This window comes from Pseudomonas reactans, assembly GCF_013387025.1.
In the GTDB taxonomy this organism is placed as follows: domain Bacteria; phylum Pseudomonadota; class Gammaproteobacteria; order Pseudomonadales; family Pseudomonadaceae; genus Aquipseudomonas; species Aquipseudomonas reactans.
This window is the reverse complement of record NZ_JACAQP010000010.1, coordinates 178,630-293,610: the sequence shown is the minus strand read 5'-3', so window position 1 is coordinate 293,610 and position 114,981 is coordinate 178,630. Positions and strand designations below refer to the sequence as shown.

Annotated in this window: 106 protein-coding genes and 1 tRNA gene; 53 read left to right on the top strand and 54 right to left on the bottom strand. The window is 60.6% G+C overall.

The features are described from left to right. Positions 1 to 141 precede the first annotated feature (141 nt). Positions 142 to 1,758 (top strand): L-aspartate oxidase, encoded by a 1,617-nt coding sequence (gene nadB / locus HX793_RS13760; RefSeq protein WP_016975167.1) that lies wholly within the window; start codon positions 142 to 144, stop codon positions 1,756 to 1,758. On the opposite strand, the gene HX793_RS13755 is transcribed toward nadB, so the two are convergent. Both HX793_RS13755 and HX793_RS13750 read right to left on the bottom strand, forming a co-directional pair. After that, a complete protein-coding gene (locus HX793_RS13755; RefSeq protein ID WP_177059567.1) occupies positions 1,727 to 2,173 on the bottom strand; it encodes a protein YgfX in 447 nt (148 codons plus the stop codon). The two genes, nadB and HX793_RS13755, sit on opposite strands and share 32 nt — an antisense overlap. Further along, positions 2,157 to 2,411, bottom strand: coding sequence for an FAD assembly factor SdhE (locus HX793_RS13750; protein WP_014717362.1), 255 nt, complete (start codon positions 2,409 to 2,411; stop codon positions 2,157 to 2,159). Before HX793_RS13750 ends, HX793_RS13755 begins: the two co-directional genes overlap by 17 nt. A gap of 140 nt (positions 2,412 to 2,551) precedes the next feature. Here HX793_RS13750 and ygfZ point away from each other — a divergent pair, with 140 nt between their 5' ends. Beyond that, a complete protein-coding gene (ygfZ, locus tag HX793_RS13745) occupies positions 2,552 to 3,493 on the top strand; it encodes a CAF17-like 4Fe-4S cluster assembly/insertion protein YgfZ (RefSeq protein WP_177096464.1) in 942 nt (313 codons plus the stop codon). 36 nt (positions 3,494 to 3,529) lie between these two features. Further along, positions 3,530 to 4,351, top strand: a complete 822-nt coding sequence (locus HX793_RS13740) for an HDOD domain-containing protein (RefSeq protein ID WP_177050982.1) — start codon at positions 3,530 to 3,532, stop codon at positions 4,349 to 4,351. Positions 4,352 to 4,400: 49 nt separating this feature from the next. Here HX793_RS13740 and HX793_RS13735 read toward each other — a convergent pair whose 3' ends face one another. Beyond that, positions 4,401 to 5,789 carry a sensor histidine kinase gene (locus tag HX793_RS13735; protein ID WP_177096462.1) on the bottom strand — a complete coding sequence of 463 codons (1,389 nt, stop codon included), beginning with the start codon at positions 5,787 to 5,789 and terminating at the stop codon, positions 4,401 to 4,403. Continuing rightward, complete coding sequence (locus HX793_RS13730; RefSeq protein ID WP_010212220.1) at positions 5,782 to 6,453, bottom strand: response regulator; 672 nt, start codon at positions 6,451 to 6,453, stop codon at positions 5,782 to 5,784. The genes HX793_RS13735 and HX793_RS13730 overlap by 8 nt, the downstream gene beginning before the upstream one ends. A gap of 234 nt (positions 6,454 to 6,687) precedes the next feature. On the opposite strand from HX793_RS13730, the gene HX793_RS13725 reads away from it, so the two are divergent. From HX793_RS13725 to HX793_RS13700, 6 genes are all read left to right on the top strand, one after another. Further along, positions 6,688 to 7,980, top strand: coding sequence for an OprD family porin (locus tag HX793_RS13725; protein WP_177003405.1), 1,293 nt, complete (start codon positions 6,688 to 6,690; stop codon positions 7,978 to 7,980). 33 nt (positions 7,981 to 8,013) lie between these two features. Next, positions 8,014 to 8,997, top strand: coding sequence for a Bug family tripartite tricarboxylate transporter substrate binding protein (locus tag HX793_RS13720; RefSeq protein ID WP_033902662.1), 984 nt, complete (start codon positions 8,014 to 8,016; stop codon positions 8,995 to 8,997). A gap of 59 nt (positions 8,998 to 9,056) precedes the next feature. After that, on the top strand, positions 9,057 to 9,515 hold the full coding sequence (locus HX793_RS13715) for a tripartite tricarboxylate transporter TctB family protein (RefSeq protein WP_016975160.1): 459 nt from the start codon (positions 9,057 to 9,059) through the stop codon (positions 9,513 to 9,515). A gap of 1 nt (position 9,516) precedes the next feature. After that, entirely contained in the window at positions 9,517 to 11,031 is a 1,515-nt protein-coding gene (locus tag HX793_RS13710; protein WP_038848176.1) for a tripartite tricarboxylate transporter permease, read from the top strand. Then, positions 11,024 to 12,052, top strand: coding sequence for an AbrB family transcriptional regulator (locus HX793_RS13705; RefSeq protein ID WP_177096460.1), 1,029 nt, complete (start codon positions 11,024 to 11,026; stop codon positions 12,050 to 12,052). Before HX793_RS13710 ends, HX793_RS13705 begins: the two co-directional genes overlap by 8 nt. 161 nt (positions 12,053 to 12,213) lie before the next feature. Further along, complete coding sequence (locus HX793_RS13700; protein ID WP_177050977.1) at positions 12,214 to 15,828, top strand: YncE family protein; 3,615 nt, start codon at positions 12,214 to 12,216, stop codon at positions 15,826 to 15,828. A gap of 122 nt (positions 15,829 to 15,950) precedes the next feature. Here HX793_RS13700 and HX793_RS13695 read toward each other — a convergent pair whose 3' ends face one another. The 4 genes from HX793_RS13695 to ung form a co-directional block, all read right to left on the bottom strand. Beyond that, complete coding sequence (locus tag HX793_RS13695; RefSeq protein WP_177059575.1) at positions 15,951 to 18,167, bottom strand: autotransporter outer membrane beta-barrel domain-containing protein; 2,217 nt, start codon at positions 18,165 to 18,167, stop codon at positions 15,951 to 15,953. Positions 18,168 to 18,433: 266 nt separating this feature from the next. Next, entirely contained in the window at positions 18,434 to 20,374 is a 1,941-nt protein-coding gene (locus tag HX793_RS13690; RefSeq protein ID WP_177096458.1) for a hypothetical protein, read from the bottom strand. Positions 20,375 to 20,732: 358 nt separating this feature from the next. Beyond that, complete coding sequence (locus HX793_RS13685; protein ID WP_177050974.1) at positions 20,733 to 22,757, bottom strand: hypothetical protein; 2,025 nt, start codon at positions 22,755 to 22,757, stop codon at positions 20,733 to 20,735. 226 nt (positions 22,758 to 22,983) lie between these two features. Then, positions 22,984 to 23,676, bottom strand: a complete 693-nt coding sequence (ung, locus tag HX793_RS13680; protein WP_177050973.1) for a uracil-DNA glycosylase — start codon at positions 23,674 to 23,676, stop codon at positions 22,984 to 22,986. A gap of 136 nt (positions 23,677 to 23,812) precedes the next feature. Here ung and dspII point away from each other — a divergent pair, with 136 nt between their 5' ends. Further along, complete coding sequence (gene dspII / locus HX793_RS13675; protein WP_177050972.1) at positions 23,813 to 24,925, top strand: enoyl-CoA hydratase/isomerase DspII; 1,113 nt, start codon at positions 23,813 to 23,815, stop codon at positions 24,923 to 24,925. A 48-nt stretch (positions 24,926 to 24,973) separates the two neighbouring features. Here dspII and HX793_RS13670 read toward each other — a convergent pair whose 3' ends face one another. Next, the gene (locus HX793_RS13670; RefSeq protein WP_016975150.1) at positions 24,974 to 25,336 is read right to left on the bottom strand and encodes a hypothetical protein; all 363 of its coding nucleotides are present in this window, start codon (positions 25,334 to 25,336) and stop codon (positions 24,974 to 24,976) included. Positions 25,337 to 25,521: 185 nt separating this feature from the next. Here HX793_RS13670 and HX793_RS13665 point away from each other — a divergent pair, with 185 nt between their 5' ends. From HX793_RS13665 to HX793_RS13650, 4 genes are all read left to right on the top strand, one after another. Continuing rightward, positions 25,522 to 25,734, top strand: coding sequence for a cysteine-rich CWC family protein (locus HX793_RS13665; RefSeq protein ID WP_177096479.1), 213 nt, complete (start codon positions 25,522 to 25,524; stop codon positions 25,732 to 25,734). Then, positions 25,734 to 26,426: a 16S rRNA pseudouridine(516) synthase gene (locus tag HX793_RS13660; RefSeq protein WP_177050971.1), complete on the top strand. Its 693-nt coding sequence runs from the start codon at positions 25,734 to 25,736 to the stop codon at positions 26,424 to 26,426. Before HX793_RS13665 ends, HX793_RS13660 begins: the two co-directional genes overlap by 1 nt. A gap of 305 nt (positions 26,427 to 26,731) precedes the next feature. After that, positions 26,732 to 27,616 (top strand): alpha/beta fold hydrolase, encoded by an 885-nt coding sequence (locus tag HX793_RS13655; protein WP_122686419.1) that lies wholly within the window; start codon positions 26,732 to 26,734, stop codon positions 27,614 to 27,616. A 213-nt stretch (positions 27,617 to 27,829) separates the two neighbouring features. Then, positions 27,830 to 27,903, top strand: a tRNA-Gly gene (locus HX793_RS13650). A 227-nt stretch (positions 27,904 to 28,130) separates the two neighbouring features. On the opposite strand, the gene HX793_RS13645 is transcribed toward HX793_RS13650, so the two are convergent. From HX793_RS13645 to HX793_RS13635, 3 genes are read right to left on the bottom strand one after another with little or no spacing between them, the layout of a single operon-like run. Then, positions 28,131 to 28,334, bottom strand: a complete 204-nt coding sequence (locus tag HX793_RS13645; protein WP_177050787.1) for a DUF6124 family protein — start codon at positions 28,332 to 28,334, stop codon at positions 28,131 to 28,133. Further along, the gene (locus HX793_RS13640) at positions 28,331 to 29,497 is read right to left on the bottom strand and encodes an MFS transporter (RefSeq protein WP_177096456.1); all 1,167 of its coding nucleotides are present in this window, start codon (positions 29,495 to 29,497) and stop codon (positions 28,331 to 28,333) included. Before HX793_RS13640 ends, HX793_RS13645 begins: the two co-directional genes overlap by 4 nt. After that, entirely contained in the window at positions 29,494 to 30,657 is a 1,164-nt protein-coding gene (locus HX793_RS13635; protein ID WP_177050968.1) for an MFS transporter, read from the bottom strand. Before HX793_RS13635 ends, HX793_RS13640 begins: the two co-directional genes overlap by 4 nt. Before the next feature lie 95 nt (positions 30,658 to 30,752). Here HX793_RS13635 and HX793_RS13630 point away from each other — a divergent pair, with 95 nt between their 5' ends. From HX793_RS13630 to HX793_RS13615, 4 genes are all read left to right on the top strand, one after another. Beyond that, the gene (locus HX793_RS13630) at positions 30,753 to 31,646 is read left to right on the top strand and encodes a LysR family transcriptional regulator (protein WP_177050966.1); all 894 of its coding nucleotides are present in this window, start codon (positions 30,753 to 30,755) and stop codon (positions 31,644 to 31,646) included. A gap of 169 nt (positions 31,647 to 31,815) precedes the next feature. Continuing rightward, positions 31,816 to 31,998, top strand: coding sequence for a type II toxin-antitoxin system HicA family toxin (locus HX793_RS13625; protein ID WP_012722731.1), 183 nt, complete (start codon positions 31,816 to 31,818; stop codon positions 31,996 to 31,998). Positions 31,999 to 32,020: 22 nt separating this feature from the next. After that, positions 32,021 to 32,431: a type II toxin-antitoxin system HicB family antitoxin gene (locus HX793_RS13620; protein ID WP_028619318.1), complete on the top strand. Its 411-nt coding sequence runs from the start codon at positions 32,021 to 32,023 to the stop codon at positions 32,429 to 32,431. Positions 32,432 to 32,535: 104 nt separating this feature from the next. Then, entirely contained in the window at positions 32,536 to 33,036 is a 501-nt protein-coding gene (locus HX793_RS13615) for a methylated-DNA--[protein]-cysteine S-methyltransferase (RefSeq protein ID WP_177050962.1), read from the top strand. Between the two features lie 65 nt (positions 33,037 to 33,101). On the opposite strand, the gene HX793_RS13610 is transcribed toward HX793_RS13615, so the two are convergent. The 3 genes from HX793_RS13610 to fos form a co-directional block, all read right to left on the bottom strand. Beyond that, entirely contained in the window at positions 33,102 to 33,629 is a 528-nt protein-coding gene (locus HX793_RS13610; protein WP_177096454.1) for a DUF4142 domain-containing protein, read from the bottom strand. 119 nt (positions 33,630 to 33,748) lie between these two features. Continuing rightward, positions 33,749 to 34,390, bottom strand: a complete 642-nt coding sequence (locus tag HX793_RS13605; protein ID WP_016975134.1) for a LysE family translocator — start codon at positions 34,388 to 34,390, stop codon at positions 33,749 to 33,751. 54 nt (positions 34,391 to 34,444) lie between these two features. Then, a complete protein-coding gene (fos, locus tag HX793_RS13600) occupies positions 34,445 to 34,855 on the bottom strand; it encodes a fosfomycin resistance glutathione transferase (RefSeq protein WP_177050961.1) in 411 nt (136 codons plus the stop codon). Between the two features lie 104 nt (positions 34,856 to 34,959). Between fos and HX793_RS13595 the strand changes: the two genes are divergently transcribed. After that, entirely contained in the window at positions 34,960 to 35,199 is a 240-nt protein-coding gene (locus HX793_RS13595; protein ID WP_177050959.1) for a CopG family ribbon-helix-helix protein, read from the top strand. Continuing rightward, complete coding sequence (locus HX793_RS13590; protein ID WP_016975131.1) at positions 35,189 to 35,473, top strand: type II toxin-antitoxin system RelE/ParE family toxin; 285 nt, start codon at positions 35,189 to 35,191, stop codon at positions 35,471 to 35,473. Before HX793_RS13595 ends, HX793_RS13590 begins: the two co-directional genes overlap by 11 nt. A 7-nt stretch (positions 35,474 to 35,480) precedes the next feature. Here the strand turns inward: HX793_RS13590 and HX793_RS13585 are convergent, their stop codons facing one another. Continuing rightward, positions 35,481 to 36,389: a LysR family transcriptional regulator gene (locus tag HX793_RS13585; RefSeq protein ID WP_438810847.1), complete on the bottom strand. Its 909-nt coding sequence runs from the start codon at positions 36,387 to 36,389 to the stop codon at positions 35,481 to 35,483. Positions 36,390 to 36,466: 77 nt separating this feature from the next. Here HX793_RS13585 and HX793_RS13580 point away from each other — a divergent pair, with 77 nt between their 5' ends. Then, the gene (locus tag HX793_RS13580) at positions 36,467 to 36,955 is read left to right on the top strand and encodes a DMT family transporter (protein WP_177050955.1); all 489 of its coding nucleotides are present in this window, start codon (positions 36,467 to 36,469) and stop codon (positions 36,953 to 36,955) included. Here HX793_RS13580 and HX793_RS13575 read toward each other — a convergent pair whose 3' ends face one another. The 6 genes from HX793_RS13575 to yiaY all read right to left on the bottom strand — a co-directional run bounded on the left by HX793_RS13575 (position 36,956) and on the right by yiaY (position 43,390). Next, positions 36,956 to 38,287, bottom strand: coding sequence for an MFS transporter (locus HX793_RS13575; protein WP_061435646.1), 1,332 nt, complete (start codon positions 38,285 to 38,287; stop codon positions 36,956 to 36,958). Positions 38,288 to 38,346: 59 nt separating this feature from the next. After that, positions 38,347 to 39,288: a hydroxymethylglutaryl-CoA lyase gene (locus HX793_RS13570; protein WP_177096452.1), complete on the bottom strand. Its 942-nt coding sequence runs from the start codon at positions 39,286 to 39,288 to the stop codon at positions 38,347 to 38,349. Next, on the bottom strand, positions 39,285 to 40,478 hold the full coding sequence (locus HX793_RS13565; protein WP_177050951.1) for a CaiB/BaiF CoA transferase family protein: 1,194 nt from the start codon (positions 40,476 to 40,478) through the stop codon (positions 39,285 to 39,287). The genes HX793_RS13570 and HX793_RS13565 overlap by 4 nt, the downstream gene beginning before the upstream one ends. An 89-nt stretch (positions 40,479 to 40,567) precedes the next feature. Next, the gene (locus HX793_RS13560) at positions 40,568 to 41,476 is read right to left on the bottom strand and encodes a LysR family transcriptional regulator (protein ID WP_177050949.1); all 909 of its coding nucleotides are present in this window, start codon (positions 41,474 to 41,476) and stop codon (positions 40,568 to 40,570) included. After that, the gene (locus HX793_RS13555; protein ID WP_016975124.1) at positions 41,476 to 42,150 is read right to left on the bottom strand and encodes an NAD(P)H-binding protein; all 675 of its coding nucleotides are present in this window, start codon (positions 42,148 to 42,150) and stop codon (positions 41,476 to 41,478) included. The genes HX793_RS13560 and HX793_RS13555 overlap by 1 nt, the downstream gene beginning before the upstream one ends. A 91-nt stretch (positions 42,151 to 42,241) precedes the next feature. Beyond that, a complete protein-coding gene (yiaY, locus tag HX793_RS13550; RefSeq protein ID WP_177050947.1) occupies positions 42,242 to 43,390 on the bottom strand; it encodes an L-threonine dehydrogenase in 1,149 nt (382 codons plus the stop codon). Between the two features lie 123 nt (positions 43,391 to 43,513). Here yiaY and HX793_RS13545 point away from each other — a divergent pair, with 123 nt between their 5' ends. Next, entirely contained in the window at positions 43,514 to 44,530 is a 1,017-nt protein-coding gene (locus HX793_RS13545) for a DUF4917 family protein (protein ID WP_177050945.1), read from the top strand. Here the strand turns inward: HX793_RS13545 and HX793_RS13540 are convergent, their stop codons facing one another. Continuing rightward, positions 44,531 to 45,058, bottom strand: a complete 528-nt coding sequence (locus tag HX793_RS13540) for a helix-turn-helix domain-containing protein (protein WP_177096450.1) — start codon at positions 45,056 to 45,058, stop codon at positions 44,531 to 44,533. It abuts the gene before it with no gap. Positions 45,059 to 45,163: 105 nt separating this feature from the next. Here HX793_RS13540 and HX793_RS13535 point away from each other — a divergent pair, with 105 nt between their 5' ends. From HX793_RS13535 to HX793_RS13510, 6 genes are all read left to right on the top strand, one after another. Continuing rightward, positions 45,164 to 45,946 (top strand): aldolase, encoded by a 783-nt coding sequence (locus tag HX793_RS13535; protein WP_016975121.1) that lies wholly within the window; start codon positions 45,164 to 45,166, stop codon positions 45,944 to 45,946. Positions 45,947 to 45,973: 27 nt separating this feature from the next. Further along, complete coding sequence (locus HX793_RS13530; protein WP_177050941.1) at positions 45,974 to 46,846, top strand: dihydrodipicolinate synthase family protein; 873 nt, start codon at positions 45,974 to 45,976, stop codon at positions 46,844 to 46,846. A 201-nt stretch (positions 46,847 to 47,047) separates the two neighbouring features. Further along, on the top strand, positions 47,048 to 47,587 hold the full coding sequence (locus HX793_RS13525) for an RNA polymerase sigma factor (RefSeq protein WP_016975119.1): 540 nt from the start codon (positions 47,048 to 47,050) through the stop codon (positions 47,585 to 47,587). Beyond that, positions 47,584 to 48,555 carry a FecR family protein gene (locus HX793_RS13520; RefSeq protein WP_177050937.1) on the top strand — a complete coding sequence of 324 codons (972 nt, stop codon included), beginning with the start codon at positions 47,584 to 47,586 and terminating at the stop codon, positions 48,553 to 48,555. The genes HX793_RS13525 and HX793_RS13520 overlap by 4 nt, the downstream gene beginning before the upstream one ends. 128 nt (positions 48,556 to 48,683) lie before the next feature. Beyond that, positions 48,684 to 51,254, top strand: a complete 2,571-nt coding sequence (locus tag HX793_RS13515; RefSeq protein ID WP_177050935.1) for a TonB-dependent receptor — start codon at positions 48,684 to 48,686, stop codon at positions 51,252 to 51,254. Between the two features lie 103 nt (positions 51,255 to 51,357). Further along, positions 51,358 to 52,272, top strand: coding sequence for a DMT family transporter (locus HX793_RS13510; protein WP_095015044.1), 915 nt, complete (start codon positions 51,358 to 51,360; stop codon positions 52,270 to 52,272). Between the two features lie 78 nt (positions 52,273 to 52,350). On the opposite strand, the gene HX793_RS13505 is transcribed toward HX793_RS13510, so the two are convergent. From HX793_RS13505 to HX793_RS13490, 4 genes are all read right to left on the bottom strand, one after another. Continuing rightward, positions 52,351 to 53,568, bottom strand: coding sequence for a class I SAM-dependent methyltransferase (locus HX793_RS13505; protein ID WP_177096448.1), 1,218 nt, complete (start codon positions 53,566 to 53,568; stop codon positions 52,351 to 52,353). A gap of 87 nt (positions 53,569 to 53,655) precedes the next feature. Next, positions 53,656 to 54,273, bottom strand: coding sequence for a TPM domain-containing protein (locus HX793_RS13500; protein ID WP_122724794.1), 618 nt, complete (start codon positions 54,271 to 54,273; stop codon positions 53,656 to 53,658). A gap of 28 nt (positions 54,274 to 54,301) precedes the next feature. After that, positions 54,302 to 55,030: a TPM domain-containing protein gene (locus HX793_RS31565; protein WP_095015042.1), complete on the bottom strand. Its 729-nt coding sequence runs from the start codon at positions 55,028 to 55,030 to the stop codon at positions 54,302 to 54,304. 18 nt (positions 55,031 to 55,048) lie between these two features. Next, positions 55,049 to 55,660, bottom strand: a complete 612-nt coding sequence (locus tag HX793_RS13490) for a LemA family protein (protein WP_010212287.1) — start codon at positions 55,658 to 55,660, stop codon at positions 55,049 to 55,051. A 238-nt stretch (positions 55,661 to 55,898) separates the two neighbouring features. Between HX793_RS13490 and bglX the strand changes: the two genes are divergently transcribed. Next, positions 55,899 to 58,190 carry a beta-glucosidase BglX gene (gene bglX, locus HX793_RS13485; RefSeq protein ID WP_016975112.1) on the top strand — a complete coding sequence of 764 codons (2,292 nt, stop codon included), beginning with the start codon at positions 55,899 to 55,901 and terminating at the stop codon, positions 58,188 to 58,190. A 123-nt stretch (positions 58,191 to 58,313) separates the two neighbouring features. Here bglX and HX793_RS13480 read toward each other — a convergent pair whose 3' ends face one another. From HX793_RS13480 to HX793_RS13445, 8 genes are all read right to left on the bottom strand, one after another. Then, positions 58,314 to 59,471, bottom strand: a complete 1,158-nt coding sequence (locus HX793_RS13480; RefSeq protein ID WP_177096446.1) for a phospholipase D-like domain-containing protein — start codon at positions 59,469 to 59,471, stop codon at positions 58,314 to 58,316. A 1-nt stretch (position 59,472) separates the two neighbouring features. Beyond that, positions 59,473 to 60,063, bottom strand: coding sequence for a YceI family protein (locus tag HX793_RS13475; RefSeq protein ID WP_016975110.1), 591 nt, complete (start codon positions 60,061 to 60,063; stop codon positions 59,473 to 59,475). 52 nt (positions 60,064 to 60,115) lie between these two features. Further along, a complete protein-coding gene (locus tag HX793_RS13470; RefSeq protein ID WP_016975109.1) occupies positions 60,116 to 60,874 on the bottom strand; it encodes an IclR family transcriptional regulator in 759 nt (252 codons plus the stop codon). Positions 60,875 to 60,938: 64 nt separating this feature from the next. Next, the gene (locus HX793_RS13465) at positions 60,939 to 62,381 is read right to left on the bottom strand and encodes an amidase (protein WP_177096444.1); all 1,443 of its coding nucleotides are present in this window, start codon (positions 62,379 to 62,381) and stop codon (positions 60,939 to 60,941) included. Continuing rightward, positions 62,378 to 63,688 (bottom strand): citrate-proton symporter, encoded by a 1,311-nt coding sequence (locus tag HX793_RS13460; protein WP_177096442.1) that lies wholly within the window; start codon positions 63,686 to 63,688, stop codon positions 62,378 to 62,380. Before HX793_RS13460 ends, HX793_RS13465 begins: the two co-directional genes overlap by 4 nt. Positions 63,689 to 63,747: 59 nt before the next feature. Continuing rightward, positions 63,748 to 64,923, bottom strand: a complete 1,176-nt coding sequence (locus HX793_RS13455; RefSeq protein WP_095015035.1) for a M20 aminoacylase family protein — start codon at positions 64,921 to 64,923, stop codon at positions 63,748 to 63,750. A gap of 108 nt (positions 64,924 to 65,031) precedes the next feature. Beyond that, a complete protein-coding gene (locus HX793_RS13450; RefSeq protein WP_177096440.1) occupies positions 65,032 to 65,346 on the bottom strand; it encodes an amidase in 315 nt (104 codons plus the stop codon). Then, positions 65,343 to 66,416: a serine hydrolase domain-containing protein gene (locus HX793_RS13445; protein ID WP_177096438.1), complete on the bottom strand. Its 1,074-nt coding sequence runs from the start codon at positions 66,414 to 66,416 to the stop codon at positions 65,343 to 65,345. Before HX793_RS13445 ends, HX793_RS13450 begins: the two co-directional genes overlap by 4 nt. A gap of 187 nt (positions 66,417 to 66,603) precedes the next feature. Between HX793_RS13445 and olsB the strand changes: the two genes are divergently transcribed. Together olsB and HX793_RS13435 are read left to right on the top strand one after the other, a co-directional pair. Then, positions 66,604 to 67,359, top strand: coding sequence for an L-ornithine N(alpha)-acyltransferase (gene olsB / locus HX793_RS13440; protein WP_003172415.1), 756 nt, complete (start codon positions 66,604 to 66,606; stop codon positions 67,357 to 67,359). Continuing rightward, a complete protein-coding gene (locus HX793_RS13435; protein ID WP_016975103.1) occupies positions 67,359 to 68,147 on the top strand; it encodes a lysophospholipid acyltransferase family protein in 789 nt (262 codons plus the stop codon). The genes olsB and HX793_RS13435 overlap by 1 nt, the downstream gene beginning before the upstream one ends. A gap of 73 nt (positions 68,148 to 68,220) precedes the next feature. Here the strand turns inward: HX793_RS13435 and HX793_RS13430 are convergent, their stop codons facing one another. Next, positions 68,221 to 68,814 carry an acyl carrier protein phosphodiesterase gene (locus tag HX793_RS13430; protein WP_016975102.1) on the bottom strand — a complete coding sequence of 198 codons (594 nt, stop codon included), beginning with the start codon at positions 68,812 to 68,814 and terminating at the stop codon, positions 68,221 to 68,223. Between the two features lie 154 nt (positions 68,815 to 68,968). Between HX793_RS13430 and HX793_RS13425 the strand changes: the two genes are divergently transcribed. The 3 genes from HX793_RS13425 to HX793_RS13415 are packed head-to-tail and all read left to right on the top strand — an operon-like array spanning position 68,969 to position 71,579. Continuing rightward, positions 68,969 to 69,295 (top strand): ArsR/SmtB family transcription factor, encoded by a 327-nt coding sequence (locus HX793_RS13425; RefSeq protein WP_016975101.1) that lies wholly within the window; start codon positions 68,969 to 68,971, stop codon positions 69,293 to 69,295. Between the two features lie 13 nt (positions 69,296 to 69,308). After that, complete coding sequence (locus HX793_RS13420) at positions 69,309 to 70,475, top strand: MFS transporter (protein ID WP_016975100.1); 1,167 nt, start codon at positions 69,309 to 69,311, stop codon at positions 70,473 to 70,475. Positions 70,476 to 70,523: 48 nt separating this feature from the next. After that, positions 70,524 to 71,579, top strand: coding sequence for an alkene reductase (locus HX793_RS13415; protein WP_177060299.1), 1,056 nt, complete (start codon positions 70,524 to 70,526; stop codon positions 71,577 to 71,579). 234 nt (positions 71,580 to 71,813) lie between these two features. Here HX793_RS13415 and HX793_RS13410 read toward each other — a convergent pair whose 3' ends face one another. Continuing rightward, entirely contained in the window at positions 71,814 to 72,446 is a 633-nt protein-coding gene (locus HX793_RS13410; RefSeq protein ID WP_016975098.1) for a TetR family transcriptional regulator, read from the bottom strand. Between the two features lie 286 nt (positions 72,447 to 72,732). Here HX793_RS13410 and HX793_RS13405 point away from each other — a divergent pair, with 286 nt between their 5' ends. The 5 genes from HX793_RS13405 to HX793_RS13385 all read left to right on the top strand — a co-directional run bounded on the left by HX793_RS13405 (position 72,733) and on the right by HX793_RS13385 (position 80,907). Further along, a complete protein-coding gene (locus HX793_RS13405; protein WP_016975097.1) occupies positions 72,733 to 73,881 on the top strand; it encodes an efflux RND transporter periplasmic adaptor subunit in 1,149 nt (382 codons plus the stop codon). 3 nt (positions 73,882 to 73,884) lie between these two features. Beyond that, a complete protein-coding gene (locus tag HX793_RS13400) occupies positions 73,885 to 77,046 on the top strand; it encodes an efflux RND transporter permease subunit (protein WP_016975096.1) in 3,162 nt (1,053 codons plus the stop codon). Further along, positions 77,043 to 78,500, top strand: a complete 1,458-nt coding sequence (gene adeC, locus HX793_RS13395) for an AdeC/AdeK/OprM family multidrug efflux complex outer membrane factor (RefSeq protein ID WP_016975095.1) — start codon at positions 77,043 to 77,045, stop codon at positions 78,498 to 78,500. The genes HX793_RS13400 and adeC overlap by 4 nt, the downstream gene beginning before the upstream one ends. A 172-nt stretch (positions 78,501 to 78,672) precedes the next feature. Beyond that, positions 78,673 to 79,923, top strand: coding sequence for an OprD family porin (locus HX793_RS13390; RefSeq protein WP_177050915.1), 1,251 nt, complete (start codon positions 78,673 to 78,675; stop codon positions 79,921 to 79,923). 84 nt (positions 79,924 to 80,007) lie between these two features. Next, positions 80,008 to 80,907, top strand: a complete 900-nt coding sequence (locus HX793_RS13385; protein ID WP_177061402.1) for a polysaccharide deacetylase family protein — start codon at positions 80,008 to 80,010, stop codon at positions 80,905 to 80,907. A gap of 133 nt (positions 80,908 to 81,040) precedes the next feature. Here HX793_RS13385 and pcaC read toward each other — a convergent pair whose 3' ends face one another. The 11 genes from pcaC to pcaR form a co-directional block, all read right to left on the bottom strand. Next, a complete protein-coding gene (pcaC, locus tag HX793_RS13380; protein ID WP_177050911.1) occupies positions 81,041 to 81,439 on the bottom strand; it encodes a 4-carboxymuconolactone decarboxylase in 399 nt (132 codons plus the stop codon). Positions 81,440 to 81,449: 10 nt separating this feature from the next. Next, complete coding sequence (gene pcaD, locus HX793_RS13375) at positions 81,450 to 82,241, bottom strand: 3-oxoadipate enol-lactonase (protein ID WP_177050909.1); 792 nt, start codon at positions 82,239 to 82,241, stop codon at positions 81,450 to 81,452. Positions 82,242 to 82,251: 10 nt separating this feature from the next. Beyond that, complete coding sequence (locus HX793_RS13370) at positions 82,252 to 83,607, bottom strand: 3-carboxy-cis,cis-muconate cycloisomerase (RefSeq protein ID WP_177096436.1); 1,356 nt, start codon at positions 83,605 to 83,607, stop codon at positions 82,252 to 82,254. 10 nt (positions 83,608 to 83,617) lie between these two features. Then, entirely contained in the window at positions 83,618 to 84,913 is a 1,296-nt protein-coding gene (locus tag HX793_RS13365) for an MFS family transporter (protein ID WP_016975088.1), read from the bottom strand. 208 nt (positions 84,914 to 85,121) lie between these two features. Continuing rightward, on the bottom strand, positions 85,122 to 85,688 hold the full coding sequence (pcaG, locus tag HX793_RS13360) for a protocatechuate 3,4-dioxygenase subunit alpha (RefSeq protein ID WP_177096434.1): 567 nt from the start codon (positions 85,686 to 85,688) through the stop codon (positions 85,122 to 85,124). Between the two features lies 1 nt (position 85,689). Beyond that, entirely contained in the window at positions 85,690 to 86,394 is a 705-nt protein-coding gene (gene pcaH, locus HX793_RS13355) for a protocatechuate 3,4-dioxygenase subunit beta (RefSeq protein ID WP_016975086.1), read from the bottom strand. 17 nt (positions 86,395 to 86,411) lie between these two features. Then, positions 86,412 to 87,614: a 3-oxoadipyl-CoA thiolase gene (pcaF, locus tag HX793_RS13350; RefSeq protein WP_177096477.1), complete on the bottom strand. Its 1,203-nt coding sequence runs from the start codon at positions 87,612 to 87,614 to the stop codon at positions 86,412 to 86,414. Further along, positions 87,611 to 88,390 (bottom strand): CoA-transferase subunit beta, encoded by a 780-nt coding sequence (locus HX793_RS13345; RefSeq protein WP_177096432.1) that lies wholly within the window; start codon positions 88,388 to 88,390, stop codon positions 87,611 to 87,613. The genes pcaF and HX793_RS13345 overlap by 4 nt, the downstream gene beginning before the upstream one ends. Then, entirely contained in the window at positions 88,390 to 89,247 is an 858-nt protein-coding gene (locus HX793_RS13340) for a CoA transferase subunit A (protein WP_010212331.1), read from the bottom strand. Before HX793_RS13340 ends, HX793_RS13345 begins: the two co-directional genes overlap by 1 nt. Positions 89,248 to 89,442: 195 nt before the next feature. Further along, on the bottom strand, positions 89,443 to 90,783 hold the full coding sequence (pcaK, locus tag HX793_RS13335; protein ID WP_177050903.1) for a 4-hydroxybenzoate transporter PcaK: 1,341 nt from the start codon (positions 90,781 to 90,783) through the stop codon (positions 89,443 to 89,445). Between the two features lie 146 nt (positions 90,784 to 90,929). Next, complete coding sequence (gene pcaR / locus HX793_RS13330; RefSeq protein ID WP_028619267.1) at positions 90,930 to 91,772, bottom strand: pca regulon transcriptional regulator PcaR; 843 nt, start codon at positions 91,770 to 91,772, stop codon at positions 90,930 to 90,932. 560 nt (positions 91,773 to 92,332) lie between these two features. Between pcaR and HX793_RS13325 the strand changes: the two genes are divergently transcribed. Together HX793_RS13325 and HX793_RS13320 are read left to right on the top strand one after the other, a co-directional pair. After that, positions 92,333 to 92,533, top strand: a complete 201-nt coding sequence (locus tag HX793_RS13325) for a hypothetical protein (RefSeq protein ID WP_003189295.1) — start codon at positions 92,333 to 92,335, stop codon at positions 92,531 to 92,533. 311 nt (positions 92,534 to 92,844) lie between these two features. After that, on the top strand, positions 92,845 to 94,320 hold the full coding sequence (locus tag HX793_RS13320) for an inorganic phosphate transporter (protein WP_016975081.1): 1,476 nt from the start codon (positions 92,845 to 92,847) through the stop codon (positions 94,318 to 94,320). 151 nt (positions 94,321 to 94,471) lie between these two features. Here the strand turns inward: HX793_RS13320 and ccoM are convergent, their stop codons facing one another. Beyond that, on the bottom strand, positions 94,472 to 94,588 hold the full coding sequence (gene ccoM, locus HX793_RS31560) for a cytochrome c oxidase subunit CcoM (protein WP_003172387.1): 117 nt from the start codon (positions 94,586 to 94,588) through the stop codon (positions 94,472 to 94,474). Positions 94,589 to 94,731: 143 nt separating this feature from the next. Next, positions 94,732 to 94,893 carry a hypothetical protein gene (locus HX793_RS13315; protein ID WP_177050899.1) on the bottom strand — a complete coding sequence of 54 codons (162 nt, stop codon included), beginning with the start codon at positions 94,891 to 94,893 and terminating at the stop codon, positions 94,732 to 94,734. Between the two features lie 132 nt (positions 94,894 to 95,025). Here HX793_RS13315 and HX793_RS13310 point away from each other — a divergent pair, with 132 nt between their 5' ends. The 3 genes from HX793_RS13310 (at position 95,026) to HX793_RS13300 (ending at position 97,631) form a co-directional block, all read left to right on the top strand. Then, positions 95,026 to 95,892 (top strand): LysR substrate-binding domain-containing protein, encoded by an 867-nt coding sequence (locus HX793_RS13310; RefSeq protein ID WP_177050897.1) that lies wholly within the window; start codon positions 95,026 to 95,028, stop codon positions 95,890 to 95,892. A 90-nt stretch (positions 95,893 to 95,982) separates the two neighbouring features. Continuing rightward, positions 95,983 to 96,453: a RidA family protein gene (locus HX793_RS13305; protein ID WP_177050896.1), complete on the top strand. Its 471-nt coding sequence runs from the start codon at positions 95,983 to 95,985 to the stop codon at positions 96,451 to 96,453. After that, positions 96,450 to 97,631, top strand: a complete 1,182-nt coding sequence (locus HX793_RS13300; RefSeq protein WP_177050894.1) for an aminotransferase class V-fold PLP-dependent enzyme — start codon at positions 96,450 to 96,452, stop codon at positions 97,629 to 97,631. The genes HX793_RS13305 and HX793_RS13300 overlap by 4 nt, the downstream gene beginning before the upstream one ends. Here HX793_RS13300 and HX793_RS13295 read toward each other — a convergent pair. Then, the gene (locus HX793_RS13295) at positions 97,628 to 97,969 is read right to left on the bottom strand and encodes a hypothetical protein (protein ID WP_016975077.1); all 342 of its coding nucleotides are present in this window, start codon (positions 97,967 to 97,969) and stop codon (positions 97,628 to 97,630) included. The two genes, HX793_RS13300 and HX793_RS13295, sit on opposite strands and share 4 nt — an antisense overlap. Positions 97,970 to 98,188: 219 nt before the next feature. On the opposite strand from HX793_RS13295, the gene rapA reads away from it, so the two are divergent. Beyond that, on the top strand, positions 98,189 to 101,035 hold the full coding sequence (rapA, locus tag HX793_RS13290; RefSeq protein WP_177050892.1) for an RNA polymerase-associated protein RapA: 2,847 nt from the start codon (positions 98,189 to 98,191) through the stop codon (positions 101,033 to 101,035). A 149-nt stretch (positions 101,036 to 101,184) separates the two neighbouring features. Here the strand turns inward: rapA and HX793_RS13285 are convergent, their stop codons facing one another. Further along, positions 101,185 to 102,531 carry a spinster family MFS transporter gene (locus HX793_RS13285; RefSeq protein WP_177050891.1) on the bottom strand — a complete coding sequence of 449 codons (1,347 nt, stop codon included), beginning with the start codon at positions 102,529 to 102,531 and terminating at the stop codon, positions 101,185 to 101,187. Positions 102,532 to 102,782: 251 nt separating this feature from the next. Here HX793_RS13285 and HX793_RS13280 point away from each other — a divergent pair, with 251 nt between their 5' ends. From HX793_RS13280 to HX793_RS13270, 3 genes are all read left to right on the top strand, one after another. Then, the gene (locus tag HX793_RS13280; protein ID WP_016975074.1) at positions 102,783 to 103,148 is read left to right on the top strand and encodes a YkgJ family cysteine cluster protein; all 366 of its coding nucleotides are present in this window, start codon (positions 102,783 to 102,785) and stop codon (positions 103,146 to 103,148) included. A 139-nt stretch (positions 103,149 to 103,287) separates the two neighbouring features. Next, complete coding sequence (locus HX793_RS13275; protein WP_025999639.1) at positions 103,288 to 105,552, top strand: putative bifunctional diguanylate cyclase/phosphodiesterase; 2,265 nt, start codon at positions 103,288 to 103,290, stop codon at positions 105,550 to 105,552. Between the two features lie 205 nt (positions 105,553 to 105,757). After that, entirely contained in the window at positions 105,758 to 107,935 is a 2,178-nt protein-coding gene (locus tag HX793_RS13270; RefSeq protein WP_016975072.1) for a hypothetical protein, read from the top strand. 36 nt (positions 107,936 to 107,971) lie between these two features. Here the strand turns inward: HX793_RS13270 and HX793_RS13265 are convergent, their stop codons facing one another. After that, entirely contained in the window at positions 107,972 to 109,063 is a 1,092-nt protein-coding gene (locus HX793_RS13265) for a hypothetical protein (protein ID WP_016975071.1), read from the bottom strand. Positions 109,064 to 109,315: 252 nt separating this feature from the next. Next, on the bottom strand, positions 109,316 to 109,627 hold the full coding sequence (locus tag HX793_RS13260) for a DUF2288 domain-containing protein (RefSeq protein WP_177050889.1): 312 nt from the start codon (positions 109,625 to 109,627) through the stop codon (positions 109,316 to 109,318). Between the two features lie 340 nt (positions 109,628 to 109,967). On the opposite strand from HX793_RS13260, the gene HX793_RS13255 reads away from it, so the two are divergent. The 5 genes from HX793_RS13255 (at position 109,968) to HX793_RS13235 (ending at position 114,962) form a co-directional block, all read left to right on the top strand. Beyond that, positions 109,968 to 111,095 (top strand): branched-chain amino acid ABC transporter substrate-binding protein, encoded by a 1,128-nt coding sequence (locus tag HX793_RS13255; RefSeq protein WP_016975069.1) that lies wholly within the window; start codon positions 109,968 to 109,970, stop codon positions 111,093 to 111,095. Positions 111,096 to 111,321: 226 nt separating this feature from the next. After that, entirely contained in the window at positions 111,322 to 112,245 is a 924-nt protein-coding gene (gene livH / locus HX793_RS13250; RefSeq protein ID WP_003172375.1) for a high-affinity branched-chain amino acid ABC transporter permease LivH, read from the top strand. Then, a complete protein-coding gene (locus tag HX793_RS13245; RefSeq protein ID WP_016975068.1) occupies positions 112,242 to 113,495 on the top strand; it encodes a high-affinity branched-chain amino acid ABC transporter permease LivM in 1,254 nt (417 codons plus the stop codon). The genes livH and HX793_RS13245 overlap by 4 nt, the downstream gene beginning before the upstream one ends. Continuing rightward, positions 113,492 to 114,259 carry a high-affinity branched-chain amino acid ABC transporter ATP-binding protein LivG gene (gene livG / locus HX793_RS13240; RefSeq protein WP_012722652.1) on the top strand — a complete coding sequence of 256 codons (768 nt, stop codon included), beginning with the start codon at positions 113,492 to 113,494 and terminating at the stop codon, positions 114,257 to 114,259. The genes HX793_RS13245 and livG overlap by 4 nt, the downstream gene beginning before the upstream one ends. Before the next feature lies 1 nt (position 114,260). Beyond that, entirely contained in the window at positions 114,261 to 114,962 is a 702-nt protein-coding gene (locus HX793_RS13235; protein WP_177050887.1) for an ABC transporter ATP-binding protein, read from the top strand. Positions 114,963 to 114,981: the final 19 nt, after the last annotated feature.

Below are 114,981 nucleotides of genomic sequence, written 5' to 3'. Positions count from 1 at the left end.
AATCTCACATTGCCACGAATGCCCGGCTATTGTGCCGCTCCACCCCTCTATATACTAGTAGCCCGTGTGACCCTTTGATTCGCCGATCCAGGCGTCCTGTTTGCGCCACCTCTTCGGATCGCTTTTTGCGGAATCCTTCCAATGAGCCAACAGTTTCAACACGATGTCTTGGTGATCGGCAGCGGCGCAGCCGGTTTGAGCCTGGCGCTGACCCTCCCCAGCCACCTGCGCATTGCGGTACTGAGCAAAGGCGATCTGGCCAACGGCTCGACATTCTGGGCCCAGGGCGGTGTCGCCGCCGTGCTGGACGACACCGACACGGTGCAATCCCACGTCGAGGACACCCTCAATGCCGGCGGTGGCCTGTGCAATGAAGAGGCGGTGCGCTTCACCGTCGAGCACAGCCGTGAAGCCATCCAATGGCTGATCGACCAGGGCGTGCCGTTTACTCGTGACGAACATGCCGGGAGCGACGATGGCGGTTTTGAGTTCCACCTGACCCGCGAGGGCGGCCACAGTCACCGCCGGATCATCCATGCGGCAGACGCCACTGGCGCCGCTATTTTCAAGACACTGCTCGACCAGGCCCGCCAGCGCCCCAATATAGAATTGCTGGAACAACGCGTCGCGGTCGACCTGATCACCGAAAAACGCCTGGGCCTGGATGGCGAACGCTGCCTCGGCGCCTACGTACTCAACCGCGCCAGCGGCGAAGTCGACACCTACGGCGCGCGCTTCACCATTCTCGCGTCCGGCGGCGCGGCCAAGGTCTACCTCTATACCAGCAACCCCGACGGCGCCTGTGGCGATGGCATTGCCATGGCCTGGCGTTCGGGCTGCCGGGTGGCGAACCTGGAATTCAACCAGTTCCACCCCACTTGCCTGTATCACCCGCAAGCCAAGAGTTTCCTGATTACCGAAGCCCTGCGCGGCGAAGGCGCCCACCTGAAGCTGCCCAACGGCGAGCGCTTCATGCAGCGCTTCGACCCACGCGCCGAACTGGCCCCGCGCGATATCGTCGCCCGCGCCATCGACCATGAAATGAAGCGCCTGGGCATCGACTGCGTCTACCTGGACATCAGCCACAAGCCCGAAGCTTTCATCAAGACCCACTTCCCCACCGTGTACGAGCGTTGCCTGGCGTTCAACATCGACATCACCCAAGGCCCGATCCCCGTGGTGCCGGCTGCGCACTACACCTGCGGTGGCGTAATGGTCGACCAACATGGTCGCACCGACGTACCCGGCCTGTACGCAATTGGCGAAACCAGCTTCACCGGCCTGCACGGCGCCAACCGCATGGCCAGCAATTCGTTGCTCGAATGCTTCGTCTATGCGCGCTCGGCGGCGGCAGACATCCTTGAACAACTGCCGCGCATTCCGGTGCCGGCCGCCCTGCCCCGCTGGGACGCCAGCCAGGTCACCGACTCGGACGAAGACGTGATCATCGCGCACAACTGGGACGAGCTGCGCCGTTTCATGTGGGACTACGTGGGGATCGTACGCACCAACAAACGCCTGCAACGCGCGCAGCATCGGGTGCGGTTGCTGCTGGACGAAATCGACGAGTTCTACAGTAACTACAAGGTCAGCCGCGACTTGATCGAGTTGCGCAACCTGGCCCAGGTTGCCGAACTGATGATTCGTTCTGCCATGGAGCGCAAGGAAAGCCGCGGCCTGCATTACACACTCGACTACCCACAGATGCTGCCCGAAGCCCGCGACACTATCCTGGTGCCAGCCACCTACGGCGGCTGAACTTCAGACGAACCCGCAGGCGTCGATGCACATCGGCGACCTGCGAATCCCTGGGCACACACACCGAACGTATCCGCCATTCGCCCGGCACCCGGTAGCGCAGCACGACGATCAACGGCAAGGCGAGGCTGTCCGGTCGCAACTGCACGCTGTGCCAGCCCCGCTGCGCACTGAGCAACTGCCAACCATCGGCGTCGCGACGCAGGCCACGAATCGACGAACGGTGAGTCAGCAGGATAAAGCGCGGCAAAACCCAGGCTGCGTGCGCCAGACACGCCAACAGACCAAGGCTTGAATAAGACAGATCGAGAAACAAAAGCGCACCCAGTGCAAACAGCTGGGCAAGGAGATACGCCGCCAGCAACAGCCGTGAGGCCTGCCAGCGGCATTCGAATGTATTACTTGGGCTGGACACGGTCCAGGATCATCCGAACCATGCGCTGCAGCTCTGGGTCTTCGGATTCGGCGCGCTCCATGAACCAGCCGAACATGTCCTGGTCTTCACAAGTCAGCAGCCTGACGTAGAGGTCGCGATCCACCTGATTGAGCGTTGCATAGACCTCTTTGGTGAAAGGCACCAGCAACACATCCAACTCCAGCATGCCACGACGGCTGTGCCAGTAGAGACGATTGATTTCTACATCTTCGACCATGGAGCGCTCCTCAAATAGGCGGCAAGTATACAGGCCCGACGGCACCGGAACAGTCGGCTTTGGTCGCCCCATACGGAAACTATCCATTTGCCGGGCGCCCCTCTATGATGCACCCATGACTTTTTGACCTGCGATGACCCATGGCTGACTCTGCTTTCTTCTGCCCCCTGTCCCACGAAGGCGTTCTCGCCGTCCGCGGCTCTGATGCCGCCAAATTCCTTCAGGGCCAACTGACCTGCAACCTCAATTACCTGAGCGATACCCAGGCCAGCCTCGGCGCACGCTGCACGCAAAAAGGGCGCATGCAGTCGAGTTTCCGCATCCTGCTGCAAGGTGACGGCGTGTTGCTGGCCATGGCCACCGAGCTGCTGGAACCGCAACTGGCCGACCTGAAGAAGTACGCCGTGTTCTCCAAATCCAAGCTCACCGACGAAAGCGCCGCCTGGGTGCGCTTCGGCCTGGTGAATGCAGACACGGCCCTGGCCAGCCTCGGCCTTGAACTGCCCGTCGAGACCGACAGTGTCGTGCGCAACGATGCGTTGATCGCCCTCCGCGTCTCCCCAGGTCGTGCTGAACTCTGGGTGCCAGCCGAGCAAGGCGACGCCGTACGCAATCAATTGGCTGCAACCCTTGAACAAGCCGATCTGAATGAGTGGCTGCTGGGGCAAATCCGCGCCGGCATCGGCCAGGTCATGCCGCAAACCCGCGAGCTTTTTATCCCGCAGATGCTCAACCTGCAGGCCGTCGGTGGCGTCAGCTTCAAGAAAGGCTGCTACACCGGCCAGGAAATCGTTGCGCGCATGCAGTACCTGGGCAAACTCAAGCGTCGCCTGTACCGTTTGAGCCTCGATGCGCCTGAACTGCCCGAGCCAGGCACCCCGCTGTTTTCCCCCAGCCACAACAGTGCAATCGGCGAAGTGGTCATCGCGGCAAAAGCCGGCGAGAGCATTGAACTTCTGGCCGTGTTGCAAGCCGAAGCTGCCGATAGTGGCGATGTGCACGTAGGCACATTGGAAGGTCCCGGCTTGCAACTGCTCGACCTGCCTTACACGCTCGACCGTGATCGAGAGATCCAACGCTAGTCGCCGTACCTTTTTGCAACACCCTAGAGAGCATGAATGAACAAGCTGGCGGAAAAAGTCCAACAGGCTTTAGTGACGGCCATCGACAACGATGACCTGGTTCTGCCGACATTGCCGGAAGTGGCCCTGAACATTCGTCAGGCCGCTGAAGACCCGGAGATCAGCATCAGCCACTTGAGCAAAGTGATCGGTCGCGATACCGCGCTGTCGGCGCGCCTGATCAAAGTGGTCAACAGCCCGTTGTTGCGCGCCACCCAGGAAGTCACCGACCTGCACACCGCCATCACCCGGCTGGGCACCAACTACAGCAGCAACCTGGCGATCGGCCTGGTGATGGAGCAAATCTTCCACGCCCGCTCCGATGTGGTCGAACAAAAGATGCGGGATGTATGGCGCCGCAGCCTGGAAGTGGCGGGTGTCAGTTACGCGCTGTGCCGCAGCCACAGCCAGCTCAAGCCGGACCAGGCCGCTCTCGGCGGCCTGGTGCACCAGATCGGCGTGCTGCCGATCCTGACGTACGCCGAAGACCACTACGAGCTGCTCGCGGACCCGGTCAGTCTCAACCACGTTATCGAGAGCATCCACCCGCAACTGGGCGACAAACTGCTGAGCGGTTGGGACTTCCCGGAAATGCTCGCCAAACTGCCCGGCCAATACCTCAACCTGGAACGCGACTCGGCCAGCCTCGACTACATCGATCTGGTGCAGATCGCCGTGTTGTACTGCCATCGCGGCACGGATCATCCCTTGGCTAGCGTGCCGGTCTCCAATCTGCCGGCGATCAAGAAACTGCGGGTCGATCCTTACAGCGATGCGTTGCGCGCCGAGTTGGATGAGGCGCGTTCGATGTTTTATTGATTCAACGTTAGCCCGTCATCGTTCACGATTTTCGCGAGCAAGCTCGCTCCTACACTGCCGCGATAAAACTCACCCGCACCTTCAAGCCGGCCTGCTCGCCATCGTGCAGGCTGATCTGTGCCAAGTGTGCCCGGCAGATCTCACCGACAATCGCCAACCCCAGGCCTGAGCCCATGCCCTGCTGGCTGCGACGGTAGAAACGCTCGAACACGCGGTCTCGCTCATCCAGCGGGATGCCTGGGCCATCGTCTTCCACTTCCAGCACCGCCGGTGCCGTCACGCGCAGGATCACATTGCCACCCGGTGGCGTGTGAGCCAGCGCGTTGTCCACCAGGTTGCTCAACAACTCATTCAGCAAGGTTGGCTCACCGCGCAGCCACACCGGCTCGTCAGCCTCCAACGCCAGTGCCACGCCGCGCGCGTGGGCCAACGGCGCCATGGCCATGCCCAACTCGCGAGACAACTGGCTGAGGTCGAGCAACTGGGCACCGCCTTCGGCAATCGCGCGGGCGCCATTTTCAATGCGCGCCAGGGACAACAATTGATTAGCCAGATGCGTCAGACGGTCGGTGCCCTGGGCTGCGGTTTCCAGGGTACTGCGCCAGGTGGCCGGATCCTCGGCACGCAAGCCTAGTTCCAACCGAGCCTTGAGCGCCGCGAGCGGTGTGCGCAGTTCATGGGCCGCATCGGCAATAAACTGTGCCTGCCGCTCGAATTGGCCGCGCAGGCGTTCGGTGAAGTGGTTGAGGGAGCGCACCAGTGGCCCAAACTCATGCTGCACTTCCACCAAGGGCAAGGGACGCAAGTCGTCGGGCTGACGTTCTTCCACCGCCGTGCGCAGGCGCTCCAGCGGGCGCAACGCCGCGCTGACCGCAAACCACACCAACAACAACGCACCGATGGCGAGCATCCCCAGGCGCAGCAAGGTGTCTGCCATCAAGCTGCGCGCCATGCTCACGCGCGCCTCATCAGTTTCAGCGACACGGATTTCTGCCATGCCGTTCATGTTCGGTTCGGAGACCGCCTTGAGCAGGCTCACCACGCGCACCTGCTGGCCCTGATACATGGCGTCATAGAAGCGTGCCAATGCGGGATAGTCATCGGTACGCGGTGTGCCTGGCGGTGGGCCGGGCAGGTTTTCATAGCCAGAGATGAGTTTCTGGTCGATGTCGTTGACCTGGTAATAAATGCGTCCGGCGCTGTCATAGGCGAACGTATCCAGGGCGACATAGGGCACATTGGCACTCAAGGTGCCATCCACCTGGGTCAAGCCAGCGGCGATGGTGCGCGCAGAGGCCAACAGCGTGCGGTCATAGGCAGTGTCAGCGGCTTCACGACCATTCCAGTACGCGCTCATGCCACTGGCGAGCATCAACAGCACCAACAACAGCGCCAGGTTCCACAGCAGGCGCCAACGCAGGCTGCTGGGCTTATGCATCGCGGGCTTCCAGCAGGTAACCGAGGCCGCGGAAGGTCACAATGGCAATGGGCTGGCCGTCGAGTTTCTTGCGCAGGCGATGCACGTAGATTTCGATGGCGTCGGGGCTGGCTTCTTCGTCCAGGCCGAACACCTGGGAAGCCAGTTGCTCCTTGCTCATCACCCGGCCTGGCCGCGCAATCAGCGCCTCAAGCACCGCTTGTTCACGGGATGTGAGCGTCATCAGCTCGCCGCCCACGGTGAAACGTCGGGTGTCGAGGTCATAGACCAACACGCCGCAGGCCTGTTGGCGCTCGCCACCCAGCACACTGCGCCGCAACAACGCCTTGACCCGCGCTTCCAACTCTGTGAGTTCAAAAGGTTTGGCAAGGTAGTCGTCGGCCCCAAGATTGAGGCCGTGCACACGGTCTTTCACATCACTGCGCGCCGTCAGCATCAGCACTGGCAGATTTTTCCCACGGGCACGCAGACGTGCGAGCACCTCGAAACCGTCCATGCGCGGCAGTCCCACATCGAGGATCGCCGCCGCGTATTCCTCGCTGCTCAGGGCCAGGTCCGCCGCCACGCCATCGTGCAGCACGTCAACGGTCAAACCCGTGCTCTTGAGCGCTTGCGCGACACTTTCGGCAAGTTGCAGATGGTCTTCAACCAGCAGGACACGCATGGATTTCTACCTCGTTCAGGGGTGGTCGGCGCCACGCTTTGGCGGGCAGTTTACAGGCGCCGCCTGGCCTGTGAAGCCCGAAAACATTGAAAGGCCGCTGAAAGGTTAGTGAAAGCTTCGCCCTTTAGCATCCAGCGACGGTGGTCTATGCCCGCCGAGCGGCTTCAGCGCCGCGCCCGAAAAACGCCTCGAAGCGTTTTCGCCAAAATAAGAACAATAACGGAGTACACAACGATGCTGTCGACACAGCCCCAGGCCCCCTCGCCTGTTCGTTTTTCTCGCCTGACCCAGACCGCCCTCGCCAGTGCAGCTACCCTTGCCGGCTTTTCGCCGCTTAGCCAGGCTGCCTTCTTCGAAGACAGTAGCGCGACCCTGGAAACCCGCAACATGTACTTCAACCGCGACTTTCGCGATGGCACCAGCGCCCAGCAATCCAAGCGCGACGAATGGGCCCAGGGCTTCATGCTCAACCTGCAATCGGGCTACACCGACGGCACCGTCGGCTTTGGCGTGGATGCGCTGGGCATGCTCGGGGTCAAGCTCGACTCCAGCCCCGATCGCACCGGCACCGGCCTGCTGCCCACGCATGACGATGGCCGCGCCGCCGACGAGTACTCCAAGCTGGGCCTGACCGGCAAAGTGAAGATCTCGGCCACCGAGCTTAAAATCGGCTCGCTGATCCCCGAACTGCCGATCCTCAAGCCCAATGACGGCCGCATCCTGCCGCAGACCTTCAACGGCGGCCTGATCACCTCCAAGGAATTCAAGAACCTGGTGTTCACCGGTGGCCGCCTGGACAAAGCCAAGGACCGCGACGACAGCAACTACGAAGACATCGCCCTCAACAACAAGAACAGCCGCTTCGTCAGCGGCGCCACCGGCAAGCACTTCAATTTCGGCGGCGCCGACTACAAGTTCGCCGACAAGATCACCGGCAGCTACCACTTCGCCCAACTTGATGACGTGTACCGCCAGCACTTCCTCGGCCTGGTAGCCGCACGCCCGATGGGTCCCGGCACCTTCGGCACCGACTTGCGCCTGGCGATCAGCGATGACACCGGCAGCGCGCGTGGCGGCAAGATCGACAACAAATCCCTCAACGGCCTGTTCAGCTATGCCCTCAATGGCCATAAGCTCAGCGCCGGCTACCAGCACATGTCCGGCGACAGCGCCTTCCCGTATGTGGATGGCAGCGATCCGTACCTGGTCAACTTCGTGCAGATCAACGACTTTGCCGGCGCCGAAGAACGCTCCTGGCAGGCGCGCTACGACTACGACTTCGCCAAACTGGGCATCCCCGGTTTGAGCTTCATGAGCCGTTACCTCTCGGGTGACAACATCAAGCTCAAGAACGGCGAGACCGGCAAGGAATGGGAACGCAACAGCGAGATCAAGTACGTAGTGCAGACCGGCACGTTCAAGGATGTGGCCGTGCGCCTGCGTAATGCCACGTACCGTTCCAACTACTCAGCCCGTGATGCGGATGAAATGCGCTTGCTGGTCAGCTATAGCGTCGCACTTTGGTAGTACCCCCTCATAACAACAAAGATGGAGATAACCATGACCCCTTCACTGCGTAAATTGGCCCTTGCCGCCGGCTGCATGCTGTTCGCCGGCCAACTGCTGGCTGCCGACGAACCCAAGCGCCCGGAATGCATCGCCCCAGCCTCCCCTGGCGGCGGCTTTGACCTGACCTGCAAACTGGCGCAAAGCGCGCTGGTCAACGAGAAGCTGCTGAGCAAGCCGATGCGCGTGACCTACATGCCAGGCGGCGTAGGCGCAGTGGCCTACAACGCCGTGGTCGCCCAGCGTCCAGCCGATGCCGGCACCTTGGTGGCCTGGTCCAGCGGTTCGCTGTTGAACCTGGCCCAGGGCAAGTTTGGTCGCTTCGATGAAAGCGCCGTGCGTTGGTTGGCAGCGGTCGGCACCAGCTACGGGGCCATCGCAGTGAAAGCCGACTCGCCCTACAAGACCTTGGACGATTTGGTCAAAGCCCTGAAAAAAGATCCGGGCAGCGTAGTGATCGGTTCCGGCGGCACCGTCGGCAGCCAGGACTGGATGCAAACCGCGTTGATCGCCAAGGCCGCCGGGATCAACCCGCGCGAGCTGCGTTACGTGGCCCTCGAAGGCGGCGGCGAAATCGCCACTGCTCTGCTGGGTGGCCATATCCAGGTGGGCAGTACCGACATCTCCGACTCCATGCCGCACATCCTCAGCGGTGACATGCGCCTGCTGGCCGTGTTCTCCGAGCAGCGCCTGGACGAGCCGGAAATGAAGAATATTCCGACCGCCAAAGAGCAAGGCTACGACATCGTCTGGCCGGTGGTGCGTGGTTTCTACCTCGGGCCAAAAGTCAGCGATGCCGACTACGCCTGGTGGAAAGACGCCTTCGACAAACTGCTGGCCTCGGAAGAGTTCGCCAAGCTGCGTGACCAGCGCGAGCTGTTCCCGTTCGCCATGACCGGCCCGGAGCTGGACACCTACGTGAAGAAACAGGTGGCTGACTACAAAGTGCTGGCCAAAGAGTTCGGCCTGATCCAGTAATCGCCCCTCTTTTGCCCGGTCACGCCCGTTGAACACGCGGCGTGGCCCAGGAGTTCAACATGCTCTTACAACGCATTTTCGCCTCTGTGCTATTGCTGGCCTGTGCCGCCCTGGCACTGATGGCCTGGCCGTATCAGGCGTCGTTTTCCTACGAGCCGGTAGGACCTCGCGCCTACCCGCTGCTGATGCTCGGGCTAATGAGCCTGGCACTGATCTATATGCTGTTCCGCCCACAGCCGACCAAACACACCGAAGAAGAACCCGCGCTGGACCGCGAAACCCTGATCAAGATCGGCATCTGCGTCGGCCTGTTGATCGTGTTCGCCGGCACCTTCGAATCCCTGGGTTTCATCCTCAGCAGCATGCTGATCGGCATTCCGATGGCGCGCCTGTATGGCGGCCGCTGGCTACCGAGCGTGGTGATCGTCAGCCTGATGGCGATTGGTCTTTACCTGCTGTTCGATAAAGCCATGGATGTGCCGCTGCCCCTCGGCCTGCTCGACGTTCTGGAGAACTGATATGGATACTTTCGGCTACTTGGGCCAGGGCTTCGGCGTTGCACTGTCCCCTTACAACCTGGTGACCGCACTGTGCGGCACCCTGATCGGCACCGTGGTCGGCCTGTTGCCGGGCCTGGGCCCGATCAACGGCGTGGCGTTGTTGATCCCCATCGCGTTCGCCCTGGGCCTGCCGCCGGAATCAGCCTTGATTCTGCTGGCAGCCGTGTACCTGGGCTGCGAATACGGCGGGCGTATCAGCTCGATCCTGCTGAACATCCCGGGCGAAGCCTCTACCGTGATGACCACCCTCGACGGCTACCCGATGGCCCGCAAAGGCCTGGCCGGCGTGGCGCTGTCGCTGTCGGCGTGGAGTTCGTTCATCGGCGCGTTTATCGCCACCTGCGGCATGGTGCTGTTTGCGCCGTTGCTGGCCAAATGGGCGATTGCCTTCGGGCCGGCGGAATATTTCGTACTGATGGTGTTCGCGATTGTCTGTCTCGGCGGCATGGCCGGTGACAAACCGTTGAAGACCTTTGTTGCAGCGCTGATCGGCCTGTTCCTGTCGGCGGTGGGCATCGACGCCAACAGCGGCGTGTACCGCTTTACCGGCGACAACATCCACCTCACCGACGGCATCCAGTTTGTGGTGTTGGTGCTGGGCCTGTTCTCCATCAGCGAGATTCTGTTGCTGCTGGAAAAAACCCACCGTGGCCAGGAAGCCGTGAAGGCCACGGGCCGCATGATGTTCAACCTCAAGGAAGCGGGCGCGGTCTTTGTCGTCAACATCCGCTGCGGTTTGCTGGGTTTCATCATGGGCGTCTTGCCAGGTGCCGGTGCGACCTTGGCCTCGGCGGTTGCCTACATGACCGAAAAACGCCTGGCCGGTGCCAGCGGTAAATTCGGCCAAGGCGACATGCGCGGCCTCGCGGCGCCGGAAACCGCCATCGGCGCTTCCGCCTGCGGCGCCCTGGTGCCCATGCTGACCCTCGGCGTACCCGGTTCGGGCACCACGGCGGTGATGATCGGCGCGCTGTCGCTGTACAACATCACCCCGGGGCCGCTGCTGTTCCAACAGCAACCCGACATCGTCTGGGGCCTGATCGCCTCGTTGTTTATCGCCAACATCATGCTGGTGATCCTCAACATCCCGATGATCCGCATCTTCACCCGCATTCTGGCCGTGCCGAACTGGGCGCTGGTGCCGGTGATTGCCATCATCACGGCGATTGGTGTTTACGCCGTGCACGCCACCACCTTCGACCTGTTCCTGATGGTCGGTATCGGCATCTTCGGCTACATCCTGCGCAAGCTCGACTTCCCGCTATCGCCGGTGCTGCTGGGCTTTATCCTCGGCGGCTTGATGGAGCAGAACCTGCGCCGGGCGCTGTCGATCTCCAACGGTGACCTGCAGATCCTCTGGTCGAGCCCGATCACCTTTGGTGTATGGGTACTGACAGCGTTGATGCTGGCTTTCCCGCTGGTGCGTATCTACCGCAAACGTGCCCTGCAGCGTCGCGCCGTGGCCGATGTCTGAGGTCACCTTTAAACAGTGGTGGGGAACACCGCTGGTCGGCCTGGCCGGCGGTTACCTGGCCAGCCTCGTCGGCTGGCCTTTGCCGTACATGGTCGGCTCGTTGCTGGCGATCATCCTGGTGCGTTGCCTCACGCCGTGGCAGTTGGCCGAGATACCCGGCGGGCGCAAATGCGGCCAATGGGTAGTGGGGATCGGGATTGGCCTGCACTTCACCCCGGTGGTGATTGAGCAGGTGATGAGCCACTTCGGGCTGATCTTCTTCGGTGCGCTGGTTACCAGCCTGTCGAGCGTGGTCGGCGTGTGGTTGATGCGGCGCAGCGGTGAAGATCGCGCCACCGCGTTTTTCTCCAGCATGCCGGGCGGCTCCGGTGAGATGGTCAACCTCGGCGCACGCAATGGCGCGGTGCTCAGCCGTGTCGCGGCGGGGCAGAGTCTAAGAGTGCTGGTAGTGGTGCTGTGTGTGCCGGCGATCTTCAAGTATCTGCTGGAAGGCGGCACGCCGCAGTTTCATCCGGCGCCGGTGAGTTGGCCTTGGCTGTTGGCGCTGTTTCCGATAGGCGCGCTGGTGGCCTGGGGTTGGCAGCGGTTGCGTCAGCCAAACCCGTGGTTGTTCGGGCCGCTACTGGTGAGTGCAACGGCCAGCGTCGTGTGGGATTTGCATATCGGCCTGCCAGACGGCGGCAGTCAGATTGGCCAATGGTTGATCGGCAGCGGCCTGGGCTGCCATTTCAACCGCCAGTTCTTTCGGCGTGCACCGTCGTTCATGGGCCGCACTTTGGTCGGTACGGCGTTGACCATGGCGCTGGCGACATTGGCGGCGGTGGGGTTGAGCGCGCTGACTCATCTCGACCTGCGCTCGCTGACCCTGGGCATGATGCCCGGCGGGATTGCCGAGATGAGCCTCACGGCCGAGACCCTGCAACTGTCGGTGCCATTGGTGACGGCGATGCAGGTGATGCGCTTGTTGTTCGTGTTGTTTTTGGCGGAGCCGTTGTTCAGGCATTGGAACCGTCAGCCCTGACCCCTCTGTTTCAAGTGGCCCGTCCTGGGCCACTACCGTTCATCGGCACTGTCATTTCTCACAGCTATCCCAATCGGTACGTGCGGCGCTAAATCAGGACTGCGACCGACGCTGTGGAGCGGCCAGGTCGCCCCCTCTCTGGCATGGCAAAGGATTCTTTCATGAGCCTGGAAACCGATCTCACCGACGCTGAACAACCCTCCCAGCCCACTGCACTCATGTGCTCGCCGGCGCACAATAGTGAAGATGAGGATATTGATCTGTCCGCGCCAACGCATTTGAACCGCTCATATTTCGCGCCCCCCCAACCAGGCCTGGGTGCACTGACGCCACGGGACTTCATCAATACGCCCCTCGCCGACCTGCCCATCTATATTCCCGGCTTGACGCAAAATGTTCAAAGTCACGACGGTGGCATCAACAAAGCAGCACTGGATGTTCACCAGGAAAATGGCTTGCTGTGTAACCTGTTACCTTACTTTGGCATGGCTGCCGGCGATTTCTGCCAGCTATTCTGGGGCGACCTGCTCATCCCTGTCGCCATCTATAACGTGACCCAAGATGACGTCGACAACGAACGGCTGATCGCCCTCTACGCGCCTCGCGCACGCATCATCGACGGGTCGGTCAACCCGGTGTTTATCCGGGTCGACCCCATCACTGGGAACGCCCAGGAAACCGCCCGCTTCAACTTGAAGGTCGATACGGTACTACCCGGTGGGCGTAATCCGGTAGCCAGTACCCTGCAGAATGAAAACCTGCCTAAACCGATGTTCGAGCAGCGCATCATCGATTTTGGTGTTACCGAAACCGACGCGCAAAACGGCGTGCCTGTTAACTTAGGATTCTATCCGGTCGATACGACCCAGGACGCCAGGACCTTCCGCGCTGCGCGCGATCGTATTCGCTTGAGTGTCGGCGGAGTGTTTGCCGATATCCCGCCGATCACCGAAGGCCAGGCCGCCGGACGCGACCCCATCGTGGTGGTGCTGTATTACGGGTTCTGGCAGCAGGTCGGCAGCGGCTCACATCTGTGTGAATACGAAGTCCGCGACGAGGTCGGCAACCACTCCGACGGCTGGTCACCGGCACAGCTATTGAATGTGGAGCTTAACGATGGAGTGGAACAGCCGCTGCCCGAGGCGTTCTTTGATGAGGCCCCGGAGGACATTCTCGATCACGATGAGCTGGAGGGGCAGGACGCTACCATTGTCATCGCCATCAACCGTCAGGGTTACAACGTGGGAGACGTGATTCGAGTGACGGTCAATGGCCGTTCGGTAGAAGGCACGTCCATCGTCACCACCTACGACTCGCCCCCTCTCACCTCGACTACCATTCGCCAAATCACACTGCCCTGCCCGAACGCAGACCTGCGCAAGTTAATCGGCGGCCGCCTGCAGCTGTCCTACGTGCGCATCCGGCCCGGGGTGCCGGACCGTAAGTCCTACAGCATCATTGTCGACGTGATCGGCACCCCCATCGAAATCGGCCTGCCCCCCCCCATCATCATCGAAGCCATCGGCAATGTGCTTAACCCGCAACTGCTGACGGTGAATGTGGAGGTGCCGGTCTATGACGGTCGAGGTCCATTTGACCTGGTGACCCTAATCCTCGACGGCACCTATGCCAACGGCAATCGCTACTACAAAGAAATCGACAGGACTGCCGGAACCGGCAGCATTCGGTTCCGGCTCGCCAATGGTCCCGACGGCGATATCGCCAAGCTGGAAGGTGGCACACTCAGGTTCCTCTATCGGGTGACCAATGCCGATGGTATTCGTCTATCGCGAGATGAGACGGTGCAGGTGGGCAGTCCCTCTGCCACGCTGCCAGAACCGCAAGTGCTGGAAGCGCCCGCGCCCGCGTATCAGTTCGACCCTGAAGTGTCCCTCGACGACGCCACTATTATTGTGCCGAGCAACGCAGGGTTCAGGCCCGGTGATACTGTCATTCTGCACTGTGAAGGGACCGCCCCCGGTGGTACCCAACCGGCGATCCCCTTTCCGATTCAAGACTTCTGGGTTGGGCGGGATCTGCCCTTCACGCTGGAGCGTCGCTACATCACGCCGAACCTGAACCAGCGTATGCGTATCTACTATGAGCACAGGCCGGCGAGCGCACCGGCACGTTTGTCCATTGCAGTGAACATGAAGGTCGGCTCGCGGCTGGCACTGCCGGCGCCCACCGTATTGGAAGCCACGGTGATCGGTCACAACCGCGCCAGCCTCAACCCTCAGCACGTGCTGCCGCCTCTTTCCCCTGTCGTGAATATACGCGTGGTCGTTGATGGTTTCCCAGCGGGTGCGGACATCAAGCTGTTCATCACCGGTAAATCCGGCGTCGGCATGCCAGATATTCCGGCAAAACCGGCGCGGCCTGAACCCGGCACCAATTACGTCACGTTTGTGGTTTCGAACATCTTTGTCGCGGCCTACCTGGGCGAGCAATGCTCGGTATCCTACAACCTCATTGAGTTTGGTCAGAGTCGCGTGTCCGATATCTTGACGCTGGAGGTCGAGGCGCTGCCGCCGCAATTGCTGGACTGGGTCAGTATTCCTGAGGCATCGGGTGGGGTGATCGATGCTGATTCGGCCAATCGTGTGGAAATTAAAGCTTGGCCATTTTTCCGTCCAGGCCAGTTAGTCTGGATTTTTCTGGATTGCGTCGTGGACCTCCAGCTACGCGCTGCTGGACCGGTGACGCTCGCCGAGTTCAACGCCGGTCGAACGCTGGATCAGATTCCGCCAGAGTATCTGCGTCAACTCAACAATGGTGGCTCGCTGACAGTGAAAGCTAGCGTTTCGCTCGATGGTACGGGCGACGAGGCGACGATGGTGCATTTCACAGGGATAACTTATGGGGTCAGGAAGGGATCGGGACAGATCATTCGTCACATTACGGTCGGGAACGGTCCTGTACAAGTTTTGATCCGTCAAGACGGAACAGTGGCGTACGTGTCGAACCAACGCACCCCCTATTCAATCACCACCGTCAACTTGAATACGTATGCGACCAGAGAAGTAAACGCAGGCTATGCTGTTTATAGAATGGCGCTTCACCCTAACGGGACGAATCTATACGTCTCGCACTACACCCAATACACGTGGCAAAACATTAGGATTCTCAATACAGATAGTTTTGGGTGGTCCCAGCCGTTCAATGCTCAGCCTATCAATCCAATTTGCCTGAACCCCAGCGGCTCTAGACTGTTTGCCGGGCTATTTTCTCCAGGCAGCGTTATTTTTTCGGGGTTTAATACAATTAGCTATGGAATTGAACTTAACTATAGTGGCAATCAGGCCGTAACCGATTTAGTCACAGACGCAAGAGGTACTGCAGTTTTTTCAACAGGTAATACCACAGGCAGGTTCATTCTTGCTAGCGGACTTAGAACCCAAAACGTCACCAACAGCAGTGTCGCTCAAAGGCTTGCTCACAGCCCGCTAACTGCTCGAAATGAACGACTCTATGTATCCGTATCACACTCAAACAAAATTGACATCTATGACACTGGCAATGGCGGCATGACATTCATCAAAAGCCTCAGCGGGATTAGCAATCCTAGAAAAGCTGTTTTCCATCCTACTCGACCACTGGCGTATGTATCGGAATACACCTATAACAGTGTGAAAGTTATTGATACTGATACCGAAGAACTCATTGACACGATTGAGGGCTTTGATCAACCGGATGGTTTGGCAATCACCCCTAATGGCCAACTTTTGTTGGTCTGCAATTCAGGCAACAACACCGTAGCCGTGGTGAGTATTTAAACGAAATGCGATAAAGAGCGTACAACACTGTAAGTCTGAAAAAAAAATACCCCGTACCTTTCGATACGGGGTATTTTTCGTTATTTGCGCGTTAACGATATCCGAGCTATACACTCACTCGTTTAAAAATCATACCGCAACCCCACATTCACCCCATACGGCTGCTTGATATTCTTACCCACACTGTGTTCCACATCCGCATGCAGCTTCAAATTCTGCGACACCGACATCGCCATACCCGCCCCAAACTTCAGGCGAGAACCCGACATATCATTGTTGAACGAGTTGTCGTTGACGAACACCTTGTTGCTCTGATCGAACTCATGCGCTACAGCCGCCTTCAAGTACGGCTGCAATACTTCGCCGCTTTCCAGCTGGATATTACGCCCTACGGTGGTACCGATTTCACCGATCACCGAACTTGAACGATCGCCCCTGGCATCCAGGCCGTTGTCCAGCGTGTAGCTCTGAGCCTGGGTGATGGCAGCAGAGAGTTGGCCGTAAGGTTCGACGAAGAAACCATCGTCCAGCGTGATATGGCGGCCCACTTCAGCCGACGCGGTTACCGCGTTTTGTGTGTAGTTGCCCTTGGCTTTCTTGCCATCGCTCATGGCGACATCGGACTCGTTGTGCAAGCGGTTGAACTTGAGCACGCCGTCGAAGTAGAAGCCGCTCTCGGCATCCAGCCAGGTGGCGTAACCACCTACGTAGTAGCTGTTGATGGTGGCGCTGCTGCCACGGTTGAGGTCCAGGTCCGAGGTGCTGTGACCGACCATCGCACCGATCAACCACTGGCCGTCGCCGCCGTCTATCGGGGCATCGGCACCGAGGCTGAAGCCGCGTTGCGACTGGTTGTAACCCAGGCCGGTCTTGTCATTACCCACTTCATACTTGTTGCCATACGCACGCGTCCACAACCCGGCCGACTGGCCTTCGCTGAAGCGCAACTCGCCCATACGGGTACGCAGGGTGGTCATTTCACCCAGCAATACGCTTGGCGCTGCGTTGAACAACGCCAGTACCGAGTTGGTGCTTGGGCTGATCACTTTGTTGCTCGGGTCGAGCAGCCAGTCCTGGCCTTCGTTGTCATTGATCAGGCTGTAGGAGTAGGTGCCTACATCCACACGGTCGCCGACCAGGCTGAACTGGGCAACACCGTCTTCGGTGTGAACCACGTGCAGGCGGTCATCGCTCAGCGGGTCGGCGCCGCTGCTGGCGATCAGCAGCTTGTGGTCACCCGAAGACGTGCCGGTGACGTTGAGGAAATCGCCGGTCAAGGTGGAGAAATCGGCACTCATGATGAAGGTGCCGTTGCCCGACAGGTTTTCCACGTCCAGTTGGTAGAACACGCCCGGGTCACCGAACTTGACGTTACCGCCTGCCAGGGACAGGTCGCCCACGCGCTGGTCGTCGACCATCACCCAGATGGCGTCGCTGTTGATCGCCAGCTTGTCGACGTTCTCCAGGCGGCCGGTGAGTATCGAACCGTTGTTGAGGCCGACGCTGGCGGAACCGCCCGTGTTGATAATATCGCCGGTCATGGACGCGAAATCCAAGTTCAGGTCCAGGGCGCTGCCGGTACCGACCTGGATGTTGCCGGTCAGGGCGCTGTTGTTGACGCGCATGTTGGCCGAACCACCATTGGTCAGCTCCAGCATGTTGCCGTTCTGGCCGCTCAAGGTTGAGCCATTGAGCACATCGATTTCAGCTGTGATCCGGCCGTCTACGTTAATCGCAGGGCCGTTGAGGCCGATCACGCGTGAACCGTCCAACGTCAAATGCGGCGATTCGCTTGCCGTCAGGCTATCAAGGCCCATACGAACACCGCTGGTGGCACCGGTAATCTCACTGCCCGTTGCGATGGCCGAGCCACCCAGCAATCTCAAGCCCTCTCGGCTTTGCCCGATCAGCGCCGAGTTGTTCAGTTCTAGTAGGCTGTGGGAGGTAACGTTGGCGCCATAAGTCCCCCCTGTGATCTCGCTTCTGTTCACCTGGGCATAAGAACCTGTGGTGGTGCCAGACTGGCGAGCGACGTTCAAACCGCCGCTGTTTTGACTCGCAACACGAGAGTCCGAAATTGTGGCGGTCGAATTGCTCAGCGAAATCGCTGCTTGGGTACGATCAGCAGAGGTCACCGTGGCCCCAGTGACATTCAACGTCGACCCAGTGGTAGCTTGAATACCTCTGACAACCGCTCCCTGATTGACGTTGAGGGTTGCTTTATTGCGGGCAATATATTCCTGGGCAGCTGTTCCGGAATGAACGTCAAGTTGGCGGCCATCCACAATCACCGCTGCAAGCGCTTGCTGACTCAGCAGGTACAATGGCGTAACAGCCATAAGTTTGACAAAGGTCGATAAACGCGAATAACGAAAGCCATGAGAAGCCGTAAGAGTCATGTCATTTAGTCTCAGAAGTAAGTGCCAGTTTGAACCCGGAACCCGTATCGAAGAGGTTTCCGTTTTCCACGGCGCAGAGACTAATGACCCGAATACCCAATGCGTGTAGGACTTTCCTTAAGGTACCCAGCGATAGCGACGACAGGTCAGCGCATAACTAAAAAGGCCCGCTCTCCTCAATAAAGGAGAGCGGGCCAAATCATCCATCAAAGTTTGCCGCTGCGACGAGTCGCACCTGGAACACAAGTGGGAGGGGTGCTACCGGTACTGAAAAGATCCCAACCCGCCCGGACCTCGTCGGAAATTCCCCGATCTCCCGTCGAGGGCCGAAAGAGTTTCCAACGTATGCCGACAACGCCTCGACCATTAGTCCCCGTGAAGTCCTCGAACCAAGCGTTAAGGTTCATGGGCACCTCCACCCCAAAGTTGACATCGGTACTGGAGAGCGTGACCTCAGGACTCTCTATCGGTGTGCCGACAGGAGCACCCACGGGCATCCCGGCGGGGGGGAACGCATACCGAGTGGCCTCAACGATGACTCTGTCATTCGCCAGGACCACCGAAGCGTCCAGGATTCTGATAGGGACGCCCGTCCATGGAGTATGCGTACAATTGATGAGCGCGCTGTAGTTGGGACTAGTTGAGGGCCTGAATTTAACAAAGGCCGCATCGGCCAACCCTGTCAGATTGAAAATATCCACGAGGACGTCTTGACGAGGCGACTCTTTATAATTCACGGCATTGCTGATTTTGCAATGCATCTTGATGGTACCGTTACCCGCCAGGTCAATATCGGCCCAAGGCACCGTAAAAGGTACCCGGAACCCTGGCGTCTCTGCTCCCGTTACGTCGTAGGTGTCCACTATTGTGGTGTGGTAGATAAGTTCAATGTGGTCACCTAATACCAATCCGTCCGGCAACAGGAAACTGGCCGTTGCATCAAAGCCACGGTCCTTTTCAGATAGACGGTTGTCAGGGCTGGGTGGCGGCCCTCCGCCAACAAGATCCGGACTGGCCAGTGCAGGGTCTATAGGGCCTTCGCCCGGGTTTGTGATACCTGGCTCACGCAAGTCAACATCCACCATCACGGGTGTCGCTGGGTACGATAAACCGCCCGCGCGTTCAATCGTGAGTTGGACAATGGCCGTGTAGAAGTTCCCGCCGCTCGCAACTGCAGCGAAATTTGCCGGAATATCAATAGGGAGAATGGCCATGCCAATCGGTTGACGATAGATCTCGATTGCCCCCCAACGGGCCACCAAAAAGTCACTTGGCAGATGACCGGTCAACGTTTCCAATCGAATCGTCACGCCGTTGCGCGCTTCTTCCTTATTGATCAGCGGCCCTTGCAGCACCGAAATGGTACCAAATACCGGTGCTTCGTTGAGGCTGACCCGTACATAGTTGGGCAAGGAAATGACGGTAGGATTACCGGCCCGATCACTCACGCTAAAGTCAATTTTAATGACACCAGCCTTCGCCAGAATATCAGCTGTTGGGATAACGATATTGAAGGGGCCCGTCAGCGGAACCATGCCTTCGATTGGATCGATAGAATCCCCCACCCAGACACGATAGGTGTCACCACCGCGACGGTCAGCAAGGCCAGAAATAGTGCATGTCAAGCCAGGTTTTCCGACCAGAAAGGCTGGGGTCAGCTCGGGACCGTGGGGTTCAATTTCAATTGGGCCGGGCTGTACGTTTTGGTTCGGGTCTTGAACGTCTACGTAAATACGCCGAGTGTTGTAGTTTTCATTGTTACCAGAGGAATTGATCACATGAACATCAATGTCTTTGACCCCATGGGTCTGTAGCGCAGACTTGGGCCCGAGATCGATAACGACAGGATTGGGCAAGGGGCCCGAGTTCGGATAAAAATCTATAAACACACGTTTGTTATCGACAAACACACTGAGTATTTCATCATCTGCCTCAGTGCCTCGGTTCCACGGTTCAATTTCCATTACAAGCCCCGCCAGTTGCACTGCCCGAGGTACGACATCCCGATGAGTATCGCCCGGGACGGGACCAAGCAAACCACGAATAACCGGGGCAGGATGAAGCCTAGTATCTTCTTCGGGGTCTTCCCATTCCTCATTGGGCGTAATGGGTAGATTCTTAACAATCGGAACGGTTTTGTTTGACATGATTCAAGCTCCTGACAAGGGAAGTTATCTACCCAGGTATAAAACTTTCACATGATGCTTACTGGGTATGATTTTCAGAACCAGATTAACGACCATCTACATCTGAACTTTTGAAACAGTTAACACCCGACTTACTAAACAAAATTATGCATTACCGCACAACTGTCAAACTTGACAGTATCGAAACCGCCTCAAGTATGCTGCTTGCGGGCAAGACACTTAGCTTATTCGCCACGCGACAACTGCGTGCTCACCGCGCGCCGTTCTTAGCGCCAAAACGATATAACGCTATTCAACGGCTGTTGTTAGTTAATAACTCGCAACAAAACGCAAGAGCATAACGCCCTCCCGAACCGGTTTAGTCGTCCGACAGACAGGGAGGGATATCACCTGGCTGAATCAACGTGATGAACACACGTTTACGCGGCGAGGCCCCCATTCCGCCGCCGCCGGGCTTGATAATCTGGTAATAGGCCACGGCACAGCCATATTGAGCCACGGGCGGCTTCACCAAACCTGGCAGCAGGATGTACGGGTCGAACGGCACCCGGAATTCATACCCATTGCGGGCTTCATCCGCCGTCAGCATATGACCGAAATGCTGGATCGTTTCAGGGATAACACCGGCGGGATTGCCACTGGCGTTCGCATAGCTTTCCCAGTGCAAGATCACCTCATCCCCACTGTCCCACCGATTGTCTCCAGGGATGTGGACGCCTACACCGTTCACCCAAGGTCGTAACGGGCAGCTGATAAACCCTGCTCCGGGCCCTGGGCCATAGTGAACGCCCACGTAGTCAAAATCCTTCAAGTCAACGATGGATACAATGTTGACGACCACAGGAGTGTCTTGCGCACGCTGGCGGTTAACACCGTTGAACGTCCAGTAGAAGAAGGGCACCAAGCCGCCAATCAACAAGGGCTCGATCACACTCCAGTCGACCAGCCACTCGACTTCCCTTCCTCCAACATCACTTGCCTGCAACCGGTACGTTGCGACGGGGTCAGGATGGGTGCCTACCATTAACTCCAGCAGGTGACCGGCAACAGGTGCGTCATAAAGGCGGGTCACCACACGCACCGGCAACCCCACGTCACTGATGGTCAACCGGTTGTCACCCTCTCTGCCCTTGACCGTCACCAATTCCAGCAGTTGATTGATTGGGTCTGGATTGGTCGGGCTCACGGGACCGGCAACCCTAAGATCTACCGGCACAAACCGGATGGGCGATGGCCTGGCGGGCGCCGTGCCACGCCGCCAGCTGTATTCCGCCCTGACCGTGCTGCGGAAGAACTCAGCGCCCCCCGTGGACAACACCGAATACGAGATGGGTATTCTGATTGGCCAGACCTGAACAACAGCGATCTGGATGGGGTCCAGCGCAATAAGATCCCACGAAGGCAAGAGGAGGTCACCCGGTACGGCACCGACCACTTCAGGGATGCTCATAAACACGCCGCCGGGTTCACGAGCATCATCGAGGTTGATCAACCCATCATCCAATTGTGGAACATCGACGATCGGCAGGGCGACGGGCGTGGGCGTCAGATTGATCAACAGCACGGCGGTACGGGATGGGCCAGACTCCCGGCCCGAGCGGTCTCGCAGGAAATAATGAGCGTTGAACTCTCGATTGGCCAACCCACGCAGATAGTCGCCAGGAAAGTGAATTTCAATGGGCAGGGTGCCGTCCTTGTGCGCCTGGACGATAGTCGTGGTGGCGACTACGTCCAGTTGCCGTGGACGTTTGCGCATAGGCCTGCGAAAAGGCAGTGGCGTGAGGTAAGCCTCGACAACATCGCCCAGGCGTATGTCCAGCCAGGCCGGGGAAATAGTGGCAACCACCCTGTTGTTGTTGGCGGGGTTGTCAAGGTAAGCATCGGTGACACCGTCGCTCTCAATATCAGCATCAAATTGAAAACGCGTCCCCCGCTGCCCCTGGTTGGGTCCGACTTTATCGCAGTCCAATAACGTTACGAACGACGGAACGGGATCATTCCCGCTGCTTTCTCTTACTACCACCTGGTATTGCAAGCTATGCAAGCCAGCAGCATCCATCAGGGATGGAAGGACTAAGCCATCGGCATCGGGCAGGTCGGTTGCATCATAAGGCGCCGTCAATCTGATGGCATCACCAAACGGCACGCCATCCCAGAGCCACTCAATGACAGTGACATCCCCCGGATCCAATAAGTCAGCACCGGCCCATAGCGTGGGCACCTCAACTCGCAACCCCGTGCTTTGAAAGGTGACCGGTATCTTATGGCCGGTATCATCAGCCTCAAGGGGTAACGCATCAGGTGCGTCGGGCGCATCCAGCACCAAGATACCGGGGTCTCTCCTGGGACTCGGTTTCGGGGTCAGCGAAGTCGGCTCTCTCATCTCTATTCTCCTTGGCGATCGTCAAAAAACGGCCATTGACCAACGGCTGAGGTGTTACCCGGCCCAGAGGTCAGAGCGCGTATTTAATACGCTTGAAGCCAAGGTGAATACTGTCAGAACTAACAGGTATCGCCTCTTGCTGAGAAAAGAGGAGCGTCATTGAAAACAAAATACTTTTTTATATCAAAGGCCTATAAAAGGGTGATTTCTCGCCGCCTTCCTGATATCAGACTGACGGCAAGACCCAATCAATCGGCGTCTCGCCGTTCTGCTCGAGAAACTTGTTGGTACGGCTGAAATGCCCGCACCCCAAAAACCCGCGATACGCCGACAGCGGCGACGGATGCACCGAGGTCAGTACCAGGTGCTTGGTCGCGTCGATCAGCTTCTGCTTACCCTGGGCATGCGCGCCCCACAGCAAGAACACCAGATGTGGCTGATGCTCGCTGACCACTTCGATAATCCGATCGGTAAAGAACTGCCAGCCCTTGCCCGCATGGGCGTTGGCGTTGGCGCGTTCCACCGTCATGGTGGTGTTGAGCATCAGCACGCCCTGGTCGGCCCAGCTTTGCAGGTAACCGTGGTTGGGGATGTCGATGTTCAGATCACGCTTGAGCTCTTTGTAGATATTGACCAGCGACGGTGGCGCCGGCACGCCCGGTTGCACCGAGAAGCACAGGCCGTGGGCCTGGCCGGGGCCGTGGTACGGGTCCTGGCCGAGGATCACGACTTTGACCTTGTCCAACGGGGTGGAATTGAGCGCGTTGAAAATCAGTGGGCCGGGCGGGTAGATCTCTTTGCCGGCGGCATGTTCCTGACGCAGGAACTCGCGCAACTGGGCCATGTACGGCTGCTCGAACTGATCCCGCAAGGCGTGTTTCCAGCTGGGTTCGAGTTTGATACGGTCGTCTTCGGTCATGGTTGAATAGTCTTGTAAAAAAGAATGAGGCGAACCCTAGGAAAGCCGACCCCGCTTGTCAATTGATCTGACACACCAACGGCGGTTTCCTACGAAGCGATCATACTCATCCTTCACCTTCTCGATTGAGGTCACGATGAACCTGCACTTCGAAGAGCTGACCGGCAGCGACGGTGCCTGCATTGGCATCGCCAGCCTCGACGCTGAAAAATCCCTCAATGCCCTGTCCCTGCCGATGATCCTGGCCCTGGGCGAACGCCTGGACGCCTGGGCCAAGGATCCGAACATCCACTGCGTACTGCTGCGCGGCAACGGCCCCAAGGCGTTTTGCGCCGGAGGGGAAGTACGCAGCCTGGCGCAGGCCTGTCGGGAACAACCTAGCGTGGTGCCGGCCCTGGCGGCGCAATTTTTTGCGGCGGAATACCGTTTGGATTACCGCCTGCACACTTACCCAAAACCGGTGATTTGCTGGGGCCACGGCTATGTGCTGGGGGGCGGCATGGGCCTGTTGCAAAGCGCCGCAGTGCGCATCGTCACGCCGAGCAGCCGGTTGGCCATGCCGGAGATCAGCATCGGCCTGTACCCGGACGTTGGCGCCAGTTGGTTCCTGTCGCGCCTGCCGGGCAAGCTGGGGTTGTTCCTGGGCCTTACCGGCGCCCATATCAACGGCCGCGACGCTCTGGACCTGGGCCTGGCCGACCGCTTCCTGCGCGATGATCAGCAAGACGAGTTACTCGATGGCTTGCTGCAACTGAACTGGCAGGAACAGACCGCGATGCAGCTCAACAGCTTGCTCAAGGCGCTGGCCCAGGAAGCCGTTGATCAGCAACCCGAGGCGCAGTGGCTACCGCGACGGGCCCAAATCGACGAATGGCTGGATGTGGGTGATGTGCGGTGTGCCTGGCGTAATTTGAGCCCACTGCGTGAGCATGCCGATCCCCTGTTCAGCCGCGCCGGTAAGACGCTGAGCGAAGGCTGCCCGTTGACCGCTCATCTGGTGTGGGAGCAGATCCAGCGTGCCCGGCACCTGTCCCTGGCGCAGGTGTTCCAGATGGAATACACGATGAGCCTCAATTGCTGCCGTCATCCAGAATTCAGTGAAGGGGTGCGCGCGCGGTTGATCGATAAGGACCAGGCGCCCCATTGGCATTGGCCGGATATCAATACGATTCCGGAGGCGGTGGTGCAGGCGCATTTCAACAAAGCGTGGGAAGGTCGCCACCCGCTGGCCGATCTGTCGGATTACTAGCACCCACAAAAAAGCGGCGCTTCATGCGCCGCTTGCATCACTGGCCTGTCAACGGTGACCGCCGCGGCCGCCTCCATGGTCGGAACCGCGTCCATGCCCCCCATTTCCCCAATGATCACCGCCCCAGCCCTGGTTCGGATACGGCCGGTAACCGGCACGCGGCCCGTAATAACGCGGGGCCGGCTGGTAATAACGCGGGGCCGAGTAGTAGCGCGGTTGTGGCGCGTAATAGCGCGGCGCGGGGTAGTAGTCACGGCGATACGGGTACGCCGAGCCCCCACCGTAGTAGTAAACCGGTGCCGGTGAGGTGTAGACCTCCGAACGGTAATAGCTCTGGCCGCCATCGTAATAGGGCACGCAAGCGGAAAGGGTCAGACCGAGTAAAGCGCTGAGCAGCAGTCGTCGATACATGGCGGCCTCCTGGACCGCGGAAGAGCACCTCCAGCGACGCTGGAGGGCGGCATTCGGCTTTCACCGAATGACGAAATATCTGACATCAAAAACTGAATCTGGTGCGTTTTGGACATAGGTTGAAACATCTGTTTCCGACGATCTGGTATCGTGCGAGGACTTCCGCGATGTTGCCTGAACCCATCATGACCACGCCCACTCACTGCCCCGCCTGCGGCGCGCGCAACGACTGCACCCTGGCCGACCCGCGAACAACCGATCAAGCCTGTTGGTGCTTCAGCGTCACCATCGATCCAGCGGTGCTCGAAGCCCTGCCGATGGAGCTACGCAACCAGGCCTGTCTGTGTCCAAGCTGCGCCCAGGTGGATGAGCAATTGCGCGGGACTGAGCCAACGTAATGCGGGTTGATCGTTTCCTCAGTAACTTGCCGCGTTTCAATCGCCAGCAAGTTCGCCTGCTGCTGGTTGAACGGCGTGTGTCGGTTGATGGCGTTGCCGTCAGTGACCCTCATCATGAGGTTCGCGAGTTCAGCCGTGTGTGCGTTGACGATGAAGTGTTGCAGGCCGGCAAACCGGCGCGCTACTTCATGCTGCACAAGCCCCAGGGTTGCGTGAGTGCCACCGCAGACCCGCAGCACCCAACCGTGCTGGATTTACTTGATGAGCCGGACAAAGGTGAGCTGCACATTGCCGGTCGTCTGGATTTCAACACCACCGGTCTGATGCTGATCACCAATGACGGCCAATGGTCGCGGCGACTGACGCAACCACAGACCAAGCTGCCCAAGGTCTACCTCGTAGAGACCGAGCAGGCTATCGGCCCTGAATATGCGAGTACCTTTACCGAGGGTTTGTACTTCGCATTCGAAGACCTCACCACCCAACCCGCCGAGTTGGAATTGCTGGGGCCGACTACCGCACGGCTGAGCATCGTTGAAGGCCGCTACCATCAAGTAAAACGCATGTTCGGGCACTTTGATAACAAGGTGATCGGCCTGCATCGCGAGCGCATGGGCCCCTTGGTGTTGGATGCCGCCCTTGCTCCGGGCGAGTATCGAGCGCTGACTGACGACGAAATCCGACAGGTCTGACGACCGTTCAGCCGGTGATGGCAAAAAACCGTCCTGTCGCCTTGCGGGGTTGCGCCTCTGCTGCTTGAATCAGGATCACCAGTTTAAATATGACTGGCGAGTCGCCTATAACCTCCAAGAAACACCTTGCCCCGCCCGCGCTTGATCTACTGGCCTCTCAGGCAAACAGCCCGCCATAACAACAGCCGTCGGCCAGCCGTCACCGGATCGACATGGGCCCTCCTTTTCCAGGCGTATGCCTACCTGTCACAAAGCTCGTGCAGAGTGATCTGCGCGCCCTACCCGCTTGCCAGGAGTCTTACGACATGAGGCCAGAAATCGCTGTGCTGGATATACAGGGTCAGTATCGGGTTTACACGGAGTTCTATCGCGCGGACGCTGCTGCAAAGACCATCATCCTGGTCAACGGCTCCATGGCCACCACGGCATCCTTCGCCCAAACCGTGAAAAGCCTGTACCCGCAATTCAATGTGGTTTTGTACGACCAGCCCTACGCTGGCCGCTCCAAAATCCATAACCGTCATGAGCAAATGCTGACGAAAGAAGTCGAAGGCCAGCTCCTGCTGGAACTCATCGATCACTTCGCCGCCGAACACGTACTGTCCTTTTCCTGGGGCGGCGCCGCCACCCTGGTTGCCCTCGCCCATCGCCCGCGCCGCGTGGAGAAGGCCGTGATCAGTTCGTTCTCCCCGGTGATCAACGCCCCAATGCGCGACTACCTCGAACGCGGCGTCGACTACCTCGGCAACCTCGACCGCGACCGCGTCGGCCACCTTGTCAACAGCACCATCGGCAAACACCTGCCGTCACTGTTCAAGCGCTTCAACTACAAGCACGTGAGCAGCCTGGCCGAGCATGAGTATGGGCAGATGCATTTTCACATCAGCCACGTGCTGAACAGCGATCGCTTGTGCTACCTCAAGGCGGCCAAGCAGATCGACATTCCGGTGTTGTTTCTCAACGGTGAATGGGACGAATACACCAGCGCCCAGGATGCCAAGCTGTTTGGCCAGCATGTGGCCAACAGCAGCTTCAGTACGATTCAGGCGACGGGGCATTTCCTGGACATGGAGCACAAGGCGGCGTGCCGGGACAGCCGGGATGCAGTGGTGGGCTTCTTGAAACCACAGCGGCAGGTCAGCCGGTTGCGCTATCACCAGGGTCAGGCACAGCATGCCTTTGCCATTTGAAATACAACGCCATGTAGGAGCGGGCTTGCCCGCGAAGAACCTCAACGATAACGTCAGCTTCCTGGAAGAACGCGGCGCTCTTGAGTCTTTCGCGAGCAAGCTCGCTCCTACAATGGGTGTGTTCGTCTAGGTGTGTGGCATTCGTAACCCACACTTTTTTGAAGAAAAACTTCAAATCCCCACGAACATCTGGTACAAAGTCAGCCGCTCTGAGCGGGTATAGTTTAATGGTAGAACAGTAGCTTCCCAAGCTTCCGACGAGGGTTCGATTCCCTCTACCCGCTCCACTCAAATTCTGCTCCCGCGTCAGGTTAATGTTTGACGGGGATGCACAAAAAAACCGGTCCTGGATGGCCGGTTTTTTTACGCCTGGCATTTGATGAGTCGATCGGGGTGCATAACCCGTACGCTCCAAAAGTTATGTGGGGCTCGCCGCAAGAGCAGTATTCATGGCTCCCCTCCCCCTTGGTATGGGCGGCCTGGGAAGGCAAGCCTATTCAGTGCGCCAAACGACCTAGGCGACTTGATCCACGCGGTCCTGCGCCGCTTCCACCAGCATCAGCCCCAACTCGATCATTTGCTGAATCGCAAGGGCCAGGTAGCGCTGTTGGGAAGGCAGGGTTTCGGCGAACTCATGGGTCATGGCTCCCGCGCCGGCGATGGTTTCGTAGGCAATGCCGCAAGGTTCAGGAGCACACCCCGATACTGCATTTATCACTCATCGATCATTCCCCGCCGCACCACCCACGCCAACGGCAACGTCACCAGCAACACCCCCGCCACTATCATCACCGCCACCGACACGCCCAACACATCCCCCACCCCGCCGAACCCCACCGGCGCCAGCGCACCACCACCAATGGTGCCGGTGTAGAACACCGCAAACGCCTGCTCTCGCTTCCCAGCGCCCGCCAGGTCCGGCACGGCGCCATACAGCACCGAAGACGTACCGTTGAGCACCAGGCCCAATAACGGCAGCATCGCCATCAACCCGGCCAGCGGCACATACACCGCGGCAACGATCAGCAACGCGGTGCTGGTTTCCGTCAGCCACACGGTTTTCATCATGCCGATGCGCGCCCCCAGGTAACCGCAGAGCAATTTGCCGAATGCGCCCCCGATAAACAGCAGCGACAAGGCCAAGCCAATACCGGCAGTGCCCGCGCCTTTCGCTTGCAGCAGAAACGGCAGGAAGGTGAGAAAGCCCATGCGTACGGCGCTGTCGAGGGTGCCGGTGAGAATCAAGGCGCGCAGGCCGGTGACAGAGCCACTTCCGCTGAAGGATTTGGTGTGTTTTGTTGAGATGGATTCGGATACTTGTGTAGGAACCAACCACCATAGCAACCCCGCCGCCGCCAAGCCGAGTAACCCCAGCAACGTCGCGCTGGCACGCCAGCTGATGACGGTGAGCAACAACCCGATCAAGCCCGGAATCAGCGTTTTGCCGATATCGCCGGAAAAGTTGTACTGGGAAAGTGCCTGTTTGATTCCGCCACCGTCCTCGTAGGCATCGCTGATCATCGAAGAGGCCAGCGGGTGTTGGGTGCTGGCGCCCAAGCCACCTAACAGAAGTGCCAGCAGCAACATCACCCATCCAGTGGCTTGGCCCAACATTAGATAAGCCGCACCGGCAAGTGCTGTGCCGCCCACCAGCATCGATACACGGCCCCAGCGTTTCGCGGCGCGACTGGCCATGAGTTGGAACACTGCCATCATCCCGGAATAGGCACCGCGTAACAGTCCGATCTGGGCGTAGGACAGCGCAAACTGCGCCTGCCAGATTGGCAGTAGCACGTAGATGACATCGGTAAGACCATCATGCACGGCATGGGCGCTGCAGCCGGCGATCAAGGTTCGGCGGCGGTTTGAGGTGTCGCTCATGGCATCGCGATCAGTTGAGGTTTAACGGGCTTCCAGCCAGTGAGCGCGATCAACAAGGTCAACACCTGGAAGGTAATAATCAGCACCACACACCCGGCCCAGCCCCAACGCTCCCAGATCAACGCCGGCACAATCGCGCCGCAACTGCCGCCCAGGTAGTAACAGGTGAGGTACACGCCCACAGCGCCTGCTTTGTTGTCACCTGCGGTCGCGGTGGTGAATGCGTTGGCCGTCGCCTGGGCCAGGAACACGCCAGTCGAGCTGAGCGCGAGGCCTGCCACGATGCACCACAAAGAGGGCAAAAGCGTCAGCGCGGAACCGGTAATACCCAGCACCGCAGCCACGCTCAGCAGTTCAGCATGAGGTCGGGCCTTGCTGAGTCGACCGGCGATAGGGATCACGATCAGCGCCAGCAGGAACACCATGTACAGCGTGCCCAGCGCCGCAGGCCCCAGGCTGAACGGCGGTAATCCGAGATACAAACCTGCGTAGGTAAACGCCGCCACCTGGGAAAACAGCACGCAAAAACCTACCGCGTAGGCGGCCAATAACGGCCTGCGAAATACCGCCGAAAACGAAGTTTCAACTCTTACGGAGCGCGCACGGCTAACCGGCAACAGGAACTGGATAAACCCACCCACCATCAGGCTGAGTACCGCCATCAATTCAAAAGCTTCGCGCCAGCCCACGTACTCCGTCATCACACCCGTGACGAAGCGCCCGGCAAACCCACCCAACACCGTACCGGCCACGTAAAGGCTGGTGACCTCCGTGACCGTGCCGCCACGCCAACGGTCGCCGATGTACGCCACGCTGGTAGCGAACACCACCGGAATCAGCATGCCCTCCACAAACCGCCACACCAGCACCTCGGCAAAAGTGTCGGCATAGGCTGTCATCAACGTAGGCACCGCCAGCAACAACGCTGCGGCGCTGATCACCGTGCGTTGCTCAAAGCGCCCGGTCAGCCGGCTGACGAAAGGCGCAGTGATCGCCACCGCCAAGGTCGTCACGGTGATACTCCACCCCGCCGCCTTGGCGCTGATGTGAAACTGCGCGGTGAACGTCTGGAGAATGCTCTGGGTGGCATACAGGTTGAGAAACGCCGCGCAGCCACACAGGAACAGGGCAAGACGGGCACAATGCAGGCGCGGTTTCATGAAACCTCTCGTTTTATTTTGTGAGGTCTTTATAGAATGGCCGGCAGGTCTAAAACCAATACCGATTTCGGACCGATCGATACCCAAGGACCAGGATGCTCGACCTACGCAAGCTGCGTTACTTTCTGACGGTCGCCGAAGAATTGCACTTCGGCCGCGCGGCCATTCGCCTGCACCTGGCGCAGCCGCCGCTGACCCGGCAGATCTCGGCGCTGGAGACCGAATTGGGCTTCAAGTTGTTTGATCGCACCAGCCGCACAGTCACCCTCACCGCGCAAGGCCGCTCGTTCCTGCCCTACGCCCGTGGCGTGCTGGAGCAGGTTGAGTTGGCGCAAGTGATCGCCGGCAAACTGGCGGCGGGCACTGCGGGGCAACTGACGCTGGGGTATGTGAGTTCGATCGCGCTGTCGGACCTGTTCAGCCAGGCGATCCAGGCATTTGCCCTGCGCTTCCCCGAGGTGCAGTTGACCCTCGTGGAATGCGCCTCCGGCAGCCTCGGCGCGCAAGTGGCGGATGGGCGGCTGGATATCGGCTTGAGTCGCCTGTTGCCGCTAGGCGAAGCGGTGCAAGCGCTGTCCCTGGGCGAAGAAAGGCTGGTGGCCGCCGTGTCCAGTGAGAGCCCGTTGGCCCGCCAGGCAAGCGTCAACCTGGCGCAGCTCAGTGCCTACCCGTTGATCCTGTTTCCGGCGGATTATGGATCGGGGCTCAACCAGTCCATCGAGCAGCTTTATCGGCATCACGGCCAGCCTTTGCGCGCGGGCCCGACCGGGCGGCAGATCACGTCGATCATTGCGCTGGTAGCAGCCGGGCAAGGTGTGGCGTTGGTGCCTGCATGTACTCAGAGTTTGATGAATAAAGGTGTGACGTACCGGCCGCTGGCGGAAGTGGATGCGTGTGCTCAGTTGTTGGTATTAACCCGTACTGAAACAAAAAGTATGCTGGTTGATGCGTTTCTCGCCGTCATTGCGCAGCCTCTACACACGCGGTAACTCGATCGCAAAACCTCGCAATACCTCTCCCCGACGCCATTCCTACGCACTCATACACTCCATTTGCCGACTACCCAAAAGACCGGTCATCGACCGCTGGTAGGTAGAGTGTTGATAATTTAATTTCAGTGGTTATAGTCACCACCAACACACACCACAAGGAGGTGCTGTGGATAGCCGATATTTGATAGGTCACATCGTTGCGGACGGTTGGTATCTGGCGCGTATCAGAGGCAGTCATCATCACTTCAAGCACCCGACTAAACCGGGGCTGGTGACGATTCCACATCCAAAGAAGGACCTGTTGGACAAGACCGCCAAGAGCATATTGAAACAAGCTCTGTTGAGTTAAGCGTCCGTGGAGGACAACAGACATGCTTTACCCTATTGCAATTTCAAGCGGTGACGAGGATCACGCCTGGGGCGTGGAAGTGCCGGATATTCCCGGTTGCTACTCCGCCGGTGACGACCTGGACGACGCCATGGCCATGGCTCGCGAAGCCATCGAAGGGCACTTCGAGATCCTGGCGGAAGACGGTGCACCGATTCCCAGTGCGCAGAAGGTCACCCTGCATGCCGCCAACCCTCAGTACGCAGGCTGCACCTGGGCCGTGGTGGACATTGATGTCACCAAGTATCTGGGCAAGGCGCAGAAGCTCAACATCACGCTGCCGGGTTACCTACTGAACCGCATCGATGAATATGTACTGCATCATCCGGAAGAAAAAAGCCGCTCGGGGTTTCTGGCGTCGGCGGCGCTTAAAGTGCTGCAACAGGAAGGGTAACGAATGGCTCTACTGGCGGCGCTGAATTTGACCGCAAGAAACGTAGTTTGCCCATAGGCTCGCCGCTCTAGACTCCCACTACACCCACCTTCAGGAGCCCGCTCATGACCTACGAATACAAACTCATGCCCTCCCCTGTCGGCCAACTCACCCTGGTGGCACGCGACGGCAAACTCAGCGCCATCCTGTGGGAGACGGAGCGCGCCAACCGTGTACGCCTGGGTGAATTGTACGAAGCGCCTGAAAGCCCGGTGCTGGTGGAAACCCAACGCCAGTTGCAGGAGTACTTCGCCGGCACCCGCAACCACTTCGAGCTGGAACTGGACTTCGCTGGCACCGACTTCCAGAAACAAGTCTGGCAGGCGCTGCTAACGATTCCCTTCGGTGAAACCCGCAGCTACAGTCAGATCGCCCAGCAGATCGGCAACCCGAAAGCGGTACGCGCAGTGGGTGCCGCCAATGGCCGTAACCCCATCTCGATCATTACGCCGTGCCATCGTGTCATTGGCGCGTCAGGCGGGTTAACCGGCTTTGCGGGAGGGTTGGAAGCCAAGCAGTATTTGCTGGCGCTGGAAGGTACAGGCCAAGCTGAATTGGCGTTCTAGCGCAGCGCATAAAAAACGGCGGTTGGAGATGATCCAACCGCCGTTTTTAGTTTCAAGTAACAGCCTCAACCGTCGCCTTGATGACTTTTACCGTAGGTCGACGCCAAGGCGCGAGCCTTCTGCAAACGCTCTTCCAGCTTGGGCAACGTCTCGTCTACTAAGGCCTTTATTTCCGGCACCTCCGACGCCGCGCCTTCCTGTTTGAACAGCGCTATGGCGTCTTCGTTTTCCTTCACTTGTTGCGCGGTGTAGGCCGCATCAAATGAGTCGCCGTCCTTGAGTTCGGGCATCAGGGTTTCGGCTTTGTCGACGATCTTCTCGCGCGGCGCCACCGGCAGGTCGAGCTTCTTGGCGATGGCCGCCAGGTGCTGGTTGGCCAGGGTACGCTCGTTGATCACCTCGATGGTGTAGTCCTTGATCTCTTGGGACGAGGTCTTGGCGTGGGCCATGCGACTGGTTTCGATATCGGCCATCCCTTTGGCCGAAGCCTGCTCGATGAATTCAGCAGGCGACTGGGCGAAAGCATTGCTGGCGCCGAGGCCCAGCAGCATCGCGAAACTGGCGGTGCGTAACCGGATAGCCATGCGGCTCATGATGGGTTCCTCCAGGCTGAAAATAAGGGCGGGGGAACACACCCCGCCCTCAATTCGAATTTTCAGGGCGGCAAAGGTTTAGAAAAAACTCGCCAGTGCGACGAACGGTCATCGTCGATTCAAGCAGGCTTGCTGCCAAACAGGCCCGGTAGCGCGTGCGCGAGAGCATTGATGGCGAAGCCGATAAACATCACACCACAGAGTTTGGTGATCAGGATTTCATGGCGCTGGTACACCGTGCGTACCCGTTGGGCACCGACCACGCCGATCAGGATCGCGTAGGCCAGCAGGCCGCCGACGAAGCTGAGAAAGATCAACGACGGCAGCATCGACCAGGTCAGCAACTCGGCACGGCTCGACAACAACGCCGTAAACGTCGCCACGGCTACCGGATACGCCTTGGGGTTGGTCAGGCCGAACAGAATGCCGTGCCAGAACGGATGCCGCGCCGCCCCCTGGGGCGCATCACTGCTGCGACGCTGAGTGCGGATCGCGCGCCAGCCGAGCCAGAACAGATACAGGCCGCTGAGTACGCCGAGCACATCAAACGCACCGCTGCCGACTTCCCGCGCGCCCACGATGGCGATCAGCGCCGTAGAGCACCACACCACATCTCCCAGCAGATGCCCGCACAAGAAACCCGCCCCAGCCCTGCGACCACGGGCAGCGCCGATGCCAAACACGGCCAACACCCCCGGCCCCGGGGTAATACCGTAGATGAAACCTGAGGCAAGCACGGCGAGTAGCAAGGAAGGGGTCATGGGCGCGACTCAAACGGAGGGTTAAGAGGTGGAGGGATTCTGCACGTTCCCGCGCTACGGGTAAAACTTCATTCCGGCATAAGGCTTGGCGCGACAGGCTCGCAGCCTTGAGGCCAGGTCACCGACGTGGGCTTCGAGCTTGTGGCCATCGGGGTCGAGAAAATAGAACGAAGCCCCTTCACTGCGGTTGTCGCGCCATTCCTCTACCTGCGCCGCTCGCAGGCGCTCTACGAACCGGGTGAAATCAGCCGCAGCCACGGTAAACGCGTAATGGGTGTAATCGGCCGCCGGCTTCGACTCGCGCAATGGATCGAGCGATAAACATAGCCAGAGCCCCGGCAGAGAGAGATAGGCGCCGGCGTCCCAGGTGGCGTCGAGGTGAAGTTGCAGCAGCTCATGGTAGAAACGGATGCTGCGCGGCAAGTCGGTGACGGCCAGGGTCAGGTGGTTGAAGCCGGAGAGCATGGATACTCCTTTCACAATCGGAGCGCCCCCTGACGAACGGGGGAAACCAGGGACGCGGTGACAATGTAGTATGTTGCACTACATGTCACTACAACGAGGTCGTCATGTCTGTCATGTCCCTACGTATACCGGAAGATATCGCCGATACGCTTGCCAGTCTCGCCAAGGCCACCGGGCGCAGCAAATCCTTTCTGGCGGTTGACGCATTGCGCGAATACCTCACGCGCGAAGCCTGGCAAATTGAGGAAATTCAAAAAGCCCAGAAAGAAGCGGATGCGGGTGATTTCGCTACCGCTGCCGAGGTAAAAGCTGTCGCTGACAAATGGCGCACCAATGCAGGTTGAGTGGCTGAGGGCAGCCCTCAGGAACCTTGACGATGAAGCCGCTTATATTGCTGAAGAAAATCCAAAAGCTGCCCACGAATTTGTCCAGGCAATCTTGACTGGGCTCCAACAGATTGCTGAATTTCCAGCGATGGGAAAAGAGGGACGCGTGCCAGGGACTCGCGAATGGATCGTGCCTAGATGGCCCTACATTGTCCCGTATCGCATCCGAGAGGGCCGATTGCAAGTCATGCGGATCTTCCATACCCGGCGCCAGCCACCCGCATCCTGGTGATGAAGGCTCAGATTTGTAACACCCCCTGCACCCGCCCAACCAACCACTGCAAACCCGAATCCCCACCCCGCCGTGCATGCCACGCCAGCTCGAACGCAAACGACGGAATATGAAAGGGCGGCGGCACCGCAAGCAAATGCTCTTGATCCACAGCTAGCACGCCTCGGGAAGACACGGTCAGGATCAAGTCCGTGCCCCGGATCAACTGCGGCGCCACGCCCCAGTGCGGCAGGCTGATCGCCACATGCCGACGCTCGCGAATCGCCGTCAGCGCCCGCTCGATTTCCGGCGCGCCGCTGCCACGCATTTCCAACAATACATGGGGACGCGACAGGTAGGTGGGCAGATCCAATAAGCCGCTTGCCGGCAGGCTGTTGCGGTCCACCAGGCAGATATAGTGCTCTTCGAACAACGGCGTAGTCCGCAGTTCGGCCGGTATGTCAGGGAACACTCCTGCCGCCAGGTCGAGGTCGCCATTGAGCACGCCATCCACCATGCCCTCACGGCTGGCCTGGATGATTTGCAGATCGATACCTGGCGCTTCACTGCGCAGCGTTCGCACCAGGTCGGGTAAGAAAATCGCCGCGCTGTAGTCAGACATCGCCACGCGAAACCTGCGCTTGGCCGACGCCGGGTCAAAGCGATTCGGCGCCAGCAAGGCCTGCACCTGGGCCAGGGCTTCGGCCAGTGGCGCGGCCAACTCCAGCGCGCGTGTAGTCGGCACCAGATTGCCACCTTGGCGCACCAGCAGCGCATCACCGAGCAGCTCACGCAGACGCGCCAACGCATGACTGACCGCCGGTTGGCTCAGGTGTAGACGCTCAGCCGCTCGGGTGACGTGTTGCTCGCTGAGCAAGGCGTCGAGGATCACCAGCAGGTTGAGGTCGACACGGCGCAGATCATTCATCAGCTGCATGCTCGGCATAAGAACTCGGAATTTAAATTTGCGTGACGAATAGCCTAGAGTCCAGCAAAACCTCTGGGAGATTCGACATGACAACGCTGCATTGGGTGGGTTTATTGGCGCTGGCGGTCATCGCCGGGGCGGTAGTGCCGTTTCAAAGTGCGATCAACGCCAACCTCGGACGCGGCCTTGGGCACCCGCTGTGGGCCACGCTGGCGTCGTTACTGGTGAGCATCATCGTGTTGCTGCCGGTGATTCTGGCACTGCGCCTGCCGCTGCCGAGCCTGGCGTTTATCAGCAAGGCGCCGCTATGGATGTGGGCCGGTGGCGCGTTTGGCGTGTGCTTTATTTCCCTGGCGTTGATGCTGTTGCCCAAGCTCGGCGCCTCGGGGTTTATCGCGCTGGCCATGGCCGGGCAGATTCTGGCGTCGCTGGTGCTGGATCACTTCGGCCTGTTCGGCCTGGTGGAGCGCCAACTGACAACGCCCCGTGTGCTGGGGGCGTTGTTGTTGATCGGCGGCGTGGTGTTGATTCAGTTCAGCGCCACGCCCGCTCGCGCCTTGGCAACCACTGGCTGATCAGCCCTTGTCGAGGGTGCGCAGTTTTTGCGGCAACCCCCACAGCAGCAACGCCGCCGCCAGCAACGCACACACGCCGATCACGTAAAGCGCTGGCGTGGTGCTGCCGGTGAGGTCCTTGATCCGCCCCACCATCACCGGGCTGACAATGCCACCGAACTGACCAAGGGTATTGATCACGGCAATACCACCCGCCGCGCCGGCGCCAGCACCGGCTAGCAGCTTGGGTGGCAGGGTCCAGAAGGTCGGGATCGAAGCGATGATGCCCGCGCCCAACATACCCAGGGCAATGATCAGGAAGGTGGTGTGGTCGGCAAAAATGCCGGCACTGAAAAAGCCCACCGCACCCAGCACCACCAGGCCACAGACGAACTTACGACGCTCACCCGTGGCATCCGAAAGCCGCCCGATCACCACCATGCTGATGGCGCCACACACATAGGGAATCGCCGTGAGCAGGCCGATCATCACCGGGCTCTGGGTGCCGGCGCTGCGGATCAACTGCGGTGCCCAGAAGTTGAGGCCGTAGGACGCCACCTGGATCAGGAAGTAGATGAAGCCAAGCATCAGGAACCCTGGAATACGGATCGCCGAAAGCAGCGAGCCACCATGCTGATTCGGCTCATGCTTGGCGATGCGACTCGACAGCAAGGTCTTCTCCGCCGCCGTCAGCCAGTGAGCGTCTTCGATGCGATCCTTGAGCAAGGTCAGCACCAGGAAACCCAGGCCAATGCACGGCAAGCCACCGAGCAGGAACAACCAGTGCCAGCCGCGCATCTGGAAGACACCGTCGAGGTGTTCCAGCACCAGGCCGGAGAACGGTGCGCCTACCAGGCCCGCAAAGGCCGAGGCCAGGAACAGCATCGAGGTGATGCGCCCACGGAAATGCTGCGGGAACCACAGGGTCAGGTAATACAGCACACCAGGCGCGAAACCCGCCTCCATGGCGCCGATCAGAAAGCGCAGCGCATAGAATTGCCACTCGGCGGTGACAAACACCATGGCCGCCGTCGCCAGCCCCCACGACATCATGATCCGCGCAATCCAGCGCCGGGCGCCGACCTTGTACAGCATCATGTTGCTTGGCACTTCGAAAATCACATAACCCACCACGAACAGCCCGGCACCGAGGCCGTAGGCGGTGTCGCTCAGGCTCAGGTCCGCTTGCAGTTGGAACTTGGCGAAGCTGATGTTGATCCGGTCAAAAAACGCGAACAGGTAGCACACCATGATCAGCGGCATCAGGCGCCAGGCGACCTTGCTGACCAGGGCTTTTTCGGCATCGATTTCAGCGGCCGGACGCGCGCCGGCCTCCAACGTATTAGTGCTCATGGTTTCTCTCCAGCGGGCTGCTCACAGGCGCCCGATTGTTTTTGTTGTCTGGTGCAGTGCTACAGCGTGGCGATGTAGGCAGGCGGTGGATGCAGATCGCAGTTGCGTCCGGCCTTGGCGACCTGGCCAGGCAGTTCGTGTCCCAACAAGGCCGGCAAGCGGCGAGACATATGCAGTAAGTGCGGCAGGTCGATACCGGTATGAATCCCGACTTCATCACACAGGTTCACCAGGTCTTCGGTGCAGATATTGCCCGACGCCCCCGGCGCAAACGGGCAACCGCCCAAGCCCCCCAGCGCCGCGTCAAAACGCCGGGCGCCAACCTCATAGGCGGCCAGCACGTTGCACAAGCCCAGGCCTCGCGTGTTGTGGAAATGCAAGGTCAGATCGCTGGCGGACACACGTTCCAGCACGCGTTTGACCAGGCGTGCCACCTGACGCGGATTGGCCATGCCAGTGGTGTCCGCCAGGCTGATACCCTGGATGCCCAGCGCTTGATACGCCTCGACAATCTGCAACACGCGGTCTTCATCAATCTTGCCTTCGAACGGGCAACCGAAGGTGGTGGCGATGCTGCCGTTGAGCCTTACCGGGTAATCGCGGGCAAAACTGACAATGTCATCAAACGCCGCCAATGACGCTTCGCAACGCATACGCATATTGGCCAGGTTGTGGGTCTGACTGGCAGACATCACCAGGTTCAGCTCATCGGCGCGGGACGCGATGGCACGCTGCGCGCCCTTGAGGTTGGGGATCAGCGCCACGTAGATCACACCCGGCTTGCGCTCGATGCCCTGGAACACTTGCTCGCCATCACGCAACGCCGGAATGGCCTTGGGCGAGACGAACGAACCGGCTTCGATCCGCGAAAAACCCGCGAGAGAAAGCTGGTCGACCAGGGCGATCTTGTCGGCCGTCTCGACCCAGGTCGGCTCGATCTGCAGGCCGTCGCGCGGCGACACTTCCTGCACGATCAGTGCGTCTGAATAATCAGCAATCATTGCACCACCCCCGAGGTTTTCAGGCGTTGGATATCGGCGCCGGTGAGGCCCAGGCTGCCGAGGATGTCGTCGGTGTGCTGGCCCAATGTCGGGCCCTGCCAATTCACGCCGCCAGGGGTTTCCGAGAGCTTGGGCACAATGCCGGGCATCTTCACCGACACACCGCCCGGCAGTTGCGCAGTGAGCAACATGTCACGCGCCTGGTAGTGCGGGTCGCTGACGATATCGGCCACGGAGTAGATACGCCCGGCCGGTACTTCGGCGGCTTCCAGGGCGCTGAGTACCTGCTCGATGGGCAGGCTGCTGGTCCAGTGGGTGATCGCAGCGTCGAGCAATCCACTCTTGGCGGCGCGGCCATCGTTGTGGGCGAATTCAGGTGCGTCGGCCAGGTCGGCGCGGCCGATGGTAGTCATTAGGCGCTTGTAGATCGGATCGCTGTTGCCGGCGATCACCACGTAGGCGCCGTCGGCCGTCAGGTAAGTGTTGGAGGGTGCAATGCCCGGCAAGGCGCCGCCGCTGCGTTCGCGCACATGGCCAAGCATGTCGTATTCCGGCACCAGGCTTTCCATCAGGTTGAACACACTTTCGGCCAGCGACACATCGACAATCTGCCCATCGCCCTGCCCCGTCTTGACCCGCAGCAGCGACATCAGCGCGCCGATCACGCCGTGCAACGAGGCCAGGGAATCGCCCAGGCTTACACCCACCCGTGCCGGCGGTGAATCCGGATTGCCGGTGGTGTAACGGATACCGCCCATGGCCTCGCCGATGGCTCCGAAACCCGGACGGTCGCGGTAAGGGCCGGTCTGGCCATAGCCGGAGATGCGTACCAGGGTCAGCTTGGGGTTGAGGGCGTGCAGCACGTCCCAGCCCAGCCCGAGTTTTTCCAGGCCACCGGGGCGCAGGTTTTCGATCAGCACATCGGCGTCGCCGAGCAGTTGCTTGATCAGGTCCAAGCCTTCCGGCGACTTGAGGTCCAGCGCCAGGGATTTCTTGTTGCGCGATTGCAGGTACCACCACAGCGACGTGCCTTCATGCAGCTTTCGCCATTTGCGAAGCGGGTCGCCCTGGCCCATGGCTTCGATCTTGATCACCTCGGCGCCAAACTCGGCCATCAGCCGGGCGGCGAACGGCGCGGCAATCAGGGTGCCGATCTCGATCACCTTGATACCGCTCAGGGGAGCCGTCATGGGGTGTACCTCTTATTCTTGGAATGTGACGCCAAGACTAGAGGCCAGGGGCAGAAGAAATCCAACCGTCAGTTGGCAAGGAGCGTTCGCTAAACGCGAACACTCAGGTAATCAAACAGCAACCGACTGACCGGCGACAACTGCGCCTCATCGCGCACCACCAAAATCAAGCTACGATCCGACCAGTCATCCGTCAGCGGCACGGCATGCAAACCCAGTGCACGACCAAACAGTTCATAGGCTTTCTGCGGCAGGATGCCGATGCCCATGTTCGCCTGGACCATCCGGCACATCGCATCGAACCCCGGCACATGAATGCGCAGGCGCAGCATCTTGCCCGCCTCACGCGCGGCGGCGTGGGTGCGCATGTTGATCGAACTGGCCGCGTGCAGGCCGACGTAGTCGCTGTCCAGGGTGTCAACAAAGGCCAAGGTTTTGCGCGCCGCCAATGGGTGATCCGCAGGCATCAGCACCACCAGCTTATCGTGGCGATAAGTCACGCTGGGCAGGCCTTTGGTGTCGGTGTCACTGGAGCAGATGCCCAGGTCCGCCACGCCATCCAGCACGCCTTGTACCACGCCATTGCTGGGACGCTCTTCCAGGTCGGTTTTCACTTCCGGATGCCGCTCGGAAAAATCCCGCAGGTCTTCCGGAAGAAACTGAATGATTGCCGACAGATTGGCCAGCATCCGCACGTAGCCCCGTACGCCGTGGCTGTGTTCGCCCAGTTCCAGGCCCATTTTCTCGACGTTGAACAGCATCTGCCGCGCATGGTGCAACAGGGTTTCGCCAGCGGCCGTCAGGTCCATGCCCTTGGCCCGCCGCACGAACAGGCTGACGCCCAGCACCTGCTCCAATTCCATCAAGCGCTTGCTGGCGGCCGACACGGCAATGGCTTCACGGCTGGCGGCGCGCGTCAGCGTGCCTTCCTCAAATACCGCGACGAACAGCTGCAGCGTGATCAGGTCCAGCCGCCGCACCAGGCTCTTGTGCAACATCAGCGACGCTCGCTGGCCAGCCGATTGATCTCGGCCTGCTCCACCACCGGCTGCGGCGCACCTTGGCTCGCCGCCTGCAACATCGCCCGGCCCACCGTCTCGGTGCTCACCACCCAACCCGGTTTCAGCCGTCGCACAAACGTCAACAGGGGGCCAAGCACCGAGTAGAAGGATTGGTAAAGCGGCGTCTTCGAACGCACGCCATGCAAGGGTTGGATGACGCCCGGACGGAACAGGTACACCGCCTTGAAGGGCAGGCGCAGCAAAGCGTTCTCCGTCTTGCCCTTGACCCGCGCCCACATCGACTTGCCCGCTTCGGAGCTGTCGGTACCGGCGCCGGACACATAGATAAACGTCATCTGCGGATTGAGCCGCGCCAGGGTGCTGGCGGCGACCAGAGTGAGGTCATAGGTGAGGTGGGTGTACTTGACTTCATTCATCCCCGCCGACGAAACGCCGAGGCAGAAGAAACACGCATCAAAGCCTTGCAGCAGGTTTTCCAGGGGCTGGAAATCCAGCATGTCGCTGTGCAACACCTGGTGCAGCTTGCCGTGTTCCTGGGTCAGGGGCGTGCGGCCGACAGCGACGACTTCCTGCACGTCGGCGGCCAACAGGCACTCACGCAGCACGCCCTGGCCGACCATGCCGGTGGCGCCGAATAACAGAACTCTCATAGGGGGACCTCAGCGGCAAGCCGCAAGCTTCAAGCTCAAGTTGAACGCATTCAGCTTGTAGCTTAACGCTTGCGGCTAAAGGCTGCCCCTATCAAAACGCGCTGCGAAAGATCTCCTCAATCTGCCGCTGATCCGCCCGCCGTGGATTGGTAAGCCCACAGGCATCCTTCAGCGCGTTAGTCGCCAGCAAGGGAATGTCCTGCAACTTGGCGCCCAGCTCGCGCAATCCTGCCGGGATCTCGACATCATGGGCCAGGCTGCGAATCGCGGCGATGGCGGCCTGGGCGCCCTCTTCATCGGTGACGCCCTTGACGTCGGCACCCAACGCACGTCCTACGTCGCTCAGGCGTTTGGCGCTGACGCTGGCGTTGAAGCTTTGCACGTGGGGCAGCAATACCGCGTTGCACACGCCGTGGGGCAGGTCGTAAAAACCTCCCAGTTGGTGCGCCATGGCGTGCACAAAACCCAGGGATGCGTTGTTGAAGGCCATGCCGGCGAGGAATTGCGCATAGGCCATGTTTTCCCGCGCGGCCATGTCGCTGCCGTCGCGTACCGCCAGGCGCAGGTTGGCGCTGATCAGTTCGATGGCCTTGATGGCACAGGCGTCGGTGATCGGATTGGCGGCGGTGGACACATAGGCTTCGATGGCGTGGGTCAACGCGTCCATGCCGGTGGCGGCGGTCAGCCCCTTGGGCATGCCGACCATCAGCGCCGGGTCGTTGACCGACAGCAGCGGCGTGACGTTGCGGTCGACGATGGCCATTTTCACATGACGGGTTTCGTCGGTGATGATGCAGAAACGGGTCATCTCGCTGGCGGTGCCGGCGGTGGTGTTGATGGCCACCAGGGGCAGTTGCGGTTTGGCGGACTGGTCGACGCCTTCGTAGTCGCCGATATGCCCGCCGTTGGTGGCACACAGGGCGATGCCCTTGGCGCAGTCATGGGGTGAACCGCCGCCCAGGGACACCACGAAATCACAGGCGCTTTCCTGCAACAGCGCCAGGCCTTTCTCGACGTTTTCCACATTCGGGTTGGGCTTGGCGCCGTCGTAGATCACCGAGTCGATGTCCTGCATCGCCAGTTTCTCGGCGATCATGCTCGCGATGCCGGCCTTGGCCAGGCCGGCGTCGGTGACGATCAGCGCCTTGTGAAAACCATAGTTGCGAATGGCGGTCATGGCTTCGTCGAGGCAGTCGGTGCCCATGATGTTCACGGCGGGGATAAAGAAGGTGCTGCTCATGGTCAATCCTCAGAGGCTTTATGCCTACAGCATCAACCTGCGCTACCCGCCGCATCTTGATCAGGATCAACACCGACCCGTGATAAAGTCTCCGTCCAGCCGATTTCGAGTAGACCCGCCGCAATGAAGGATTTCCAGGATATTGACGCCCACCTTGAAGACTGGAGCGCCCTGCGCAGCAGTACGGACTTCAGCGGGATTCTGATCGGCAATGGCGCGAGCCGTGCCATTTGGGAAGACTTTGCCTACGACTCGCTGTTCGAAAACGCCCGCACCGTTGAGGAAAAGCCCCTGAGCCAGTCCGAGCTCAGCGTGTTCGACGCCCTGCAAACCCGCAGTTTCGAGCAAGCCCTGGGCGCGTTGAAGACCACCAGCCGAGTCAACAAGGCCCTGGCGGTCAGCTCGGCGGCGCCGCGCAACCGTTATTACGCGATCAAGGAAGCCTTGATCAATACCATCCACGCCGTGCATATCCCGTGGCGTCTGGTGCAACCGTCAACGCTGGTGACGATCAACGCTGAGCTGAAGCAGTACTCGACGGTGTTCACCAGCAACTACGACCTGCTCAACTATTGGGCGATCCTGCATACACCGGGCATCGATGACCTGTTCCGCAGCGCCGACGCCAGCTTCGATCTGCGCAATACCCGCACCGACGCCACGCGCATCCTCTACCTGCACGGCGGCCTGCACCTGGTGCGCAACCTGGATGGCACCGCGCGCAAACTGCCGACCACCGACAGCACCTTGCTCAGCAGCTTTGCGATCAACAACACGATCAAGACCCTCGATGATGTGCCGCTGTTTGTCAGCGAGGGCAAGGTTGAGGAGAAGCTCAAGACCATCCGCAGTTCGGATTACCTGTCGTTCTGCTATGAGCAGTTGCTCAGCCACGAAGGTGCACTGTGCATCTTTGGCCATGACCTGGGAGCGCAGGATAAACACCTGGTGGATGCGATTCGCCAAGCCAGGCTGACTACATTGGCGATCTCGGTGTCGGGACGCAGTGAGGGGTTTATCCGTCAGCAGAAGCGGCGGTATTCAGAGTTGTTCGATGGGACGGGCGTGGCACTGAAGTTCTTTGCGGCGCGCACGCATCCATTGGGTCATCCTGCCCTGTCCGTCCCTGTCGAACGCTGATCACGCTTCGCTACTGTGCACCACCACCAATAGCTGTGCCTGCACCGGCCCCACCGAGCGCAACCGATGGGGCTTCTGCGCATTGAAGTGCAGCGCATCGCCGCGCTCCAGGATCACCCGTTCGTTCATGAAATCCACCTCGACCTGACCTTCGTGCACAAACAGAAACTCTTCCCCCAGATGCTCCTTGAAGGTCTTGTCGGTGAACTCCGCCGGCGGGTAGATGATGAACGGCAGCAGGCTGCGTTCGCTGACCTGATGGGCCAGCACCGCATAACCCGGTGACGTGTCCGGCCGCTCATGGCTGCGCACCAGGCTGTAGTTGTCGAGGCTGACGCTATCTTCGCTGAACAGCTCTTCGACCTTCACGTTCAGCGCCTTGGCCAGTTTCAACGCGGCGGCAATCGACGGCGTGTTGAGCCCGCGCTCGACCTTGGACAGGTAACTCTTGGTCATCCCGGACTTTTCGGCCAGGACATCCAACGTCACACCAAGTTTTTTTCTCAATAATTTCAAACGGATAGACATGCGCCGCGATTAATCCATGCAGTAAGCGATGAGCTGTGCTTGCCAATGACACAAAGTGTCATATAGCATCATTAGTGTCATTTGCAGCCACCGAGGGCACCCGATATGGCCAAGACATTAGCACTCCCAAAAGACCAACTGGTCAAGCAAGCACTGGTCCAGATGCAAAACACCCTGGCGGATAATACGTGGACCGTCCGGCAAAAGCTGGCGCTCACGTGTCGCATCCTGTTCGAAAACGGCCACGACTCCGGCCTGGCCGGGCAGATCACCGCGCGCGGGCCGCAACAGGGCACCTATTACACTCAGCAATTGGGCCTGGGTTTTGATGAGATCACCGCCAGCAACCTGTTACTGGTGAACGAGGACCTTGAAGTACTGGAAGGCCATGGCATCCCCAACCCGGCCAACCGTTTTCACAGTTGGGTATACCGTGGGCGGCCGGATGTGAACTGCATCATCCACACCCACCCGACCCACATCGCCGCGCTGTCGATGCTGGAAGTGCCGCTGCAGGTGTCCCATATGGACCTCTGCCCGCTGTACGAAGACTGCGCCTTCCTGGAGGCCTGGCCGGGTGTGCCGGTGGGCAATGAAGAAGGGGAAATCATCACCACGGCACTGGGTGACAAACGCGCGATCCTGCTCTCACACCATGGCCAGTTGTCCACCGGGGCGAGCGTCGAGGAAGCCTGCGTGATCGCGCAGTTGATCGAGCGCGCGGCCAAATTGCAGTTGCTGGCGATGGCGGCCGGCACCATCAAGCCGATCCTGCCAGAACTGGGGCGCGAGGCCCATGACTGGATCTCCCGGCCCAAGCGCCACGGCGCCGCGTTCAATTACTACGCCCGGCAGAACCTGCGCCAACACGCCGATTGCCTGAACTGACTTGCCCTTTTCGACCGGAGACTTCCCATGTCCAGCCCCAATATTCACGGCATCATCGGCTACACCATCACCCCGTTCAGCGCCGACGGCCAACGCATTGACCTCGACGCCCTCGGCCGCTCCATCGACCGCCTGATCGACGGCGGCGTACACGCCATCGCGCCACTGGGCAGCACCGGTGAAGGTGCGTACTTGAGCGACGCCGAGTGGGACGAAGTCAGCGCCTACAGCCTGGCCAAAATCGCCCGGCGCGTGCCGACCATCGTCAGCGTGTCCGACCTCACCACCGCCAAAGCCGTACGCCGCGCCCGCTACGCCGAGGCCAATGGCGCCGATGTGGTGATGGTGCTGCCGACCTCCTACTGGAAACTCAGCGAAGCGGAAATCATCGCCCACTACGCCGCGATCGGCGACAGCATCGGCGTGCCGATCATGCTCTACAACAACCCGGCCACCAGCGGCACGGACATGTCGGTGGACTTGATCCTGCGCATCATCAAGCAGGTGGCCAGCGTGACCATGGTCAAGGAAAGCACCGGGGACATCCAGCGCATGCATCAGCTGCATCGCCACAGCGACGTGCCGTTCTACAACGGTTGCAACCCGCTGGCGCTGGAAGCCTTCGCGGCGGGTGCCAAGGGTTGGTGCACGGCGGCGCCGAACCTGATCCCACAGCTCAACCTGGCGTTGTATGAGGCGGTGTTGGCCAATGACCTGACCCAGGCGCGGGAGCTGTTTTACCGCCAGTTGCCGTTGCTGGACTTCATCCTCAAGGGTGGGTTGCCGGCGACGATCAAGGCCGGGTTGCGGTTGACGGGGCTGGAAGTGGGTGATCCACGTTTGCCAGTGTTCCCGCTGGGTGACGTGGGGATCGAACAACTGAAAACATTACTGCGCTAACCCACGATCCCCTGTGGGAGCGGGCTTGCTCGCGAAAGCAGTGTGCCAGTCACCGGATAAATCGACTGACACATCGCTTTCGCGAGCAAGCCCGCTCCCACATTTTTTGCTGTGTACATCCGTAAAATAGAGACAAATGACAATGGTTCTCGATACCATTCACGACTTTCTCCACGTCGTGCTTCGTCAAGAAGGATATCCATGTCTCGTCCCAAGCCCGACCCGCTGTCGGCCGATGCCTTTCGCGGGTTCTATACAGACATCCTGTATTTCCTGCGCAAACGCACCGACAACGCCAGCGACGCGGCGGACATGACCCAGGATGTCTTCACCCAGTGGCTGGACTACCGCGACCGGGCCAAGGTCGAGCAGCCACGGGCGTTTCTGTTCCAGATGGCGCGCAACCTGCTGCGTGATCACTGGCGCAAACAGAAGGTACGACACACCGTCCACTCTGATCAGGCCGAAATGGACGCCGAGCCGGTCACCGACGAGCAAAACGATCCCATGGCCGCCGTGCAGCGCTTGCAACGCCTGGAACAGTTGAAAGAAGTCCTCGCCGAACTCTCGCCCCGCAGGCGAGAAGCCCTTATGCTGCACCGCTTCGAAGGCTTGAGCCAGGCGCAGATCGCCGAGCGCATGGGCATTTCGACCAGCATGGTAGAAAAGCACATCGCTTTTGCCCTGCTGCATTGCAAGCGACGCCTTCAACACGAACCCGGCACGGAGCAGCCAGAATGAACCGCCTGAGCGACACCGACTTGCTGGACATCGAGGACAGTGACTCCATCGATGCCCAAGCCGCCAGCTGGTTTGCTCGCAACCGCAATAATGATGCGGGGCGTGCCGAGCGCAAGGCGTTTGCCGCCTGGCAAGCCGAGCCCGCCCATGCCCGTGCCTATGCCGAATTCGAGCAACTGTGGGCAGACCTCGCCCAGTTGCAACAACTGAACAAACCCGTGGCGCTGTCCAAGCGCAAACCGTCGGTGCGGCGCCCTGCCCTAGCCGTGGCGGCTGCCTTGTTGTGCGCAGTAATGGCCACCCATATCGGCGCGCCCCGAGAGCTGTATCACACTCAAGTTGCCGCTCACGCCAAGGGCATGCGCACCCTGAATCTGCCCGATGGCAGCACCTTGTACGTCAACGCCAACACCCGCGTGCGCGTAGATTTCACCGCGCACCAGCGCATCGTGCACCTGGACAAAGGCCAGCTGTACCTCGAAGTGGCCGCCGACAAGGAACGCCCGCTGTTCGTGCAAGCGGGCGAAGCCAATGTGCGCGTGGTCGGCACCGGCTTCGATGTGCGGCGCAGCCAGCAGCAACTGGTGGTCAGCGTCGCCCATGGCCAGGTCGCATTCGAGCCCGACGCCAAAAGCCCGGTCACCCTGCTGGGCGCCCAGCAACGCGCGATCTTCAGCTACGCCAAGGGCACGTTGCAGCAGCAGACTGTCACCGCCGAAGAGGTGGCCGACTGGCGCAGCGGTCACCTGGCGTTTCGCAACCGCGAGCTGGTCAGCCTGATCGATGAGCTGAGCCTGTATCGTCCTCAGGCTCCGTTGCAGGTCAGCAACGCCGTGGCGCACCTGAAGGTTTCGGGCAATCTGGATGTGAATGACCCCGATGCCCTGCTCAACGCCCTGCCCGCCCTGTTACCGGTGAAAACCGTGGCGTCGGCCGATGGCATCGTGCGCATCGAACCGAGCAAATAACCCTACAAAAATCTTACTTGAGAATATTTTTCATTCGCAGGTGTGGTTTTTCCGAGCAGCCGCGTCTTCCCCCGGTCTGCGTTTGATACGCACACCTTTTCGGCCATTTGGCCACACCGGGGGATTTCATGTTTCGCGCGCCTTGCCACGCTTCGCACCTGTTTCTTCGACCGACGCTCATCGCTAGTTGCCTGGTATTGAGCCTCAGTGCACAGGCCGAGTCGCTCACGCTGCAACTGCCAGCGCAGTCACTGGCCACGTCCCTGAGCCAGGTGGCGCAGCAGGCGAAAATCCAGCTGCTGTTCGATGAAGAGCTGCTCAAGAACGTGCAAGCCCCCGCACTCAACGGCGACTTCACGCCGGAAGTGGCGATTCGCAGCCTGCTGAAAAACGGCGAGTTCACCCTGATCAAGGTCGGCAGCACCTACGTCGTGCGCCCGGACGAGGGCAAGACCACCAACAGCGGTGCCATCCAACTGGATGCCCTGAGCGTGATCGGCACCGGCACGCAGGTCGACTCCGTCACCGTAGGCCGCTCGACTTTAAGCCAGGCGGACATCAACCGTTACCAACCGAATAATATTCCCGCGCTGCTGCAAACCCTGCCGGGTGTGTTTATGGGAGGCTCGCCCAAACCGGGTGGCCAGACCATCAACATTCGAGGCATGGGCGAGGCCGAAGACATACCGATGACCGTCGATGGCGCCACCAAAAGCGGCTTCGAGCGCTATCAGCAGGGCACCGTGTTTATCGAGCCCGAATTGATCAAGAGAATCGAAGTGGAGAAAGGCCCCTACTCGGCCTTTACCGGTAACGGCGGCTTCGGTGGCACGGTACACATGGAAACCAAGGATGCGCCAGACCTGCTTGAAGACGGCCGCAATGTCGGGGCGATGCTCAAGTATGGTTATTCGAGCAATGACCACGAACAGGTCTACAGCTCGGCCATCTACGGCCGCACCGATGATGCTCGCTTCGACGGCCTGGCCTACATCACCCAGCGCGACGGCGGCGACATGAAGCTGGCAGCCACCCCGCCGGACAAGTACAACGAGTTTCCGATCAACCCCAAGCGCCTGCCCAACAGCGCGCAGAATGTCGACGGCGCCTTGTTCAAGGTCAACGCACATTTTACCGACGAACACAGTATGGGGCTGTCGTATTCGCGCTCGCGAAGCCAGCGCTGGACGCCCTTCTCGGCCAAAAGCTACCCCACGCCACCGCTGCAATCGGCGATTGACCGTTACGGCTACGAAGGCGCGCTCAAACGCTTCCTGGCGGATCGCGAAACCATCGACACCACATATTCGGGCAAATATGAATACAAGCCCCTGGACAACCCGTTGGTGGATTTGAAACTCAGCTACTCCGTGTCCGATACCGACCAGACCGATGAGCGCAACGAAAATGCCTCGTTCTCCCTGGCCACCGGCGGGCGCAAGATGGACACTTCCTACAACGACAAGATTCTGGAAGCGCGCAACATCAGCCTGTTCACCACCGGGCCACTGGAACACGCGGTGACCACGGGCGTGCAGATCCGCAAACACATCCGCGAGACCGAAAGCTGGATGCCCGGTGCCGCCTACAACACGCCCCGCTATAACTACGGGCACTTCCAGCCCTATTTCATGCCCCACGGCAAAGTCGACACCAACTCGCTCTACCTTCAGGACGCCGTGACCATCGGCGACGTGACCATCACCCCGTCCCTGCGCTACGACCACGTGCGCAACCGTGGCGAAGCCAATGATGCGCCTTACTACAGCAATCCGAACCCGTCTTTCGGACATGACTACAGCGACCGTACCTACACCGGCTGGTCGCCACGCCTGGCGGCCTACTGGAACATCACGCCGGATGTGGCAATGTTCGCCAGCTGGAACAAAACCTGGCGCGCCCCGGTGATCGACGAACAGTACGAAGTGCAAGGCATCGGCAGCCGAACCGCCACCAGTGTCGACCTTGACCCGGAACGCATCACCGCGATCACCGCGGGCAACGTCACCAACTTCTCCGGTGTTTTCACCCGCGAAGACAACCTGCAACTACGCACCACGCTGTTCCACAACCGTATCGAGGATGAAATCTTCAAGGCCACCGGTATCGGCTGCGAGCGGCAGAACTCGGTCCCGGGCAGTATCGATACGGTCTGCGGTGGAGATATGGCCGCCAAATCCAACTACCGCAACGTCGGCGGTATGACCATCAAGGGTTTCGAGGTCGAGGGTTACTACGACTCCACTTACCTGTTCGGCTCCCTGTCCTATTCCTGGGCCACCGGCAAGCGCGACAACCCTTACACCAACCCATGGGCCACCGGTACTCACGTGTGGGCACGTGATATTCCACCGGCCAAATGGGTGGTGGTACTGGGCACCAAGATCCCGAGCTGGGACGCTCAAGTGGGCTGGCAGGGACAGTTCGTACGCAAGACCGACCGTCTTCCCAGCGACAAATACTCAAGCAGCCTCAACAGCGTGGCCGGCGACAGCTTCTACGACCAGTACGACAACGCCAGTTACGATACCCAGGGCCTGTTCGCCAGTTGGAAACCGCAGCAGGCCGGCCTCAAGGGTACCGAGGTCAACTTCACCGTCGACAACTTGTTCAACCGCAACTATCGCCCAGCCCTCAGCGGCGACCGTGCCTACAGTGAGGGGCGCAACGCCAAGATCAGCATCACCCGCTTCTTCTGAAAAACTGTACGGATAAATCCGCACCCAGCTGTAGGCCCGCAATCAGCGGGGGATGTGGCTAGATGGGCTTCCCTTGAAGCCCTCTAGATTTCGGTTCTACCTCATGAGCTCGCGCGAAAACACCGGCATGGCCCTCGGCCTGCTGGGCGTCATCATCTTCAGCCTGACCCTGCCCTTCACCCGCATCGTGGTGCAGGAAATCCACCCGTTGCTCAACGGCCTGGGCCGCGCGTTGTTCGCGGCGATCCCGGCGGCGGCGCTGTTGCTGTGGCGCCGCGAACGCTGGCCGACCTGGCGCCAGGTGCGCGGGCTGTGCCTGGTGATCGCGGGCGTGATCCTGGGTTTCCCCGTGCTGTCGGCCTGGGCCATGCAGACCTTGCCGGCGTCCCATGGCGCGCTGGTCAACGGCCTGCAACCGCTGTGCGTGGCGCTGTACGCGGCGTGGCTGTCCCATGAGCGGCCGTCGAAAGCCTTCTGGGCCTGTGCGGCGCTGGGCAGTGGCTTGGTGTTGAGCTACGCGTTGATCACCGGCGCCGGCAGTATCCAGGCCGGTGATTTGCTGATGCTCGGTGCAATCGCGGTGGGCGGCCTGGGTTATGCCGAAGGCGGCCGATTGGCCAAGGAGATGGGCGGCTGGCAGGTGATCTGCTGGGCGCTGGTGCTGTCGACGCCCGTGCTGATCGGGCCGGTGTGGTACCTGGCTGCGCAGCATCAAGGGGCGATTTCCATGCGCGCCTGGTGGGCGTTTGGCTACGTGTCGCTGTTCTCGCAATTCCTCGGGTTCTTCGCCTGGTACGCCGGGTTGGCCATGGGCGGGATTGCGCGGGTCAGCCAGATCCAGCTGTTGCAGATCTTCTTCACCATCGCATTTTCGGCGCTGTTCTTTGGCGAACACATCGAGCCAATCACCTGGCTGTTTGCCTGTGGGGTGATCGTGACGGTAATGCTGGGGCGCAAGACGGCAGTGCAGCCAGCACCGGACTCCTGTAGGAGCGAGCTCGCTCGCGAAAATCGTTAACGATGACGCGAAAAACCTGAAAGCCCACTGTGCTCTCAGGTTTTTCGCGAGCAAGCTCGCTCCTACGAGGGAGCGTGTTCAGACCAGGTAGCCATCCGCGCGCAGCAGGGTTTCCAGGCAGTGTTCGCTGATGTGGTAGAACGCCTTCAACTCCTGGATTTTCTCCAGCAACTGCGCGCTGTCCAACGGCTCGGCGCGCTTGACCGCCAGAATCATCTTGTTCTTGTTGGTGTGCTCCAACGAGATGAACTCGAACACCTTGGTCTCATACCCACAGGCTTCGAGGAACAGCGCTCGCAAGCTGTCGGTGACCATTTCGGCCTGTTGGCCCAGGTGCAGGCCGTATTGCAGCATCGGCTTGAGCAGCACCGGGCTCTGGATCTGCAGGCGGATCTGCTTGTGGCAGCACGGCGAGCACATGATGATCGACGCACCGGAACGGATGCCAGTGTGGATCGCGTAGTCGGTGGCAATGTCGCAGGCATGCAGGGCGATCATCACGTCCAGCTCGCTGGGCGCCACGCTGCGCACGTCACCGCATTTGAACACCAGCCCCGGATGCTCCAGGCGCGCGGCGGCGGTGTTGCACAAGGTCACCATGTCTTCGCGCAGCTCGACGCCGGTCACTTCGCCTTCGGCCTTGAGGGTGTTGCGCAGGTAGTCGTGGATGGCAAAGGTCAGGTAGCCCTTGCCGGAGCCGAAGTCGGCAACACGCACCGGCTGGTCCAGCTTCAAAGGCGACGAAGTGAGCGCGTGGCTGAACACTTCGATGAACTTGTTGATCTGCTTCCACTTGCGCGACATCGACGGGATCAGCGCCTGCTTGGCGTCGGTCACCCCCAGGTCGGCGAGGAACGGCCGGCTCAGCTCGAGGAAGCGATTTTTCTCGCGGTTATGCTCGGCCGAGGGCGCTTCACGCAGTTGCTGCGGCTTGCTTTTGAACAGTGAACTTTTGTTCTTCTTGCTATATTCCAACTGGGCTTCGTCAGTCAGCGACAGCAGGTGCGCGTTCTTGAACTGCGCCGGCAGCAGCGCGGCAATCGCCGCCACACCTTCGGCCTGCGGTAGGTTCTTGGTGATGTCGCGGGTCTTGTAGCGGTAGACGAAGGACAGGCACGCCTGCTCCTTGACCGTGACCGGCTTGATGATCAGCCGCTGCAACTCGGCTTCCTCACCGACATACTTGGCCAGCACCAGCTTGATAAAGGCGTTCTGCGCGAGGCTTGCGCTGAGCAGTTCGATGAACTGGGCGTTATGATCCGGCGCAGGGCGGGCAGGTTGAGCGGTGACAGACATGAACAAAAACGCCTCGGGCAGGGAATGCCGGGCATTTTAGGGGGGATAGCCCGCCAGGGCACGGAGTTATTTGACCAGCGGTACGCCTTACTCCAGCACCACCAGGCGATTGGGCAGTTCATTGCGGGTTTGGGTGACCGGCACATGCACCTTCAACAACTCGCCACAGGCCTCGATGCACGCAATGAACCCCGCCAACGTCTGCCCCTGTTTCACCTGCTGGGTAAACGCCTTGACGATCACATCCCAACTGCCGTCATCCAGGCGTTTGGAAATGCCGTCATCCACCAGGATCTCCACGTACCGCTCCGCCTCGCTGACAAAAATCAGCACGCCGGTGCTGCCCAGGGTGTGGTGCAGGTTCTGCTCCAGGAACTGCCGCCGCGCCAGGTTGGACGCGCGCCAGTGGCGCACCGAACGGGGGATTAGCCGCGTGGTCACCTTGGGCAGGCGGAACACCAGGCACAACACGATGAACGTCGCCCATTGCGCCAGCAACAAGGTGTACATGGTCAGGTAGCCCGACAGGTAATGCACCACGCCGGGTACCACCAACGCGATCAGGCTGGCCCACAACAGCGGGATGTAGGCGTAGTCATCGGCGCGGGCGGCCAGTACGGTCACCAGCTCAGCGTCGGTGGTTTTCTCGACGCGGGCGATCGCTTCCGCGACTTGGCGCTGCTCGTGTTCAGTCAGTAATGCCATGGTTGTGCTTGCTCTCTCATTATTATCATCACCAGCCGCCTGAAGCCCCGCCGCCGCCAAAGCCGCCACCGCCGCCCCGGAAACCACCGCCGCCTCCCCCGCCGCCACCGCCACGGCCGCTGCTGCTGAGAATCGCCAGCAAAATAGCGCCCACCGGCAGCCCCATGCGATTGCACAGCCACAACACGCCGATCAGCAGGATAAACAAGCCGATGGAAAACCCGGGATTATCCTTGGCAAAGTTGGCATCCGCCACATGAGCCGGCACGGCCAGTGGCTCGCCGCCCACCACCTGCACCATCGCGGCCACGCCGTCGCTGATGCCTTTGCTGAAGTTGCCGGCCTTGAACGCCGGCGCGATCACCTGGTTGATGATCACCCACGACTGCGCATCGGTGAGCACACCTTCCAGGCCATATCCGACTTCGATGCGCAATTTTCGCTCATCGCGGGCGACGATCAACAGCGCACCGTTGTCCTTGCCCTTCTGGCCGATACCCCACTCGCGGCCCAATTGATAACCGAAGTCTTCAATGGGCACGCCTTGCAGGTCCGGCACGGTGACCACCACGATCTGGTCGCCGGAGGTCTGCTCCAGCGCCTGCAACTGCTGGGTCAGTTGCTGGCGCGTGGCGGGGTCGATCATCTGGGCGTTGTCCACCACCCGCCCGGTCAGCGCCGGGAAGGTCAGCGCCGCCTGGGCCGCACCGACGCAGGCCAACAGCCACAACGCCAGGCCTATCCGTAATAAACGCATCGACACCTCAGTGCAGCCTTATTTGAACTTCACTTGCGGCGCTTTATCGGCATCGGCACTAGTGGCTTCAAACGTGGCGCGGATCGGCAAGTCGCTGTACATCACGCTGTGCCACAGGCGGCCAGGGAACGTACGGATCTCGGTGTTGTAGGCCTGCACCGCCTGGATAAAGTCGCGACGGGCCACGGCGATACGGTTTTCGGTGCCTTCAAGCTGGGATTGCAGGGCCAGGAAGTTCTGGTTGGCCTTCAGGTCCGGGTAGCGCTCTGACACCACCATCAAGCGGCTGAGTGCGCCGCTCAAGCCATCTTGGGCCTGCTGGAACTGCTTGAGTTTTTCCGGGTTGTCGAGGGTGCTCGCATCCACCTGGATCGAGGTAGCCTTGGCTCGCGCTTCAATCACGGCGGTGAGGGTGTCTTGCTCATGGGCGGCGTAGCCCTTGACCACTTCCACCAGGTTGGGGATCAGGTCGGCACGGCGTTGGTACTGGTTCTGCACCTGGCCCCAGGCGGCCTTGGCCTGTTCATCCAGTGTGGGAATGTTGTTGATGCCGCAACCGCTCAGCACCGTGCTGATCAATAGCAAAGCTGCGGCTTTCAAGCCCCAGCGGTAACCTTGTGCTGCTTGCATGGTGTTTCTCCTGCCCAATCTTGATGGAATGTTACGACTGACCCTATACACCGCGCGCTTGGGGCATAATCCGCCACCACTGGATTGCATCGAGCCAATCAGCTACAAAGATGCCCAGCGCGAAAAAGAGTTCAGAGTGTGCTGCATTTATCTGAACAACACCCGAACAACAATAGACGCTCCCCACATTTTGGCCGATCAGCGTTATCGCTGTGCAGTGAGCCGAAAAAGGATATTCATGAAGAAGCTGTGTTTGCTCGGCCTTGTTGCCACTCTGGCCAGTCACCCCGTATGGGCAGAAACAAAGCCTGCTGCGCTTAAAGACAAGGACGCCTTTGTCAGCGACCTGCTCAAGCAGATGACCCTCGATGAAAAGATCGGCCAATTGCGCCTGATCAGCATCGGCCCCGAAATGCCCCGCGAGCTGATCCGCAAGGAAATCGCCGCCGGCCGCATCGGCGGCACCTTCAACTCCATCACCCGCCCGGAAAACCGTCCGATGCAGGACGCGGCCATGCGCAGCCGCCTGAAGATCCCGATGTTCTTCGCCTACGACGTGATCCACGGCCACCGCACGATTTTCCCGATCAGCCTGGCCCTGGCCTCCAGCTGGGACATGGACGCCATCGGCCGCTCCGGGCGCATCGCCGCCCAGGAAGCCGCCGCCGACAGCCTCGACATCACCTTTGCACCAATGGTCGACATCTCCCGCGACCCGCGCTGGGGCCGCACCTCCGAAGGCTTCGGTGAAGACACCTACCTGGTCTCGCGCATTGCCGAAGTGATGGTCAAGGCGTTCCAGGGCGTGAGCGCCGCGAATGCCGACAGCATCATGGCCAGCGTCAAGCACTTCGCCCTGTATGGCGCAGTGGAAGGCGGTCGCGACTACAACGTGGTCGACATGAGCCCGGTCAAGATGTACCAGGACTACCTGCCGCCGTACCACGCGGCGATCAAGGCCGGTTCCGGCGGCGTGATGGTGGCGCTGAACTCGATCAACGGCGTGCCCGCCACCGCCAACACCTGGCTGATGAACGACCTGCTGCGCAAGGACTGGGGCTTCAAAGGCCTGGCCGTGAGCGACCATGGTGCGATCTTCGAGCTGATCAAGCACGGCGTGGCCAAGGACGGACGTGAAGCCGCCAAGCTGGCGATCAAGGCCGGCATCGACATGAGCATGAACGACTCGCTGTACGGCAAGGAATTGCCCGGCCTGCTCAAGTCCGGCGAGATCGAACAGAGCGACATCGACAACGCCGTGCGCGAAGTGCTCGGCGCCAAGTACGACATGGGCCTGTTCAAGGATCCGTACCTGCGCATCGGCAAGGCCGAGGATGACCCGGTCGACACCTACGCCGAAAGTCGCCTGCACCGCGCCGAAGCCCGCGACATCGCCCGCCGCAGCCTGGTCTTGCTGAAAAACCAGAACAACACCCTGCCGCTGAAAAAGTCCGCGACCATCGCCCTGGTCGGCCCGCTGGCCAAGGCGCCGATCGACATGATGGGCAGTTGGGCTGCCGCCGGTAAGCCGGAACAATCGGTCACCCTGCTCGACGGCTTGAACGCGGTGATCGGCGAAAAAGGCAAGATCATCTATGCCCGTGGCGCCAACATCACCAACGACAAGGCCGTGGTCGACTACCTGAACTTCCTCAACTTCGATGCACCGGAAGTGGTGGATGACACCCGCCCAGCCCAAGTGATGATCGACGAAGCCGTCAAGGCCGCCAAGGACGCCGATGTCGTAGTCGCTGCCGTGGGCGAGTCCCGTGGCATGTCCCACGAATCCTCCAGCCGCACCGACCTGAACATCCCGCAAAGCCAGCGCGACCTGATCAAGGCCCTCAAAGCCACCGGCAAGCCGCTGGTACTGGTGCTGATGAACGGCCGCCCCCTGTCGATTCTCGAAGAGAACCAACAGGCCGACGCGATCCTGGAAACCTGGTTCGCCGGCACCGAAGGCGGCAACGCGATTGCCGACGTACTGTTTGGTGACTACAACCCGTCGGGCAAGCTGCCGATCACCTTCCCACGTTCGGTGGGGCAGATTCCGACCTACTACAACCACCTGACCATCGGCCGGCCGTTCACTCCAGGCAAGCCGGGCAACTACACCTCGCAGTACTTCGATGACACCACAGGTCCGCTGTTCCCGTTTGGTTATGGCCTGAGCTACACCTCGTTCGGCCTGTCGGACATGGCGTTGTCGTCCACCACCCTGAACAAGACCGGCAAGCTCGACGCCAGTGTCACCGTGACCAACACCGGCAAGGTGGATGGCGAAACGGTTGTGCAGCTGTACATCCAGGACGTGGCCGGCTCGATGATCCGCCCGATCAAGGAGCTGAAGAACTTCCAGAAGGTCATGCTCAAGGCGGGTGAAGAGCGCACGTTGCACTTCACCATCACCGAGGAAGACTTGAAGTTCTACAACACCCAGCTCAAGTTCGCGGCGGAACCGGGTGAGTTCAATGTGCAGATCGGGTTGGATTCCCAGGATGTGCAGCAGCAGACCTTCGAATTGCTGTAACAGCCAGAACACTTGTAGGAGCGAGCTTGCTCGCGAAAAACCTGAGCGTAACGCGTTCATCCAGGATGAACGCGTCATCGTTAACGACCTTCGCGAGCAAGCTCGCTCCTACTGTGGAATGGGTTAGCCGCGTCTATCCAACAAATTCACCACCAACCGATCAATCCACCCCCACACCCGCTGCTTCACCCGCCGCCACAACGGCCGCGACTTCCACGCCTCCAGACTCACCGCCAGGCTCTGCGCGAAATCCCGCTCGAAACTTCCCGCCACCGCCTGTGTCAACTCAGGGTCCAACGCCTCCAGGTTGGCGTCCAGGTTGAAGCGCAGGTTCCAGTGGTCGAAATTGCACGAGCCCACGCTGACCCAGTCATCCACCAGCACCATTTTCAGGTGCAGGAAGCACGGCTGGTACTCAAAAATCTGCACGCCCGAACGCAGCAAGCGCGGGTAATAACGGTGCCCGGCGTAACGCACGGACGGGTGATCGGTGCGCGGGCCGGTGAGCAGCAAACGCACATCGACCCCCCTCCCTGCGGCCCGACGTAACGCGCGGCGCACGCCCCAGGTGGGAAGGAAATACGGGGTCGCCAGCCAGATCCGTTGTTTGCCGCTGTTCAACGCACGGATCAGCGATTGCAGGATGTCCCGGTGCTGACGGGCATCGGCATACGCGACGCGGCCAAGCCCCGGCCCGGTGGCGGGCACCCTGGGCAAACGCGGCAAACCAAAGTGGGTGGCAGGTTTCCACGCGCGGCGCGCGTTGTTGGCGTGCCATTGGCGGTCGAACAGTGCCTGCCAATCCTGCACCAACGGGCCGTTGATCTGCACCATGACTTCATGCCAGTCGGCGCTGTCATTGCCCGGCGTCCAGAATTCATCGGTCACGCCGGTGCCGCCGACGAAGGCGACACGCTGGTCGATCAACAACAGTTTGCGATGGTCGCGGTACAGGTTACGCATCCAGCGGCGCCAGCTCAGGCGATTGTAGAAACGCAGTTGCACACCGGCGTCGGTCAGGCGTTTGCGCAGCCCGAGGGTAAACGCCAGGCTGCCGTAATCATCGAACAGGCAGCGCACCTGCACGCCGCGTTCGGCGGCGAGCACCAGCGCCTGCACCATGGCTTCGGCGCAGGCGCCGGCTTCCACCAAGTACAACTCCAGCTCGACTTGCCGCTCGGCGCGAGCAATGTCCACCAGCATCTGCGGGAAGAAATTCGGCCCGTCGATCAGCAATTCGAAACGGTTGGCGCTGCGCCAGGGGAACACCGCGCCGCTCATATCAGCGCGCCGTGAAAATCAGCACCGCACCCACCGGCACCGACAGACTGATCGACTTGAGCCCCGCCGCTTTGCGCAACGCCGCCACACCCGGCGCCAGGTCAAAGTCCTCGGCATGCATCACCAGCGGTTCCAGAGTCACTACCTGGAAGCGTCGGTCGTCCAATCGCGTGGCCAGCAACTCGGCGCTGTAGGTCTGGGTCTTGCCGTGCAGGGTCACGGACAACGGCAGGCGCAACTCCAATTGTGCGCCTGGAGCCAAATCGTTGATCGGCTGCAGGTTGATCTGCGCGTTGATCAGCGCATCGGGAAAGGTCTTGATCTCGAACAATTGATTGCGCATGCGCTCGTCGCGCAGCGGGATACCGCTGTTGACGGACTCCAGCTCCACCTCCAGTTGCGCCGCGCCCTTGCTGTCGACCTTGCCATGCAACACCAGGAAGCGCTGCACTTCGGCGATTTCGGTGTTCTTGGTGGTGACGAACGACAGACGCGACGATTCGTTATCCAGATACCAGTCGGCATGGGCAGGCACAGCAGCGGCGGCCAACAGGGCGAAGGCCAGGGGTTTGATCACGGAAGCGTTGAACATTGAAGACTCGTGGGGCGAAAAACCTGAACGAACCTTAACCGGATCGCGAGGGTTACGCCAATGCGCGCTGCACTTCGCGCACCGTCTCTTCCAGGCTGGCCATGTGCAGGTTCAGCACCCGCTCCACCGGCGCCTGATGCATCGGCCAATGCAACGCCATGCTCCCAACCAAGCGACCATTGGCGCGCACCGGCAGGGCGACGGCGCGAATCAGAAACGGCAAACGCACCGGATACTCCCAATAACCCTCGGTGCGTTGGCCAAAGCCCTGGTGCTGGGTTTGCTCGCAGGCCTGGTATTGCTCGTCCGCCGCCACCTGATCGCGACCGGCCAGGCGCTGCACTTCTTCAGCCGGTAACTGGGTCAGGCAGGCCTTGCCCATTGCCGAATGAAACAGGCTGGCGTGCTGGCCGACGATCTGGCAATTGTTGGGGTACAGCTTGCGCAACACGCTGGGGATCGCGCTTTCCATGACTTCCAGGCGCTCGCCATCAAAGCAGGACAAATCCACCACCAGCCCGGTGCGCTCGCTAAGTTCCAGCAACCACGGCGCCGCGCTTTCCACGACTTGGCGTTTGAAGCGTTGCTGGGTGTCTCCGAACAGGCGCTGGGCGCGCAGGCGGTAACGACGATCGCTCAGGCCGCGATAGACCCAGCCCTGCTCCTGCAACGTCAGCAACATGCGCGACACCGTGGCCTTGGGCAGACGTGTGAGGTAGTGCAATTCCTCCAGCCCCAGGGCCTGGTGCGCGCCCAGCAACTCGACGATTGCCAGTGCGCGCTCGACCGAGCGTACGGTGCCTGTCTCCATGTTCGATCTCCCTGTTGCCGGTGGATGATCATTGTTCACAGCAAGATACAGGCCCGATCGCAGCTCAACCCGTCGATGCCAGGCACGTCGGCGGCCGACGCTGCACCCATTGCGTCAGCTGTTCATGAGCATAGGCCAGTTGCAGCACTGCCCGATCCGCCTGGGCCGGGCCGATGATCTGCACGCCCATGGGCAGGCCCTGGGGGTTGAACCCCACCGGCACGCTCATGCTCGGCAGCCCGGCCAGGGTCGGGCCGATCACCCCCTCCATCCAGCGGTGATAGGTGTCCATTTCACGCCCGCCAACGAGGCGCGGCCAGGGCTGTTGTGCATCGAAAGGGAACACTTGGGCAGTCGGCAACAGCAGGAAATCGTAACGCTCGAACAGCTTGGCGAGCGCGCGATACCACTCGCTGCGATCCAGCGATGCCTGGTACACCTGCTGGGCCGTCAAATCCAAGCCGCCCTCCACTTCCCATTGCGCTTCGGGCTTGAGCAGTGCGCGTTTCTGCGGGTTGGCGTAGGCCGCTCCGAGGTTGCCATGCACCAGCCAGTGCCGATGCACCAACCAGCTGCGCCACAGCCGCGCCATGGAAAAGTCCGGCTGGCAGCTTTCCACGGTGCAGCCCAACGCAGTGAAATCGCCAAGGGCCGATTCGCACAGGCTCAGCACGCCGTCGTCCATCGGCAGATAGCCGTTGTAATCCCCCAGCCAGCCCAGGCGTGCGCCCTTGAAGTCACGCTGCAAGGGCTGGCCGAACACCGCCGGATCCTCCTTGGACGACAACGGCACCCGTGGGTCGTAACCCGCCTGGATGCTCAACAGCCGCGCCACATCCGTGACGCTGCGGCCCATCGGGCCTTCGGTGCCCAGTTGCTGCACGAACAGTTCCGGGGTCGGTCCGTAAGGCACGCGGCCTTGGGACGGGCGCAAGCCAAACACGTTGTTGAACGCCGCCGGGTTGCGCAGCGAGCCCATCATGTCGCTGCCGTCGGCCACAGGCAGCATGCGCAGCGCCAGGGCCACCGCCGCCCCGCCGCTGCTGCCGCCCGCGACGAGGCTGGGGTCGTAGGCATTGCCGGTGGTGCCGAACAGTGTGTTGTAGGTCTGCGAACCGAGGCCGAACTCCGGCACGTTGCTCTTGCCGATGATGATCGCGCCACTGGCCCGCACCCGCGCTACGCTGATGGCGTCTTCGCTGGGCACGTGCTCAGCGAACAGCGGAGAGCCCAAGGTGGTGCGCAAGCCTTGGGTAGCAGCGAGGTCCTTGATCGCCTGGGGCATGCCGTGCATCCAGCCGCGCGACTGGCCTTGGTCCAACTCGCGATCACGTTCCCGCGCCTCGGCCAACACGTCATCGGCAGCACGCAGCGACACCAGCGCATTCACCGTCGGATTGAAGCGCTGGATCTGCACCAGGTACGCCTGCATCACCTCTTCGCACGACACCTGCCGTGCGTGAATCGCCCGCGACAGTTCGGTGGCATCCCAATCAACAATACTCAAGGCTTCACCTCTTTGGAAAACGGCAGCGGTTTCTGTGCCCGCGGCGCCTCATGCATGCAGTAAGTGCCCAGCAGCGTCAGCACGCAAGCGAACAATACATAGAAGGAGGGCGCGACGGGCGTGCCCAGCACTTTGGTCAGCCAAGTGACGATCAGCGGCGCAAAACCGCCGAACACCATGACCGCCACGTTATAGGCGACCGATACACCGGTCGAGCGAACTTCGATGGGAAACTGCTCGGCCAGCGCGGTCGGCGCCGGGCCGAAGAACCCACCGATGGCGGTGCACAGCATCACTTGCATCACCAGCAGACGCTCGATGGACGGCGCGGCGGCGACCCACACATACAGCGGATAGACCATCACAAAAAACGCCAGGGTGAACGCCATCAACACCGGCCGCCGTCCCAGGCGGTCCGACAGCAAACCAGACAGCGGAATCACTACGGTCATCAGCGCCACCGCAAACATCTGCACCATCAACACCTGGTCCAGCGGCAGACCAAGGCTTTTATGGGCAAAGGTCGGCATGTTCACCAGCACCACATAGAACGACACCGTCGCGCCACAGGCCAGGCCCATGGATACGAGGATGCTGCGCCGATGCTCGCGCACCACCTGCATCAGGCTCGGCGCCGGGCCGGTCGCCTGTTTGCGTGCCTCGATGAATTCTTCCGGGTCTTCCATGTGCCGACGAATCCACAGGCCCACCGGGCCAATCAGCAAGCCGAACACAAACGGCAGACGCCAGCCCCACAGGTCGAGGGTTTGCGGCGAAAAGAAGTGCGTGACAGCAGCCACCATCGCCGCGCCGCCGAACACCGCCAGGCACTGCCCCACCAATTGCCAGGAGCCATATAAGCCCTTGCGATGGGCCGGCGCGCTTTCCACCAGAAACGCTGTGGCGCTCGCGTATTCACCGCCGGTGGCAAAACCTTGAAGCATGCGCGCTACCACGATCAGCAACGGCGCGCCCATGCCGATGGCGGCGTAGTTGGGCGCAAAGGCGATCAACGCGATGGACACGGTCATCAGCCGGATAATCAGCTGCATCGCGGCCTTGCGGCCTTTGCGGTCGGAATAGATCCCCAGCAGGATGCCGCCCACCGGCCGCATGAAAAAGCCCACGCCGAAAGTGGCCAAGGCCATCAGCAGCGAGGCGTACTCGTCATCTGAAGGAAAAAACTGTCGGGCGATGATGCTCGCGAGAAAGCCGTAGACAATGAAGTCATACCATTCGAGCGCATTGCCGATCACAGCCGCCACCACTTGGCGGGTGCGGGACACACCTGGTTTTGCAGTCTGCATGAGGAACACTCCATTCAACCGATCGAGGGAAAGGGTCCAGCGGCAGAAAAAGAAGGTCGTCAGGCAGGTTTGAGCCAGCTCTCGGCCAGCGCGCCCCAATAGGCGGCGCCAGTCAGCAGGATGTCGTCGTTGAAGTCATAAGCGGGGTTATGCACCATCGGCCGCGACACGCCGTTGCCGATGAACAGGTAGCTGCCGGGGCAGCGTTGCAGCATCCAGGCGAAGTCTTCGCTGCCCATCAGCGTGCGGGTGTTACCGTCCACCGCGTCGGCGCCGAGCAAGGCGACGCCGACCTGGCGGGCGAATTCGGTTTCTTCGGCGTGATTGACCAGCACCGGATAAGCCGGGCGGTGTTCGATCTGCACCGTGCAGCCAAAGCTGGCGGCCTGGGTGTGGATGATGGCGAACACCCGCTCCAGCATCTGCTCACGCACCTTGGGATTGAGCGCGCGCAGGCTCAGACGCAACAGCGCCTGCTGGGGAATCACGTTGGCGGCCTGGCCCGCTTGCAGGGCACCGACGGTGACCACGGCAGCTTCCTGGGTGTCGATATTGCGCGCCACCACTGTCTGCAACGCCATGACCATGCTCGCCGCCGCCACCAACGGATCCACCGTCAGATGCGGCATGGACCCGTGGCCGCCAACGCCTTCGAGGGTCACCGTGAGCAAGTCTTGCGAAGCCATCATCGGCCCGACGCGCAATCCCAGATGCCCCGCCGGCAGCCCCGGCATGTTGTGCATGCCAAACAAGCCATCACAGGGAAAACGTTCCAGCAAACCATCGGCCAGCATAGCTTCGGCGCCGCCCTGGCCTTCTTCGGCGGGTTGGAAAATCAGGTTCAGGGTGCCGTCGAATTGCCGCGTGGCCGCCAGGTAACGCGCGGCGCCAAGCAGCATGGTGGTGTGGCCGTCATGCCCACAGGCGTGCATGCAACCGGCGTGTTGGCTGGTGTAGGACGCGCCGGTGTTTTCGATGATGGGTAACGCATCCATGTCGGCACGAATGCCCAGGGTGCGCGAACTGCTGCCGTTACGTAGCACGCCCACCACGCCGGTCTTGCCGATGCCGGTGTGCACCTCATAGCCCCACTCCTGCAACGATTTGGCAACGAGCGCGCTGGTGCGATTTTCTTCAAAGCCGAGTTCAGGATGGGCATGGATGTCCTGGCGCACGGCGTGCAAATCGCCGGCAACGTCGCTGAGCCAATCCAGGATGTGCTGGTGTGGGCGCATGGTGATTCTCCTCACAGGCGGGTGTTCCCGTTCTTGTTTGCTGCACAACGCCAGCTAACCGCGATGTGGGCAGGAGGACAATCAAAGGTGGTTCCACCCTGTGGAACCTCAGGGTAATAGGCGACACCCCTGTCGGTCGCCCAACCACCTCGCCGTGTGCGTACGCCCCAAACCGCTGACCGTCACCTCACTACGCTCCGGGTTATCCATGAACGCACTCGTCGGCACGTACTGCTTCACGTACCCCCGGCAATACTCCGCCGGGTTGTTCGCCACATACCGGCACGAGCAGTACTCCTTGGCGGTGTAGGCCGCGATGATGTCGGGGAAGGCTTGCAGGTTGACGCGTTCGTGCCAGAGCCAGCCCAGCAAGGCGAGCAATAACAGCAGAAACACACTGGTAAACGGCCGACGACGGATCATGGTTGCACCGCCGCTAGCACGCGTTTGAGCAGTTCGTTATGCCGGTAGCTGCCGTCACGGTCATCGCCGTAACGCACGATCACCAGGTGTTCGTCAGGCATCACGTACAGCGCCTGGCCCCAGTGACCGAGGGCGGCGAAGGTATCGGCGGGGGCGTCGGGCCAAGGTCTTGACGCGCCTTTATTGAGCCACCAATGACCACCAGGGACGGCTTCGTCCTGACCTGCTTTGTACTTGTCGAAGGGCTGTCGATTAAAAGCGACCCAGTCTTTGGGCAGCAGTTGTTGATCGCCCCAGCGACCTTCCCGCGCCATCAATAAACCGATACGCGCCAAGTCGCGAGCGGTGAGGTAGGCATAGGACGAGGCGACGAAGGTTTCATCGGCGTCAGTCTCCCAGGTGGCATTGCGAATGCCCAAGGGCTTGAACAGCGCATCCCACGGGTAACTCATATAGGCCTTGTGCCCAAGCATGCCTTTGAGGGTGGCGGACAGGATATTGGTGTCGCCGCTGGAATAACGGAACACCTGGCCCGGTGCAGCGGCGGCCTCGGTGTCGGCAGCAAAGTCGGCCATGTCGCCACGGCCACGGGTGTAGAGCATCGCCACCACCGAGGATTTCAGCGGCGCGTATTCGTAGTCTTCCTGCCAGTCGAGACCCGAGGCCCAGTGCAGCAGGTCGGCCATGGTCACGGCCGGGTGCTGTTTCATCGGCGGGTAGAAACGCGCTGCGGGGTCGGTCAATTTGAAGCGGTTTTCGCCGTAGGCCACGCCCAATACGGTCGCCATGATGCTTTTGCTGACAGACCAGGTGAGGTGCGGGGTGCTGGCGGTGGTCGGCGCGGCGTAACGCTCATAGACAACAACACCATCGCGGATTACCAACAGCGCGTCGGTGCGAATGCCTTGGCGGGTGGTGTCGTCCTGCGCCGGGAAAGCGTAGGCCTCCAGGGCATCAACAGCGGGACCAGAAAGCGGTATGCCCTTGGCCCAGTCTTTATCGGGCCAGGTTTCAGCGTGAGCGGCAACGGTGACGAACAGCAGGGCAACACACAACAGGCCTCTGACCATGGACGCAGACTCAAGGGGGGCATTCAAGCCCGCGAGCCTAGCCGAGGGTGATGACAGATTTGCGACACAGAGGGCTGTCATCCAAGCGTCACCATAACTTCATGGAGATGACACCGGGCCTCCATAGCCTGAGTTTGGACAACAAAGTCGACCGGCCGAAATCGTGGCCGGCACTCGGAGACTCGCCATGACTCAGATCGCCCGCATCAGCGACACCGGCAATGAACGCCGTCTGCAAGCCGAACGCCTGGTTGGCGCGCAAGCGTTGCAGGAAGCCCAGGCCCTGCGGTTCAACGTGTTCAGCGGCGAGTTCAACGCCAAGCTGAAAGGCGCGGAACTAGGCCTGGACATGGATGACTATGATGTTCACTGCAGCCACATCGGTGTGCGGGACTTGAACAGCGGTCGACTCGTCGCTACCACCCGTTTGCTGGACCATCAGGCCGCCAGCACCCTGGGTCGGTTCTACAGTGAAGAAGAATTCAGCCTGCATGGCTTGCTCCATCTGCAGGGCCCGATCCTGGAAATCGGCCGCACCTGCGTCGACCCGGCCTATCGCAACGGCGGCACCATCGCCGTGTTGTGGGGCGAGTTGGCCGAGGTGCTCAACCAGGGCGGCTACAGCTACCTGATGGGTTGCGCGAGCATCCCGATGCACGACGGCGGCATCCAGGCCCACGCAATCATGCAGCGCCTGCGCGAACGCTACCTGTGCAATGAACACCTGCGCGCCGAACCGAAAAAACCACTGCCGGCGTTGGACCTGCCGTCCAACGTGATCGCCGAGATGCCGCCATTGCTCAAGGCGTACATGCGCCTGGGTGCGAAGATCTGCGGCGAGCCGTGCTGGGATGAAGACTTCCAGGTGGCCGACGTGTTCATCCTGCTCAAGCGCGATGAGCTGTGCCCGCGTTACGCGCGCCACTTCAAGGCTGCAATGTGATGAGCCGCCTGCGGGTTTACGGGCGCATTGCCCGCGTGCTGGTGGTGGTGGCGCTGGGCTTGAGCATGGCCAGTGTGTTTGGGCTGTTCGAGCGTTTGGGTATCGCCAATTCAATGGTACGGCGCCAGCGTTGGTCGCGTTTCTTTATGGCGCGGCTGACCAACGCCCTGCCCTTTCGCGTGACGGTGCACGGTGAGTTGCCGACGCAACCGATGCTGTGGGTGAGCAATCACGTGTCCTGGACCGATATTCCGCTGCTGGGTGCCGTGGCGCCGATGTCATTCCTGTCCAAGGCCGAAGTGCGCACCTGGCCGGTGGCAGGCTGGTTGGCGGCCAAGGCTGGCAGCTTGTTTATCCGCCGGGGTTCGGGCGACAGCCAGTTGATCCGCAAGCAGATGACGCGCCACTTGGAGCAACAGCACCCGCTGTTGATGTTCCCGGAAGGCACCACCACCGACGGGCGCAGCCTGCGCACCTTCCACGGGCGTTTGCTGGCCAGCGCGATCGATGCGGATGTGTCGCTGCAACCGGTAGCGATCCGTTATCTGCGTGACGGCCAAGTGGACCCGCTAGCCCCTTTTATTGGCGATGATGATTTGCTATCGCACCTGATGCGCTTGTTTGCGAACGACCAGGGCGATGTGGAAATCCATGTGCTCAAGCCGATTGCCTGCGCCGGGCAGGAACGCGCGGCATTGGCGTATCAGGCGCAGCAGGCGGTGCAGAAGGCGTTGTTTGGTGAAGTGGTGCAGCCGGCCGAACCTCGCGGCGCGCTGATTGCCGCCTGAACCCGATTCACTGTAGGAGCGAGCTTGCTCGCGAAAAACGAATAGGCGCCACGGGCTGGCTGATAGCGCTGCGTTATCGTTGACGATCTTCGCGAGCAAGCTCGCTCCTACAGAAGTCTTGCAACAGCGGGTAGAAAACGCTGAAGTCTTCACTCAACGGCTCATACAACACCCGCAACTCCTGCATCGCAAAACCCAACTCCTGCGGCTGTGTCAACCTTCGGGAAATCCCCCGCAACACCTGCTCCATCACCGCAAACTCGCGGTACGAGCCCAACCAATCATCCGCCGCCATGTACGGCGCAATCTGCGCCAGCCGCCCCGGCAATTGCGGCTCGGCCGCCAGCACGCGGTAAACCTGCGACGTGAAACGCTCCAGCGGCTGGTCGGCATACAAAGTCCAGTCCCGCGCCAGGCAGTGGTCGAAAAACACATCGAGGACGATCCCGGCATAGCGCCTGCGTGTCAGGCTGAAGCGTGACAACGCCTCCCCCACCAGCGGGTGGCTGTCGGTAAAGCGGTCGATGGAACGATGCAGTTGGATCGCCGATTCGATTTGCGGGCTGAACTGGCCCTGCAGGCGGCCTTTGACGAAGTCGCCATAAAGGCTGCCCAGCAGTTGCGCAGGAAGTTGGCCGCCCAGGTGCAGATGTGCGAGATAATTCATGGTGCGCAGTCTACCACTGCCCTCAACGTATCGTTATAACCCGATATACCGAATGAGCCTAGGCTCAGACCAAAATCATATTGGTCTATCGGGATAGACCGATATAAAGTTCGCCTCATCGCGATATAACGCTGTACGACACCGAGCACCTGCCATGTCCATCGACCTCGACGAAATAATAAAAGCCCTGGCGCACCCAGTACGACGAGACATCCTCACCTGGCTGAAAGACCCGAAAGTGCAATTTCCCGAACAACTGCACAACCACGAATACGGCATCTGCGCCGGGCAGATCGACCAGCGCTGCGGCTTGTCCCAGTCGACCGTGTCGGCCCACCTGGCCACCCTGCAACGCGCCGGGTTGATCAGCAGCCAGAAAGCCGGCCAGTGGCACTTTTTCAAACGCAACGAGGACACCATCCAGGCCTTCCTCGCAGCGCTCACCACCGAACTCAGCGCGCACGACAGCGCCGCGCTGTAACAAGGAAACCCTAATGCCCCTCTCGCTACTCATACTGGCCCTCAGCGCCTTCGCCATCGGCACTACCGAGTTCGTCATCATGGGCTTGCTGCCCGATGTGGCGGCGGACCTGGGTGTGTCGATTCCTGGCGCCGGCTGGCTGGTAACCGGCTACGCCCTGGGCGTGGCGATCGGTGCGCCGTTCATGGCACTGGCCACCGCCAAGCTGCCACGCAAAGCGGCGCTGGTAGCGTTGATGGGCATCTTCATTATCGGCAACCTGCTCTGCGCCCTGGCCAGTGACTACAACGTGCTGATGTTTGCCCGTGTCGTCACCGCGCTGTGCCACGGTGCATTCTTCGGGATTGGTTCAGTGGTAGCCGCCAACCTGGTGCCGGCCAACAAACGGGCTTCGGCCGTGGCCTTGATGTTCACCGGCCTGACCCTGGCCAACGTACTGGGCGTGCCGCTGGGTACGGCACTGGGCCAGGAAGCCGGCTGGCGCTCGACCTTCTGGGCAGTGACGGTGATTGGTGTGGTGGCGTTGATCGGCCTGATCCGCTTCCTGCCAGCCAAGCGTGATGAAGAGAAACTCGACATGCGCGCCGAACTGGCCGCCCTCAAGGGCGCCGGCATCTGGCTGTCGTTGAGCATGACCGCCCTGTTTGCCGCGTCCATGTTCACCCTCTTCACCTACGTCGCACCGTTGCTGGGCGATGTCACCGGCGTGTCACCCAAAGGCGTGACCTGGACGCTGTTGCTGATCGGCCTGGGCCTCACCGTGGGCAACATCATTGGCGGCAAGCTGGCCGACAAACGCCTGGCGGCCACCCTGATCGGCGTGTTCATCAGCATGGCGGTGGTCTCCACGGCACTGACCTGGACCAGCGTCGCCGTGATCCCGACCGAAATCACCCTGTTCCTCTGGGCCACCGCGTCGTTCGCCGCCGTGCCAGCGCTGCAGATCAACGTGGTGACCTTCGGCAAGGCCGCACCGAACCTGGTGTCCACCCTGAACATCGGTGCTTTCAACATCGGCAATGCCCTCGGCGCCTGGGTGGGCGGCAGTGTGATTGCCCACGGTTTCGGCCTGACCAGCGTGCCCTTGGCCGCAGCCGCCCTGGCGATCCTCGCGCTGTTGGTGACCCTGATTACTTTCCGTCAGACCGGCGATGCCGACCTGGCCCCTGCGACTAACTGATCCACTTCAAAGACACTGATCCACTTAAAAGACAAAGGTGCTTTCCCCATGACGACTATTTTCGATCCAATCAAACTGGGCGACCTGGAACTGTCGAACCGCATCATCATGGCACCGCTGACCCGCTGCCGTGCCGACGCCGGTCGCGTGCCCAACGCGCTGATGGCCGAGTACTACGTACAACGCGCCTCCGCCGGGCTGATCCTCAGCGAAGCCACCTCGGTGACGCCACTAGGCGTGGGCTACCCGGACACGCCGGGCATCTGGTCCAACGATCAGGTACGCGGCTGGGCCAACGTCACCAAGGCGATTCATGGCGCGGGCGGCAAGATCTTCCTGCAACTGTGGCACGTGGGGCGTATTTCCCATGAGTCGTACCTGAACGGCGAAAGCCCGGTGGCCCCGAGCGCGATCCAGCCTAAAGGCCACGTCAGCCTGGTACGCCCATTGGCCGACTATCCGACGCCGCGCGCCCTGGAAACCGCTGAAATCGCCGACATCGTCGACGCCTACCGCACCGGTGCCGAGAACGCCAAGGCAGCAGGTTTCGACGGCGTGGAAATCCACGGCGCCAACGGTTACCTGCTCGACCAGTTCCTGCAGAGCAGCACCAATAAACGCACCGACCAGTACGGTGGCTCCCTGGAAAACCGTGCACGCCTGCTGCTGGAAGTAACTGACGCAGCCATCGAAGTCTGGGGCGCTGGCCGTGTGGGTGTGCACTTGGCACCGCGCGCCGACTCCCATGACATGGGCGATGACAACTTGGAGGAAACCTTCACTTACGTCGCCAGCGAACTGGGCAAGCGTGGTATCGCCTTCATCTGCTCCCGTGAGAAAGAAGCTGGCGACAGCCTCGGTCCACAACTCAAGAAGGCTTTCGGCGGCGTGTACATCGCCAACGAACGCTTCACCAAGGACAGCGCCAACGCTTGGCTGGCCGAAGGCAAAGCCGATGCCGTGGCCTGGGGTGTGCCGTTCATTGCCAACCCGGACCTGCCGGCTCGCTTGAAGGCTGACGCGCCGTTGAATGAAGCACGCCCGGATACGTTCTACAGCAAAGGCCCAGTCGGCTACATCGACTACCCGACCCTGGCGCTGTGATGTAAAAAGCTGAAACGAAAAAGCCCCGGTTCGCAGGAACCGGGGCTTTTTCATGGACGCTGGGTAACATTCCTTCACAGCCCTGCAACAAAATCGCTACAAAATACTTAGGCGGCTACCTATCAACCGCCCGCCAGCCCGTATATAAAGTCACCCCACCGATCAGGCGGAAGGACGATTGACTGTCCTTGGGCTTTACTGTTGACACAACCTGATGCAATTACGCATTTTGTCTTAATTGCGCAGGCTGGGGCTCCAGCGCAGCATGTCCAGCCCGGCATCCACCCAGCGTTCGGCTTCCTGATGCAGTTGGAAGCTGTCGGGAACCAGCAGCCACTGGCCGATCAGCCCGTTTATGTAAGCGTGGATGCACACCGCGCCACGGGTGGTATCGAGGTTTTCCGGCAGTTGCCCGCGATTGACCGCGTTACGCAAGGTCAGGCCGATGCGCAGGTTGCATTCCAGGCTGTGGGTCTGACGCTGGCGACGCATGTCGCACATTTCATCGGTGAATTCGCACTTATGGAACAAGATCTCATTGATGCGCCGGGTTTTCGGGTCCAGGGCCACTTGATGAAACAAATGAATCAACAGCTTGCGCATACAGCCCAGCGGGTCGAGTTCATCTTCGCTTTCACTCGCCCTGGCCAACTCGTCCAGCGGCTCATGCAGCGTGTCGAGCAACGCCTGCAGCAAATCGGATTTATTGCTGAAATGCCAATAGATGGCACCCCGCGTCACACCGGCCAGCGCGGCGATGTCCGCCAGCGTGGTCCGCGCGACACCGCGCTCATAGAAGGCTTGCTCGGCGGCTTGAAGAATCTGGCTGCGCGTTTCCTGAGCTTCTTCTTTGGTGCGACGAACCATGGCAGTACAACCTCAATCAGGACATCTGAGACTATCGTTAACGCAGAATTAACCGTCGGTAACGATCATCCGAATATTTGTGGGACGACACCGTCATGGGTGCCGAACGTAGTGAAATCGAGGCTTTGGGCGTTGCTTTGTCAACATTCCGCGCAGCCTGTCAAGAGTTTACAAACAACCATGAACGTAAGTATATTGCGTAGCAAGCTACTTATCCAGTCAGCGCTTGTTTTTTACCCTTCCACACTTCTTGTGCGCACTCTGCGCGCCTGACCCGAGGATCTTCATGCAACTTAAGCCAGCTGTTACCGCTCTGGTCACTGCCGTCGCCCTGGCATCGCTGCTCAGCGGATGTAAAAAGGAAGAAGCGGCTCCGCCCGCTCAAACCCCTCAGGTCGGCGTGGTCACCATTCAACCGCAAGCCTATACCCTGACGTCCGAGCTGCCAGGCCGCACCACCGCCTACCGCATCGCGGAAGTTCGCCCACAGGTCAACGGCATCATTCTCAAACGCCTGTTCAAGGAAGGCGGCGACGTGAAGGAAGGGCAACAGCTCTACCAGATCGACCCGTCGGTGTATGACGCCACCCTGAAAAGCGCACAAGCCAGCCTGACCCAGACCAAGTCCATCTCCGACCGCTATAAGCAGTTGGTCGATGAACAAGCCGTCAGCCGCCAGGAATACGACACCGCCGTCGCCAACCGCATGACTGCGGAAGCAAACGTTCAAACGGCCCAGATCAACGTGCGTTACACCAAGGTGTTCGCGCCGATCTCCGGGCGTATCGGCCGTTCTTCGGTGACTGAAGGCGCGCTGGTCAGCAATGGCCAGACCGATGCCATGGCCGTCATCCAGCAACTGGACCCGATCTATGTCGACGTCACACAGTCTTCGGCTGAGATGCTGAAACTGCGCCGCGACCTGGAAAGCGGCCAGCTGGAAAAAGCCGGCGCCAATGCCGCCAAGGTCAAGCTGACCCTGGAAGACGGCAGCAACTACGGCCAGGACGGCACGCTGGAATTCTCCGAAGTGTCGGTTGACCAGACCACCGGTTCCGTGACCCTGCGCGCCGTGTTCCCCAACCCTGACCATACCCTGCTGCCGGGCATGTTCGTACACGCCCAACTGCAAGCCGGCGTGAACAGCAAAGCCATCCTGGCACCACAACAAGGCGTGACCCGCGATATCAAAGGTATCCCGACCGCCATGGTGGTGAACAAGGACAACAAGGTAGAACAGCGTCAACTGGTGGCCAACCGCACGGCCGGCGCCTACTGGCTGGTGGAAAAAGGCTTGAACGCCGGTGACCGCGTGATCACCGAAGGCCTGCAATTCATCAAGCCGGGCATCGAAGTCAAGGTCAAGGACGCCGACAACGCCAAGCCTGCCGGTTCTGCTCCAGCTCCTGCTGCCGCTGCTGGCCAGGGGGAGTAACCCATGTCGAAATTTTTTATCGACCGTCCCATTTTCGCCTGGGTAATTGCCCTGGTGATCATGCTGGTCGGGGCACTGTCGATCCTGAAGTTGCCCATCAACCAATACCCGGCCATCGCGCCCACCGCCATCGACATCCAGGTGACCTACCCAGGCGCGTCCGCACAAACCGTGCAGGACACCGTGGTGCAGGTCATCGAGCAACAGCTCAACGGTATCGACAACCTGCGTTATGTGGCCTCGGACAGTAACTCCGACGGCAGCATGACCATCACCGCGACGTTCAACCAGGGTACCAACCCGGACATCGCCCAGGTTCAGGTGCAGAACAAGCTGAACCTGGCGACCCCATTGCTGCCGCAAGAAGTGCAGCAACAGGGTATCCGCGTGACCAAGTCGGTGAAGAACTTCCTGATGGTGATCGGTCTGGTGTCGGAAGACGGCAGCATGACCAAGGACGACCTGTCCAACTACATCGTGTCCAACATCCAGGACCCGATCTCCCGTACTGCGGGTGTAGGTGACTTCCAGGTGTTCGGTTCGCAATACGCCATGCGGATCTGGCTCGACCCGGCCAAGCTGAACAACTACCAGTTGACCCCGGTAGACGTCAGCACCGCCATCGCGGCCCAGAACGTCCAGGTGGCCACTGGCCAATTGGGTGGCCTGCCTGCCCTGCCCGGCACCCAGCTGAACGCGACCATCATCGGCAAGACCCGTCTGCAAACCGCCGAGCAGTTTGGCAAGATCCTGATGAAGGTGAACGCCGACGGCTCGCAGGTTCGCCTGCGTGACATCGCGCGTATCGAACTGGGCGGCCAGAACTACAGCATCAGTGCACAGTTCAACGGCAAGCCGGCTTCCGGTATGGCGATCAAGCTCGCGTCGGGCGCCAACGCCCTGGACACCGCCAAGGCCATCCGTGCCACCGTGGCGTCCCTGGAACCGTTCTTCCCGCCTGGCATGAAGGCGGTGGTGCCGTATGACACCACGCCTGTGGTGACCGAATCGATCTCCGGTGTAGTGCACACCCTGGTCGAAGCGATCGTGCTGGTGTTCCTGGTGATGTTCCTGTTCCTGCAGAACTTCCGCGCCACCATCATCACCACCATGACGGTACCGGTGGTGTTGCTGGGCACCTTCGGGATCCTGGCTGCGTTCGGCTTCACCATCAACACCCTGACCATGTTCGGCATGATCCTGGCCATCGGCTTGCTGGTGGACGATGCCATCGTGGTGGTGGAAAACGTCGAGCGGGTGATGGCCGAGGAACACCTGTCGCCTAAAGAAGCGACGGTGAAATCCATGGGCCAGATCCAGGGCGCCCTGGTGGGTATTGCCCTGGTACTGTCGGCGGTACTGTTGCCGATGGCGTTCTTCGGTGGCTCCACCGGTGTGATCTACAAACAGTTCTCTATCACCATCGTTTCGGCCATGGCGTTGTCGGTACTGGTTGCCCTGATCTTCACCCCGGCCTTGTGCGCCACCATGCTCAAGCCGATCGACCCGGAAAAGCACGGCCAACCCAAGCGTGGTTTCTTCGGCTGGTTCAACCGCACCTTCGACCGTGGCGTACTGAGCTACGAGCGCGGCGTGGGCAACATGATCAAGCACAAGTTTCCTGCATTCTTCGTGTACCTGATCATTTTCGCCGGCATGATCTGGCTGTTCACCCGCATCCCGAGCGCGTTCCTGCCGGAAGAAGACCAGGGCGTGATCTTTGCCCAGGTGCAGACCCCGGTCGGTTCTTCGGCTGAGCGTACGCAAAAAGTCATCGACGACATGCGTGCCTTCCTGCTCAACGACAAGGAAGGCGAGCCGGGCGAAGGCAAGGCCGTGAAATCGGTGTTTACCGTCAACGGCTTCAACTTCGCTGGCCGTGGCCAGAGTTCGGGCCTGGCGTTCGTGATGCTCAAGCCATGGGATGAGCGTGACGCATCCATGTCGGTATTCGAAGTGGCCAAGCGTGCCCAGGGTTACTTCTTCGGGGCCTTCAAGGACGCCATGGTATTTGCCATCGTGCCGCCTTCGGTTCTGGAGCTGGGTAACGCCACCGGTTTCGACGTGTTCCTGCAAGACCAGGGCGGTGTCGGCCACGAAAAACTGATGGAAGCGCGCAACCAGTTCCTGGGTGCCGCCGCACAAAGCAAGATCCTGGCGGGTGTGCGTCCTAACGGCGTGAACGATGAGCCGCAGTACGAGCTGACCGTCGACGACGAGAAGGCCAGCGCCCAGGGCATCACCCTGTCGAGCATCAACCAGACCCTGGCGATTGCCCTGGGTGGCAGCTACGTCAACGACTTCATCGACCGTGGTCGGGTGAAGAAGGTGTACGTGCAAGGCGAAGCCGCTGGCCGGATGTCCCCGGAAGACCTGGACAAGTGGTACGTGCGCAGCGACTCCGGGAAGATGGTGCCAATGTCGGCCATTTCCTCGGGCAAGTGGATCTACGGTTCGCCGAAGCTCTCGCGGTACAACGGTGTAGCGGCGATGGAAATCCTCGGTACCCCGGCACCGGGCTACAGTACCGGTGACGCCATGGCCGAAGTCGAGCGTATCGCCAAGCAATTGCCGGCGGGCGTAGGTTATGCCTGGACGGGCCTGTCGTACGAAGAACGTCTGTCCGGCTCCCAGGCACCTGCGCTGTACGCCCTGTCGCTGCTGGTGGTGTTCCTGTGCCTCGCGGCCCTGTACGAAAGCTGGTCGATCCCAATTGCGGTGGTACTCGTTGTGCCGCTGGGCGTGGTGGGTGCGTTGATCGCCACCAGCATGCGCGGGCTGTCCAACGACGTGTTCTTCCAGGTGGGCCTGTTGGTGACGGTGGGCCTGGCGGCGAAGAACGCCATCCTGATCGTGGAGTTCGCCAAAGAGCTCCACGAACAGGGCAAAGGCATCGTCGAGGCAGCCATCGAGGCATCTCGCATGCGTCTGCGCCCGATCATCATGACCTCCATGGCGTTCATCCTCGGCGTACTGCCACTGGCGATCTCCTCGGGCGCAGGCTCAGGTAGCCAGCACGCCATCGGTACCGGTGTAATCGGCGGTATGATCACGGCCACTGTGCTGGCGATCTTCTGGGTGCCCTTGTTCTTCGCAACCGTATCCGCTGCTGGCGAACGTAAAAAGACTGACACAACTGAAACCCCTAAAGAGGCTGGCCAATGAGCAAGTCGCTACTTTCCCTAGCCGTCACAGCCTTCGTGCTCAGTGGCTGCTCGCTGATACCTGACTATCAGCGTCCCGAAGCGCCGGTGGCCGCACAGTTCCCGCAGGGGCCGGCGTATTCGTCGGCCCAGGCGCCGAGCCAGGCCGCTGCCGAACAGGGCTGGAAGCAGTTTTTCCATGACCCTGCCCTGCAACAGCTGATCCAGACCGCACTGGTGAACAACCGCGACCTGCGTGTCGCGGCGCTGAACATCGACGCTTATGCCGCGCAGTACCAGATCCAGCGCGCCGACCTGTTCCCGGCCGTATCGGCCACGGGCAGCGGCAGCCGTTCGCGTACGCCGGCCCGCCTGTCGCAGACTGGCGAATCGACCATCAGCAGCCAATACTCGGCCGGTCTCGGGATCAGCTCCTATGAGCTGGACCTGTTCGGTCGCGTACGCAGCCTGAGTGAAGAAGCCCTGCAAAAGTACTTCGCCACTGAAGAAGCACGACGCAGTACCCAGATCAGCCTGGTGGCCAGCGTGGCCAATGCCTACCTGACCTGGCAGGCCGACAAGGAACTGCTCAAGCTCACCCAGGACACCCTGGATGCCTACGAGCAGAGCTTCAAGCTCACCTCGCGCAGCAACGAAGTCGGCGTGGCCTCGGCCCTCGACCTGAGCCAGTCGCGCACCTCGGTGGAAAACGCCCGGGTCGCCCTGGCGCGTTATACCCGCCAGGTGGCCCAGGACGAAAACAGCCTGACCCTGCTGCTGGGCACCGGCCTGCCGGCGAATATCGCCAGCAAGCCGCTGTCGGATGACCTGCTCAGCGAAGTGCCGGCCGGCTTGCCGTCCGACCTGCTGCAACGTCGTCCCGACATTGTCCAGGCCGAGTACAACCTCAAGGCCGCCAACGCCAACATCGGCGCGGCCCGTGCTGCGTTCTTCCCGAGCATCACCCTGACCGCCAGCGCCGGTACCGCGAGCCCGAACCTGGGCGGCTTGTTCAAGGGCGGCTCGGGCACCTGGTCGTTCGCCCCGCAGATCAACATCCCGATCTTCAACGCCGGCAGCCTGCGCGCCAGCCTGGACTACTCGAAGATCCAGAAAGAGATCAACGTGGCGAACTACGAGAAGGCCATCCAGACCGGCTTCCAGGAAGTCTCCGACGGCCTCGCCGCACGTGAGACCTACAAGCAGCAACTGGATGCCCAACGTGGCTTCGTCGCGGCCAACCAGGATTACTATCGACTGGCCGAGCGTCGCTACCGTATTGGTGTCGACAGCAACCTGACGTTCCTCGATGCCCAACGCCAACTGTTCAGTGCCCAGCAATCGCTGATCACCGATCGCCTGGCGCAGCTGACCAGCGAGGTCAACCTGTACAAGGCCCTCGGCGGCGGTTGGAACGAGCAGACCGCGAAGAATGAGCCGTTGAAAGAAGAAGCGCCGGCGCTGAAGTTGTTCTGATAGCACTTGCATCAACAAAGCCCACCTCTTGGTGGGCTTTTTGTTTTCAGGGGCTGACCAACTTGCGTTCGATCATCGCCCACAACCCGCTCTCCCCCACTTTCATCGCCCCCGCACCGCCCCGCACCATGGCCGCCACCTGCATAAACCCAATAACAACAGGTCAAACACCATGAGCACTTTCCACCCGCGCCGGCTTTTGCTGGCAACCGCTGTCGCCAGTCTCGCCCTGCCCGTCGTCGCTGAAGAACACGGCTTTCTCGAAGACGCCAGCGCCAACCTCAACCTGCGCAACTTCTTCTTCAACCGCAACTACACCAACCCCACCAAGGCCCAGGGCGGCGCGCAGGAATGGACGCAGAGTTTCATCCTCGACGCCAAGTCTGGCTTTACCCAGGGCACCGTGGGGTTTGGCGTGGATGTGCTGGGATTGTATTCGTTGAAACTGGATGGCGGACGCGGCACCGGGGGTACCCAACTGTTGCCGTTGGACCGTGATGGCCGCCCGGCGGATGAATTCGGGCGCCTCGGGGTGGCGTTCAAGGCGCGTATTTCCAAGACCGAAGTGAAGGTCGGCGAGTGGATGCCGGTGCTGCCGATCCTGCGCTCGGACGATGGCCGCTCCCTGCCGCAAACCCTGCGTGGCGGGCAAATCACCTCGAAAGAAATCGACGGCCTGACCCTCTATGGCGGCCAGTTCCGCGCCAACAGCCCGCGCGATGACAGCAGCATGACGGACATGTCGATGTTCGGTAAAACCGCCTTCACCTCGGACCGCTTCAACTTCCAGGGCGCCGAGTACGCGTTCAACGACAAGCGCACCCAAATCGGCCTGTGGAATGCGCAACTCAAGGACATTTATAGCCAGCAGTTCGTCAACCTGATCCACAGCCAGCCTATCGGCGACTGGACCCTGGGCGCCAACCTCGGTTTCTTCTACGGCAAGGACGACGGCAGCGCCCGTGCCGGCGACCTGGACAACAAGACCTGGTCCGGCCTGTTCTCCGCCAAGTACGGCGGCAACACCTTCTATGTTGGCCTGCAGAAACTCACCGGCAACAGCGCCTGGATGCGCGTCAACGGCACCAGTGGCGGCACCCTGGCCAACGACAGCTACAACAGCAGCTACGACAACGCCCAAGAGAAATCCTGGCAAGTACGTCACGACTACAACTTCGCCGCCCTCGGCGTGCCCGGCCTGACCCTGATGAACCGCTACATCAGTGGCACTAACGTGCACACCGGCACCATCACCGACGGCAAGGAATGGGGTCGCGAAACCGAAGTGGGCTATACCGTGCAAAGCGGCGTGGCCAAAAACCTCAATGTGCGCCTGCGCAACTCCAGCATGCGCCGCGACTACAGCAACAATGAGTTCGACGAAAACCGGTTGATCGTCAGTTACCCGATAAGCCTGCTGTAAACCATCATTGACCTTGCTGTATGGTGCGCGCCTGCCGCTGCTGAGCTGAATCAGCAGCGGCTTTCATTCGAGCCCGCGCACACCATGAAATCCTTCGCTTATGCGTCCGCCCTGCTAGCCCTGGCCCTGAGCCTCAGCGGCTGCATCGGCGCGCCCATTGCCCTTACGCCGCAAACCGAGCAGCGCCTGCAAACCCAGGCGCCGATCCGCTTCCTGCTGACCTTCGATGATGGCCCGAGCGCGTCGGGCTACAACAACCCGAGCCGGTCGGTGATGGCCGACCTGGCGCAGAACCCGGTGCTGCCGGGGATCAAGGCGGTGTTCTTCTTGCAGACCGAAGCCGCCCGTTCCGGCGGCAGCGCACGGGGTCGCAAGACCATGCAACGCGAGTATGCGGCCGGTCACGTCCTGGCCTTCCACACGGCCACGGGGTTTCACACCAACCACCGCTGGCTGAACGATGCCGAACTGGAAAGCACCCTCAGCCAAGGCGCCGCCGACATTGCCGCGATCACAGGCGCGCCGCCGGTGCTGGTGCGCCCGCCGTTCTGGAATTACGACCGACGCACCTTCGCCGCCTACCAGCGCCATGGCATGCACGTATTGCTGACGGACCTGAGCGCCAATGACGGCAAGATCTGGGGCTTCAACGGCAGCCCGCGCCGCCGAGCCAATTTATACCGGCAACTGTCGGTGGTGCGCGAGCGCATTGCGTTGGGTGAGTTGCCGACAGTGGACGGGGTGATACCGGTGGTGGTGACCTTCCACGACATCAACCGCTACACCGCGCGGCATATGCAGGAGTACTTGCAGATCCTGCTGGACAGCGCCCGGATCAACGGCATGAAGACTGCCGCCGAGCCCTTCTACACCGACACCGCCCAGCTACAGCGCGCGGCGTTGGCGCGTACGGTCAAGGAGGTGAGTGAAGAGGTGCATCTGCCAGGCGTGTGGAATTGGGTGTGGGACGCCGACTCCCACTGATTTTTGAAACCCTGTAAAGATTAACTGTGGGAGCGGGCTTGCTAGCGAATGCGATGTGTCAATCAGCACAGGTATTAACTGAACCACCGCTTTCGCGAGCAAGCCCGCTCCCACATTTTGACTGTATTTCAACTCAGTCAGCCTGGCGCGACTCGATACCCAACTCATCCCACACCGACTCCGCCAGGTGGAACGTCGCATTCGCCGCCGGGATCCCGCAGTAGATCGCGCTCTGCATCAGCACTTCCTTGATCTCGGCACGTGTCACGCCATTGCTGGCGGCGGCGCGCAGGTGCAGCTTGAGTTCTTCGCTGCGGTTCATGCCGATCAGCATGGCAATGGTGATCAGGCTGCGGGTGTGTCGGGGCAAGCCGGGACGGGTCCAGATGTCACCCCAGGCATGGCGGGTGATCATTTCCTGGAATTCACTGTTGAATTCGGTCTGGGCATTGAGGCTGCGGTCGACATGGGCATCACCCAGCACTTCGCGGCGCACTTGCAGGCCTTCGGCATAACGTTGTTTCTCGTCCACAAAAAGCTCCTCAGCGGGCCAACAAAAATTCAATGACACAGTCGCTGAACGCCGCACCGGCCTGCACATTGGACAGGTGCGCCGCATAGAACTCAGCGTACTCGGCACCCTGCACATGGTTTTGGATAAAGTGACCGCCGGCCGGCGGTGTGACCGCATCTTCAGTGCCGGCAATGACCAACGTCGGTACTTTGATCGAAGACAGTTGCTCACAGAAATCTGCATCACGCACCGCCGCACAGTTGGCGGCATAACCTTCGGGTGAAGTGGCCGCCAGCATGTCGGTAATCTGCTTGGCCTGGTGTGGGTTGGCCGCCGCAAAGTCTGCGGTGAACCAGCGTACAATCGACGCATCGCGCAGCGCTACCATCGCCGCTGCGCCATCGCGCAGCACCATCTCGATGCGCGGGTTCCACACCTCGGGCGTGCCGATCTTGGCGGCGGTGTTGCACACCACCAGGCGCTGCAGACGTTGGCCTGCATGGATGCCCAGCCATTGGCCGATCAAGCCGCCCATGGACAGCCCGCAGAAATGCGCGCGTTGTATATCCAACGCATCCAGTAGTGCGATCACATCCTGACCGAGTTGCTCGATGCTGTAGGGGCCTGGAGTGACCAGGGACTTGCCATGGCCACGGGTATCGAAACGCAGCACACGAAAATGTTGGGTGAAAGCCGGGACCTGGATGTCCCACATGTGCAGGTCGGTGCCCAACGAGTTGGAGAGCACCAGCACCGGCGCATCCTCGGGCCCATCCAATTGGTAATGCAGTTCGCCCTCGGCGAGTTGTACAAAGGCCACGGTGGTCTCCTCAAGCAAAGTGTTCGGCTACGGCGCGGGTGACCCAAGTGTGGGCCTGGCCCAGGTAGTGGGCGGGATCGAGCAAACGGTCCAATTCTGTTGCAGACAGCTCGGCGGTGACCTGTGGCTCATCCGCCAATACCGCACGCAGGTGACGGCCCTCTGCGACGGCACGCTTGCAGCACTGCTCCAGCAGATGGTGCGCGGTTTCGCGACCCAGGCGCTGGGCAAGCACGATGCTGACGGCTTCGGCCAATACCAGGCCTTGGGTCAGGTCGAGGTTTTGCGCCATGCGCTGCGGGTCGACTTCCAAGCCTTCGCTCACCAGCAACGCCTGTTGCAACGCACCGGACACCAAACGACAGATCTCCGGCAGGGTTTCCCATTCGGCGTGCCACAGGCCCAGGCTGCGTTCGTGCTCCTGGGGCATGGCGCTGAACATCGTCGAGACCAGGCCCGGCACGCGGGTAGCGGCGCTGATCAGCACCGCCGCGCCTACCGGGTTGCGTTTGTGCGGCATGGTGGACGAACCGCCCTTGCCCGGTGCGGATGGCTCAAACGCCTCGGCTGCTTCGGTCTGCATCAACAAGCTGATATCACGGCCCAGCTTGCCCAGGCTGCCGGCGATCAAACCGAGGACGCTGGCGAACTCCACCAGACGATCCCGCTGGGTGTGCCAGGGTTGTTCAGGCAGGGTCAGTTGCAACTCTGTCGCCAACGCCTCGGCCACCGGTATTGCCTGTTCGCCCAGCGCTGCGAGGGTTCCCGAAGCGCCACCGAATTGCAGCACCAGCAAACGCGGTTTCAGTTCAGCAAGACGCTGGCGATTGCGGGTAACCGCGCCCAGCCAACCGGCGATTTTCATCCCCAGGGTGACCGGCGTCGCATGCTGCAACCAGGTACGCCCGGCCAATGGCACGCCGGCATAGCGCTGGGCCTGGGCGGCAAGAATGTCGCCCAGACGCACCAAATCCGCCTCGATCAACCCCACCGCCCGCTGCAGTTGCAGCACCAGGCCGGTGTCCATCACATCCTGGCTGGTCGCCCCCAGATGCACATAGCGTTCGGCCCCGGCATCTTCACTGGCAATCAACTTGCCCAGCGCCTTCACCAGCGGAATCGCCGAATTTCCCGCCGTGGCAATCGCCACGCCGAGGGCGTCCACGTCGTATAGCGAGGCCAGGCAGGCCTGGGCAATCGGTGCAACGGCGGCCTGGGGAATCAAGCCGACCTGGGCCTGGGCCCGGGCCAATCCCGCTTCAAAATCCAGCATGCCCTGCAAGCGTCCCCTGTCGCAGAACACCTCGGCCATGCTGCCCGCCGTGAAGTAAGCGTCGAACAATTGATTGCTCGTGCGCAGCGTCATAACGCGTCCCTTATAGATCGTGGTGCAAGTACTCCGCCTGTTTCGGCAGGCGCAAGCTGAACAGGAAGGCCACCGCCATCATGCCGGTAACGTACCAGTAGAAAGTGTTTTCCATGCCCATGGATTTGAGGCCCAGGGCCACGTATTCCGCCGAACCACCGAAGATCGCGTTGGCCACCGCATAGGCCAGGCCGACACCCAGGGCACGCACGTGCGGCGGGAACATTTCCGCTTTCACCAGGCCGCTGATGGAGGTGTAGAAGCTGACGATGGCCAGGGCCAGGGAAATCAGCACAAAAGCCAGGAACGGGTTGGTCACGGTTTTCAGGGTCAGCAGGATCGGCACGGTGCACAAGGTGCCGAGCGCACCGAACCAAAGCATGGAGTTACGACGGCCGATCTTGTCCGAGAGCATGCCGAACAGCGGCTGCATGCACATGTACACGAACAGCGCGCCGGTCATGATGTAGCTGGCGGTCTTGGCGTGCATCCCGGCCGTGTTCACCAGGTATTTCTGCATGTAAGTGGTAAAGGTGTAGAAAATCAGCGAGCCGCCGGCGGTGTAGCCGAGCACGGTGATAAACGCCGCCTTGTGGTTGCGGAACAACGCCGCCACGCTGCCTGCGTCCTTGTCCTGGCGCATTTCCTTGCTGGTGGTTTCCTTGAGGGTGCGACGCAGCAACAGGGAGATCACCGCCGCAATGGCGCCGATCACGAACGGAATCCGCCAGCCCCAGGCGCGCAATTCTTCTTCGGTGAGGATCTGTTGCAGGATCACCACCACCAGCACCGCCAGCAGTTGCCCGCCGATCAGCGTCACATACTGGAACGAGGCGAAGAAACCGCGCTGGCCCTTGAGCGCGACTTCACTCATGTAGGTCGCGGTGGTGCCGTATTCGCCCCCCACCGACAAGCCCTGGAACAGCCGCGCCACCAACAGCAACGCCGGAGCCCAGGCGCCGATGTCTTTGTAGGTGGGCAGGAAGGCGATGACCAGGGAACCGGCGCACATCATCAGCACCGAGATCATCATCGAATTCTTGCGCCCGTGCTTGTCAGCCACCCGGCCAAACAGCCAGCCGCCGATAGGTCGCATCAGGAAGCCGGCGGCGAACACGCCGGCGGTGTTGAGCAGTTGGACCGTAGGGTCGTCCGACGGGAAGAACGCCGGGGCAAAGTAAATGGCGCAGAAGGCATAGACGTAGAAGTCGAACCATTCGACGAGGTTGCCGGAGGACGCCCCGACGATCGCAAAAATCCGTTTGCTGCGTTCTTCTCCGGTGTAGTGACTGGTTGTTGTTGTCATGATTTTTCACTCAGTGGGAACGGTTATAGCCTAGACATACTTTGCAACAACCATGTCATGCAAGCAGACTTTTGGATGGGTGTTGCCTGAAGCCTGATCCCTGTAGGAGCGAGCTTGCTCGCGAAAGTCGCCAACGATGACGCGGGCAGCCTGAATGAATGCGGCGCTCTCAAGCTTTTCGCGAGCAAGCTCGCTCCTACAGGAAGCCTCAATAATCGAAGAACACCGTTTCCTTATCTGCGCCCTGCAACACCACATTCCACTGATGCACACCCTCTGCATCCTGCTTGGCAATCAAGGTTTCGCGCCGATCCGCAGGCACACACGCCAGCAACGGGTCATCCCCATTCAGCGCTTCGCCCTCGAAATAAATCCGCGTCAGCAAGTGCTTCACCAAGCCACGGGCAAACACCAGCACCACCAGATGCGGCGCCTGGGTCGTGCCTTTCAAGCCCGGCACGGCACCCGGCTTGATGGTGGTAAAGCGAAACCGCCCTTCAGCATCCACCGGCACCCGGCCGAAACCTTCGAAGTTCGGGTCGACGGCTTTGTCCTGCTCATCTTCCGGATGGTCATACTTGCCGGCGGCATTGGCCTGCCAGACTTCGAGCATGGCGTCGTTGACAACATCGCCATTGCCGTCCACCACCTGCCCGCTGATCGCCACGCGCTCGCCGAGGGTGGCGCCCACGGTCAGGTCTTCGCGGTTCAGCCAGGTCAGGCCGATGTGGTAATACGGCCCGACGGTGTGGGACGTGGTCGCGTTGAGTGTCATCTCATTTCTCCATCGGCGTGGCGTCGCGGCCGCGCAGGACGATGTCCCAGCGGTAGCCGAGGGCATAGGAAGGAATGGTTTTTTCCAGGTCAAAGCTGGCGATCAAACGTTGCTTGGCCGAAGTGTCCGGCACGCAGTTGTAGATCGGGTCGTATTCCAGCAGCGGGTCGCCGGGGAAGTACATCTGCGTGACCAGCCGCGTCAGCACGCTCGGGCCGAACAGCGAAAAGTGGATATGCGCTGGGCGCCACGCGTTGTGGTGATTGCCCCACGGATAGGCGCCGGGCTTGATGGTCTGGAATTGGTACCAACCATCGGCGTCGGTGACGGTGCGGCCGGTACCGGTGAAGTTCGGGTCCAGCGGCGCGTCGTGCAGGTCGCGCTTGTGGTTGTAGCGACCGGCGGCGTTGGCTTGCCAGATCTCCACCAGAATCCCCGGCACCGGCAAACCGTTTTCGTCGAGCACGCGACCATGAATGATGATGCGTTCGCCTTGGGGCTCGCCTTCATGCTGGGCCGTGAGGTCGTTGTCCTTCTCGTTGACACGCTCGGCGCCGATGGTCGGGCCGGTGATTTCCGACAAGGAATGGGGCAGGAACACCAACGGCTGGGACGGCGAACGCAGGTTCGTCGACTGGTAGGCCGGGTGCAGGTAATCAGGTTGAGTGCCCGCTTGCGGGCGCCGGTATCCAGGCTTGTCACTCATGGTGCAGTCCTCTCTTATTAGATGCGTTCAATCGCCAAGGCCAAGCCTTGGCCGACGCCCACGCACATGGTCGCCAGGCCTTTGCTGCCGCCGGTTTTTTCGAGTTGATGAAGGGCCGTCAACACCAGGCGCGCGCCGCTCATGCCCAGCGGGTGGCCGAGGGCGATGGCGCCGCCGTTCGGGTTGACCTGCGGCGCGTCGTCGGCAATGCCCAGCTCACGCAGCACGGCAAGGCCTTGGCTTGCGAAGGCCTCGTTGAGTTCGATCACGTCGAAATCGGTCACGGCCAGGCCAAGACGCTCCACCAGCTTGCGCACGGCCGGCACCGGGCCGATGCCCATCACACGCGGCGCGACACCGGCGCTGGCCATGCCCAACACGCGGGCGCGGGCGGTCAGGCCATGCTTTTTGACGGCTTCGGCTGAGGCCAGGATCAACGCGGCGGCGCCGTCGTTAACACCCGAGGCGTTGCCGGCAGTGACCGTTCTGTCCGGGCCGTTCACGGGCTTGAGCTTCGTCAGGGCTTCCAGCGTGGTGTCCCGTGGATGTTCATCGTGTTCCACCAGCGTTTCGCCTTTTTTATGGGCGACGCGTACGGGTACGATTTCTTCAGCGAAGTACCCGGCGGCTTGGGCAGCAGCGGTACGTTGCTGGCTGCGCAGGGCAAAAGCGTCCTGGTCGGCGCGAGACACCTGGTAATCGTCGGCCACATTGTCGGCCGTCTGCGGCATCGCATCCACGCCGTACTGGGCCTTCATCAGCGGGTTGATAAAGCGCCAGCCGATAGTAGTGTCCTCCAGCTTCATGTTGCGCGAGAACGCCGCGTCGGCCTTGCCCATCACGAACGGCGCGCGGGACATCGACTCGACGCCACCGGCAATCGCCAGCTCCATTTCGCCGCTGGCAATCGCGCGGAAGGCGGTGCCGATCGCATCCATGCCCGAGGCGCACAAGCGGTTGAGGGTCACGCCTGGAATGCTCTCCGGCAGGCCCGCCAGCAACAGCGCCATGCGCGCCACGTTGCGGTTGTCTTCACCGGCCTGGTTGGCGCAGCCGAGGAACACTTCATCGACGGCAGTCCAATCCACCGAAGGGTTGCGCTCGATCAGCGCCTTGATCGGCAGCGCTGCCAGGTCATCGGCACGCACAGTGGACAAGCCCCCGCCGAAACGGCCGATGGGGGTACGGATGGCATCACAGATAAATACGTCGCGCATCAGGCTTCTCCAGGCGCTTGGCCATGGGCGGCCGCGGTACGTGCTTCAAGGTCACGCAGGGCGGTCAGCTCCACATCAGTCGGTTCGGCGGTGGTGTCGACCTGGTCAGCAAAACGAATTGCCCAGCCGGTGGCGGCCACTACCTGCTCACGGGTCACCCCAGGGTGCAGCGCGGTGACCACGAACTCATGGCTGCCCGCTTCCGGTTCCATGATGCACAGGTCAGTAATAATCCCTACAGGACCGGCGCCCGGCAGACCCAGGCGTTGACGCGAGTCGCCGCCTTCGCCATGACCGACCGAGGTGATGAAGTCGAGCTTGTCGACAAACGAACGCGCCGACTGCTTGAGGATGATCAGCACGCTCTTGGCCGAACCAGCAATTTCCGGCGCGCCACCGGCACCCGGCAGGCGCACTTTAGGCTGGTGATAATCACCGACCACGGTGGTGTTGATGTTGCCGAAACGGTCGACCTGGGCCGCGCCGAGGAAGCCCACGTCGATGCGACCGCCCTGCAGCCAGTAGCGAAAAATCTCACCGGTCGGCACAACGGTGTCGGCGGTTTCCGCCAGTTCGCCATCACCGATGGACAGCGGCAGTACCGACGGTTTGGCGCCAATCGGGCCGGACTCGTAGATCAGCACCACATCTGGCGACGAGGTCAGGCGCGCCAGGTTGGCCGCCTTGGACGGCAGGCCGATGCCGACGAAGCACACGGAGCCATTCTTGAGGCGGCGCGCGGCGGCGACGGTCATCATTTCATTGGTCGAGTAAGCCATTACTTGGCCTCCTGCGCGGTGGCCAGTTTGGCCTGGAATTCGGTGAAGTCGGCAGTGCCGTGGATGTATTCGTTGATCCAGGCTGTAAAGGTCCCACGGTCGCGGGCGATCGGGTCCCACGCTTGGTAGAAGCGGTTATCACGCTCGTTGTAGCCATGGGCGTAGGACGGGTGTGCTCCACCTGGCACATGACACACCGCCGTCAGTGCCCAGGTCGGCAACACGCAACTGTTCATCGGCGCATTCAGGTCATCGACGATTTCTTCGACGGTGACGATGCAACGCTTGGCCGCCAGGGCCGCCTCCTTCTGTACGCCAAGGATGCCCCACAGCAGCACGTTGCCTTTGCGGTCGGCCTTTTGCGCGTGGATCACCGTCACGTCCGGACGCACCGACGGCACCGCCGCCAAGACTTCGCCAGTGAATGGGCAGGTCACGGTCTTGATCAGCGGGTTGACCTTAGGCAAGTCGGAACCAGCGTAGGCACGCAATACTGCGAACGGCAGGCCCGAGGCACCCGCGACGTAGGCATTGGCCAGGTCGGCGTGGCTGTGTTCTTCGATTTCCAGCGGTTGCGGCCATTGCTTCTCGACCGCGTCGCGCAGGCGATGCAAGGAGCCCACACCCGGGTTGCCGCCCCAGGAGAAAATCAGCTTGCGGGCGCAACCGGCACCGATCAACTGGTCGTAGATCAGGTCAGGTGTCATACGCACCAGCGTCAGATCTTTCTTGCCCTGACGAATGATTTCATGACCCGCTGCCGTAGGGATCAGATGGGTGAAGCCTTCCAGCGCGACGGTGTCGCCGTCGTTCACAAATTGCTTCACCGCGTCACGCAGCGCGAGGATTTCAGCCATGGGGTTCGGGTTCCCGGTATGGATCGAAAAAGGCGCTGAGGTGGCGCCGAAGTGCTTGAAGATTAAGCCGGGGAAATGGGCCAAACAATCCGATAATCGACTCAGTGTTCGATTATCGAACGGATTGTTGTCTTGCTATTTATCTGGGGTACGACGCCCTGTAGGAGCCGGCTTGCCGGCTCCTACAAGGTCGGGTCAGGTAGCGTCGGCGTGGCTGACCATGCCCTTGATCACCACCGCAGCGGTGGCCAATGCAGCCGGGATCACCAGGGCGGTGAGCACTTGTTCGAAGTTCCAGCCCAGGCCCAGCAAGGTTGCGCCCATCCAGGCGCCGAGGATCGCGCCGAAACGACCGATGCCGAGCATCCACGACACGCCGGTCGCGCGGCCTTGGGTCGGGTAGAAACGTGCAGCCAGTGAAGGCATTGCCGACTGCGCACCGTTGACGCACATCCCGGCAACCAGCACCAGGGTTGCCAGCAGGGTGATATTGCCCAGGCTCTGCCCTACCGCGTAGGCAAACACCCCGGCCAGCAGGTAGAAAATACCGATGACCTTGTGGGGATTGAACCGGTCCATCGCCCAGCCTACGCCCACTGCGCTCAACACACCGCCAAACTGGAACAACGCACCGATAAACGCGGCCTGTTCCAGGCTGGCGCCGCTGTCGCGCATCAGGGTCGGCAACCAACTGGTGAGCAGGTAGACGATCACCAGGCCCATGAAGTAGGTGAGCCAGAGCAGCAACGTACCGGCGCTGTAGGTGCCGGAGAAGATCACCGCAAACACGTTGCGCGCCTTGACGGTTTTTTGTTCGGGCACGCTGAAATGAGTGGCTTGGGCGACGATGCTGGGTTCGATGGGTGAGAGGGTTTTGCGCACTTTGTCGGTGCCCCGGTTGCGCACCACCAGGTAGCGCGCCGACTCCGGCAGCCACAGTATCAGCACCACCACCAGGATCAACGGCAGGATGCCGCCGATCAGCAATAAGGCATGCCAGCCGAACGCCGGGATCAACTTGGCCGAAATAAACCCGCCACCCGCCATGCCCAGGTTGAAGCCGCAGAACATACTGGTCACCAGCAATGACTTGTGGCGTTCCGGCGTGTATTCGGACAACAGCGTCGTGGCATTGGGCATGCCGGCGCCCAGGCCCAACCCGGTGAGAAAACGCAGCACCAGCAATTGATCGACGTTGCTGCTGTAGGCGGACGCCAAGCTGAACGCGCCAAACACCAGCACCGCGCCTACCAGCACCACTTTACGCCCGAAACGGTCAGCCAACGGGCCGGAACCCAGGGCGCCAAACACCATGCCGATCAACGCAGCGCTCATCACCGGGCCGAGGCTGGCGCGGTCGATGCCCCAGTCCTGGGACAGCGCCGGTGCGATGAACCCCATGGCGGCAGTGTCGAGGCCATCGAGGAAAACGATCAGGAAGCACAGGATCACCACACGCCACTGATAACGTGACAGTGGCTGGGCGTTGATGAAGGACTGGACGTCCAACGTGGAACCGACAGAAGGCTGATTCATTGTTTTTTATTTCCACACCGATGGCGGGCTGACGACCTGGGGTCGTCGTTATTATTGGGGCGCTTCAACAGCGCTGCCGCACAGTAATAAGTCGCAGGAAAGACCGTCAATTGAGCAAACCGGGATCTGTGCGGTGACCGAACAGCTTAAGCGAACAGTTGCGCGCTCAACTCACGGCTGGCGCTGAGCATGCTCGGCAGGAAGCGCTGTTCCAACTCACTGCGGCTGACGCGTCCGGCGTGGGTGCTGACGTTCAGCGCGGCCAGCACCTGACCCGAGGCGTCATACACCGGCACCGCGATGGAACGCAGGCCTTGCTCCAACTCTTGGTCGACGATGCACCAGCCTTGCTGACGCACTTGTTGCAGGCATTCGAACAGCGCTGCGGGGGTGGTCAAGGTGCGGCTGGTCTTGGTTTGCAGGTCGGCGTGGTCGAGGTAATCCTGCAGCGAGGCGTCGTCCAGCGCTGCAAGCAGGATGCGGCCCATGGAAGTGCAATAGGCTGGCAGGCGGCCGCCCACCGACAGGTCCACGGAAATCAGGCGTTGGGTGGTGGCCGAGCGGGCGATGTAGAGGATGTCGTCGCCTTCAAGGGTGGCCATGTTGCAGGCTTCGTGGAGCTGCTCGCTCATGCGGTCCAGGTAGGGCTGGGCCGACACGGCCAACGGTGTGGACGACAAATAGGCATGACCCAGGGTCAGCACCTTGGGCAGCAACGAGTAGGTACGCCCGTCAGTAGTGGCGTAGCCGAGTTTGATCAAAGTGTGCAGACAACGACGCACGGCGGCGCGAGGGATTTCCGTGCGGTGACTGATCTGGGCGATGGTGAGGTGACGCTTGCGCTCCTGGAACGCCTGCACCACGGCCAGGCCGCGAGCCAGGGAAGTCATGAAGTCCGGATCACCGGTAAACGCCTGGATACGCTTGGCCGGAGAGGCAACGATCGGCGGCGCCACTGACGCGAAAGAGTTGCGCAATTGATCGTTCATGTCGGGGATCCTTTCTCTTATTGTCGACCGCAGGGGAGGTTCGCCTGCTATTACAAGCCGCGTCAGCCGGGATGCACAAGGCAGCGCCGAGAACATTGTGCGATTATCGGACGATCATTCGATTATCGCAATTTGCGAGCGACCTGGGCCGAGTCGACCTGAAGCGCTGAGTAAAATATGTGACGCTTAATACCGCCTGAAGTTGGACTGAATTAATGACGCCAGGAATTTGTGCACTTACCGACACGCCTGTGTAACAAAACGCTCACACAAAGTTGACGGTTTTTAACTTTATGCTGATAGTGTTATTCAAAGGCACGGCTATAATGCACTCTATGCGCAGGTCCGCCCGGCTCGATCAGCGGGACAGGAACTCGTCAGGTGATGCACCTACCGTGCATTGCCGATCGCAACTATCTGCCTCGAATGCACCACTAACAAGTGGCCGCCCGTGCCTGTTCCAAACTTGAACGTTTCTGCGCTTCAACTTGGAACACGCCGAGGGCGCATTCCGGCATAACACTGCAACGTATTAACACTCAACTCAATTAGGTAACGATGTGACGAAAGATGAACTGCGCGCGGAACTTGAGCGCCAGGAGCAACGTTACAAGGACGTTTACGGCGGGGAAGTGACCACCTACGCCGCCCAGCCTGAACCTGAACGCAAACCGTGGCGCAAGCGAGCCAGCCTGCTCGACCAGGCATTTGCCCAGGAAATCCAAAAGATTGAACAAGAGCTGAAAACCGAAGAGCCATAAGCGATCCGGTTTGAACCCCAAGGTTTTTGCCTCGGCTGCTGGCATATAGCTAGCAGCCGGCAACCTTGAATCCCACCACCAGTAAAATTTCATACAAATGTTTCAGGCGTGACGTTTTTGTGACAAAACCCCGCCCCGGGGCCCCTCTGCTTTATAAATCAAAGACTTGCCAAAGCCCCGAAAACCCTGGGATGCACGCCTTTCCCGGTATTTTTTTCGGTGAAGATTGTTACCGATGAGCAGCTAGTGCATCGATTACTGAGGTTTTCTGGCATAATCGCGCCCCCTTACGACCGGGTCAGAAAACCTTCATGATCGATTTATTCAGCGGACTGGATGCTTGGGTTCTCGTGAGCCTGTTGCTCGCCCTGGCCTTTGTCCTCGCCTTCGAGTTCATCAATGGCTTTCATGACACCGCTAACGCGGTGGCCACAGTCATCTATACCAAAGCCATGCCGCCGCACCTGGCCGTGTTCTTCTCCGGGGTGTTCAACTTCCTCGGCGTGTTGCTCGGTGGTGTCGGTGTCGCCTACGCCATCGTGCACTTGCTGCCGGTGGAGTTGCTGATCAATGTGAACACCGGCCATGGCTTGGCGATGGTCTTCTCTTTATTGGCGGCGGCGATCACCTGGAACCTGGGCACCTGGTACTTCGGTATCCCGGCTTCCAGCTCCCACACCCTGATCGGCTCGATCCTCGGTGTAGGCCTGGCCAATGCCTTGATCAACGACATCCCCCTGGCTGACGGTGTGAACTGGCAGAAAGCGGTGGATATCGGCGCTTCCCTGGTGTTCTCGCCGATGGCCGGCTTCCTGGTCGCAGCCCTGGTGCTGATCGGCCTGAAGTGGTGGCGCCCACTGTCGAAGATGCACAAGACCCCGGACCAGCGCCGCAAGCTCGACGACAAGAAACACCCGCCGTTCTGGAACCGCCTGGTGCTGGTGATTTCCGCCATGGCCGTGAGTTTCGTGCACGGTTCCAATGACGGCCAGAAAGGCATCGGCCTGATCATGCTCGTGCTGATCGGTATCGTACCGGCGCAGTTCGTGCTCGACCTGGGCAGCACCACTTACCAGATCGAACGTACTCGCGATGCAACCGTGCATTTGAGCCAGTTCTACCAGCGTAACAACGCCACGCTCGGCGAGTTCCTGGCCCTGGGCAAGAGCGTGAAGAACGATCTGCCAGGCAAGTTCCAGTGCAACCCGCAACAGACCGAGCCGACCATCAACGCGCTGGTCGACACCTTGAAAGGCGTGTCCGACTATCACTCGCTGACGTCTGACCAGCGTATTGAAGTGCGTCGCTATTTGCTCTGCCTGGATGACACCGCGAAAAAGGTCGGCAAGTTGCCAGGCCTGGATGCGCGTGAGAAGTCCGACCTCGACAAGCTGCGCAAAGACCTGACCGCCACCACCGAGTACGCCCCGTTCTGGGTGATCCTCGCCGTTGCACTGGCCTTGGGCCTGGGCACCATGGTGGGCTGGAAGCGTGTGGTATTGACCATCGGCGAGAAAATCGGCAAGCAAGGCATGACCTATGCCCAGGGCATGTCGGCACAGATCACCACCGCGACCATGATTGGCTTCGCCAACATCTTCGCGCTGCCGGTGTCGACCACCCACGTACTGTCTTCCGGCGTGGCCGGCACCATGGTCGCGAACAAAAGCGGCCTTCAAGGCGGCACCGTGAAAACCATCCTGATGGCCTGGGTGCTGACCCTGCCGGCGACGGTAGGCTTGTCGGCCGGGTTGTTCTGGTTGGCGTCGAAGGCGCTGGGTAGTTGATAACCCCGCCGCAATAAAAAAGGTGCGATCCGCGAGGGTCGCACCTTTTTTTATGTTCGTATTTCTGTAGAAGCCGACTCAAATAACGGGCAAAAAAAAGGGCGACCGAAGTCGCCCAAAATGCCTTGCGTGCTCGTGTAACCTGGAAAACCTATGGTTTTTTACGCTTATTCGCGTCTTTCCAGATAAAAATTCCAAACCCTACAAAAAACAGCACCATGAGGCTTACAGTCAGCACTCCGGCAAACACCACATTATCGATAAACATGACCGGCCTCCTGTGCTTGCCCTGTTGCGATAGGGCTAAGTTAATGGAGAAGCCAGATGGGAAAATTGACGGGGATCAATGTCGCCCGCTACGGGGCGTAAAGAAGGGCAATAACTGACCTGCATCAAGGGATGCAGGTTGTTTCAACGCTTTTTCGGTTTGCTCTTCGGCTTTTTCTTCACTTTGCCCAGTGGCATCGCGTGTTCAAATGCCTGGCGCACTTCATTCAGGCGCTTGTCATTGAGGTCATGCACACGCTTGGCGCGTTCGGCATTCAGGTCGATCAGCTTGTCGTCTTCACTCATGGCTTGGCTTACGTCGTGGAAGGGAATGGCTCAATAATGCGGCCTCCCCCGCTCAACGGCAAATCAGCGGGCGACAAAAGGCAGGCCATCGCACAAAATCGAGGCCTTTCCCGAACCCGGAGACGCTCTCAAGTGGCACTGCACAAGGACCTCCCGCCATTGCTGGCACTGCGTGCCTTCGAAGCCGTGGCGCGGCATTTGAGTTTTATCAAAGCGGCGAATGAGTTGTCAGTAACCCAGAGCGCCCTGAGTCATCAGGTGCAGAAACTTGAGCAACACCTGGGCAAACCTCTGTTTATCCGACGCACCCGCGCGATCGACCTGACCGTCGACGGCCAACAGTACTACGAAGAAATCCGCCCCGCCCTCGATGCCATCGCCGCCGCCACTCGCGCCCAGCGGGTTGCCCCCAGCGCCACCGTATTACGCATCGGTTTACTGGCATCGTTCGCCACGCTGTGGCTGGCACCGCGCCTGGCCGGGTTTCTAAACCGCTACCCACATATCCAGGTGGAGTTGTTGCCGGCGATCCAGTTGGCGAATGTCACGGGCGCCGAGGTCGACCTGGCCATCCGCTACGGCAAGGGTGATTGGCCCGATGTCCAGGCCACGCGACTCATGCCCGAGATCATCTCCCCGGTGTGCAGCCCGTCGTTCAAGGCACGCCAGGACAGCCCGTTGCTGATGGCCACTTCGCACCGCCCCTTTGAATGGACCGATTGGTCCACGCACTACCAGGTCGACCTCACCCACCATCCCCGCGTAATGCTGCACGACTACAACATCGTGGTCGAAGCCGCCGTGGCCGGACAAGGCATCGCCATGGGCCGCCATCGCCTGATCGAGCGCCGATTACAGGACGGCAGCCTGGTGGAAGCGTTCGACTGGCCGCCCTATCACAGCGACATCGGCTACTGGCTCATCGCGCCCCCAGGCCCCGCCAACGAAGCCGCCACGTGCTTCAGCCAGTGGTTGAAGGAAGCTTGCGCCGACGCGTGAGTTATTTCGATACGTCGCGTGAGATCTATCCGTTTGCCGCCCCTCGGTGCAAACAACATGCTGAAACCTCCCGACCCCAGAGGATTCACCATGAGCGACTCCATCCGCCAGCGCGTTCAAGCCCTTGGCCTCACGCTGCCTACCCCCAGCCAGCCAATTGCCAACTACATCAACCACGTCATCAGCCAAAACCACCTCTTCGTTTCGGGACAAATTCCCCTGGTCGACGGTAAACCCGCCTACATCGGTCGCCTGGGCGAATCCCTCAGCGATGAGGAAGGCGCACAGGCGGCGCAATTGGCGGCTTTGGGCCTGCTGGGGCAATTGAGCAATGCCCTGGGCGACGACCTGTCGCGCCTGGTGCGCACCGTGCGCCTGGGTGTGTTCATCGCCAGCAGCGCTGATTTCAAACAACAGAGCGTGGTCGCCAATGGCGCTTCCAACCTGCTGGTCAACGCCCTTGGCGAACAAGGCCGACATGTGCGCACCGCCGTGGGCGTCTCTAGCCTGCCGGCCGGCGTGGCCGTGGAGGTGGATGCCATTTTCGAGTTACGCCCGTGAGCCCGCTCGAAGTCCAGCAACTGCGGGACGACACGCCGGGCTGCCAATCCGGCATCGTGCACTTCAACCCTGCCGGCGCATCCCTGCCCAGCCAGGCGACCCTCGACGCAATCATCGAGCAACTGCAACGCGAAGCTCGCGACGGCCCGATGGAAGCCGGCGAACATGGCGCGGTGCTGGTGGAAAAAGCCCGCCGTGCCGCCGCGCAACTGCTCAATGCCCCTGCTGCCTCGATTGCCTTTGCCAGCAGCGGCTCGACCGCCTGGAGCCTGGCGTTCCAGGCCTTGGCGCCTTGGCAACCGGGCGATCGCATTCTGGTGGGCCGCCACGAATGGGGCGGCAACCTGGCCAGCATGGAGCTGGCAGTGCACGCCGGTGCACGGGTAGAAATCATCCCTTGCGACGAAACCGGCGCCGTTTGCCCGCTGGCGCTGGAATCGATGATCGATGCACACGTCAAGCTGATCGACCTCACCTGGCTACCGGCCAATGGCGGCCTGATCAACCCCGCCCAGGCCATCGGTGAAGTGGCGAGGCGGCATGCCATCCCCTACTTCATCGACGCCGGCCAAGCTGTCGGCCAGGTGCCCGTGGATGTGCAAGCGTTGCAGTGCGACGTGCTCAAGTCAGCCGGACGCAAACACCTGCGTGGCCCACGCGGCACCGCGCTGTTGTATGTGCGACCGGACTTTCTTGAGCGCTTGAACCCGGCCCAGCGCGACGTGTTTTCCGCGCCATGGACCGCCCAGGGTTTTGACCTGCGCCATGACGCCCGGCGCTTTGAGACCAGCGAGACCTCATTCGCCTTGCTCGCAGGCCTAGGTAATGCGCTACAGGAGATGAATCGCCTGGGCATCGAGCGCGTCTGGGAAAGGGTGTCGCAAACCGCCGGGCGAATCCGCGACGAATTGCGTGGGATGGCGGGCATTACCCTGCATGACCTGGGCACCCGGCAATCAGGCTTGATCGCCTTCAACCTGGCCGGCTGGGATGCATTCGAACTGAAGCGGCGCCTGGGCCTGAAACGCATCAATATCGGCGCCAATGGCGTGGCCTACACGCCACTGGATATGCAGGCACGGGGCCTGGAAAGCGTGGCGCGGATTTCAGTCAGTCCGTTCAACAATGAACAGGATATCGAGCTGTTGATAACCGCCCTACGGGAATTGCGCGACTAAACCTCGACGTCCACCCACAAGCCCTGGCGCGGGGCATCTTCGATCAGCGGCACCACCGGCACGGTGTTGTCGGCGTTGAGCACATCCCCCGGAATGGCCAGGTGCTGCTCCGGGTCTTCGTCGGCTTCACGCCGACGCTTCTGCTGTTCCTGCTGGCGGCGCTGTTCTTCGCGCAGCAAAAAAGCCGACGTCTCGGCATCGCCCTTTTTCAAGTCGATCGTGCTCTCGTTGGAGCCCGGTTGAACTGGCACCACGGGCGGGATATCCGGCTTCTGGCGCACCGGATCGAGTTGTGACGTCACCGGCACAACGCTGACGGGCAGCATGGGTGGCAGCATAGTGATTATTCTCCTGATCAACAGGCTTTCGGCGGGTGGCAGGGCGACTTGAGCCCGGGCTCGCCAACCTGTGACCCAGTCGACACTCCCAAGTGCCCGCCACCCGTCGATTCGGCTTCCGGCCCCCCACGTAAACGGAGTAGTTTTTGTCAGAGTCCTTGGGCGTGAGGGCTTGTTCCGTTAAGATAGTCGGCTTTTTCACGGCGGGAGTCAGGCAGCATGGCGCAGCAGTATCAACCGGGGCAACGCTGGATTAGTGACAGCGAAGCAGAGCTGGGGTTAGGCACCGTTCTGGCACAGGACGGGCGCTTGTTGACCGTGCTCTATCCGGCCACTGGCGACACCCGCCAGTATGCGCTACGGAATGCGCCCCTCACTCGCGTGAGGTTTTCGCCGGGTGACAGCATCACCCACTTCGAAGGCTGGAAAATGACCGTACAGGAAGTCGACGACGTCGACGGCCTGCTGGTGTACCACGGCCTCAATGGGCAGAACGAGCAGGTCACCCTACCGGAAACCCAACTGTCCAACTTTATCCAGTTCCGCCTGGCCAGCGACCGTCTGTTCGCCGGGCAGATCGACCCGCTGGCCTGGTTCTCGCTGCGCTACCACACCCTGGAACACACCAGCCGCCAATTGCAGTCCTCGCTGTGGGGCCTGGGTGGCGTGCGTGCGCAACCTATTGCGCACCAGCTGCACATTGCCCGTGAAGTCGCTGACCGTATCGCGCCACGGGTATTGCTGGCCGACGAAGTGGGCCTGGGTAAAACCATCGAAGCCGGCCTGGTGATCCATCGCCAACTGCTGTCGGGCCGCGCCAACCGCGTGCTGATCCTAGTGCCGGAGAACCTGCAGCACCAGTGGCTGGTGGAAATGCGCCGCCGCTTCAACCTGCAAGTTGCCCTGTTTGACGAAGAACGCTTTATCGAAAGTGATGCCACCAACCCGTTCGAAGATACACAGCTTGCGCTGGTAGCCCTGGAGTGGCTGGTGGACGACGAGAAGGCCCAGGACGCACTGTTCGCCGCCGGCTGGGACTTGCTCGTGGTCGACGAAGCCCACCACCTGGTCTGGCACGAAGAAAAGGCCAGCCCTGAATACGCACTGGTCGAACAACTGGCCGAAGTGATTCCTGGCGTACTGCTGCTGACCGCCACCCCGGAGCAATTGGGCCAGGACAGCCACTTCGCACGGCTGCGCCTGCTGGACCCGAACCGTTTCCACGACCTCGCCGCCTTCCGCGCCGAGAGCGAGAACTATCGCCCGGTCGCCGAAGCCGTGCAGGAGCTGCTCGACAAGGGGCGTCTCTCCCCTGCCGCACACAAGACCATCCTGGGTTTCCTCGGTGACGAAGGCGAAGCCCTGCTGACCGCCGTCAACGATGGCGACACCGAAGCCAGCGCACGCCTGGTGCGCGAGTTGCTCGACCGTCACGGCACCGGCCGCGTGCTGTTTCGCAACACCCGCGCCGCCGTGCAGGGTTTCCCGGAGCGCAAGCTGCACGCCTACCCGTTGCCAAACCCGGACGAATACCTCGAGTTGCCGCTGGGCGAGCACGCCGAGCTGTACCCGGAAGTCAGCTTCCAGTCGCAGCCGGACATTGAAGAAGAAAACCGCTGGTGGCGCTTCGACCCGCGCGTCGAGTGGCTGATCGACCAGCTCAAAATGCTCAAGCGCACCAAGGTCCTGGTGATCTGCGCCCACGCCGAAACCGCGATGGACCTGGAAGACGCGCTGCGCGTGCGCTCCGGCATTCCGGCCACGGTGTTCCACGAGGGCATGAACATCCTCGAACGTGACCGCGCCGCCGCCTACTTCGCTGATGAGGAGTTTGGCGCCCAGGTGCTGATCTGCTCGGAAATCGGCAGTGAAGGCCGCAACTTCCAGTTCTCCCACCACTTGGTGCTGTTCGACCTGCCATCCCACCCCGACCTGCTGGAACAGCGGATCGGCCGTCTGGACCGGATCGGCCAGAAACACGTGATCGAACTGCACGTGCCGTACCTGGAAACCAGCCCGCAAGAGCGTCTGTTCCAGTGGTACCACGAAGCGCTGAACGCCTTCCTCAACACCTGCCCGACCGGCAACGCCTTGCAGCATCAGTTCGGCCCACGCCTGCTGCCGCTGCTGGAGAACGCCGACGACGGCGAGTGGCAAGCCCTGATCGACGAGGCCCGTGCCGAGCGCGAGCGTCTTGAAGAAGAGCTGCACACTGGTCGCGACCGCCTGCTGGAACTCAACTCCGGCGGCGCGGGTGAAGGTGATGCGCTGGTCGAAGATATCCTTGAGCAAGACGACCAGTTCGCCCTGCCGATCTACATGGAAACCCTGTTCGACGCGTTCGGCATCGACAGCGAAGACCATTCGGAAAACGCGCTGATCCTCAAGCCCAGCGAAAAGATGCTCGACGCCAGCTTCCCCCTGGGTGACGACGAAGGCGTGACCATCACCTACGACCGCAACCAGGCGCTGTCACGCGAAGACATGCAGTTCATCACCTGGGAACACCCGATGGTGCAAGGCGGCATGGACCTGGTGCTGTCCGGCTCCATGGGCAACACCGCCGTGGCGCTGATCAAGAACAAGGCGCTGAAGCCTGGCACCGTGTTGCTGGAACTGCTCTACGTCAGCGAAGTGGTTGCCCCACGCTCACTGCAATTGGGCCGCTACCTGCCGCCGGCTGCCCTGCGCTGCCTGCTGGATGCCAATGGCAACGACCTGTCGAGCCGCGTGTCATTCGTGACCCTCAATGACCAGTTGGAAAGCGTGCCACGGGCCAGCGCCAACAAGTTCATCCAGGCCCAGCGCGACCAGCTGACGCCACGGATCAACGCCGGTGAAGAGAAGATCACCCCGCAACATGCCGAGCGCGTGGCCGAGGCCAAGCGTCGCCTGGCGGCGGACACCGACGAAGAACTGGCGCGCCTGACCGCGTTGCAAGCGGTCAACCCGACCGTGCGTGACAGTGAGTTGGTGGCCCTGCGTGCCCAACGTGAGCAAGGGTTGGCGATGCTTGATAAAGCAGCTCTGCGCTTGGAAGCGATTCGAGTCCTGGTCGCAGGCTAGTAAAAAGAAGGCCCGCGCAATGCGGGCCTTTTTTATAGGCCTTGAGGGCCTCATCGCAGGCAAGCCAGCTCCCACAGTTGACCGAGTTCCAATGTTGGAATGCAGTCAAATGTGGGAGCTGGCTTGCCTGCGATGAAGTCACCTCGGTTTCAAGCTACAGCCGCAGCAGCCGGCACCTCCACCCCGCTCAACCCCTCCTTCATCTTCTTGGCATCCCGCACAAAGCTGCGCGACGCCTGGAACAGAAACAACATGGTCAAGAACAGCGCCACCGGAATCAGGTACATGGCGTCATGCAACCCCACCGCTTTATAAGCTTCGGTCATCTGCTCCGCCCCCGCCGCATACATCGCCGAGTGGGCGAAATGGTCGGAAAGCCCGCCCACCACGATCGGCCCCATCCCACCGCCCAGCAAGTACAGCCCGGCAAAAAACAGCGCCATGGCCGTGGCCCGCAAGCGCGGCTCGACCACGTCCTGAATCGCCGTGTACACGCAGGTGTAGAAGTTATAGGCGAACAACCAGCCCACGCTGAACAGCGCCACGAACACGCCAATCTCGATGCGCCCGGCGTGCAACGCCCAGGCGGTGGTCACGGTGGAGATGATCAGGCTGAACGCGGCGAACAACAGGCGACCATTGGCAACGCGCTGATGAATCTTGTCGGCGACCCAGCCGCCTAGCGTCAGGCCTACCAGGCCGGTCAACCCGACGATCACACCCGTGGCAACGGCAGCTTCCTGCAACGGCATCAGGAAATAACGCTGCAGCATCGGCACCAGGAACGAGTTGCAGGCATAGGTCGCAAAGTTGAAGCACAACCCGGCCAACACCAGCCACAGGAAGGTCGGCACCGCCAGCACGCGGCGGATCGGGCGGTCGACGCGCTCCTGGGAAACCTGCACGGTTTCGGCGGCGCCGCGCTTGGGCTCCTTGATATAGAACATGAACACCGCCAGGATCATCCCCGGTACCGCCGCGATAAAGAACGGCGCGCGCCAGCTGTCGAACGCCTTGACCATCCAGCCAATGGTGAAGAACGCCAGCAACAGCCCCAACGGCAGGCCCAGCATGAAAATGCCCATCGCCCGCGCGCGACGGTGTGCCGGGAACAGGTCGCCAATCAGCGAGTTGGCCGCCGGTGCATAGCTGGCTTCGCCAATGCCGATGCCCATGCGCACCAGCAAAAACGTCCAGAAACTGCCGACCATGCCATTGACCGCCGTCAGCCCGCTCCAGGCGAACAGGCCCCAGCCCATCAGTTTGCTACGTGAACCGGTGTCGGCCAGGCGCCCGAGCGGCAAGCCGGCAATGGCGTAGACGATGGTGAACGCGGTACCGATGATGCCGAGCTGGAAGTCGCTCAGGTGCCATTCCATGCGGATTGGCTCGATGATGATCGCCGGAATCGTGCGGTCGAAGAAGTTGAACAGGTTGGCCAGGAACAGCAGGAACAGAATGCGCCAGGCATTCGCCGCTTGGGTCGAGTTCTGCATGGGTCCGTCTCTTTTATTGTTATGAGAGCTGCGATGCCCGATGCATCCTGCCCGGTACCTGCAACATAGTCAGACGGCACCCGGTTGTCTGTAATGATTCGTAAAGCTGATAGGGCATGATTTCGCCCGGCAGCACGGGACTTCGCCTACAAAAATATAAGTGCGTGCCCCCCTTCCCAACGGCCATGGCCCGGATAGAATGGCGAGCCTTCCGTAACACCCCACTCCTACTTTTCTTATCGATGACGCCCATGTCCGAAGCCAGTCCGTGTCTGAATTGCGGTGCCTGCTGTTCACACTTTCGTGTGTCTTTCTTCTGGGGCGAGTGCGCCTCGTCGGGTGGCACAGTGCCTGATGACCTGGTGGTGCAGATCAACCCCACCCGCGTGGCGATGATCGGCACCGATCAGAAACCGGCGCGCTGCTGCAGCCTTGAAGGGGAAGTAGGCCAAGGCACCCGCTGCACGATCTACGAGCAACGCTCCAGCGTGTGCCGCGAGTTCGAGTCCTCCTGGTATGAGGGCGTGCACAACGCCGATTGCGATGCAGCCCGCGCCGCGTTTGGCCTGGCGCCGCTGGAAGCACCATTCGAATTGGACCTGCCCATCAGCGCTTAGCATCAAACGCTATGGGTAGAATGCCAAAATCGTAGAGAAGCAAAGTGCCATTACGCCTTGCGAATTTTCCTACGCGTCTACACTGGTCCTCATAGGTCATCGCCGTAGGCAGTGACGTGACGCTATGACGGGACATGCTATGGAATGGCTGGGTCTGCATTTTTTTACCGAGCTTCCAGAGAGCGGGCACTTATTACTCAATTGCAGTCATAACCCCTTTTTGGTGCTTCTGGCCTATCTGGTCGCCTGCGCGGCGGGTTTCGGCACGCTGGACATGGCCGAACGGGTCGGCCATGTCGAAGACCCCACCGCACGCCGACACTGGCGCTGGCTCGGTGCCGGTTGCCTGGCAGGCGGGATCTGGTCGACCCATTTCATCAGCATGCTGGCCTTCCAGGCCCCCATCGCCATCCATTACGAACTGTTCATGACGTTCGCGTCCTTGCTGATCGCGCTGATCGCGTCGTTGATCGCCATGCAAACCCTCAGTCATCCCCACCTGCGCTTCCACCAGTATTTGCTGGCGTCGGTCTGGATGGGCATCGGCATCGCCCTGATGCATTACGTCGGCATGTCGGCCATGCGTTCCCAGGCCCAGGTGTATTTCGAAACGCGGCTGTTTCTGGCCTCGATCGGCATTGCCATCGGCGCCAGCCTGGCGGCCTTGCTGCTGTCGAGTTACCTGCGCAACGGTGCCGGAGTGTTCCACCAGTTGCTTAAATATGCCGCCAGCCTGGTGCTCGGCGCCGGCATTCTCAGCATGCACTTCACCGGCATGGCCGCCATGCGCCTGATGGTGCCGACCGGGGCGGACTTGTCGCTGCCACTGGACAACAACCCGATTCAACTGGGCCTGTCGGTGGCCGTCATCACGCTGCTGGTCATCGGCAGCAGCATCAGCGCGGCCCTGGCCGACAAGAAGCTGCAGCACAAGGAACGTGACCTGCGCCGGGTCAACGCCTTGCTCAGTGAACTGGATCAGGCCCGCGCCTCGCTGCAGCAGGTGGCCCATTACGACGCCTTGACCAGCCTGCTCAACCGCCGCGGCTTCAACCAGATCTTTGCGGAAAAGCTCGCTGAAAAAACCGCCTCCCACGGCATGATGGCGGTGATCTTCCTCGATATCGACCACTTCAAACGCATCAACGACAGCCTCGGGCATGACGCCGGCGACCAATTGCTCACCGTGCTGGCCGGGCACATCAAAGGCTCGGTGCGCAGCCACGCCGATGTGGTCGCGCGGTTTGGCGGCGATGAGTTCTGCATCCTGATCAGCATCCACCACCGTGACGAAGCCCGGCACCTGGCCCAGCGCATCATGCAGCAGATGAAAGAACCCATCGAACTGGCCGGCCGGCGTATGGTGATGACCACCAGCATCGGCATCAGCCTGTTCCCCGATGATGGCCTGACCTGCGAAGAACTGCTGAAAACCGCCGACCTGGCGCTGTATCAATCCAAGGATGCCGGGCGCAACAGCCTGAACTTCTTCAGCTCCAACCTGAAAACCCGCGCCTTCCTCGAACTGCAACTGGAAGAAGAATTGCGCGGCGCCCTGCGCACCCGTAACCAACTGGTGCTGTTCTATCAACCGATCTTCGACATGAAACTGGGCAAGGTCACGCGGCTGGAAGCCCTGGTGCGCTGGCAACATCCACAGCACGGCTTACTGGCCCCGGACCGCTTTATCGGCATCGCCGAAAGCAACGGCCTGATTGCCGAACTGGACCACTGGGTACTGCGCCAAGCCTGTCATGACCTGAGCCTGCTGTCGGAACGGGGATACACCGACCTGACCATGGCGGTGAACTGCTCGGCCCTGAACCTGGCCCGCGATGAGCTGGCGGATGAAATCGAAGACGCGTTGCGCTTCAGCGGGATCGGCGCCAACCGCCTAGAGCTGGAAGTCACCGAAAACGCCCTGATGGGCAACATCAGCAGCACCTTGGCATTGTTGCGGCAGATCCGCGCGCTGGGCGTGTCGCTGGCCATTGACGACTTCGGCACCGGCTACTCGTCCCTTGCTTACCTCAAGCGCTTGCCACTCAACACGCTGAAGATCGACCGCTCGTTTATCCAGGATATTCCCAAGTCCACCGCGGATATCGAGATCGTCCAGGCGGTGATCGGCATGGCCCACACCCTGCATTTGCAAGTGGTGACCGAAGGCGTCGAAACCCAGGCCCAATTTGAGCTGCTGCACAAGCATGGCTGTGATTTCGTTCAGGGTTACCTGCTGAGTCCGGCGGTGCCGGCCAGTGACATCATCGGTGTGATGCAAGGCATCAACATGCGCAACCCCCTCCACTCACCGAGCGGGGTGGTCACCAAGGACAGCAACTCGCCGAAAGAGCCTTCTCCAAACCGAGGCGGCTCCACGTCCATCGTCAGGCCAATTCGCTGACGCCGAAACTTTGGCATTTAGCCATCATTTGTCTAAAGAACGCCGACGAACGGCCGATTCATCAGAGTCCGGCCAGGTTTTCCCCCGAAAACACTAGGGTTTAGCCCACTCGCCCAGGACAAGGACGCACTGTAAAGTCGCGAACTCCCATTCCGTGATGGCCCTTTGATACATTTCAGCCATCCGCCCAGGCACATGGCGCACAATGACTTCTAAAAATAACTCTGCCACCGTGGTATCCGACGTGTTGCTCCCAGCTCCTGCGGACAAGCCCTCAGGTTCAAAGTCATTGAGCAGCGCCCGCCCGCTGGCTACCCAGCAATACCTGTACTTCACCGAAACCAATACCGACCGCATCCTCGACAACCTCGACGGCCTGCGCGATATGGTGTTCCCGCGCCCGCCCCACCTGGAAGGCGACAACGACCCGCGCAACGAGCAGGAATTTCCCTCGGTCTGCCTGATCGGCCTGGGCCGCTGCGGTTCCAACATCGCGCTGGATGTAGCAGAGCTGGTGTACAACGCGCGCAAGTTCTACCTGAACGAATTCAGCAACGAAGATAAGTCGCAAGACAAGGGCTATAGCCCCGCTCAGTGGATCCGCAACAACCTGCGCCTGGGCGGCGGCAAGGCCAGCAAACCGGTGTTCCTGGTGGAACCGCTGGTGATGCTCGGCGACCTGGACAAAGACATCGCCGGGCGCATCCGTTTCTCGCGCAAGGGTGAAAAAAGCGGCTTTTTGCGCGACTACAGCAAGATGAAAATCATGGACCTCTCGGAAGTCCATGCCGGTGGCGCCGGTAACGCGCCGATCCTCGGCCAGTACCTGGCCAAGATCATCCTCAACAAAGACACTCAGCGTTTTTCCAGCCCCGACTGGAAGATGATTCATTCGTACCTGATCGACTCTTGCGGCATCAAGGCGAACCAGTCGCGCCTGTATTTCTCGATCTTCAGCGCCGGCGGCGGCACCGGCTCGGGCATGGCCTCGGAGTTCGGCCTGGCCCAGCAGCACTCGTACATGAACAAGACGTTCGACACCAAGCCCGCCGACGAGCACGACAGCAAAAGCGGCCATGCCTTTGTGTTCGAACCGATCTTCACCAGCGGCATTTGCGTGCTGCCGAACATCTCCGACCACCGCAGCGAAATGTCCGAGGCGCTGCACATCAACGCCGGACGACTGCTGTGCAAATACCTGTCGGAAGAATGGGATTTCTCGTACAACTTCGCCAACGAAGACAGCAGCGAAGCCAGCGTGAAGGGGCGCATCCGGCCGTGGAATGCGATGATGCTGATCTCCAACGACATCATGCGTTATGCCGAAGAAAGCGATGACGGCAACATCCAGAACATTGACGTCAATGCCATGGAAAAACACGCCAACCAATACATTTCCCAGCAGATCTTCAACATCCTCACCGCCCAGGCCGTGACCACCGACTATGACCAGAATTACTTCCGTCGTGCCGGGATCGACATCGGCGAAACCATCCGCCTGGATGCCAACGACCTGTTCATGAGCCTGGCCGGCCCGGTGGCGATTGCCTACGCAGAATCCGTCGTCCCGGAAACCCCGGCGCCGTCGAGTGACAAGTTCAAGGTGTTCGACAAAGAGCCGCAACGCCTGAACATCGATGACCTGTTCTTCCGCTCCATCGACCTGCCGCACTTCAACAAGGTCACCCAGGCCATCGAAGGCATCAGCCTGCTGCCGATCGAATCCAAGCGCTACAAGGCCTCGCTGGAGCAGTACAAGAATTCGGGCTACGACGCAGCCGCGTTGCACGACCTGCACTTCTTCAAGAACTGTTCGTCGGTGGTGTCGATTGTCTCGTTGCCCAAGGACTATAAGCTGTCCTACATGGACCTGAACCGGCTCAAGACCCACCTCAACAGCCTGTTTCCCAACACCACGCTCAAGCGCTATGCCCTGGTGATCGGTGCCTCGGCCAACTTGTCGCTGACCACCTTGATCGCCAAGAGCCCGTGCCTGTCGGACGATTTTCTTACGCTGATCGTGGCATTTATCAAACGCTGCTTTGCGCGCAACCCGTACCGCTTCGATGACACGCTGGACAACTCGATCCTGGATTTCATCATCCACGAGGACTTCGACGAGGACCGTATCGACGAGCTGCTCAACGAGTTCGAAAACCCGGCGAAGATCCTCGATACCAACTGGTACGCGATCAAGCCGATGTATGAGAAGAAGTACCGCGAGCTGATCAACGACAAAGACAAGTTCGTGTCGATCAATGACATTCGCCTGTCACGGGATTGCGTGAAGAAGTCGATCAAGTACCTGCGTGAGATCTACCGTCACCGCATCGGCAAGACCAAGGTTATTTCGTTGAATAACCACACGGGCAAGACCGCCTGACGCGTAGCGACGGCGCCGTTTGGCGCCGTCACTGTTTCACGAGGCTCGTCGTTGCTGCAGGTAGGCGACGATGGCATGCTCGTCTGCAGACTTGGCAGGCCGGGGCAATTGCTTCGGCCAGCTAGGGGCTTGCGTTCCGAAGAACGTGTTCTGTTCAGCCTCATCCCAACCGCGAATTTCACGCGAGGCCGATTCCCACCAGCCTTGTCGGCACACGTCGTAATAGGGGTTCGCAGGCGCGGCGCTGCCGTAGAGCAAGTCGCGACCCACCCGTTTTACATGCTTGCGCTGATTTCGCAGCTTCCATTTGATGCTCAGTCGCTGCCACGCCGATGGCATAGGCTTGAACTGCGGTACGTCAAGGCAACGCAGCACCAGCTCGGGGCTGAAGGTTTCACCATGAAGGCTGAAAAAATGCGCCTGCATGGCGTGGAAGAAGCGCTTGTCAGCGTAATAGTGATGAACGAACTTCCTGGCCTCGCGCACCGTCTTGCCCTGCATCGCGAAGGAAATCGCGACTTGCTCAATGGTGTGGATGTCGAATGAACCCTGGGTCCACTCGTCGATCAGGCGGATCGAGGTTTCAAGCAGCGGCGTATCCGTATCACGGACACCACACAGGCCACTGTTGTAGAGCCTGAAGCTGTTACTGGCAGAAATGCCGTGGGCGTGCAGGTGCTGGCCCAGCTTGAGGTAGTCCGGGCGCTGGCAGACATAGCGCCAGTCGTACTCGAACTCGTCCATCACATACTGGCCGGGCTCGATCAAATCGAACACGCGATGAGGGGACTTGAGGAATACCGTATCCGTATCGACAAACAGGGTTTTGTCCGCCAGCGTCAAGCCTTGGGCGATTGCACAGGCCTTGCGCCGGTGGAGGTAACCGTTGTCGCCCTGCCACTGGGTCAGGGTCTGCTCGTCCAGCTCGGTAGTTTCCACCGGCCAGCCGATGAAATCCTGGGGCCGATCGGTCATGACCCGGATACACAGCGACTCACCCGGCTTGAGCTGAGCCAAGGCAGAGAGGATGCTGAATTTGGCTTCGCGTCGGTAAACATCTTGTTTACCGTAGATAAGGTAAAGCAGCTGGTGCGAGGGTTTCGCTGAGGGGGGCAGCGTTGACGGCATGGTGGGCTCCGGGTGACAGGCTGCGCACTTTACCGGAATTTCAGCGCTTCCTACTGTCCCGATCCGACAATCGCCAGGCTTTTTAAACACTGAGAAACAATTCTTCCACCCTGTGGACGGTGGAAAAACTGTTCCCATGACGTACGCGTCACCCTGGGCTGTGACCTTTCTCCACGGCAAGATGCCATCACGGCGCCAGCGGTTACCCCGCTACACACTTTCAAACCTGAAAATCACGCACCGTTTCAGTGCCTACTTGGAAGACGCTGCCCTTTCCTGGATCAGGATCCACGGCGAAACCACCACCGCCCACAGGCTTGGATCACGCTCCACCAGGTCCAGCGCCCGCGTCGCAGACACTTCGCCCAGGCTGCCAGAGGCCAGCCAGGCAGCGACTTTGTCGCGGTTGTCCTCGGCCATTCCCTCGGCGGCTTCGATCAAATCCAGGCCAGCGTCGACCCACAATAGGGCACCCTTGGCAAAGAATGGCTCAAGCTCCTTCCAGGATATTTCGGCGGTTTCACCGAGCAGCTTGGCATAGAGGGTGCTAGGCTCTTGCGTCATGGGAATTCACCTGAGTAAAAAACGGCGCAATCATAACGTCGTGGCCCGGGTAGAAAAACCCAGTTGCAAATGAGTCACCGAGAGAAAGTGTCAGGAAAGCCAAGGATTGCCCGAAACTCTGGCATCACCCCGCCGCAATTCTGTCTTTTTCTTTCATTTAAGCGACATACCCGGGTTTTGCCCCCAGCAGCCAGCTTTTCAAGCGATCAACCGGCGCTCTACACTGTACCGGTACAGTTGCCAGGGCACTGCCGGGGGGATATCCGAGATATCTGATCCGGTTCTGCAGCTCACAAGGCCGCTAGAACTATAAAAAATACAACAGTAAGAGTGGAGCACTATGAATAAGGCTACTAAGCAGATTTCCAAACTGTTTGCCGCTATGGTCCTGGCTGGGGTTGCCGGCCATTCGTTCGCAGCCGACACCATCAAGATCGGTATCGCAGGGCCTAAGACCGGTCCAGTGACGCAATACGGCGACATGCAATTCATGGGTGCCAAACAAGCCATCGCCGACATCAACGCCAAGGGCGGCGTCGACGGCAAGATGCTTGAGGCCAAGGAATACGACGACGCTTGCGACCCTAAACAAGCCGTTGCCGTCGCCAACAAAGTGGTCAACGACGGCGTCAAGTTCGTGGTCGGCCACCTCTGCTCCAGCTCCACTCAACCTGCCTCCGACATCTATGAAGACGAAGGCGTGATCATGATTACCCCGGCTGCCACCAGCCCGGAAATCACCGCCCGTGGCTACAAGCTGATCTTCCGCACCATCGGCCTGGACAGCGCCCAGGGCCCGGCCGCCGGCAACTACATCGCCGACCACGTGAAGCCGAAGATCGTTGCCGTACTGCATGACAAGCAGCAATACGGTGAAGGCATCGCCACCGCCGTCAAGCAGACCCTCGAGAAGAAAGGCACCAAGGTTGCTGTCTTCGAAGGCCTGAACGCCGGCGACAAAGACTTCTCCTCGATCATCCAGAAACTCAAGCAAGCCAACGTCGACTTCGTCTACTACGGCGGCTACCACCCTGAGCTGGGCCTGATTCTGCGCCAAGCCAAGGAAAAAGGCCTGAACGCCAAGTTCATGGGCCCGGAAGGCGTCGGCAACGACTCCATCTCGCAAATCGCCCAGGGCGCTTCCGAAGGCCTGCTGGTCACCCTGCCGAAGTCCTTCGACACCGACCCGGCCAACAAAGCCATCGTTGAAGAGTTCGCCAAGAACAAGCAGGACCCAACCGGTCCGTTCGTGTTCCCAGCCTACTCGGCCATCGAAGTGATCGCCGGCGGTATCGCCGCAGCGAAGAGCGAAGACACCGCCAAAGTGGCAGCCGCCATCCACGCGGGTACCTTCAAGACCCCTACCGGCGACCTGAGCTTCGACGCCAAAGGCGACCTGAAGGACTTCAAATTCGTGGTCTACGAATGGCACTTCGGTAAACCAAAAACCGAAGTTTCCCCTCAGTAAGCCAGGCGTTACTGGTCCAACAAGCCCACTGTGAGAGCAGTGGGCTTTGTTTTACGAGGTTTATGGGCCTGTCACCCGCGATCCGGGCGCTGGCTCACCTGAAAATCTTAAAACCGTCACCAGCGGTTCGCTGGCAAACGCTTTGTGCAACCTGGTCACAGAACAGGGCACAGGCCGGAAATGACTCCACCAGTGAAATGCGTATCGGGTTTTTAGGAGCGCTGTAATGCCTGAGATCTATCATTTTTTCCAACAGCTGGTTAATGGCCTGACCATTGGCAGCACCTATGCCTTGATAGCCATTGGCTACACAATGGTTTACGGCATCATTGGAATGATCAACTTCGCCCATGGCGAGGTGTACATGATTGGCTCCTACGTGGCCTTTATCGCCCTTGCCGGGTTGGCCATGATGGGTATCCACTCCCTGCCGCTGTTGATGACCGCCGCGTTCCTGGCGTCGATCGTCGTGACCAGTGCCTATGGCTACAGTATCGAGCGGGTTGCCTACCGTCCCTTGCGTGGCAGCAACCGTCTGATTCCGCTGATTTCCGCCATCGGCATGTCGATTTTCCTACAGAACACCGTATTGCTGTCCCAAGATTCGAAGGATAAATCCATCCCCAACCTGATTCCGGGGAGCTTCTCCTTCGGCCCGGGTGGCGCGGAAGAAGTCCTGATTTCCTATATGCAGATTTTGGTTTTCGTCGTCACCCTGGTGGCGATGCTCGGCCTGACTCTGTTCATTTCCCGCTCCCGTCTGGGACGCGCCTGCCGGGCCTGCGCCGAAGACATCAAGATGGCCAACCTGCTGGGCATCAACACCAACAACATCATCGCCCTGACCTTCGTGATCGGTGCTGCACTGGCGGCCGTTGCGGCGGTGCTGCTGAGCATGCAGTACGGCGTGATCAACCCCAACGCCGGTTTCCTGGTAGGCCTCAAGGCCTTTACCGCGGCGGTTTTGGGCGGCATCGGCAGTATTCCGGGCGCCATGCTCGGTGGCCTGGTGCTGGGTGTGGCTGAAGCCTTTGGTGCCGATATCTTCGGCGACCAGTACAAGGACGTCGTGGCGTTCGGCCTGTTGGTTCTGGTGCTGTTGTTCCGTCCGACCGGCATCCTGGGCCGTCCGGAGGTTGAGAAAGTATGAGCAGATATCTTAAATCGGCGTTTTTCAGCGCGCTGTTGGTTTGGGCGGTTGCGTTCCCCGTGCTCGGCCTCAAGCTGAGCATTGTCGGCATCAACCTGGAAGTGCATGGCACCGGTCCCGTGACCCTGACCATCATCGCCCTGTGCTCGGTGCTGATGTTCCTGCGCGTGCTGTTCACCCAGCAGGTCGGCGCCCTGTTCAAGGGCAACCGTGGCCCGTTGGTATCGCCCAAGGTCAGCCAATTCCTGACCCTGCCGCGCACCCAGCGCTACATCATCATCGGTCTGATCGTGGCCGCGTTGATCTGGCCGTTCTTCGGCTCGCGCGGTGCGGTCGATATCGCCACCCTGATCTTGATCTACGTGTTGCTGGGCCTTGGCCTGAACATCGTGGTCGGCCTGGCCGGCTTGCTCGACCTGGGTTACGTGGGCTTCTACGCCGTGGGTGCCTACACCTACGCGCTGCTCTCGCACTACCTGGGCTGGGGCTTCTGGATCTGTCTGCCTTTGGCGGGCATGGCGGCGGCCACGTTCGGCTTCCTGCTGGGCTTCCCGGTGCTACGTTTGCGCGGTGACTACCTGGCCATCGTGACCCTGGGTTTCGGTGAAATCATTCGCCTGTTCCTGCGTAACCTCACCGATATCACCGGCGGCCCCAACGGTATCAGCAGCATCCCCAAGCCGACGTTCTTCGGCCTGACGTTCGACCGTAGCGCCGCAGAAGGCATGCAGACGTTCCACGAATACTTCGGGATCGACTACAACCCGGTGAGCAAAGTGGTGTTCCTGTACCTGGTGGCGCTGTTGCTGGCACTGGCTGCACTGTTCGTGATCAACCGCCTGCTGCGCATGCCGATTGGCCGGGCATGGGAAGCACTGCGTGAAGATGAAATCGCGTGCCGTGCACTGGGCATGAACCCGACAGTCATCAAGCTTTCGGCCTTCACCCTCGGGGCAACCTTCGCCGGTTTCGCTGGCAGCTTCTTCGCCGCTCGCCAAGGCCTGGTGACCCCGGAGTCGTTCACCTTCATCGAGTCGGCGATCATCCTCGCCATCGTGGTATTGGGTGGGATGGGCTCGCAGCTGGGCGTGATCCTGGCGGCTATCGTGATGATCCTGCTGCCGGAAATGATGCGTGAGTTCAGTGAGTACCGCATGTTGATGTTCGGCGCAATGATGGTGCTGATGATGATCTGGCGTCCTCAAGGCCTGCTGCCCATGCAACGTCCACACATGGAGCTGCGCAAATGAGCCGCGAGATCCTGAAAGTCGAAAATCTGAGCATGCGCTTCGGCGGCTTGCTGGCGGTCAACGGCGTAGCCCTGACCGTGAAAGAAAAACAGGTTGTGGCACTGATCGGCCCGAACGGCGCCGGCAAGACCACGGTGTTCAACTGCCTCACCGGTTTCTACAAGCCGAGCGGTGGCAGCATCCTGCTGGACGGTCAGCCGATCCAAGGCCTGGCCGGTCACGAGATCGCCCGCAAGGGCGTGGTGCGGACCTTCCAGAACGTGCGGTTGTTCAAGGACATGACGGCGGTGGAAAACCTGCTGATTGCCCAGCACCGTCACCTGAACACCAACTTCTTCGCGGGCCTGTTCAAGACCCCGGCGTTCCGCAAGAGCGAACGCGAGGCCATGGAATACGCCGAGTACTGGCTGGACAAGGTCAACCTGACCGAGTTCGCCAACCGCCCGGCCGGCACCCTGGCATACGGTCAGCAACGTCGCCTGGAAATCGCCCGCTGCATGATGACCCGTCCGCGGATCCTCATGCTCGACGAACCAGCAGCCGGCCTGAACCCCAAGGAAACCGAAGACCTCAAGGCGCTGATCGGCGTGTTACGTGAGGAAAACAACGCCACGGTGTTGTTGATTGAACACGACATGAAACTGGTCATGAGCATTTCCGACCACATCGTGGTGATCAACCAGGGCACGCCGTTGGCCGACGGGACGCCGGAGCAGATCCGCGATAATCCTGAAGTGATCAAAGCCTATTTGGGGGAAGCGTAAAATGCTGCAATTCGAAAACGTTTCCACTTTCTACGGCAAGATCCAGGCCCTGCACAGCGTCAATGTCGAAGTGCGCCAGGGTGAGATCGTCACGCTGATCGGCGCCAACGGTGCCGGCAAATCGACCCTGTTGATGACCCTGTGCGGTTCGCCCCAGGCCCACAGTGGCAGCATCCGCTACATGGGTGAGGAACTGGTGGGTCAGCACTCCTCGCAGATCATGCGCAAGAGCATTGCGGTGGTGCCCGAAGGCCGTCGTGTGTTCTCACGCCTGACCGTGGAGGAGAACCTGGCCATGGGCGGGTTCTTCACCGACAAGGGCGATTACCAGGAGCAGATGGATAAGGTGCTGCACCTGTTCCCCAGGCTCAAGGAGCGCTTCAGCCAGCGTGGCGGCACCATGTCCGGCGGCGAACAGCAAATGCTCGCCATCGGCCGCGCGCTGATGAGCAAGCCCAAGCTGTTGCTGCTGGACGAACCTTCACTGGGCCTGGCACCGATCATCATCCAGCAGATCTTCGACATCATCGAACAACTGCGCAAGGACGGTGTGACGGTGTTCCTGGTGGAGCAGAACGCCAACCAGGCCTTGAAGATCGCTGACCGTGCCTATGTGCTGGAAAACGGCCGGGTGGTGATGCAAGGCACTGGCGAGCAGTTGCTGACCGATCCGAAGGTGCGTGAGGCGTACCTCGGCGGTTAATCAGCTCTCAATGTGTGCA

Bases quoted from the DNA above. Each gene is read 5' to 3' on its own strand.
- nadB (WP_016975167.1), top strand. From the start codon at position 142: ATGAGCCAACAGTTTCAACACGATGTCTTGGTGATCGGCAGCGGCGCA.
- HX793_RS13750 (WP_014717362.1), bottom strand. From the start codon at position 2,411: ATGGTCGAAGATGTAGAAATCAATCGTCTCTACTGGCACAGCCGTCGT.
- ygfZ (WP_177096464.1), top strand. From the start codon at position 2,552: ATGGCTGACTCTGCTTTCTTCTGCCCCCTGTCCCACGAAGGCGTTCTC.
- HX793_RS13740 (WP_177050982.1), top strand. From the start codon at position 3,530: ATGAACAAGCTGGCGGAAAAAGTCCAACAGGCTTTAGTGACGGCCATC.
- HX793_RS13735 (WP_177096462.1), bottom strand. From the start codon at position 5,789: ATGCATAAGCCCAGCAGCCTGCGTTGGCGCCTGCTGTGGAACCTGGCG.
- HX793_RS13730 (WP_010212220.1), bottom strand. From the start codon at position 6,453: ATGCGTGTCCTGCTGGTTGAAGACCATCTGCAACTTGCCGAAAGTGTC.
- HX793_RS13725 (WP_177003405.1), top strand. From the start codon at position 6,688: ATGCTGTCGACACAGCCCCAGGCCCCCTCGCCTGTTCGTTTTTCTCGC.
- HX793_RS13720 (WP_033902662.1), top strand. From the start codon at position 8,014: ATGACCCCTTCACTGCGTAAATTGGCCCTTGCCGCCGGCTGCATGCTG.
- HX793_RS13715 (WP_016975160.1), top strand. From the start codon at position 9,057: ATGCTCTTACAACGCATTTTCGCCTCTGTGCTATTGCTGGCCTGTGCC.
- HX793_RS13710 (WP_038848176.1), top strand. From the start codon at position 9,517: ATGGATACTTTCGGCTACTTGGGCCAGGGCTTCGGCGTTGCACTGTCC.
- HX793_RS13705 (WP_177096460.1), top strand. From the start codon at position 11,024: ATGTCTGAGGTCACCTTTAAACAGTGGTGGGGAACACCGCTGGTCGGC.
- HX793_RS13700 (WP_177050977.1), top strand. From the start codon at position 12,214: ATGAGCCTGGAAACCGATCTCACCGACGCTGAACAACCCTCCCAGCCC.
- HX793_RS13695 (WP_177059575.1), bottom strand. From the start codon at position 18,167: ATGGCTGTTACGCCATTGTACCTGCTGAGTCAGCAAGCGCTTGCAGCG.
- HX793_RS13690 (WP_177096458.1), bottom strand. From the start codon at position 20,374: ATGTCAAACAAAACCGTTCCGATTGTTAAGAATCTACCCATTACGCCC.
- HX793_RS13685 (WP_177050974.1), bottom strand. From the start codon at position 22,757: ATGAGAGAGCCGACTTCGCTGACCCCGAAACCGAGTCCCAGGAGAGAC.
- ung (WP_177050973.1), bottom strand. From the start codon at position 23,676: ATGACCGAAGACGACCGTATCAAACTCGAACCCAGCTGGAAACACGCC.
- dspII (WP_177050972.1), top strand. From the start codon at position 23,813: ATGAACCTGCACTTCGAAGAGCTGACCGGCAGCGACGGTGCCTGCATT.
- HX793_RS13670 (WP_016975150.1), bottom strand. From the start codon at position 25,336: ATGTATCGACGACTGCTGCTCAGCGCTTTACTCGGTCTGACCCTTTCC.
- HX793_RS13665 (WP_177096479.1), top strand. From the start codon at position 25,522: ATGACCACGCCCACTCACTGCCCCGCCTGCGGCGCGCGCAACGACTGC.
- HX793_RS13660 (WP_177050971.1), top strand. From the start codon at position 25,734: ATGCGGGTTGATCGTTTCCTCAGTAACTTGCCGCGTTTCAATCGCCAG.
- HX793_RS13655 (WP_122686419.1), top strand. From the start codon at position 26,732: ATGAGGCCAGAAATCGCTGTGCTGGATATACAGGGTCAGTATCGGGTT.
- HX793_RS13640 (WP_177096456.1), bottom strand. From the start codon at position 29,497: ATGAGCGACACCTCAAACCGCCGCCGAACCTTGATCGCCGGCTGCAGC.
- HX793_RS13635 (WP_177050968.1), bottom strand. From the start codon at position 30,657: ATGAAACCGCGCCTGCATTGTGCCCGTCTTGCCCTGTTCCTGTGTGGC.
- HX793_RS13630 (WP_177050966.1), top strand. From the start codon at position 30,753: ATGCTCGACCTACGCAAGCTGCGTTACTTTCTGACGGTCGCCGAAGAA.
- HX793_RS13620 (WP_028619318.1), top strand. From the start codon at position 32,021: ATGCTTTACCCTATTGCAATTTCAAGCGGTGACGAGGATCACGCCTGG.
- HX793_RS13615 (WP_177050962.1), top strand. From the start codon at position 32,536: ATGACCTACGAATACAAACTCATGCCCTCCCCTGTCGGCCAACTCACC.
- HX793_RS13610 (WP_177096454.1), bottom strand. From the start codon at position 33,629: ATGAGCCGCATGGCTATCCGGTTACGCACCGCCAGTTTCGCGATGCTG.
- HX793_RS13605 (WP_016975134.1), bottom strand. From the start codon at position 34,390: ATGACCCCTTCCTTGCTACTCGCCGTGCTTGCCTCAGGTTTCATCTAC.
- fos (WP_177050961.1), bottom strand. From the start codon at position 34,855: ATGCTCTCCGGCTTCAACCACCTGACCCTGGCCGTCACCGACTTGCCG.
- HX793_RS13595 (WP_177050959.1), top strand. From the start codon at position 34,960: ATGTCTGTCATGTCCCTACGTATACCGGAAGATATCGCCGATACGCTT.
- HX793_RS13590 (WP_016975131.1), top strand. From the start codon at position 35,189: ATGCAGGTTGAGTGGCTGAGGGCAGCCCTCAGGAACCTTGACGATGAA.
- HX793_RS13585 (WP_438810847.1), bottom strand. From the start codon at position 36,389: ATGCAGCTGATGAATGATCTGCGCCGTGTCGACCTCAACCTGCTGGTG.
- HX793_RS13580 (WP_177050955.1), top strand. From the start codon at position 36,467: ATGACAACGCTGCATTGGGTGGGTTTATTGGCGCTGGCGGTCATCGCC.
- HX793_RS13575 (WP_061435646.1), bottom strand. From the start codon at position 38,287: ATGAGCACTAATACGTTGGAGGCCGGCGCGCGTCCGGCCGCTGAAATC.
- HX793_RS13570 (WP_177096452.1), bottom strand. From the start codon at position 39,288: ATGATTGCTGATTATTCAGACGCACTGATCGTGCAGGAAGTGTCGCCG.
- HX793_RS13565 (WP_177050951.1), bottom strand. From the start codon at position 40,478: ATGACGGCTCCCCTGAGCGGTATCAAGGTGATCGAGATCGGCACCCTG.
- HX793_RS13560 (WP_177050949.1), bottom strand. From the start codon at position 41,476: ATGTTGCACAAGAGCCTGGTGCGGCGGCTGGACCTGATCACGCTGCAG.
- HX793_RS13555 (WP_016975124.1), bottom strand. From the start codon at position 42,150: ATGAGAGTTCTGTTATTCGGCGCCACCGGCATGGTCGGCCAGGGCGTG.
- yiaY (WP_177050947.1), bottom strand. From the start codon at position 43,390: ATGAGCAGCACCTTCTTTATCCCCGCCGTGAACATCATGGGCACCGAC.
- HX793_RS13545 (WP_177050945.1), top strand. From the start codon at position 43,514: ATGAAGGATTTCCAGGATATTGACGCCCACCTTGAAGACTGGAGCGCC.
- HX793_RS13540 (WP_177096450.1), bottom strand. From the start codon at position 45,058: ATGTCTATCCGTTTGAAATTATTGAGAAAAAAACTTGGTGTGACGTTG.
- HX793_RS13535 (WP_016975121.1), top strand. From the start codon at position 45,164: ATGGCCAAGACATTAGCACTCCCAAAAGACCAACTGGTCAAGCAAGCA.
- HX793_RS13530 (WP_177050941.1), top strand. From the start codon at position 45,974: ATGTCCAGCCCCAATATTCACGGCATCATCGGCTACACCATCACCCCG.
- HX793_RS13525 (WP_016975119.1), top strand. From the start codon at position 47,048: ATGTCTCGTCCCAAGCCCGACCCGCTGTCGGCCGATGCCTTTCGCGGG.
- HX793_RS13520 (WP_177050937.1), top strand. From the start codon at position 47,584: ATGAACCGCCTGAGCGACACCGACTTGCTGGACATCGAGGACAGTGAC.
- HX793_RS13515 (WP_177050935.1), top strand. From the start codon at position 48,684: ATGTTTCGCGCGCCTTGCCACGCTTCGCACCTGTTTCTTCGACCGACG.
- HX793_RS13510 (WP_095015044.1), top strand. From the start codon at position 51,358: ATGAGCTCGCGCGAAAACACCGGCATGGCCCTCGGCCTGCTGGGCGTC.
- HX793_RS13505 (WP_177096448.1), bottom strand. From the start codon at position 53,568: ATGTCTGTCACCGCTCAACCTGCCCGCCCTGCGCCGGATCATAACGCC.
- HX793_RS13500 (WP_122724794.1), bottom strand. From the start codon at position 54,273: ATGGCATTACTGACTGAACACGAGCAGCGCCAAGTCGCGGAAGCGATC.
- HX793_RS31565 (WP_095015042.1), bottom strand. From the start codon at position 55,030: ATGCGTTTATTACGGATAGGCCTGGCGTTGTGGCTGTTGGCCTGCGTC.
- HX793_RS13490 (WP_010212287.1), bottom strand. From the start codon at position 55,660: ATGCAAGCAGCACAAGGTTACCGCTGGGGCTTGAAAGCCGCAGCTTTG.
- bglX (WP_016975112.1), top strand. From the start codon at position 55,899: ATGAAGAAGCTGTGTTTGCTCGGCCTTGTTGCCACTCTGGCCAGTCAC.
- HX793_RS13480 (WP_177096446.1), bottom strand. From the start codon at position 59,471: ATGAGCGGCGCGGTGTTCCCCTGGCGCAGCGCCAACCGTTTCGAATTG.
- HX793_RS13475 (WP_016975110.1), bottom strand. From the start codon at position 60,063: ATGTTCAACGCTTCCGTGATCAAACCCCTGGCCTTCGCCCTGTTGGCC.
- HX793_RS13470 (WP_016975109.1), bottom strand. From the start codon at position 60,874: ATGGAGACAGGCACCGTACGCTCGGTCGAGCGCGCACTGGCAATCGTC.
- HX793_RS13460 (WP_177096442.1), bottom strand. From the start codon at position 63,688: ATGCAGACTGCAAAACCAGGTGTGTCCCGCACCCGCCAAGTGGTGGCG.
- HX793_RS13455 (WP_095015035.1), bottom strand. From the start codon at position 64,923: ATGCGCCCACACCAGCACATCCTGGATTGGCTCAGCGACGTTGCCGGC.
- HX793_RS13450 (WP_177096440.1), bottom strand. From the start codon at position 65,346: ATGATCCGTCGTCGGCCGTTTACCAGTGTGTTTCTGCTGTTATTGCTC.
- HX793_RS13445 (WP_177096438.1), bottom strand. From the start codon at position 66,416: ATGGTCAGAGGCCTGTTGTGTGTTGCCCTGCTGTTCGTCACCGTTGCC.
- olsB (WP_003172415.1), top strand. From the start codon at position 66,604: ATGACTCAGATCGCCCGCATCAGCGACACCGGCAATGAACGCCGTCTG.
- HX793_RS13435 (WP_016975103.1), top strand. From the start codon at position 67,359: ATGAGCCGCCTGCGGGTTTACGGGCGCATTGCCCGCGTGCTGGTGGTG.
- HX793_RS13430 (WP_016975102.1), bottom strand. From the start codon at position 68,814: ATGAATTATCTCGCACATCTGCACCTGGGCGGCCAACTTCCTGCGCAA.
- HX793_RS13425 (WP_016975101.1), top strand. From the start codon at position 68,969: ATGTCCATCGACCTCGACGAAATAATAAAAGCCCTGGCGCACCCAGTA.
- HX793_RS13420 (WP_016975100.1), top strand. From the start codon at position 69,309: ATGCCCCTCTCGCTACTCATACTGGCCCTCAGCGCCTTCGCCATCGGC.
- HX793_RS13415 (WP_177060299.1), top strand. From the start codon at position 70,524: ATGACGACTATTTTCGATCCAATCAAACTGGGCGACCTGGAACTGTCG.
- HX793_RS13410 (WP_016975098.1), bottom strand. From the start codon at position 72,446: ATGGTTCGTCGCACCAAAGAAGAAGCTCAGGAAACGCGCAGCCAGATT.
- HX793_RS13405 (WP_016975097.1), top strand. From the start codon at position 72,733: ATGCAACTTAAGCCAGCTGTTACCGCTCTGGTCACTGCCGTCGCCCTG.
- HX793_RS13400 (WP_016975096.1), top strand. From the start codon at position 73,885: ATGTCGAAATTTTTTATCGACCGTCCCATTTTCGCCTGGGTAATTGCC.
- adeC (WP_016975095.1), top strand. From the start codon at position 77,043: ATGAGCAAGTCGCTACTTTCCCTAGCCGTCACAGCCTTCGTGCTCAGT.
- HX793_RS13390 (WP_177050915.1), top strand. From the start codon at position 78,673: ATGAGCACTTTCCACCCGCGCCGGCTTTTGCTGGCAACCGCTGTCGCC.
- HX793_RS13385 (WP_177061402.1), top strand. From the start codon at position 80,008: ATGAAATCCTTCGCTTATGCGTCCGCCCTGCTAGCCCTGGCCCTGAGC.
- HX793_RS13370 (WP_177096436.1), bottom strand. From the start codon at position 83,607: ATGACGCTGCGCACGAGCAATCAATTGTTCGACGCTTACTTCACGGCG.
- HX793_RS13365 (WP_016975088.1), bottom strand. From the start codon at position 84,913: ATGACAACAACAACCAGTCACTACACCGGAGAAGAACGCAGCAAACGG.
- pcaG (WP_177096434.1), bottom strand. From the start codon at position 85,688: ATGACACTCAACGCGACCACGTCCCACACCGTCGGGCCGTATTACCAC.
- pcaH (WP_016975086.1), bottom strand. From the start codon at position 86,394: ATGAGTGACAAGCCTGGATACCGGCGCCCGCAAGCGGGCACTCAACCT.
- HX793_RS13345 (WP_177096432.1), bottom strand. From the start codon at position 88,390: ATGGCTTACTCGACCAATGAAATGATGACCGTCGCCGCCGCGCGCCGC.
- HX793_RS13340 (WP_010212331.1), bottom strand. From the start codon at position 89,247: ATGGCTGAAATCCTCGCGCTGCGTGACGCGGTGAAGCAATTTGTGAAC.
- pcaK (WP_177050903.1), bottom strand. From the start codon at position 90,783: ATGAATCAGCCTTCTGTCGGTTCCACGTTGGACGTCCAGTCCTTCATC.
- pcaR (WP_028619267.1), bottom strand. From the start codon at position 91,772: ATGAACGATCAATTGCGCAACTCTTTCGCGTCAGTGGCGCCGCCGATC.
- HX793_RS13320 (WP_016975081.1), top strand. From the start codon at position 92,845: ATGATCGATTTATTCAGCGGACTGGATGCTTGGGTTCTCGTGAGCCTG.
- ccoM (WP_003172387.1), bottom strand. From the start codon at position 94,588: ATGTTTATCGATAATGTGGTGTTTGCCGGAGTGCTGACTGTAAGCCTC.
- HX793_RS13315 (WP_177050899.1), bottom strand. From the start codon at position 94,893: ATGAGTGAAGACGACAAGCTGATCGACCTGAATGCCGAACGCGCCAAG.
- HX793_RS13305 (WP_177050896.1), top strand. From the start codon at position 95,983: ATGAGCGACTCCATCCGCCAGCGCGTTCAAGCCCTTGGCCTCACGCTG.
- HX793_RS13295 (WP_016975077.1), bottom strand. From the start codon at position 97,969: ATGCTGCCACCCATGCTGCCCGTCAGCGTTGTGCCGGTGACGTCACAA.
- rapA (WP_177050892.1), top strand. From the start codon at position 98,189: ATGGCGCAGCAGTATCAACCGGGGCAACGCTGGATTAGTGACAGCGAA.
- HX793_RS13285 (WP_177050891.1), bottom strand. From the start codon at position 102,531: ATGCAGAACTCGACCCAAGCGGCGAATGCCTGGCGCATTCTGTTCCTG.
- HX793_RS13280 (WP_016975074.1), top strand. From the start codon at position 102,783: ATGTCCGAAGCCAGTCCGTGTCTGAATTGCGGTGCCTGCTGTTCACAC.
- HX793_RS13275 (WP_025999639.1), top strand. From the start codon at position 103,288: ATGGAATGGCTGGGTCTGCATTTTTTTACCGAGCTTCCAGAGAGCGGG.
- HX793_RS13270 (WP_016975072.1), top strand. From the start codon at position 105,758: ATGACTTCTAAAAATAACTCTGCCACCGTGGTATCCGACGTGTTGCTC.
- HX793_RS13265 (WP_016975071.1), bottom strand. From the start codon at position 109,063: ATGCCGTCAACGCTGCCCCCCTCAGCGAAACCCTCGCACCAGCTGCTT.
- HX793_RS13260 (WP_177050889.1), bottom strand. From the start codon at position 109,627: ATGACGCAAGAGCCTAGCACCCTCTATGCCAAGCTGCTCGGTGAAACC.
- HX793_RS13255 (WP_016975069.1), top strand. From the start codon at position 109,968: ATGAATAAGGCTACTAAGCAGATTTCCAAACTGTTTGCCGCTATGGTC.
- livH (WP_003172375.1), top strand. From the start codon at position 111,322: ATGCCTGAGATCTATCATTTTTTCCAACAGCTGGTTAATGGCCTGACC.
- HX793_RS13245 (WP_016975068.1), top strand. From the start codon at position 112,242: ATGAGCAGATATCTTAAATCGGCGTTTTTCAGCGCGCTGTTGGTTTGG.
- livG (WP_012722652.1), top strand. From the start codon at position 113,492: ATGAGCCGCGAGATCCTGAAAGTCGAAAATCTGAGCATGCGCTTCGGC.
- HX793_RS13235 (WP_177050887.1), top strand. From the start codon at position 114,261: ATGCTGCAATTCGAAAACGTTTCCACTTTCTACGGCAAGATCCAGGCC.